Source organism: Pseudoalteromonas sp. AWM4_233, assembly GCF_056158285.1.
Genome location: NZ_JBSWSZ010000001.1, coordinates 2,708,281 through 2,823,623 on the forward strand (window position 1 = coordinate 2,708,281; position 115,343 = coordinate 2,823,623).

Annotated in this window: 91 protein-coding genes and 1 tRNA gene (2 of these 92 only partly in view); 38 read left to right on the forward strand and 54 right to left on the reverse strand. The window is 41.6% G+C overall.

Annotated elements, in window-relative coordinates; translation table 11 throughout:
* On the reverse strand, nt 1–1,249 hold the start of the coding sequence (locus ACXAC4_RS12110; RefSeq protein ID WP_475161901.1) for a hypothetical protein. It extends 1,772 nt beyond the left edge of the window; 1,249 of the gene's 3,021 nt are visible here — the first part of the coding sequence; it begins with the start codon at nt 1,247–1,249; its stop codon lies beyond the left edge, outside the window.
* Between the two features lie 369 nt (nt 1,250–1,618).
* A complete protein-coding gene (locus ACXAC4_RS12115) occupies nt 1,619–1,954 on the reverse strand; it encodes a hypothetical protein (protein WP_475161904.1) in 336 nt (111 codons plus the stop codon).
* Between the two features lie 315 nt (nt 1,955–2,269).
* Here ACXAC4_RS12115 and ACXAC4_RS12120 point away from each other — a divergent pair, with 315 nt between their 5' ends.
* Complete coding sequence (locus tag ACXAC4_RS12120) at nt 2,270–4,951, forward strand: bifunctional acetate--CoA ligase family protein/GNAT family N-acetyltransferase (RefSeq protein ID WP_475161905.1); 2,682 nt, start codon at nt 2,270–2,272, stop codon at nt 4,949–4,951.
* A 3-nt stretch (nt 4,952–4,954) separates the two neighbouring features.
* A complete protein-coding gene (locus ACXAC4_RS12125; protein ID WP_475161907.1) occupies nt 4,955–5,899 on the forward strand; it encodes an ion transporter in 945 nt (314 codons plus the stop codon).
* Nucleotides 5,900–5,956: 57 nt separating this feature from the next.
* Here ACXAC4_RS12125 and ACXAC4_RS12130 read toward each other — a convergent pair whose 3' ends face one another.
* Genes ACXAC4_RS12130 through ACXAC4_RS12140 form a run of 3 tightly spaced genes read right to left on the reverse strand, consistent with a single transcriptional unit; the run spans nt 5,957 to nt 11,099 of the window.
* On the reverse strand, nt 5,957–10,459 hold the full coding sequence (locus ACXAC4_RS12130) for an EAL domain-containing protein (protein WP_475161910.1): 4,503 nt from the start codon (nt 10,457–10,459) through the stop codon (nt 5,957–5,959).
* Between the two features lie 23 nt (nt 10,460–10,482).
* The gene (locus ACXAC4_RS12135; RefSeq protein ID WP_349285728.1) at nt 10,483–10,887 is read right to left on the reverse strand and encodes a GNAT family N-acetyltransferase; all 405 of its coding nucleotides are present in this window, start codon (nt 10,885–10,887) and stop codon (nt 10,483–10,485) included.
* A gap of 5 nt (nt 10,888–10,892) precedes the next feature.
* Nucleotides 10,893–11,099 carry a DUF3283 family protein gene (locus tag ACXAC4_RS12140; protein WP_058030613.1) on the reverse strand — a complete coding sequence of 69 codons (207 nt, stop codon included), beginning with the start codon at nt 11,097–11,099 and terminating at the stop codon, nt 10,893–10,895.
* Between the two features lie 112 nt (nt 11,100–11,211).
* On the opposite strand from ACXAC4_RS12140, the gene ACXAC4_RS12145 reads away from it, so the two are divergent.
* Nucleotides 11,212–11,898 carry a substrate-binding periplasmic protein gene (locus tag ACXAC4_RS12145; protein WP_475161912.1) on the forward strand — a complete coding sequence of 229 codons (687 nt, stop codon included), beginning with the start codon at nt 11,212–11,214 and terminating at the stop codon, nt 11,896–11,898.
* Nucleotides 11,899–11,910: 12 nt separating this feature from the next.
* Here the strand turns inward: ACXAC4_RS12145 and ACXAC4_RS12150 are convergent, their stop codons facing one another.
* The 4 genes from ACXAC4_RS12150 to zntR form a co-directional block, all read right to left on the reverse strand.
* Nucleotides 11,911–12,153: a DUF1289 domain-containing protein gene (locus tag ACXAC4_RS12150; RefSeq protein ID WP_390441584.1), complete on the reverse strand. Its 243-nt coding sequence runs from the start codon at nt 12,151–12,153 to the stop codon at nt 11,911–11,913.
* A 152-nt stretch (nt 12,154–12,305) separates the two neighbouring features.
* The gene (locus ACXAC4_RS12155) at nt 12,306–13,406 is read right to left on the reverse strand and encodes a lysophospholipid acyltransferase family protein (RefSeq protein ID WP_138482753.1); all 1,101 of its coding nucleotides are present in this window, start codon (nt 13,404–13,406) and stop codon (nt 12,306–12,308) included.
* A gap of 95 nt (nt 13,407–13,501) precedes the next feature.
* Nucleotides 13,502–14,908 carry an SO_0444 family Cu/Zn efflux transporter gene (locus tag ACXAC4_RS12160; RefSeq protein WP_475161915.1) on the reverse strand — a complete coding sequence of 469 codons (1,407 nt, stop codon included), beginning with the start codon at nt 14,906–14,908 and terminating at the stop codon, nt 13,502–13,504.
* Complete coding sequence (gene zntR, locus ACXAC4_RS12165) at nt 14,892–15,305, reverse strand: Zn(2+)-responsive transcriptional regulator (RefSeq protein WP_421963154.1); 414 nt, start codon at nt 15,303–15,305, stop codon at nt 14,892–14,894. Before zntR ends, ACXAC4_RS12160 begins: the two co-directional genes overlap by 17 nt.
* Nucleotides 15,306–15,379: 74 nt before the next feature.
* Between zntR and ACXAC4_RS12170 the strand changes: the two genes are divergently transcribed.
* Nucleotides 15,380–16,327, forward strand: coding sequence for a D-2-hydroxyacid dehydrogenase (locus ACXAC4_RS12170; RefSeq protein ID WP_475161918.1), 948 nt, complete (start codon nt 15,380–15,382; stop codon nt 16,325–16,327).
* A 164-nt stretch (nt 16,328–16,491) separates the two neighbouring features.
* A complete protein-coding gene (locus ACXAC4_RS12175) occupies nt 16,492–16,872 on the forward strand; it encodes a DUF3192 domain-containing protein (protein ID WP_349285722.1) in 381 nt (126 codons plus the stop codon).
* Nucleotides 16,873–16,898: 26 nt separating this feature from the next.
* On the opposite strand, the gene ACXAC4_RS12180 is transcribed toward ACXAC4_RS12175, so the two are convergent.
* Entirely contained in the window at nt 16,899–17,801 is a 903-nt protein-coding gene (locus tag ACXAC4_RS12180; protein WP_349285721.1) for a GGDEF domain-containing response regulator, read from the reverse strand.
* The gene (locus tag ACXAC4_RS12185) at nt 17,802–21,533 is read right to left on the reverse strand and encodes a PAS domain-containing hybrid sensor histidine kinase/response regulator (RefSeq protein ID WP_475161923.1); all 3,732 of its coding nucleotides are present in this window, start codon (nt 21,531–21,533) and stop codon (nt 17,802–17,804) included.
* Nucleotides 21,534–21,695: 162 nt separating this feature from the next.
* Between ACXAC4_RS12185 and ACXAC4_RS12190 the strand changes: the two genes are divergently transcribed.
* Complete coding sequence (locus ACXAC4_RS12190) at nt 21,696–22,082, forward strand: hypothetical protein (RefSeq protein ID WP_475161925.1); 387 nt, start codon at nt 21,696–21,698, stop codon at nt 22,080–22,082.
* Between the two features lie 202 nt (nt 22,083–22,284).
* On the opposite strand, the gene ACXAC4_RS12195 is transcribed toward ACXAC4_RS12190, so the two are convergent.
* Nucleotides 22,285–27,792: a collagenase gene (locus tag ACXAC4_RS12195; RefSeq protein WP_475161929.1), complete on the reverse strand. Its 5,508-nt coding sequence runs from the start codon at nt 27,790–27,792 to the stop codon at nt 22,285–22,287.
* A gap of 397 nt (nt 27,793–28,189) precedes the next feature.
* Complete coding sequence (locus ACXAC4_RS12200) at nt 28,190–28,921, reverse strand: substrate-binding periplasmic protein (RefSeq protein ID WP_475161932.1); 732 nt, start codon at nt 28,919–28,921, stop codon at nt 28,190–28,192.
* Between the two features lie 409 nt (nt 28,922–29,330).
* Here ACXAC4_RS12200 and ACXAC4_RS12205 point away from each other — a divergent pair, with 409 nt between their 5' ends.
* Nucleotides 29,331–30,098, forward strand: coding sequence for an NBR1-Ig-like domain-containing protein (locus tag ACXAC4_RS12205; RefSeq protein WP_475161935.1), 768 nt, complete (start codon nt 29,331–29,333; stop codon nt 30,096–30,098).
* Between the two features lie 46 nt (nt 30,099–30,144).
* Here the strand turns inward: ACXAC4_RS12205 and ACXAC4_RS12210 are convergent, their stop codons facing one another.
* From ACXAC4_RS12210 to ACXAC4_RS12230, 5 genes are all read right to left on the reverse strand, one after another.
* Nucleotides 30,145–30,684, reverse strand: a complete 540-nt coding sequence (locus tag ACXAC4_RS12210; protein WP_475161940.1) for a cytochrome b — start codon at nt 30,682–30,684, stop codon at nt 30,145–30,147.
* Nucleotides 30,685–30,814: 130 nt separating this feature from the next.
* Nucleotides 30,815–31,612 carry a LytR/AlgR family response regulator transcription factor gene (locus ACXAC4_RS12215; protein ID WP_475161943.1) on the reverse strand — a complete coding sequence of 266 codons (798 nt, stop codon included), beginning with the start codon at nt 31,610–31,612 and terminating at the stop codon, nt 30,815–30,817.
* A gap of 149 nt (nt 31,613–31,761) precedes the next feature.
* Nucleotides 31,762–32,910, reverse strand: a complete 1,149-nt coding sequence (gene yiaY, locus ACXAC4_RS12220; protein WP_475161945.1) for an L-threonine dehydrogenase — start codon at nt 32,908–32,910, stop codon at nt 31,762–31,764.
* Between the two features lie 218 nt (nt 32,911–33,128).
* Nucleotides 33,129–33,998 carry an MBL fold metallo-hydrolase gene (locus tag ACXAC4_RS12225; RefSeq protein ID WP_475161946.1) on the reverse strand — a complete coding sequence of 290 codons (870 nt, stop codon included), beginning with the start codon at nt 33,996–33,998 and terminating at the stop codon, nt 33,129–33,131.
* 421 nt (nt 33,999–34,419) lie between these two features.
* Nucleotides 34,420–35,820 carry a PhoH family protein gene (locus ACXAC4_RS12230; RefSeq protein WP_130256310.1) on the reverse strand — a complete coding sequence of 467 codons (1,401 nt, stop codon included), beginning with the start codon at nt 35,818–35,820 and terminating at the stop codon, nt 34,420–34,422.
* Between the two features lie 350 nt (nt 35,821–36,170).
* Here ACXAC4_RS12230 and rapA point away from each other — a divergent pair, with 350 nt between their 5' ends.
* Together rapA and ACXAC4_RS12240 are read left to right on the forward strand one after the other, a co-directional pair.
* Nucleotides 36,171–39,065, forward strand: a complete 2,895-nt coding sequence (gene rapA / locus ACXAC4_RS12235; RefSeq protein WP_475161950.1) for an RNA polymerase-associated protein RapA — start codon at nt 36,171–36,173, stop codon at nt 39,063–39,065.
* A 244-nt stretch (nt 39,066–39,309) separates the two neighbouring features.
* Nucleotides 39,310–39,930, forward strand: a complete 621-nt coding sequence (locus ACXAC4_RS12240; protein WP_475161953.1) for a hypothetical protein — start codon at nt 39,310–39,312, stop codon at nt 39,928–39,930.
* 26 nt (nt 39,931–39,956) lie between these two features.
* Here ACXAC4_RS12240 and ACXAC4_RS12245 read toward each other — a convergent pair whose 3' ends face one another.
* Nucleotides 39,957–41,183: a response regulator gene (locus tag ACXAC4_RS12245; RefSeq protein ID WP_475161955.1), complete on the reverse strand. Its 1,227-nt coding sequence runs from the start codon at nt 41,181–41,183 to the stop codon at nt 39,957–39,959.
* 225 nt (nt 41,184–41,408) lie between these two features.
* On the opposite strand from ACXAC4_RS12245, the gene ACXAC4_RS12250 reads away from it, so the two are divergent.
* The 3 genes from ACXAC4_RS12250 (at nt 41,409) to rluA (ending at nt 45,150) form a co-directional block, all read left to right on the forward strand.
* Nucleotides 41,409–42,323 carry a DMT family transporter gene (locus ACXAC4_RS12250; RefSeq protein ID WP_475161957.1) on the forward strand — a complete coding sequence of 305 codons (915 nt, stop codon included), beginning with the start codon at nt 41,409–41,411 and terminating at the stop codon, nt 42,321–42,323.
* Between the two features lie 181 nt (nt 42,324–42,504).
* On the forward strand, nt 42,505–44,373 hold the full coding sequence (locus tag ACXAC4_RS12255) for a methyl-accepting chemotaxis protein (RefSeq protein ID WP_475161959.1): 1,869 nt from the start codon (nt 42,505–42,507) through the stop codon (nt 44,371–44,373).
* 123 nt (nt 44,374–44,496) lie between these two features.
* Nucleotides 44,497–45,150 (forward strand): bifunctional tRNA pseudouridine(32) synthase/23S rRNA pseudouridine(746) synthase RluA, encoded by a 654-nt coding sequence (rluA, locus tag ACXAC4_RS12260; RefSeq protein WP_475161961.1) that lies wholly within the window; start codon nt 44,497–44,499, stop codon nt 45,148–45,150.
* Between the two features lie 51 nt (nt 45,151–45,201).
* On the opposite strand, the gene ACXAC4_RS12265 is transcribed toward rluA, so the two are convergent.
* The 8 genes from ACXAC4_RS12265 to ACXAC4_RS12300 all read right to left on the reverse strand — a co-directional run bounded on the left by ACXAC4_RS12265 (nt 45,202) and on the right by ACXAC4_RS12300 (nt 53,984).
* On the reverse strand, nt 45,202–46,509 hold the full coding sequence (locus ACXAC4_RS12265; RefSeq protein ID WP_475161963.1) for a M20 metallopeptidase family protein: 1,308 nt from the start codon (nt 46,507–46,509) through the stop codon (nt 45,202–45,204).
* A 113-nt stretch (nt 46,510–46,622) separates the two neighbouring features.
* Entirely contained in the window at nt 46,623–47,081 is a 459-nt protein-coding gene (locus ACXAC4_RS12270) for a helix-turn-helix domain-containing protein (protein WP_475161965.1), read from the reverse strand.
* 165 nt (nt 47,082–47,246) lie between these two features.
* Nucleotides 47,247–49,544, reverse strand: a complete 2,298-nt coding sequence (gene parC, locus ACXAC4_RS12275; RefSeq protein WP_475161967.1) for a DNA topoisomerase IV subunit A — start codon at nt 49,542–49,544, stop codon at nt 47,247–47,249.
* A 113-nt stretch (nt 49,545–49,657) separates the two neighbouring features.
* Nucleotides 49,658–51,547: a DNA topoisomerase IV subunit B gene (gene parE, locus ACXAC4_RS12280; RefSeq protein WP_058030634.1), complete on the reverse strand. Its 1,890-nt coding sequence runs from the start codon at nt 51,545–51,547 to the stop codon at nt 49,658–49,660.
* A gap of 34 nt (nt 51,548–51,581) precedes the next feature.
* Nucleotides 51,582–52,148, reverse strand: a complete 567-nt coding sequence (locus ACXAC4_RS12285) for a YqiA/YcfP family alpha/beta fold hydrolase (RefSeq protein WP_475161969.1) — start codon at nt 52,146–52,148, stop codon at nt 51,582–51,584.
* Nucleotides 52,133–52,906, reverse strand: a complete 774-nt coding sequence (locus tag ACXAC4_RS12290; protein ID WP_475161971.1) for a metallophosphoesterase — start codon at nt 52,904–52,906, stop codon at nt 52,133–52,135. Before ACXAC4_RS12290 ends, ACXAC4_RS12285 begins: the two co-directional genes overlap by 16 nt.
* Complete coding sequence (locus tag ACXAC4_RS12295; RefSeq protein ID WP_138482702.1) at nt 52,893–53,348, reverse strand: DUF1249 domain-containing protein; 456 nt, start codon at nt 53,346–53,348, stop codon at nt 52,893–52,895. The genes ACXAC4_RS12290 and ACXAC4_RS12295 overlap by 14 nt, the downstream gene beginning before the upstream one ends.
* Before the next feature lie 12 nt (nt 53,349–53,360).
* Nucleotides 53,361–53,984, reverse strand: coding sequence for an NUDIX domain-containing protein (locus ACXAC4_RS12300; RefSeq protein WP_475161972.1), 624 nt, complete (start codon nt 53,982–53,984; stop codon nt 53,361–53,363).
* Between the two features lie 166 nt (nt 53,985–54,150).
* Here ACXAC4_RS12300 and tolC point away from each other — a divergent pair, with 166 nt between their 5' ends.
* The 3 genes from tolC to ACXAC4_RS12315 all read left to right on the forward strand — a co-directional run bounded on the left by tolC (nt 54,151) and on the right by ACXAC4_RS12315 (nt 57,171).
* Nucleotides 54,151–55,491 (forward strand): outer membrane channel protein TolC, encoded by a 1,341-nt coding sequence (gene tolC / locus ACXAC4_RS12305; protein WP_475161975.1) that lies wholly within the window; start codon nt 54,151–54,153, stop codon nt 55,489–55,491.
* Between the two features lie 122 nt (nt 55,492–55,613).
* The gene (gene lpxL, locus ACXAC4_RS12310) at nt 55,614–56,540 is read left to right on the forward strand and encodes an LpxL/LpxP family Kdo(2)-lipid IV(A) lauroyl/palmitoleoyl acyltransferase (protein ID WP_475161976.1); all 927 of its coding nucleotides are present in this window, start codon (nt 55,614–55,616) and stop codon (nt 56,538–56,540) included.
* A 16-nt stretch (nt 56,541–56,556) separates the two neighbouring features.
* Nucleotides 56,557–57,171, forward strand: a complete 615-nt coding sequence (locus tag ACXAC4_RS12315) for a TcpQ domain-containing protein (protein WP_475161978.1) — start codon at nt 56,557–56,559, stop codon at nt 57,169–57,171.
* Nucleotides 57,172–57,227: 56 nt separating this feature from the next.
* Here ACXAC4_RS12315 and glnE read toward each other — a convergent pair whose 3' ends face one another.
* A complete protein-coding gene (gene glnE / locus ACXAC4_RS12320) occupies nt 57,228–60,023 on the reverse strand; it encodes a bifunctional [glutamate--ammonia ligase]-adenylyl-L-tyrosine phosphorylase/[glutamate--ammonia-ligase] adenylyltransferase (RefSeq protein ID WP_475161980.1) in 2,796 nt (931 codons plus the stop codon).
* Nucleotides 60,024–60,104: 81 nt separating this feature from the next.
* On the opposite strand from glnE, the gene ACXAC4_RS12325 reads away from it, so the two are divergent.
* The 6 genes from ACXAC4_RS12325 to ruvX are packed head-to-tail and all read left to right on the forward strand — an operon-like array spanning nt 60,105 to nt 64,386.
* A complete protein-coding gene (locus ACXAC4_RS12325) occupies nt 60,105–60,998 on the forward strand; it encodes a DUF350 domain-containing protein (protein WP_475161984.1) in 894 nt (297 codons plus the stop codon).
* A 33-nt stretch (nt 60,999–61,031) separates the two neighbouring features.
* The gene (locus ACXAC4_RS12330) at nt 61,032–61,508 is read left to right on the forward strand and encodes a hypothetical protein (RefSeq protein WP_475161989.1); all 477 of its coding nucleotides are present in this window, start codon (nt 61,032–61,034) and stop codon (nt 61,506–61,508) included.
* 57 nt (nt 61,509–61,565) lie between these two features.
* On the forward strand, nt 61,566–62,300 hold the full coding sequence (rsmE, locus tag ACXAC4_RS12335; protein ID WP_475161991.1) for a 16S rRNA (uracil(1498)-N(3))-methyltransferase: 735 nt from the start codon (nt 61,566–61,568) through the stop codon (nt 62,298–62,300).
* Nucleotides 62,301–62,355: 55 nt separating this feature from the next.
* Complete coding sequence (gshB, locus tag ACXAC4_RS12340; RefSeq protein ID WP_475161995.1) at nt 62,356–63,312, forward strand: glutathione synthase; 957 nt, start codon at nt 62,356–62,358, stop codon at nt 63,310–63,312.
* A gap of 48 nt (nt 63,313–63,360) precedes the next feature.
* The gene (locus ACXAC4_RS12345; RefSeq protein ID WP_058030647.1) at nt 63,361–63,921 is read left to right on the forward strand and encodes a YqgE/AlgH family protein; all 561 of its coding nucleotides are present in this window, start codon (nt 63,361–63,363) and stop codon (nt 63,919–63,921) included.
* Nucleotides 63,922–63,936: 15 nt separating this feature from the next.
* On the forward strand, nt 63,937–64,386 hold the full coding sequence (gene ruvX, locus ACXAC4_RS12350) for a Holliday junction resolvase RuvX (RefSeq protein WP_349285687.1): 450 nt from the start codon (nt 63,937–63,939) through the stop codon (nt 64,384–64,386).
* Between the two features lie 3 nt (nt 64,387–64,389).
* Here ruvX and ACXAC4_RS12355 read toward each other — a convergent pair whose 3' ends face one another.
* Genes ACXAC4_RS12355 through ACXAC4_RS12365 form a run of 3 tightly spaced genes read right to left on the reverse strand, consistent with a single transcriptional unit; the run spans nt 64,390 to nt 67,450 of the window.
* Entirely contained in the window at nt 64,390–65,292 is a 903-nt protein-coding gene (locus ACXAC4_RS12355; RefSeq protein ID WP_475164118.1) for a hypothetical protein, read from the reverse strand.
* Nucleotides 65,273–66,391, reverse strand: a complete 1,119-nt coding sequence (locus ACXAC4_RS12360) for a PilT/PilU family type 4a pilus ATPase (RefSeq protein ID WP_475161998.1) — start codon at nt 66,389–66,391, stop codon at nt 65,273–65,275. Before ACXAC4_RS12360 ends, ACXAC4_RS12355 begins: the two co-directional genes overlap by 20 nt.
* Nucleotides 66,392–66,403: 12 nt before the next feature.
* Complete coding sequence (locus ACXAC4_RS12365) at nt 66,404–67,450, reverse strand: type IV pilus twitching motility protein PilT (protein WP_138482675.1); 1,047 nt, start codon at nt 67,448–67,450, stop codon at nt 66,404–66,406.
* A 30-nt stretch (nt 67,451–67,480) separates the two neighbouring features.
* Between ACXAC4_RS12365 and ACXAC4_RS12370 the strand changes: the two genes are divergently transcribed.
* The 7 genes from ACXAC4_RS12370 to ACXAC4_RS12400 all read left to right on the forward strand — a co-directional run bounded on the left by ACXAC4_RS12370 (nt 67,481) and on the right by ACXAC4_RS12400 (nt 73,629).
* Nucleotides 67,481–68,164 carry a YggS family pyridoxal phosphate-dependent enzyme gene (locus ACXAC4_RS12370; protein WP_475162003.1) on the forward strand — a complete coding sequence of 228 codons (684 nt, stop codon included), beginning with the start codon at nt 67,481–67,483 and terminating at the stop codon, nt 68,162–68,164.
* A 14-nt stretch (nt 68,165–68,178) separates the two neighbouring features.
* The gene (proC, locus tag ACXAC4_RS12375; RefSeq protein ID WP_349285683.1) at nt 68,179–69,000 is read left to right on the forward strand and encodes a pyrroline-5-carboxylate reductase; all 822 of its coding nucleotides are present in this window, start codon (nt 68,179–68,181) and stop codon (nt 68,998–69,000) included.
* 9 nt (nt 69,001–69,009) lie between these two features.
* On the forward strand, nt 69,010–69,543 hold the full coding sequence (locus ACXAC4_RS12380; RefSeq protein WP_475162005.1) for a YggT family protein: 534 nt from the start codon (nt 69,010–69,012) through the stop codon (nt 69,541–69,543).
* A gap of 12 nt (nt 69,544–69,555) precedes the next feature.
* Nucleotides 69,556–69,990, forward strand: a complete 435-nt coding sequence (locus ACXAC4_RS12385) for a DUF4426 domain-containing protein (protein ID WP_349285681.1) — start codon at nt 69,556–69,558, stop codon at nt 69,988–69,990.
* Between the two features lie 7 nt (nt 69,991–69,997).
* Nucleotides 69,998–70,585: an XTP/dITP diphosphatase gene (locus ACXAC4_RS12390; protein WP_349285680.1), complete on the forward strand. Its 588-nt coding sequence runs from the start codon at nt 69,998–70,000 to the stop codon at nt 70,583–70,585.
* A gap of 2 nt (nt 70,586–70,587) precedes the next feature.
* Nucleotides 70,588–71,724, forward strand: coding sequence for a radical SAM family heme chaperone HemW (gene hemW, locus ACXAC4_RS12395; RefSeq protein WP_475162014.1), 1,137 nt, complete (start codon nt 70,588–70,590; stop codon nt 71,722–71,724).
* A gap of 78 nt (nt 71,725–71,802) precedes the next feature.
* Nucleotides 71,803–73,629 (forward strand): DUF885 domain-containing protein, encoded by a 1,827-nt coding sequence (locus ACXAC4_RS12400; RefSeq protein WP_475162016.1) that lies wholly within the window; start codon nt 71,803–71,805, stop codon nt 73,627–73,629.
* Nucleotides 73,630–73,772: 143 nt separating this feature from the next.
* Here ACXAC4_RS12400 and ACXAC4_RS12405 read toward each other — a convergent pair whose 3' ends face one another.
* On the reverse strand, nt 73,773–75,596 hold the full coding sequence (locus ACXAC4_RS12405; RefSeq protein WP_475162020.1) for a sensor histidine kinase: 1,824 nt from the start codon (nt 75,594–75,596) through the stop codon (nt 73,773–73,775).
* Nucleotides 75,597–75,904: 308 nt separating this feature from the next.
* On the opposite strand from ACXAC4_RS12405, the gene ACXAC4_RS12410 reads away from it, so the two are divergent.
* The 3 genes from ACXAC4_RS12410 (at nt 75,905) to phaC (ending at nt 78,935) form a co-directional block, all read left to right on the forward strand.
* Nucleotides 75,905–76,654, forward strand: a complete 750-nt coding sequence (locus ACXAC4_RS12410; protein ID WP_475162022.1) for an SDR family oxidoreductase — start codon at nt 75,905–75,907, stop codon at nt 76,652–76,654.
* A 70-nt stretch (nt 76,655–76,724) separates the two neighbouring features.
* Nucleotides 76,725–77,069 (forward strand): phasin family protein, encoded by a 345-nt coding sequence (locus ACXAC4_RS12415; RefSeq protein WP_475162024.1) that lies wholly within the window; start codon nt 76,725–76,727, stop codon nt 77,067–77,069.
* Between the two features lie 99 nt (nt 77,070–77,168).
* Complete coding sequence (phaC, locus tag ACXAC4_RS12420; RefSeq protein WP_475164120.1) at nt 77,169–78,935, forward strand: class I poly(R)-hydroxyalkanoic acid synthase; 1,767 nt, start codon at nt 77,169–77,171, stop codon at nt 78,933–78,935.
* A gap of 59 nt (nt 78,936–78,994) precedes the next feature.
* Here the strand turns inward: phaC and lpdA are convergent, their stop codons facing one another.
* The 5 genes from lpdA to ACXAC4_RS12445 all read right to left on the reverse strand — a co-directional run bounded on the left by lpdA (nt 78,995) and on the right by ACXAC4_RS12445 (nt 87,152).
* On the reverse strand, nt 78,995–80,422 hold the full coding sequence (gene lpdA, locus ACXAC4_RS12425; RefSeq protein WP_138482652.1) for a dihydrolipoyl dehydrogenase: 1,428 nt from the start codon (nt 80,420–80,422) through the stop codon (nt 78,995–78,997).
* 179 nt (nt 80,423–80,601) lie between these two features.
* Nucleotides 80,602–82,500, reverse strand: a complete 1,899-nt coding sequence (gene aceF / locus ACXAC4_RS12430; protein ID WP_475162029.1) for a pyruvate dehydrogenase complex dihydrolipoyllysine-residue acetyltransferase — start codon at nt 82,498–82,500, stop codon at nt 80,602–80,604.
* 12 nt (nt 82,501–82,512) lie between these two features.
* Nucleotides 82,513–85,179, reverse strand: coding sequence for a pyruvate dehydrogenase (acetyl-transferring), homodimeric type (aceE, locus tag ACXAC4_RS12435; protein ID WP_475162030.1), 2,667 nt, complete (start codon nt 85,177–85,179; stop codon nt 82,513–82,515).
* 51 nt (nt 85,180–85,230) lie between these two features.
* The gene (gene pdhR, locus ACXAC4_RS12440; RefSeq protein WP_138567073.1) at nt 85,231–85,989 is read right to left on the reverse strand and encodes a pyruvate dehydrogenase complex transcriptional repressor PdhR; all 759 of its coding nucleotides are present in this window, start codon (nt 85,987–85,989) and stop codon (nt 85,231–85,233) included.
* Nucleotides 85,990–86,420: 431 nt separating this feature from the next.
* The gene (locus ACXAC4_RS12445) at nt 86,421–87,152 is read right to left on the reverse strand and encodes a substrate-binding periplasmic protein (protein WP_475162033.1); all 732 of its coding nucleotides are present in this window, start codon (nt 87,150–87,152) and stop codon (nt 86,421–86,423) included.
* A gap of 392 nt (nt 87,153–87,544) precedes the next feature.
* Between ACXAC4_RS12445 and ACXAC4_RS12450 the strand changes: the two genes are divergently transcribed.
* Complete coding sequence (locus ACXAC4_RS12450; protein WP_157599090.1) at nt 87,545–87,709, forward strand: hypothetical protein; 165 nt, start codon at nt 87,545–87,547, stop codon at nt 87,707–87,709.
* A 73-nt stretch (nt 87,710–87,782) separates the two neighbouring features.
* Here the strand turns inward: ACXAC4_RS12450 and serB are convergent, their stop codons facing one another.
* Complete coding sequence (gene serB, locus ACXAC4_RS12455) at nt 87,783–88,793, reverse strand: phosphoserine phosphatase SerB (protein WP_475162041.1); 1,011 nt, start codon at nt 88,791–88,793, stop codon at nt 87,783–87,785.
* 74 nt (nt 88,794–88,867) lie between these two features.
* Here serB and ACXAC4_RS12460 point away from each other — a divergent pair, with 74 nt between their 5' ends.
* A complete protein-coding gene (locus tag ACXAC4_RS12460; protein WP_475162045.1) occupies nt 88,868–89,488 on the forward strand; it encodes an AhpA/YtjB family protein in 621 nt (206 codons plus the stop codon).
* Here the strand turns inward: ACXAC4_RS12460 and ACXAC4_RS12465 are convergent.
* From ACXAC4_RS12465 to ACXAC4_RS12485, 5 genes are all read right to left on the reverse strand, one after another.
* The gene (locus tag ACXAC4_RS12465; protein ID WP_475162049.1) at nt 89,455–90,219 is read right to left on the reverse strand and encodes a TatD family hydrolase; all 765 of its coding nucleotides are present in this window, start codon (nt 90,217–90,219) and stop codon (nt 89,455–89,457) included. The genes ACXAC4_RS12460 and ACXAC4_RS12465 overlap by 34 nt on opposite strands.
* Nucleotides 90,220–90,232: 13 nt before the next feature.
* Nucleotides 90,233–90,874, reverse strand: a complete 642-nt coding sequence (gene pdxH, locus ACXAC4_RS12470) for a pyridoxamine 5'-phosphate oxidase (RefSeq protein ID WP_475162050.1) — start codon at nt 90,872–90,874, stop codon at nt 90,233–90,235.
* 124 nt (nt 90,875–90,998) lie between these two features.
* Entirely contained in the window at nt 90,999–92,741 is a 1,743-nt protein-coding gene (gene argS / locus ACXAC4_RS12475) for an arginine--tRNA ligase (RefSeq protein WP_475162052.1), read from the reverse strand.
* Between the two features lie 69 nt (nt 92,742–92,810).
* Nucleotides 92,811–94,400: a peptide chain release factor 3 gene (gene prfC, locus ACXAC4_RS12480; protein ID WP_058030675.1), complete on the reverse strand. Its 1,590-nt coding sequence runs from the start codon at nt 94,398–94,400 to the stop codon at nt 92,811–92,813.
* Between the two features lie 158 nt (nt 94,401–94,558).
* Nucleotides 94,559–95,938: an MATE family efflux transporter gene (locus ACXAC4_RS12485; protein WP_475162054.1), complete on the reverse strand. Its 1,380-nt coding sequence runs from the start codon at nt 95,936–95,938 to the stop codon at nt 94,559–94,561.
* Nucleotides 95,939–96,213: 275 nt separating this feature from the next.
* Here ACXAC4_RS12485 and ACXAC4_RS12490 point away from each other — a divergent pair, with 275 nt between their 5' ends.
* Together ACXAC4_RS12490 and ACXAC4_RS12495 are read left to right on the forward strand one after the other, a co-directional pair.
* Nucleotides 96,214–96,900 (forward strand): 4'-phosphopantetheinyl transferase family protein, encoded by a 687-nt coding sequence (locus ACXAC4_RS12490; RefSeq protein WP_475162056.1) that lies wholly within the window; start codon nt 96,214–96,216, stop codon nt 96,898–96,900.
* A gap of 131 nt (nt 96,901–97,031) precedes the next feature.
* Complete coding sequence (locus tag ACXAC4_RS12495) at nt 97,032–99,701, forward strand: ATP-binding protein (protein WP_475162059.1); 2,670 nt, start codon at nt 97,032–97,034, stop codon at nt 99,699–99,701.
* Between the two features lie 6 nt (nt 99,702–99,707).
* Here ACXAC4_RS12495 and rimI read toward each other — a convergent pair whose 3' ends face one another.
* The 5 genes from rimI to guaB all read right to left on the reverse strand — a co-directional run bounded on the left by rimI (nt 99,708) and on the right by guaB (nt 103,914).
* On the reverse strand, nt 99,708–100,160 hold the full coding sequence (rimI, locus tag ACXAC4_RS12500) for a ribosomal protein S18-alanine N-acetyltransferase (RefSeq protein WP_475162060.1): 453 nt from the start codon (nt 100,158–100,160) through the stop codon (nt 99,708–99,710).
* Nucleotides 100,150–100,467 (reverse strand): hypothetical protein, encoded by a 318-nt coding sequence (locus ACXAC4_RS12505; RefSeq protein WP_475162063.1) that lies wholly within the window; start codon nt 100,465–100,467, stop codon nt 100,150–100,152. The genes rimI and ACXAC4_RS12505 overlap by 11 nt, the downstream gene beginning before the upstream one ends.
* Before the next feature lie 65 nt (nt 100,468–100,532).
* Nucleotides 100,533–100,609 (reverse strand) — tRNA-Trp (locus tag ACXAC4_RS12510).
* Nucleotides 100,610–100,757: 148 nt separating this feature from the next.
* Nucleotides 100,758–102,332, reverse strand: coding sequence for a glutamine-hydrolyzing GMP synthase (guaA, locus tag ACXAC4_RS12515; protein WP_475162065.1), 1,575 nt, complete (start codon nt 102,330–102,332; stop codon nt 100,758–100,760).
* A 112-nt stretch (nt 102,333–102,444) separates the two neighbouring features.
* Nucleotides 102,445–103,914 carry an IMP dehydrogenase gene (guaB, locus tag ACXAC4_RS12520; protein WP_349285658.1) on the reverse strand — a complete coding sequence of 490 codons (1,470 nt, stop codon included), beginning with the start codon at nt 103,912–103,914 and terminating at the stop codon, nt 102,445–102,447.
* 132 nt (nt 103,915–104,046) lie between these two features.
* Here guaB and xseA point away from each other — a divergent pair, with 132 nt between their 5' ends.
* Nucleotides 104,047–105,417, forward strand: coding sequence for an exodeoxyribonuclease VII large subunit (gene xseA / locus ACXAC4_RS12525; RefSeq protein ID WP_475164122.1), 1,371 nt, complete (start codon nt 104,047–104,049; stop codon nt 105,415–105,417).
* 27 nt (nt 105,418–105,444) lie between these two features.
* Here the strand turns inward: xseA and cysE are convergent, their stop codons facing one another.
* The 5 genes from cysE to ACXAC4_RS12550 form a co-directional block, all read right to left on the reverse strand.
* Nucleotides 105,445–106,266: a serine O-acetyltransferase gene (cysE, locus tag ACXAC4_RS12530; protein WP_475162068.1), complete on the reverse strand. Its 822-nt coding sequence runs from the start codon at nt 106,264–106,266 to the stop codon at nt 105,445–105,447.
* A gap of 217 nt (nt 106,267–106,483) precedes the next feature.
* Nucleotides 106,484–107,674: an amino acid aminotransferase gene (locus tag ACXAC4_RS12535; RefSeq protein ID WP_058030684.1), complete on the reverse strand. Its 1,191-nt coding sequence runs from the start codon at nt 107,672–107,674 to the stop codon at nt 106,484–106,486.
* Nucleotides 107,675–107,794: 120 nt separating this feature from the next.
* A complete protein-coding gene (locus ACXAC4_RS12540) occupies nt 107,795–108,463 on the reverse strand; it encodes a GAF domain-containing protein (protein ID WP_475164124.1) in 669 nt (222 codons plus the stop codon).
* A 239-nt stretch (nt 108,464–108,702) separates the two neighbouring features.
* The gene (locus tag ACXAC4_RS12545; RefSeq protein WP_475162074.1) at nt 108,703–110,367 is read right to left on the reverse strand and encodes an ATP-binding SpoIIE family protein phosphatase; all 1,665 of its coding nucleotides are present in this window, start codon (nt 110,365–110,367) and stop codon (nt 108,703–108,705) included.
* Between the two features lie 18 nt (nt 110,368–110,385).
* Complete coding sequence (locus tag ACXAC4_RS12550) at nt 110,386–110,691, reverse strand: STAS domain-containing protein (RefSeq protein WP_058030687.1); 306 nt, start codon at nt 110,689–110,691, stop codon at nt 110,386–110,388.
* A gap of 201 nt (nt 110,692–110,892) precedes the next feature.
* On the opposite strand from ACXAC4_RS12550, the gene yciH reads away from it, so the two are divergent.
* A complete protein-coding gene (yciH, locus tag ACXAC4_RS12555) occupies nt 110,893–111,222 on the forward strand; it encodes a stress response translation initiation inhibitor YciH (protein ID WP_138482621.1) in 330 nt (109 codons plus the stop codon).
* 13 nt (nt 111,223–111,235) lie between these two features.
* Here yciH and ACXAC4_RS12560 read toward each other — a convergent pair whose 3' ends face one another.
* Nucleotides 111,236–114,196 carry an EAL domain-containing protein gene (locus tag ACXAC4_RS12560; protein ID WP_475162078.1) on the reverse strand — a complete coding sequence of 987 codons (2,961 nt, stop codon included), beginning with the start codon at nt 114,194–114,196 and terminating at the stop codon, nt 111,236–111,238.
* A 346-nt stretch (nt 114,197–114,542) separates the two neighbouring features.
* Here ACXAC4_RS12560 and ACXAC4_RS12565 point away from each other — a divergent pair, with 346 nt between their 5' ends.
* On the forward strand, nt 114,543–115,343 hold the 5' portion of the coding sequence (locus ACXAC4_RS12565; RefSeq protein WP_138482617.1) for a chorismate mutase. It continues 351 nt past the right edge of the window; the window shows 801 of its 1,152 coding nt (coding positions 1–801); its start codon is at nt 114,543–114,545; the stop codon falls past the right edge of the window.

Genomic DNA, 115,343 nt, shown 5'->3' on the forward strand with positions numbered 1-115,343 from the left:
CATAACTCTTCTCTTGATTGCGTGAACCGTTGATTACTAGATCACCAGCTTCCAAAGATATATCAGATGCTAACAGTACCCCCCCAAATTGATTTTTAATTGAATGGGTTGCATTAAAAGCTATCTTTCTACCACTTATCTGCCCGAAATTTAAAATTGAATTAGCAGAAGCTTCCAAGGTTTCTGAGCTCTCTATTAGGCCATCATTGGTATAGAGTTTTGATACTGCAATTTGTGAGTTCTTGGCAACAATCAAACCGTTATTATAAAAATTATTAGCGGCAATTATACCAACAAGATTAGAGGTTAAAAATTGACCTTCCTGATGTATATCACCAAATTTGTCACTATTAACAAGGGTTGAGATTGATATGCTTTCGTGAGGAATATATTGCTGCCCATCATAATCTCCATCCATCACTATATCAGATATCGTACTGAGTGAACTAGTTGGTGAAAATTTTAAGCTTCTCGCCGAAATAATTGCAATAGATGCGCTTGATAAGCTAGCATTAAATATGGAAGGTTTACCTGAATAGTCTTGGTCTTTTAAAGTCGATAAAATTTCGCCATTTTCATAAGATACTTCCAAACTCCCTAAATAAAAATTGATACCCGCACTAGCGACAGTATATTTACCATTTTCAGAAACGATATATCCACCGCTAGGATGACTGTTTGCTCTAGAATTAGTACTGATGAAGCCTGAGTTTTCTATATTACTAGAAATGAACTCTAACGTTACGCCATTAACGAGCATAGGTAACAATGTATTGAAACCTATAATTTTAATACTACCATTTGTATCTGTTTTAAAACTTTTGTAAGGTTTGTTCTGATTTTCACTTGGAACAGTACTTGCTGCTGCAATAGTAACTCTCTGAAAACCTTTGAAGGAACATTTATTACATACTATTTCATCATTCTGACCATTGCTAAGCAAAATAAGGTTTGTTGGGTGTGGAGAAACATTTTCTAGTACAGTTTCTGAAAGGTTAATATCACTAGATTCGATAACAATTGTTTTTGTTGATTTATCATCTGGAGAGATACCAGGGTCTATAACTTGTATTTTTCCAACAGGTTCAAACCTTGTAAATGAATTCCGTGATATTCCATTCTCATCGTGAGAGTTGATTATAAGTGTAGAGGGCGAACCTACCGTTTTTATTATATTAGGGTTGCCTGCTTTTGCTTTACAAGCTATTAAAACAAGCAAATAAAATAGAAAAAATTTATTTAATTTCATGCTTAAAATTCTCGATATTCCAACTTACACTCAAGGAATAAATGTAAGACTCTAATAACGCTAGTTATCTTGCTTCCTTGCGTTCAATGAATAGATTAAATCAGAAAAACTATTGAAAAATCCAAGTTGACTCTGAAGATATGAGCTGGAAGTAAAAAAGCTTTTAATTCTGATGGCGTCAATCAAATTTTTATATTTGATTGAAGATATATAAAAACTTTAATCTGCTTAGAAGCACCCACGCACAAGGAATTTATAGCAATTAACATTTTCGGAAATAATTTATGATTTAATTTGAAGAGCGCTTTTATGTTCTGAAAAACTATTTGAAAAATAGTTTTTTTTAACCGTAGAAAGCCATTTTCTCTTTTAATCAAGTTGAATGTAGTGGTTTACAAGGCCATAAGAGTTCGTATCTTGGCAATAGCTAATGGTAATCTTTTGCTGTGATGTTTTTGCAGCCAATAACATGGCGTAGACACTTTGAAGTGATTCACTGTGCCCTTTGAGCTCGCACCCTGCTTTCAAACCGCTACCTACACGAACATAAAACCATTTTGTTACACCTTCTGGCATAGAGTCTAACTTAAAGTAAATATTATCAGGAACTGCATATCTTAATTGCGTAACTTTTCCTGAAGCTTGATCAGCGAAAGACTGGTTAACAAAAAATATAGCGAATATTAGAACTAAAACTTTAAACATACTTTTCCTTAATTTGATGGTTATTAACAAAAACAAAGATATTTTTCAAAAGCCAACACCCTTGCAACATAGCACACTGTAATATAACAGCTTTTTAAAAAAACCACACCCACATAACAACAATAGTTATAAACAAAAAACGAATTTTTTTATTCAGAACCTAAAATAAAATAAAACTAGACATACCTTACTTATTTCATTCATATCAGACTTTGGTATAAAGACAGTTATTTAATGACAACGCTAACTTAAATCAACTTTTCTGTGCTCTGTTACGTGTTAAAGTTATAAAAAATGTTTGGTAAGGAACAGTAGATGAGTGTTAAGCGGATCAGCCAGTTTTTTAATCCTAAGTCAGTTGCAGTCATTGGTGCGTCAAATAATGCTGGTCGTGCAGGCTTTGTGGTTATGCGCAACTTACTTCAAGGTGGCTTTAAAGGGCCGATCATGCCGGTTTCTCCAAAGCATAAAGCGGTGCATGGTGTACTGGCCTACCACAACATTAAAGCGCTGCCGCAAACGCCCGATCTTGCTGTTATCTGTACCAACAAAAATACCTTAGGGCAAATCATCATCGAACTCGGTGAGCTAGGCTGTCAACATGCGATTATTATTGCCTCGGGTGCAAACCAAGCGCAAAAAAGCGCCCTTAAACAGACTGCAAAAGAAGCAGGTGTGACTCTACTTGGACCCAACTGCTTAGGCTTGCTCATTCCTCACTTAGGTTTAAATGCCAGCTTTTCTCATACTGTCGCTGAGCCAGGCAAATTGGCGTTTATTTCACAGTCGGCTGCAGTGTGCTCGACCATTTTAGATTGGGCGCAGAATAAGCGTATTGGCTTTTCATACTTTATTTCTGTCGGCGATTGTATTGATATCGACTTTGACGAGTTATTGGACTTTTTAGGCCGAGATGCCAAAACTCGTGCGATATTACTGTATATCGATAACATTGATGACGTTCGCCGTTTTATTTCAGCCGCGCGAGCTGCTGCATTTAGTAAACCTGTCTTGGTAATTAAAACAGGTCGCACCCGCGCTGGCGCAGAAGCAGCATATATTCATACTGGCGGTCAAAGCAGTGACGACGCGGTGTACGATGCAATGTTCCAACGTGCGGGTATGCTAAGGGTAAATGATTTACGTGAGCTCTTTGCTGCCACTCAGACCTTGGCGCTTCATCCTAAACTGTTACAAGTAGAACAGTTGACCATTCTCACCAATGGCGGCGGCCCGGGCATTATGGCCGTTGATACACTTTTACAAGGATCAGGAAAACTGGCGGAACTGAGTGATCAAACTCGTGAGGCATTGAATAAAGTCATTCCTCAGGCTGAGAAAATCTATAACCCCGTCGATTTATTTGGTGACTCATCACCAAAACGTTACCAGCAAGCGCTAGAGATATTGCTTAAAGCGCCTGAAGTGAAAAACTTACTGATCATCCACACGCCTTCAGCGCTTGCACCGAGCGAAGAGTACGCAGAGATCATTGCCAACGCCTTAGAAAAAATTCCAAAAATGGCTCGCCCTTATGTCATGACCGTATTTATGGGTGAATACGCGGCTTATGAAGCACGCTATGTGTGTGCCGAACATTCAATTCCGACTTACCGCACACCCGAAGGCGCTGTTGGCGCATTTATGCACTTAGTAAGCTATCGCCGTAACCAAAAGCATTTAACGCAAACGCCGGAGTCGATCAGTAGCGACCTATTAATCAATAGCCAAGCTGCAAAGCATGAGATTGCCGAGTTTATCGCTGAAGGTCATACCCATTTATCAACGCACCTTGCTCGAAAAGTTTTATCTCACTATTCAATTGAATGTATTCAAACTGAAATTGCGCTCACACCAAGCGAAGCAAAAGAGCAAGCTGAGCGACTTGGTTTTCCTGTGGCGTTAAAGCTTATCAGCCCATCTATTCCTTCAAAGTCTGAAGTGGGTGGCGTAGTGCTGAATTTAAATGATGGCAATGAAGTCGAGCAAAATGCCTTTGCCATCTTGCTCCGTATTAAAGAAGCCTACCCAGATGCCATTATTGAAGGTTTTTCATTGCAGCGTATGGCGCCTAGAGCCGGTGCACAAGAACTGCGTATTGCTATCAAAACTGAGCCTGGCTTTGGCCCTGTCATATTATTAGGTGAAGCAGGTACCGGTCTTGAGTTCTCTCAAGCTGCGGTGGCCCTCCCTCCGCTTAATATGAACTTAGCAAAATATTTGATCGCCGCAGCGCAAGACAAAGGCGTGCTTAAAGAACGCACCTTACCCGATAAAGTCGATAAATATCGTCTGTGTGCCCTACTGACGCGTATTTCGCAATTATTGGTTGATCAACCCGATATTTATAATTTAGAGCTCAACCCTGTACTTGCCAGTGAAGGGCAATTTTTAGTACTAGACGCCGCAATACAGCTCCGCCCATATCAAGCTAAAGCCAATCGTAAACGTTTAGCTATTAAACCTTACCCGAAAGAATGGGAGCAAAAGGTCACCTTAAAAGACGGCCAAGCAGCTGTTTTAAGGCCAATACGCCCTGAAGATGAGCGTGCCCACCAAGAATTTGATCAGTCGCTGACCAAAGAAGACAGATACAAACGCTTCTTTGGTGAACTGCCTGAGTTCAACCATGAACAATTGGCTAAAATGACGCAAATTGATTACGACCGAGAAATGGCGTTTATTGTCTCTGCCCCGCATAAAAGCGCTTATCGCACGCTGGGAGTATCTCGCGTATTAATGGACCCTGATAACCTTTCTGCGGAATTTGCTGTTGTCGTTCGCTCAGGAAGCCAAGGCCTAGGACTAGGTAAACTGCTTATGAATGCAGCCATAGATTATTGCCGTAGCCAAGGTGTGGGCGTTGTTGAGGGAATAACTTTACCTGAAAATACTGGCATGATTGAGCTTTCAAAGCGATTAGGCTTTAAAGTAACCCGTGACTTTGAAGAGGGAACCATTAATATGGTTTTGAAGTTAGATGATTCACAACAATAAACTATGCTAACAACCAGACAAAAGGTCGCAAGCTTACTTGAAAGTAGCGGTCGTCACCAAAAAGCAGGTCACATACTCGATGTATTTTTGATCTGCTTAATTATGATTAATGTGATTGCCATTGTTTTAGAATCTGTGGCCTCACTCGCCCAAACTTATCACACTGTTTTTCTTGTTATAGAGATTGGCTCTGTCGCCATATTTACTATAGAGTACTTAGCAAGGTTATGGTCTTGTGTCGATAAAATCGAATACAAACAAGAAAAAGATTCAAATCTTAAAAAGCGTTTTAAATATGCACTGACGCCGCTTGCGATAATTGATTTACTGGCCATCGCGCCAACCATTCTTATGATGTTCTTTAGCTTTGACCTGCGTTTCTTGCGTGTTGTTCGACTACTGAGAATATTCAAACTCACCCGTTACTCTAAAGCCATGCAGTTATTACTGGCGGCTTTTAAAGAAGAAGCCAGCAGTTTGATGGCTGCCTTCTTTATTATGTCTGTGGTGCTGATCATGGCGTCATGCGGTATTTATCTTATTGAGCACGATATTCAACCCGATAAGTTCGGCTCCATACCTGATGCCATGTGGTGGGCTATGGCCACTCTAACCACTGTAGGTTACGGTGACGTGGTGCCAATTACACCACTAGGACGCTTTTTTGGTGGGGTCATTACCATGTTAAGCATGGGCATGGTCGCCATACCAACCGGTTTATTGGCATCGAGTTTTGCAGAGCAATTACGTAAGCGCCGCGAAGTCTTTCATGAAGCGGTGTTACACAGTTTAATAGACGGCCATGTTGACGAAGAGGAGCGCGCGCATCTTGAGGCTCTGAGAGTCGAATTGGGCTTAAGCGCTGCAGAAGCTAACCAAGCTATCAAAGTGATGACCAATAAACGCGTGCATAGCCAATATTGCAGACACTGTGGCCACAAGCTTTAAGGCCACAGCAATATACAATCAAAAGAATATCTATTTTTAGATAAACTGCTTTTGGTCTTAAACCTTTACCTCTGAAGAAGCCTCTGGTGTAAACACATACCAGGCTTTATCTAGCATGTTTGCCACATAATCACCTGTAACGGCATCGCCATAAATAGGGCCTTGGAAAATCTCGCAGCCTATATCTCTGAATGTATTTATCTGCTCAGCGTTCATCACACCTTCAGCGATACAACGTTTCTCAAGTAGATTTGCAACACTTATCACTGCGTGAGCAATCACCGCTTGATCACCATTCTTTTGATTGATAAGCGCAGGCGCTATCTTGAAAGCATCGACTGGCAGGCTTTGGATTGATGCCAGTGACGCAAACTCAGAGCCAAAACCATTAATGTGAATTTGGCAGCCAATCGACTTGAGTTGGGTCATCAAATTTAAGGTTTGCTCTGAATTCACCACCGTCTGTGCTTCAGTGATCTCAATCACCACATGCTCAGCGCTAATATTACAGCGCGAAATGACATTCGCAATGCGGCTTAACAAATCACTTTGCACCAAATCTGCAGCCGTTAAGTTAACCGCTAAGTAAAGATTTGGGTGATTTAAGTGCCATTGCTTTAACTCGATAAGGCCAGCACTTAAGGCATGTAATAAAAGTCGATGACTCGCCCCAATTTGCTTGGCCACATCATTCACATCGTCTTGAGAGTAATCATCTAATGATGGCCATTTTAATGAGACTTCGAGCCCCTCTACTTGCCGTGTTTTGTAATTCAAGATTGGCTGATACTGATTTATGAAGTTTCCTTCTTTCAGAGAAGCCATTAAGCTTTGCTCTATCGCAAAAATTCGCTCTGCACGGGTTTGCATGGCTCGCGTAAAGAATTGATAGTCTCTGCTTTTCTCATCCATTGCATGATTAAGTGCCATACGCGCTTTTTGACATAGTTCTTCAGCGTTATCTGCATCTTCAGGGTAACTTGCGACACCAATGAATGGCATAAGCTGAATGTTATGACCATCAATTAATTGTGCATGCTCAAACTGCTTCTTTATTTTTGTAATGCATTGGGTCGCCTCAGCAGGCTCAGTTAATCGCTCTAACAACACCATAAATTCACGACCATTCGCAAATGCGATATTTACTTGCTGCCCAAGACTGAGTGTTAATTGTTTCGCAATATGTTTGATAAGGCTTTCAAAGAATGGTTTACCGTAAATGTCATAGAAATGCTTGAGCCTGTCGACTCGTATGGCCATCACAGCTAGGCTCTGATTAATCTCTTTTTGACTGATTGCATGCTCAACCCAATCAATAAAACGGGCTTTGCCTGCAAGTTGTGTGACTGTATTGATACTTTCAAGTTGCTGCAAGGAGCGTTCTGACTCCTTTTGGGCACTAATGTCTGTCAACCCAACCACATAATTGCTCAACTCACCATTACCATCAGATACTGCAGTCACTTTAATCAGCACATGACACTGCTTACCATTGGCAAGACCAACCCGTTCTTCGCCAACAAAATATTCTGACACTTTTAACTGACTTATTTTACGCAGATAATGCATTCGCGTTGCAATTGGCAGCCCTAAGTTCAACGCAGAACTAGATTTGGGTTCTTCAACGATATTAAATGCTTGCTGTAAGGCTGCATTACAGGCTTTGATGCGCAACTGTTTGTCGAGAATAAACACCCAGTCTCTAGCTTGCTCAAAAGCTGCACCAAACAACCTTGCCCGCTCAGCGAACATCTTTTCTCTGGTTAAGTTGGTATAAGTACCCGTTACACGTTCTGGCACATCATTGGTCCAAGCCATTACTTTGCCCGAGTCTTTATACCAACGCCAATGGCCTTCTTTGTGCTGCAGACGGTAAGTGCAATTAAAATAGCCTTTATTGGTGGTCACAAACTCAAGCCATTCAAGTCTGAAAAGATTTCGTTCAAATGGGTGAATCTTTTGCAAATACTCATCTAGCGTCACTGCATCATTATTGTAACCAAGCTCAGCAGTGAGTCTGGGCTGATAAATTAAGTGATGGTCTAATTGCCAATCCCACACCCCTGAATCACTACTTTCAAGTGCAAGCTTTAAACGCATTTCACTATTTTGTGTCTCTTTATGTGCCGCCAGTAAAATTTGCTCAATACGCTGCTTTCGACGTAACCATAAAGCAAATAAAAGAGTGATAATAAACACGTAGCTTGCAATCGCCAAAGGCGAGCGCCAAATAGGGTAATTCACTTTAATACCAAGCGAAGCCGGCGGTGTGTAATCTCCGGTAAGTGGATCTTTCGCCCACACTTTTAACTGGTAGCTACCCGGATTTAACTTTGGAAATACAACTCGGTTATTACCTCGGGTTAAAATTCTTTGTCCACCTGAAATTTGGTATTCATAAACTATGCGATCTTGGTAAATAAAGCTCATTGCGGAGAAAGACACTTCAAGGCCAATGTCATCATGGGCTAACTCAATTTCCTCAAAGACCTTTAAGCCACTGTGCGTTAACTTTCTGGACATGAGTTCCACTGAAGTAATATTCACTCTGTCTAACAAGTTTTTCTTGGGCCTATTAACCTTTGGATCAAACATGGTGAAGCCTTTCACCGAGCCATAGGCTATATTGCCGTTTGCTAACTTTAACGCAGCACCACCGTTAAATTCATTACTGAGTAAACCATCTCCTGTGGTAAATTGCTGCAAGTGAAGGTTATCAGGGTCTAAACGCCAAATCCCTTTGTGAGAAGACATCCAGATCATGCCTTCATCATCTTCTTGCATCCCGTACATCAAGGTGCCAAGGTTATTTTCTTCTAAATTTATGGTGTGCACTCTTTCAGAGCTTTGCGGGTCAAGGCCGATTAACCCGTAATTAGAAAGTGACAACCACAGAATATTGTTTTTATCTATCATGTAAGACTGCACGATAATGGGTATATCTTGGTGTGCGTCAGGTACAGCATAAATAACATGTAACTTATTGAAGATAGGGTCAAAGCGGTACAAAGTCCCGCCAGTAAAAAACAGCGGATGCGTTGGGTGGCTTGGTAAAGGCTTTAAAAATGAAAAAGATAAAAACGGGTCAAACTGCTCAAATTCCCCTTCTAGTTTGTGCAGCTTTTTATCATTGATACTGTACTTAAAAAAGCCATGTTCTGCGTGAATAAAGTACACAAATCCATCTTCAGACACATAAACGCCATAAAGCCTATCTTGCAAAATTTTGGTTTCTTCTTCGTCGCGCCCTGTCAGTTGTGTTGCTTCGTCTTTGACCGGATCATAAACAAAGAAGCCTCGATTCGTTTCTAGCCATAACTTATTTTGATACAAATGAAGTGTATATATTGAAAACTCAGGATAAACATCTTCACCTAAATACCCTTTTAAAAATATCTGTGTTTCATTTTTTTCAGGGTCATAACGGGTGAGGCCGTCGTTTGTTGCAGCCCAAATATAGCCACCCAGCTCCACCATTCGCCACACAGTATTATGTGAAAACCCTGAGCCTTGGGTATTCAAACTGCTGACATTTTTAAAGCGGTCAACTTGCTCCGAAAGATAAAACGCGCCATCACTTTTAGTCGCTAGCCATAAGCCATCGTGATTATCTCGCACTATTTCCATAATGCTGCTATCAGCAAGTGTAAACTCACTGTTTAGCAGTCTTTGATCGCGAACTCTTTGCCCTGTTTCTGGCCAAAAATGTATTAACCCCTTATCTGTAGCTAGGAGCAAATGATCGTCTTGAGGCTCGATATCCCATACATTAATGTCAGCAAACAATGTTTTGTATTGCCAATCAAATGACCCGCTTGCAAATTTTTGCTGCAAGTCGCTAATGTCTATTTGATATAACCCTTTCACCGCCCCCAACAATAGGGTGTTGCTATCTTTCAGATAAAGTCGCTTAGTATTGGACTGATATTCATGTGTCACTTCGTCAATATATTTTATTTTCTGAAGTTGTTTTGAAGAGTGCTGGAATACAAACGCACCATCTGTGGTCGCAATAAAGAGAAAATCGCCATAATTAAGCAACGCCCTTACAAAAGTGCGCTGCTCTAGTACAGGCAACTGGATCTGGTCAACAATTTCCCCCGTATCGACCTGCATTAAAGCCACATTATCAAAACGACCTAACCAAATATGGTTGTCATCTTTTTCTAAAATTTGGTTTATTGAAAAGTTGACATAATCTTCTTCCGTTTTTGGGGCTGGAAAGTAATTTCTATAACTGTCCGATTTCACATCGTAGCTGAAAAAGCCCGCATTTTGCGTCGCTATCCAAACCCTTTCTTGAGAATCTTGATAGATTCGGTTCAGAACGACTTCTTCAAGTACCCCTTCTGGCCCTGACACATTGAGCACTCGATAGCCATCGTATCGATTTAAGCCAGCTTCTGTCGAAAGCCATAAAAAGCCTTGGCTATCAAGTAACAAGGTATTCACGTAACTTTGTGATAACCCTTCTGCAGGAGATAAGCGGCTAACACTCGCATTTACGACACTGCTGCATATCAGTGATATCCAAAGAATGACAATGCTTATTAGCCTCATGTTATCTCCTTCCTTAATAGCCGCTAGGGCTGATACTTCATGGCGATGATATTGCGGCCCTGCTGTCGATAAGCGTTGAACATACACGCTAACTCGTCTGGTAAGGCTTCGACACAGGTAAATTGAACAGCGCGGTAAAACGCTTCTAAATGAGCGTAAGCAAAGGTAAATATAGGCTGAGTCTGCTGAGATAACACCTCAAGTATGATTTGTTTTGCAATACCTTGACCGCGATACGCCTCAGCCACAAACAAAGTCGAAAGAAACAACGCGCCCGCTCTATTTTGAATACGACAGGCCGCAATAATGACTGGGCTCTTAACGACCCATACTGCATCTTGCTTGTTTGCACGACCGCGCACATTATGAGCTTGATAAAACTTATTCACCAAAGGGGTCGCGATTTGCTCTAAGCGCTCAACCTTCATGGAGGTTAACCTGCCAACATCATGCTGAGGTAGTATTCAAACTTTTGCTTTAAGATTTGCTGTTCCGAAAGTGGGCGATTATTGATAGTATCGTAAATCGTTTCACGAGAATTCTTGCCACGTTTGATTTGATAAGCCCAAAATGAGGCTTCGTAATCGAGTTGAATTTGGTATTTTTCTTGTCTAGGCAGGTTGCACAAGTTGTAACTCATAACGGTTTCACTAAGTTTAATACATAATAATCCAGACTGCGTACCATACTATTTTTAGCTATAGTTCGCTATATTTTACAAAACAGTGAATTAAGATATTTAAGGAATGAATTTGTTTTTGGTACAAAGAAGTATATTTTTGCTGTTACTCTTTTCATCATTTATTCAAGCTAGTACAAATAAACTTACTTTTAATCGCCCTGCTGATACTGCGCAATCAAGATATGTTGTGGAGCTGATATCACTCGCCTATAAAGAAATAGGGATTGAAGTTGAGCTAATAGACTTTAACCGAGACAGTGCGCTTGTAGCCGCTAATGAAGGGGTGTTAGACGGACAATTAGCTAAAATATCAGGCTTAAGTAACACCTATCAGAATCTATTACGTCTTGATACACCATTATTAGATTTTAAACTCAATTTAATCAGCTTTTGTGACGACTGTACTTTGTCTGATATGCCTTCATTGGTTATCCATTCGACTTATCCTGCAGCAGCCAAGTATCTTGAGTCTAACCCATATACGGGTCAGCTTTATAAAGTGAAAAGTGTTTCGACACTATTGAATTTATTGATGCAAAAACAAGTGTCTGCAGCACTTGTCATCGGTTTTTATTTAGACCCTTATATGCAAAAACTGCAAAACTCTGGCATCAAGCTCACAACCCTAGACTCACAGTATGTATACCACTACCTCCATAAGAAGCATCAACACCTAGTACCTGCACTATCAGCAACGCTGCTACAGTTTAAACAATCAGGTAAAATGCGCGAATTAAAGAGTAAGCATAATTTATAAACAAAAAGGAAGTTAGAAATCAAACGGAGTTTGCTGCTCGCTTTGATCATCTGATGATTTTTTCTTACTGGCTAGATAGCGTTTATAGCGTTGCTGGCACAAGGCTATCACTTTTCTTTTTTGTTGATCGGTCAATGTATTCCAAGCAAAACGCTCCTCTCTACTGCGATAACAACCTTTACAGTAGCCACGATTATTGACCTGGCAGATCCCCTTACATGGACTGGGGATCTCAAAAATCTCGATTTGTTCCATCAACAAAAGTTAAAAATGTATAGTATTTAATCTATTTTTAGATTTTTTAACCCTCTGTTGTCAACAATATAAATTGAAAAATCAGAGCTCGAGCTTTAAGCATGTAATAAAAAAGGGAGCTCAAAAGCTCCCTTCCTTCAATCAAATAACGTTTAGACAAATTCGCCTTTGCGCTTTAAAGGCTCTGCGTACATAGCCAAAATCTGTTGGTGTAATTCGCTTGGAATAGTCTCAAGTCGAGTTTGAAACTCACTCTTAAGTTCTGCTGACACCGTTTCTTCTTGACCACCTGCAATGTAATTTGTTGAGTGTAAGTAATACTGGCTGATAATTTGTTTATCAATACTTGCTGCCAGGGCTTCCGGTGTATCACATTCTTCTGTAATTGGCGTACCAAACGAAACATGCACATGGCCTTTATCTGAACGCATACCTTCAATGATACTTTCTATGTCTTCACCTTCAGCTTTTACATACTCGCCATGGGCTTTTTTGTGTACCAGCTCTTTGGCCTTAGCAACGGCACATGGCTCGTATTGATAAGAGATCGACACAGGAACGATTTTTAACTGCTTTACATAGTCTTCAAAAGACAGCTTCAAACGACGACCTTGCAGTTGCAGCATTTTTAAAAGCGCCGGATCAGTTTGATCTACACCATCTTTCGCTCGGCCTTCTTTTTGTGCAATCCAAATTGAATTACCCGTATCTAAAGAGTCGTAGATGTAAGCAGAAAGCTGGCTCAATGCTTTAAGCATTTCTTTTGGGGCTTTCACTGAGCGCTTAACGATAAAACTCTTGTTCAAGCGCATGAGCTCGTTGATATACGGTACTTGAAGTAAGTTATCACCAATCGCAATACGCACAGTTTGCATATTATGAGAATGTAAACCCCAGTTCATGATGGCTGGATCTAAAGCAATATCACGGTGGTTTGAGATAAATAAATACGGCGTTGACTTATCAAGCTTTTCTAAGCCAGAGAAAGTTACTTTACTGGTGGTACGCTTGATTAACAGTTCTAGGTAACCCGCGACTTCTTGTTGAACTTGCTCAACGGTTGCGATATTGCCCCACTTCTTTCGTAGCTGACTACGCACTAAAGGTCTTGCAATGAAAGGCCATTTATTTAACCAACTCGGCGCATTATGCTTAGCAATTACATCAATAAAGTCATTGTCTTCTAGAAGACGAGACAGCGCGGCTGGGACTTCTTCATCATTGTAAGGTCTTATATCTGCGTATTTATCCACAAAACTACTCATTGTTACTGGGTAAAAAAAACGTCGTATTTTATCTTGCTAATCAGTCGGATGCTAAGGTTATCAACTCCGACCAGATAAGCCTATCATTTCATTCGCTGTTTTAACGATATCAAAACTAATCGCAACATTAAAATCAACAATATAATCCCCAAACCTTGGGTTAACCAACTCGGCATTAGCTCATGTTCCATGGCATGACCTGGATTAACTTCAAAGCCAAACTGCTCGACTAAATAATCGGTTAAAAAACCAAAAGCAATCGCCACACCAATCACACCTGTTAAGTAGGCGCTCACGGCACGTTTACCAAGCTCAGTTGCAACCACACCCAAAGTAGCAATGTTGGTTGCGGGTCCTGCCAACATAAACACCAATACGGCACCTGGTGATACACCAGCCATCAATAAGCCTGCAGCAATTGGCGTAGAAGCCGTTGCACAAATGTACATAGGTATACTCACCAAAATCACCACGACCATTGCCAATATGCCATCACCCCACTGACTCAAGAATGAGGTCGGTACATATGTTTGCACTAGCGCGGCGAAAAACAGCCCGATCATCAGCCACCCCATGGTGTCACTGAGTAGCTTATTACAACTAAAATACACAGCTTGCTTTAACTTGAAGAAGAAAGACGTTGCTTGATGGTCTTCTTTTTTGCTGTCGCAACACGATGATCCGCTGTTCGCAGGTTTTGCTGGGTGCGCTGTATGACAACAGCTTGTCGTTTTTTCAAGAAACGCTTCGCTGTTATTTACGATGACAGGCTCAGATGACGTTGCGCAACAAGCAGTTTTTGTACCAGTTACTGTTTCTGCTTTTTTACTACTACAGCTTGATTGCTCTTCTAGTTTCTTCGAACCACAACAGTTTGTTGTTGCGGGTTTCTCTTCTTTCTTTAGTATCACTTCATCAGATGACATTGAGCAGCATGATGCTTTTGGCTTTGTTACTATTTCTGCTTTTTTACTACTGCAACTTGTCTGCTTATCAGTGCCATTCTCGACACCCTCTAACTTAGGAGCACAACAGCTTGTACCTGTAATTGCAGCTGTTTGAGTCTCTTTATCTAAGTTCTTTGTTTCAGACTCTTTTTCTTTCCCTACTAATAAACCTGCCACTATCGCGCTCGATACCGCGGCTATTGGCCTAATAATAGCCATAAATGGCCCAAGTAACACATAAGACACTGATACTGAATCTACACCAGTTTCTGGTGTAGACACTAAAAACGCCGTGGTGGCACTTTTTGAGCCACCAGCCCTTCTAAGTCCTACTGCGGCAGGAATAACACCACATGAACACAATGGCATTGGCGCACCAATTAAGGCTGCTTTAATGGTCGTCCACACACCTTCTTTACCTAAGTGCTTTTGTAAAAAGTTTTTAGGTATGAAGATATTTAAAAGGCCTGCCAGTAATAACCCCAACATTAACCAAGGGGCTGAAACTAAAAATAAAGACCAGAAATTAGATAACAATGTCATCTGCTGCCTCCAAGGTGGTTAAAATTGAACAGCCGGTCGCAAGCTCAGGGCCGCCACAACAGGCATCTGCCAACAATGATAGAGATTTTTCGAAACGTTGTAATTCAGCTATCTTATCACGAACAATTTGTCTTTTTTGCAAAGTAAGTTGTTTCACTTCACCACAGCTATGTTGTTGCTTTTCTACCTTAATTGCTAACAATTCTTGAATTTCTTTAAGGCTGAACCCGACTGCTTTTGCTCTTAAAATAAACTGCATTTGTTTTTCATGTTTAGGACTATAAATACGATAACCTGACTCACTGCGTTCACTAAAACTCAGTAGGCCATGCTTTTCATAATACCTTAAAGTATCCGTACTAATATCTAAACGCTTTGCTAATTCGCCTATTTTCATCTTACACTCCCGACTTATTAAGCACATTATAAACCTTTGAGTAAACTCCAAGGTCAACAGAGCAGATTAAATTTATGAAGATTGCCTTACTCGATGCCGCCACACTCGCCAATACTGATCTAACACCTTTGTCAGCTCTTGGTGAATTGGCCACATATCAGCACACAAATAAAGAGCAGGTACTTACTCACTGCAAAGATGCAGGCATTGTAATATCTAATAAAGTGGTGCTAGATGCTACAACCTTAGCTGAATTACCTCATCTAAAACTCATTTGTGTTGCTGCGACTGGCACGAATAACATTGATCTTGATGCGGCTAAAGAATTGGGCATTCGTGTTTGTAACGTCGCGGGTTATTCAACCCCATCAGTCGTGCAACATACTTTTACTCTACTTGGCAACTTAATGACTAATATTCACCGCTACCAGCAAGATTGTGCGAATGGTCTTTGGCAACAAAGTAATATGTTTTGTCGCCTTGATTATCCGATCACTGAATTGTCGGGTAAAAACTTTGTGATTTTTGGCCATGGTAGCTTAGGACAAGCTGTTGGCAAAGTTGCCGACGCATTTGGCGCACAGGTCATTATTGCTGAAAGACCAAACGCTACTGATATTCGCCCTGGCCGAATAGCATTCAACGAGGCGTTAAAGATGGCCGATGTGTTATCTATTCATTGCCCGCTTAATGATGAAACCCGAAATTTATTCAATAGGGAGACCTTAGGTTTGCTTAAACCTACCAGCTTTGTGATCAATACCGCCAGAGGCGGTATAATTGATGAAGCGGCTTTAGTTGAAATTCTGACAAATAACCGAATTGCAGGAGCGGGCTTTGATGTATTATCTGTTGAACCTGCACAAGCAAACAATCCCCTTGCCAATTATCAAGGTCACAATTTAATACTGACCCCACATACAGCTTGGGCGGCAAAAGAGTCTATTGAACGACTAGTGAAAGAAATCGCAAATAATATTGTTAACTTTAACAATGGCAGAGCCAGTAATGTTGTTGTGTAATTCGCTAAAATTTGGTGAATAACCCTAAAATTTAGAAGGGTCAACACTTCAAAATCTGTATAAAAAACAACAGACAATTGTAAAATAAAGACTTTTAAAGTTGGCAACAATATTGCTCTAATAAAAACAAATTATCTGAAACGAATTTTTTAAGGAAATCTACAATGAAAAAATTATTACTTGTTGCTGCGCTAAGTGCACCATTACTTTCAGGCTGTATTGTGGCTGTTTCTGATGATGGCGTTGAGCCAGGCTGGGCGTCAAATCATAATGGTAATCGCTGGCAATATCAGCAAGAAGAAAACCGTAAAACTATAGCGAGCCTAGACTTAGGTGCCGACTACAACCAAGTACTGGGTCAATTGCCAACTCCTGACTTTACAGAGTTAGTGAAAAAAGATGAAGGCGTTTTCAAAGTGATTTACATTGCAACAAACAGCAAACATTCTGATGGCAAAGTAACAAAAGACGAGTGCACGCCACTGGTGTTTAAGGATGAAAAGCTAATTGGTTTTGGTCAATCAGCTCTACTACAAATTCTATAAGCATTTCATTAAGCCGTTAAACTCTTCTAACGGCTTAATATTGTGACCCTTTCTTGTTGCATATGTGACTTCACAAGCGCGTCATCAGCAATCTTTAAAACATCTTGATCACTGCCATTAAAATCCTTATCTATGTGTACTATGCCAATACTAATACTGACATGAGCGCAAATTGGCGAGCTTTTATGAGGGATTTTCAACGCATCAATAACATCATGCATATGTTTTGCAAACAGTGAGATTTGCTCTTTATTTTTACCCTTTTGTAGCCCTGCAAATCGCACTCCATCATATCGAGCAACGAAACCATTATGTTTACGGCTGCTTTCGTTCAAAGCTTGTGCGACTTTTATTAAACACTCGTCACCCGCTGCATAACCATAGGTATCATTAAATTCTTTAAAATAATCTATATCAACTAAGAATAACGAAAAGGGCTCATGGCTTTGTGAACAATCCTGCCAATAACTCGCTAAGGTTTCGTCTAATAATCGACGATTGGGGATCTCTGTTAGACCGTCAATCGCAGCCAATTTTTCGAGCAAATCATTCTTTTGCTTAATCGCTAAGTGATTCTTCACCCTCGCTTTTACAATGACTGGACTAAACGGCTTTGTGATGTAGTCCATCGCGCCCATTTCAAGCCCTTTAGCTTCATCGTTGTAGCTGTTACTCGCAGAGATAATAATAAATGGGATAGAATAAGTGCTCTGTTTTTCTTTTAGCTTTTCAAGCAAGTCATACCCACTCATACCTGGCATACGAATGTCTGAAATAATTAAATCTACCGTATTTGATTCTAGAAAACTGACCGCTTCTTCACCGCTTGCACACAGTGAGATACTGTACTCATCTGACAAGGTGTTCTCTAATACGACACGATTAAGCGGGTCGTCATCTACAATTAAAATATGCGCAATTTTTGCCATTTAACACCCACTTGCTCTATTTTTCAGAAACGCTTGTACTTTTAATAATTGCGTTTCAAGCTCAAAGACTAACTTAGGATTTACTATTTTTTGTTGTTGTTTTAACTCTGCTTCTAACTGCTTCGCTGCTTCTGCTAATTGTTCAAATCCTAACCCAGCTGATGCCCCTTTAATACTATGCGCTAATAAAATCATTTCTTTAGTCTCTAAACTTGATTTTAGTTGCGTTATATATTTCTCGCACATCTCAAGAAATTTTACCATCATATTATCTAATAATGTGGCTTCACCCATCATTTGCTGAAGCGCAAAGGCTTCGTCAAAAAACTTACGTTGTGGCTTTACATGCTTAACCAATATTTTCTCTAACTCTTCAATGGTTACAGGTTTATTAATATATCCCTGCATCGAAGAATGCAAATATTCTTGTTGAGAAGAGATTTCTGCATTTGCTGTCAGGGCAATAATGGGGATCTCATTTAAATACTGGCAATCATGGAGTTGCTTCGCTGCTTGGAAGCCATCAATTTCAGGCATATGGATATCCATAAAAATAATATCTGGCCTTAGGTTATCGACCGCATCACAAATATCTTTTGCCGTTTGACTGACGACAATACTGACGCCCAATTGCTGTAATAAATTTTTAGCGATGTCTAAGTTTATGTCATTGTCATCGACCACATAACATAATGCACCTTGATAACCGCTTTGAGGTTTAGGATTTTTAGCTTCATGTTCAAGAGACTCTGGTAAAACTGCCACTTCTTGAGGTTTGAAAAATATATCTGATAAGCACGATTGAATAAATGCTCCTTCTTGATAGCGCAAAGATATGTCTGCCAAGTCTACGTCGTTTACTTTAGGCTCTGCTTGATTCACATAGATGCGCCTAAGTCCTGCCATTGAGCTCAAAAAAGGAAGTGATAACTTAGATAAACTTCCTTTTTCAACAATTAAATAATGACTATTATCTGGTAGTACATCCGCTTCTTGTATTGTGCATATACCAAACTCTTCAAGTAAATTAGGGGCAGCAGCACCAAAATATGCACACCTTTTAGCTACTTTTGCAGCTGAGGACAGCTTTTTATTCAGAGTGAGTGAGAAGTAAAATTCACTGCCCTCACCAAACTGACTTTGTAAGGCGATTGCGCCCCCCAATAACTCAACTTCATGTTTTACTATGGCAAGCCCTAATCCTATTCCTTCGTGTTCACGAGACAGACTATCATCAACTTGGGTAAAGGCATCGAATAGCTTTACTTGGTCACTTTCTTTAATGCCTATACCGGTATCTTTTACATTAAATTGAATGGTTTGTGTCTCAGCATCAGAGTTAGTGAGATTCAGAGCTAAGCTTACCGTGCCTTTTTGTGTGTACTTCACAGCGTTATTCAATAAGTTCAACAGAATTTGCGTAAGCTTTTGCTTATCGCCATACAAACAAGGCCATACATTTTCATCAACTGTATAGGAAACTGCTAGCCCTTTTTTGTTTGCCAGCGGTTCAATTAACTCTTGAAGATTTTCACAGAGTTCACTAACAATAATGTCATTATTTTTTATGCTCACTTCATGACTTTCAACTTTGGCAAAATCCAAAATATCATTCAGCATCTCTAACAAGGTTTCAGCGGCATGCGTGACTGTGTCTAAGCGACTTTTCTGCTGCTTCTCTGTAAGAGCTCGTTTTACCATGTCCACCAGCCCAATAATGACATTGAGGGGGGTTCTAATTTCATGGCTTAAATTGGCAATAAAGCGGCTTTTGGCTAATGTGGCTCTTTCGGCTTCCATCCTTGACGTGGTGATTTCTGTGATATCTTGAATATGGATCACAAAATACTTGGGCATTTCTTCACTGTCACATACCAAAGACACACGCAAATCGAGAAACGGATAGCTTCCAGATTGTGTCAAACTCAGTTGGTCAACAGACTGTTTGTGCTTTGATAAATGCTCTAATACCTGAGAAATTTGCTGATAATTCTCATAACCAAACAGTGTAGATACGTGCTGCCCTTGTTTATTACAACACCCTAAATAACGTTCAGCGGCTTTATTTAACATCATTACAGTGCCATCTACTTTTACAAGCGCTATCCCATTAGGTGCATACTCAATAGCAGATTTAAAGTTAGATTCAGACACTTGCAAAGATTGCAGTGCTTTTTGGTGCTCAGTAATATCACGTAAAACCCCGACACACCCCATTACACCTAGTTGTTCACTAAAAAAAGGCGCGACCGTAACAAAGTAAGTACTATGCTCGACACTCATTTGCTGAGATAAGGGTTTATGTTGCTCTGAAACTTTTGCTTCAATATCCATTATTGCAAGGAAGTGTTCAGCAAAATCATTAAAGTCTTTGCCGAGCAAGTTTAGCTTACTTGTTTTGAGCAAGCGCTCGAAAGATCTATTACAGCCAATCAATACCCCGTCAGTATTTTTATAATAAATGGCATCTGGCACCGCATCTAACACCCCCTTAAGCACCGCACTTTGTCGCTCTTTATCTTGCCCTGCAAGCTCCAGAAAATGCTGCTTCTGTTGAAGTTGATCGGTGAGCGTTTGATGATCTTCTTTTACCCTTGAAAATAACTGTGCGCGACGTTGATGAATGGTTTTAATTTGTTTAAATTCAGAGAGCCAAAGCTTAGGCACAATATAAGTATTGGAGTGATTTTCGGGCTGCTGAATAAATGAGAAAAGCTCCTTCAATGGTCTTACAAATATTTGTTCACAAAGCCAGTGCAAGGGAAAGTAAGTTGCTAAAATAAATAATAAAATGAAACTAAATTCTAGCCCTAAACTATAAATAATAGACTCTGCAAAGCCTTGCTCAGACACGTTCATAACTACATCAAGCGGGCGCGATGCTTCACTTTTATAAAATATAACCCCATCATGCCAAGGTGCAATTTCACCTTGGTCTGGATAAATTGGCTTTCCTAATGACAAGTCTGTAATTAAGTTCCGATGTAATTTATCACTAAAATAGATTTCTGCTTTAGGCTGCGACTTGTCATAAAACAATGCTTGAAACTTGTTCGCGTCAAAGATCATCAGCGTATGAGCACGTGAACTTGAAATACGTTGATTAGAGAACGCAAAGTAACTTTTACCTGCTATTTCCAATCGCTGACTGACCATGAATTTTGAAGGGTCTGTATTTACTTTAAAGCTACCTGAAACAATTTTGCTCAAAAGTTCACTGTTCTGAGTATGCCTTCTTTTGACAAAGACGAGGCCACTATCACTGACATAGGCAATTGCTTCAAGTGGCTCAAGCAAAGCCAAAGAAGTATTAAACACACCACCTAATGCCATTACTTTTTGCCAATATGGGTGCGATAAATCAACACCTGTTAAATCACCATAGCCGACCAACTCACCAAAATGCTTACCTAAAGATTGATAATAATAATTTGAATGGCGAATAATGGGTGACGTTTTAGGTTGAGAAAACTCATAACTAAGAGGTTGCTCTAAGCTCACATTAACGGCCAGAAAGATATTATCAACGGCTGTCAGCGTTTTATCTAACTGGCTATTTAGCCGTTCATAATGGGTTTCAAACTGAGTAAATGCTTGTTGCAGTTTAAGGTTATACAAATGCAATGTCAGTGTCGCAGCCAACATAATCGTAATCGCGAGCGCAACCCAAAATGCACGACGATAAAATTGCAGCGGTGATGTGGTTAGTTGTTCTTCCGTGTGCATCATCATGCACAAATTCCTTTGGGGTAATGATCTAAGTTAATACTAGCAAGCAATCTTACTTAATGGTGACTTTTTATCATTAATATATTTACAATTTTATACATGCCAAACTTGGTTTAGACCTACTGAAGTGATAAGTTTGATGTATACAATATCCAGAGGTGTCGTATGAATAAAATTGTCATTCCTATTGCGTTAATGGCGGTGTCTAGCATCATTATTTTCACGCATAATTCTCAACCAGAAGAAGTACCATTAAAGCCTTCTGTATTAACAAGTCAGCATACGGAAAATGCGCCACCCAGTTCACTACCAACGCAAGAAGCGGAGTTAAAGCAGCCAATTACTGCGATGGCGCACAAAACAGCTGATGTTCAGGCGCCTGCAATGAAAGCAGCACCAGTTAGCCCTAATATTTCTGCCCCCCCATTGCAACCGGACCATCAAACCAGAAGTCGTCATGGCCACAATGAGAAATTAGCGCATGGCCATGAACACCATCAAAGGCCTAAAACACATAATGGTAAAATACCGCCAACCGGCGCTAATTTTTAAATACAAACTAAACAGACATAAAAAAAGAAAGCGTGCACTTTCTTTTTTTATGTCTGTTTTTTACTGCGCTCCCTCACCCTTTTGCAAACTGAAATTAAAAGCGGCCTTGCCCCGCTAATATACTGAAAACAAAAAAGCCACTCTTGCGAGTGGCTTTAGGGACGTATCAAATAATGAAACTGATTTTACTTCTGTTGTAGGGTTACTCAACAATCTCCACTGTCATCTTGGCGCCGCCAAATTGACCATCAAGAGAGAAGTAGTGCCAGTGTTCATTGGCATCGATTTGTAGGTCAATCGATTCTGTATTGCCGTGACCACCCGATTTAGCTGTGTAGTCACTGCGTGTTGCCCAGTTACCGCCTTTGTATAGGATATCTAGATTACCCCAACCACCTTGTGTGGTAATACGCAGCGTTAACGGCTTGTACTCAGAATTTGCAAACACAAAGTTTGCACTCGATGTACTTGGTGAAATACATTCCACCACAGTCACACCTTTACTTAACTGGTTGTTACTTGGATCAAATGCGTTTGCTGCATCCGTTGCCAAACACGGTGTGAAATCAGTATCAATCGTTTCTGGCTCGCCTGCCCAATTGCCTGTATCACCTGAATTTACAGCCACTGAATCATCTGGGCCTCTTTCAACAATACCGCTTACGCCTTCAGCTAATGACGCAACCCAATTTGCAAACTCGTTGTCATAACGTGTACCAATGTCATCAATGTATTGCTGATAAGCTTGATATTCGCCACTACGTAAGTAGGTTAGGATTTGTGCCACATCACTTGAATGACGCTCATGCATGAATCGTACTGCTAAATAACCCCAGCGATAGATACGATCTTGGCCTGACTCATAGGTGTTTGTGAAAATAGTAGACAGTGCTACGTTGCCCGCTTTACCAACATTGATTGCGTGGTTATAGCCGTCTTGATATGCAATGTACTCACCTAAACCTTCTGTCCACCAAGTTGTAGCAGCGGTTAAGCCCTGTGCAAAGTCACCGTATAAATCAAAGCGACCATCTAAGTAGTGAACATATTCGTGTTGTAGGTTCCATACGTGGAAATAGTCATCACCATTTTGCTCATAAGCAATAAAACGCGCTTGGTTATTCGGATCATTCGGCGCACCTTCTAAATACATACCACCATTGTTGGTATCCATGTTAAAGAATGTGCCGGCATAGTCGCGATAATCTTCTGACGAGTTGAAAATAACCAGTTCAAGTGCATCGTTATAGTCATCTGCCACAGGGATGTTATACGTCTTTAATACAGTGTGGAAATGCGCTTCTTGCTGACCTAATACTTCACAGATCCACTGAGCTTGGTCGTTATACATCTGCTGAGCACGGATCTTTAATGTCTCTGAACACTGATAGTTAAACTTTAAGGTTTCTTTTTCTAAGTAATATGCAAAGCCACAGATGTCATAGTAACCACAATCTTGACGGTCAAATGTATCTGCCATGCTGCCTGCTTTTACCCATAACGGCGCGGTTTCATCATACTGACTGGTTGATGCCAAAATGTTCTTAACCATTGGCTTAACCTGATCTTTTAATGACGGCACACTTAAGAAACGCGCAAGCTCATTCACTACATTTTTAATAAAGTAGTTATCGTCTGCTTGCAGTAAATAACGATTATCACGTTGGAAGCGATACATGGTATCTAGTAAACGGCCATCTTGCATACGCGCGATAAAATCTGCATCACCATTTGGCGCTGCTTGTGAAGCACGGAAAAACGCGGTCATCATGGCATTAGCAGCCGCCATACGGCTTCGCTTTACCGCCCATGTTTCATCAAACATCTCTAAAATATTGATGTAGTTATCATAGAATGGCGCACGGATTTCAGCTGAGTCAGTCAGCGTTAATAGCTCTTGTAATGCTAATGCTTGGTCGTTTGACTCACCGTAAATGCCAGCGCTTGCAAATAAGTCCTGCATTGCCGCTTTTAGGTTTACTTCAATAGATGAAGAGTATGCAGGCACAAGATCTGGATTAAAGAACTGTACAAATAACCCACCACGTAAGAAGTAAATTAAACCTTGTACTTTATAGGCATTATACTCATCAATAGTACGCGCTTGACGACGTAACTCACTGATCACCGACATCATATTAGATTCGCTGAATAAGTATCTCGCCTGACCCGATTTAATGTTGAATACGGCACCCACATGTTGCGGGTTAGACGCCATAATACGCTCAACCAAAGCCTGACCATCTAAGCCTAAGAAGCGAGACTCATCTTCAGGTAAGCCATCATTTAACTCTGGGTGGTTATTTACAAATGGGTCATTTGGATCGGTTGGTGTTGGATCTGTGTTGCCACCACCTTGCTCATTACTTTGCACTAAGGCATGGAAAGTCACCCCAGTAAACTGGCCATCAAGCTGAAGCATGATCTGCTGGCCTGCATTGGCAGTAAACTGAACTGATTGAGATGTACCCGCATTGGTACTCGATAAATCAGCTGCAGCAGACGTCGGCCAAGCATTACTTTCATTGTTCACATATAGGCTTACATTACCTTCACCACCCATAAGACCGATAGTCACGGTTGAAGCATCCCAAGGTACTGTCATTGTGAAGTACTTAGGCGCTGAGCCCGTCATACAGATCTTTTCATTAATTGCGATGTCATAGGCACTGTTTGTTTCAGTATTTGGACAGTTCGCAATTGGCGACCAGGGGTTTTCACCTGTACCCGTGTCTGTGCCAGAACCATTGTCTGTGCCAGAACCTGTGTCTGTGCCAGAACCAGTGTCTGTGCCTGAACCATTGTCTGTGCCAGAACCATTGTCTGTACCAGAACCATTGTCTGTACCAGAACCAGTGTCTGTACCAGAACCATTGTCTGTGCCAGAGCCATTGTCTGTGCCAGAGCCATTGTCTGTGCCAGAATCTGTCGTTGGTAGCATAGCTTGCGTGATCACATAATCACTGTTTAGCTCAGTTAACGCCGCCACACCTAAACAGGTATTTTGACTATCCATCACCGCCATACGGTCGCCTTGAGACCAAAAATCGGCGCTATATACTTCGCCATTACTCAAAGTTGCATATGGGTTAGCTAAATCCGCAGCACCTGTTGCTGGGTTCACCCAGTACAAAGTCACAGGCTCAGCATACGGGTTGGTGATTGAAACACTTGCTTTTGCTGTGCCGCGCTCATAAATGGTTAATAACTCACAACCAGAAAATACACCTGCAACTGGCTCTGGTAATTCACCAGGTGCAACCGCATCGGTGTTTGCAACCATCCAATTGATAAAGTCATCATTATGAGCGGTCGCAATTTGCCCCAGTAGTGTTTCAAATTGTGTGCTGTCACTTAATTTCAATGCATTTGAAAGCGCCAAAACACTTTGTTTATGGTTTTCAGCCAAGTAACGCATGGTTAAGTAGCTCCATGGATACAAATTATCAAACCCATATTCCATGAATAAAATACTGCGCAATGACGGAATAGTCTTGCCCGCAATGGCATCAAAGTTACGCTTGTTATACTGACCTTTGGTTAAGAACTCAGCCCACCCCTCGGCCCAAGAAACCGTATTATTATGGTGTGCGAACATGCCATATAAGTTGTAACGACCATCTAAATAGTGAACGTATTCATGCTCTAAGTTATAGACTTCACCTGCTGTGTCACATGAGAAGCCAACCCAGCTTTGTGGACATTGCATTGCATGGAAACGCGGAATATTGCCCGCTACACTCGGATCACCTTCAAGGTAAATACCGCCATTATTGGTATTATGACCAAAGAATTGATAACCATATGCTTCATAGTCTTCAGGCGTTGCATAAACAATCACTTCAAGTTTGGTGTTGTTATCATTGCTCACCGGCTGCATATTGGTATTAAAGAACTGATGGAAATTAGTGCCTACATCAGCCATCTTGCTACATGCTGTTGCAAGTTGCTGGTTTGTCATTGCTTGTGCACGAATAGTAATAGCGTCATTACATTGGTAGGTTATGGTTAAGATATCTTCCACCTTTTTAGGCACAGAACAATAACCATTTAGTGCATCATTACTGTCACAGCTGCGATTCACGGTTTCAAGATAGCTTTCTGTGATTTTCTTCTTCACTTCCTCTGCGTCAACTTGTGCCGATGTTACGTCGAAGATTTCCTTCACAATACCATCAATACGCGCCTGAACAGCAGGTTCCGCCAGGTTGGCAACATGACCTAACGCTAAAAACTCGTGCGGCATGATCCACATGCGATCTGCATCTGCATTCCAGCGCATATCTAAGCCTGTTTCGCCTAGTGCATAACTACGAAGCACAGACATCACGGCAAGCATATGCTCATTAAATGCCGCTTTAATTACCGCGTTTTGCTTACCAATGTAAGCTAAATCATAAAATGCTTTTAAGATTTGATTGGTGCTATAGCCAAAATTGTCGTTTACATATGGGTTAGATAAACCCGAGTAAAATTGAGTCAACGCCATTAAGTGTGGCAATTGCTCAGTAATAAACTGAGTGCCTTCGGCTGTGGTTAAATTAATTAAAGCAGTTGCATAGCTTTCATGGATTAAGCCAGCCGGCGCACCTGTGGTATAAAACTCAGTCATCATGGCAACAGCATGAAGCGCATCACTGATTAACTTAGCATCAGCTTGGCTAAACTGAGTAAAGTCGCCATTTGCCGCAAAATTACGTAAAAAATACAGTAATGTATCTAGGTCTTTGTCTTTTATATCATCTTGCTGTGCAAGGAAATGAATGGCTTTAGCGACATCCGCTACCACGCCTGGAGAATTTGCTGAGATCTCCCCCCACTGCGCCCAAGTAGAAGCAATGATCTGCTCAACGTCTGCGCTAAATTCTGCTTTTGAATTAATCGTTGCTGTAGGAATAGACACCGCAACTGGCTCTACAACCACAAAGTCAGCTGTTGCAGGGTCTGTTGGGTTTACTGGATCTGGAGTTGAAGTCCCAGTTTTAACAGATAAGTTCACGCCATCATTTTGGCCCATTACACTGACGTAAAATAACCCTTTATTAGCCGTCACTTTTAGTGTTTCATTTGTGCCTGCATTCACAGATGATGCAGTAAAGCTGCTACGTGTTGCCCAGCCATCACGGTTTACAAAGATATCAGCTTCACCTTCACCGCCCTGAGTTTCAATTGTTAACTCAGTGCTATCTTCTGGTACGTCAACATAATAATAAAGACCATTACCGCCAATACATAACGCTTCATTCAAGGCTATTTCGCCACTTTGTTGTCTTGCTTCAAGGCATTTGTCTGTAGCCGGCTGCTCATCTACAGTTGCTTTAGTCAAAGACAATTGTACTTGTTCATGAAGACCAAACACGCTGATATATAAACGACCTTTGTTTGCTGTAATTTTTAAAGAGTCGTTTGTGCCCGCTTCTTGTGTTCGCGCAATGTGGGAGCTAGAAGTTGCCCAACTTCCTGTGTTTACGAGAATATCGGCCTCGCCAGTGCCACCAGAAGTGGAAATGTTAAGTGGTGTGCCATCCTGCTCAATATCTACATAGAAATAAAGTCCATTTCCTGAAATACACTCAGCTTGACCAAGTGTTAAAGCATTGCCTGTTGTTGTCGTTGCACCGCACATAGCGGCTGCAGAGGCGTAAGTTGGTAAGGTAGAAACAGCTAATAAGCTTGCTCCTACAAACAACTTTTTAGATTTATACATCATACTTCTACTTCCAGATAATCAATTACTACCATTGCGTTGGAAACGGATTAAGCCAATAACCAGCTGATCTGACGCAAAAAAAAGACTGACTCAAGTTGCACGAAAGTCAGTCCCAAATACAATAGGGAATATTGTATGCAATAAATTCTATTTATATTTACAACTTTGTAAACTAAATGAACCTTTTATTACATAAACCATCATAAAAACCCACTTCACAAATAACGCTAATAATCTGTTTTAAATAGATTTAAATAGAAATGAACAAAGTGTGAAACTTTGTAAACAGAAAAAGACTTTTATCGAAAAAGTTATCTAAAAGAAACTGGTAAAACCAGATTAAAAGCATAACTTACTCTATAAGAAAAAGAGGGTGCATACTAAATGCAATTTATTTTTACTGCTTTATTAATAGATTAGGGTCAATAGACCATTTGTTGGCTAACGTAAGGTAGGCGTCGGAATGTAAATATTGCTGCAGCGCATGATCAAAACGGGTTTTAAAAGCATTTTCTTTAACAAGAAGCCCGTAGGGGGTAAGCGGGAAGATCCGATGAATATCAACCTCAAGTTCATGAAACTTATTGAAGTAATTAAATATATTGATATCCATTACTAAGACTTGGACCTTATTCTTTCTAAGCATGTGTAATTGCAGAGACTGGTCAGATAATTCGGTGTATTGGCTCGACTTTGAAACTGCTTGGTTAAAGGTGTCTCCTAAAATCGTTTTAGCATTTAAAAAGGTAGCGATAGAAAAGCGCCCTAGGTCATTGATTGATTCAAGCTTTAAATCTGCGCTTTTTAAGGTCACAGCGACATTCTGATACTGAATATAGGGTAAGCTAAGCTTTCCAGAATCGTGATAAATAGAAATACTTGCAGTTGTCATAGCATCTATGTTTTTTACATCTAGTATTTTTATCGACCTGCCGTAGGGCGCAATCACAAACTCATGATCCTCTACAAGTTTGTCTAGCACCGCATTTAGCAACTCTATTTCAAAGCCTAACCTTGCATTTTGTATAGAATATGGCGGTCTATCAATGCCTGTTACCACATTAAATGGCTTAGCCAATGAGCAGGTCGATATAACTAATGAAAAAACAAGACATGCTCGTCTCATCATTCCGTCTCTAAAAAAGTAGTTATTAACTAGTATAATCAACTCCCACAATTTCGAGAGGTTTTTATAACCTATCTACTCTCTCGATAAAGTTCATTGCTTTACCTCATTTCTCCGCGCTTGGCACTTTTCACAAAGCCGAGCATTACTCTGTTTTGGCTTAAATATCAGAGTACACTCTTCACACGTACGACGAGGTTTGACTAGATAGAACCAAAAGTGCTTTAACCATTTCATTGTCTTAGATTTCTTACTTGGCGTTTGGGCTAGCGTTATTGTTATGCTTTATAAGTATTTTGTATTACAAAAATCCTACAACACACTCTATGCCTTGCTTTTTTTATGTACAATGGAAAAAATGTCTCAGAGACAAAAAACTTAAAGTACTAAAAAGTCCCAAAAAGGAATAAGCATGACACCACTCAGACGCCAGGTAAAGCGTGTCTCGGAGACAAAAGGACTAACCATAAAACAAATCGTTAACCTGTGCGAATGCAGTCGCTCTCACTTTTATAAAGTACTTGATGGCCAACGTACGCCAAGTGAAAGTTTGCAAACTAAACTAATGGCCGTTTTAGAGATAAGCGAAGAAGAATTCGCAGCGCTGTTGCAAGCAAATAAAGCTGATGAGCAAATAAAAGTATCGACTGAAAACAATAACCTTAATGCTGTTAGGCTGCCCGCTATAGTGAGAAAATTAAAGCCTAAGACTTTACCTAGCTATGTAATATGGCTAGTTAGTTTGATCTGTTTAACAGCGTCGCCATATTATTTTTATGCTTATATTTCAGATAGTAAGAATGAAAATATTGAACTAAAAACAGGCTTTGCAACCAAGTTTATTAAAGACGTCACTATTCCAGATGGAACACCTATTCCTATTAACACGCGTTTTACTAAAACTTGGCGGGTGCAAAATATTGGCACCGTACCTTGGAAAGAAAAACATCTAAAACGTATCACGCCTCAGGACCCTAACTTATGCTACTCAAGAGATAGCATTCCCCTGCCTACAGTAGAATCTGGTGAAATCATAGATATTTCTATTGAATTCACCACACCAAAGTACCCGGGTACTTGCCGGACCGATTGGAAGATGGTCGATGCACATGAAAATTTGATCTTTCCTGACAAACAAGGACTTTATAGTATTGTTCATGTGGTCGAAGAAAAGCTATAACTTCAACCACACATAGAACTGATTTGAGGATTATAATAATCCTTAATTAAGCACGGCCTAACATGCGCAGTAATGTCGTGTCTTTATCAAACGCATGATGCTTAATGGCACCCAGCATATGTAATGCAATCAGACCTGTTAACGCATAAGCAATATAAGAATGTGCAGCTTTAGCAACTACAAAAATAGTCTCATTGAAAGGTACTGCGCCATTCTCTGTATAGTTATTTGGCACTAAAGCCAGACCAAACACATCGATACCGTACCCACCAAAGCCTGAGTAAAGCATACCGCTTACTGGCATTAACAAGGTACCTATTAGTAAACCCCAATGGGCGAAATGAATGGCTTTATTAAGTGCCTCTGATGCATTGTCATCAGCAGGTAAGAAGCCTTTTTTAATACGGTAAATTGCACGTGGTAATACTAACAATAGAGCGATAACACCTAGCGCTTTGTGAATAGGATACAAGGACCATACTTCCCAGTTCACCATGTAATAACCCACACTAATCAAACCTAGCATAGTGAGCGCAACCGACCAGTGTAGTAAGCGAGTCGTTAGAGTAAGTGACGGCTTATTCATATTGTTTTCTCCTCAGAATTTTGATGATGAAAACTATATAAAATTGATTCTACCCAACCCAGCTCTATGTGACGAACTCATAAGGTTTGGGACAAAAGGTTATTCATCCATTCGTCCCTAGCCTTTATTTTTAAAGGCCTAAGAGCATTTTAGTTGTTGAACGATTACTTTTACTGACTGGCACTTCAATGTCGTTATTGAGCACCAATAGACCATGACCCGAGCGCGCATTGACTAGCTTTGCACTATGAGAAAGATTGACAAGGTAAGAGCGATGGCAGCGATAGAAAGCCTGAGCAGGTAAGCTGTTTTCTAACTCTTTCATGGTTGTGCGAACCAGTGACATACCTTGCTTGGTATGTAACTCAACATAATTGCCCGCGGCTTTTGCAAAGTAAATATCGGCAAACGCAATATCAAACTCTTCTATTTGCAACCTTTGTAGCTCTGTTTTTTCTTCCGCTTTTTGATTAACAAATAATCGAGACGTTTGAGCAACTGAGTCGCTACTTTGAGCCCGATTTACATCGACAAACCGGCTTTTAAAATGCACTAAAGTGACGATGGCCAAATAAGCAATGGCATGTTTATGCCAATTATAGAAAAGGCTTTCTTGCCATGCAGTCTGCTCTATTAAAACATCAAGGCTCGTGTTTACAGTTAACACGCATGTAAGCGCGAAAAAACCCACTGAGATTAATTGTTTTAATTTCATACTGCGCTGTAGAGCAAAACAAATAAACGGCGTGATCAGCAACCAAATACCGAACTCTTGCAATGACCAGAAAATAGAGGAAACAATATCAACCCGCTGTTTAGCAATAAATAAACTATGCACTGTACAGTTTAAACACACCATACATAGCATACCTAACCAACCTAATGTGAGTAATTGATAATCTTTAAGTTTTACAATTTTACTAAACATAGTTTGGCCCTGAAATTTGAAACGGCTAGAAAATAAAAGCACAAGGATAAAAAATCCTCAGCTAAAAGTAAAAGCGAACCCCCAAAACAAAAAAGCCTTGGCACATATACCAAGGCTTCGACATCTAAAAAGCAAATTCGTTCTATTAATTACATTGCAGCGCGGAAGATTTCTGAAATCTCCTCTGCAGTAGCCTGAATTGGATTAGTAAAGCCACACGCGTCTTTCAATGCATTTTCAGTTAAGGTCGGAATATCATCAGCTTTGGCACCTAGCTGCTCAATACCAGAAGGAATACCCACATCAGCCGCTAATTTAACAATAGCATCAATCGCCGCTTCTGCACCTTGCTCTGCTGTCAGAGCACTCACATCAACGCCCATGGCTTTTGCCACATCCGTTAGTCGCTCAGGACAAGCCTTAGCATTAAAGCGCTGAACGTGAGGTAATAAAATTGCATTGCATACACCGTGCGGTAAATCATAGAAACCACCTAATTGGTGTGCCATAGCATGAACATAACCAAGCGATGCATTATTAAATGCCATCCCCGCCATAAACTGTGCATAAGCCATTTGCTCACGCGCTTCAATGCTTTCACCGTTTTGTACAGCTTCAAGTAGATTGGCTTGAATTAATTCAATAGCTTTAATTGCAACTGCATCTGTAATCGGTGTCGCTGCAATTGATACATACGCTTCAATGGCGTGTGTCAGCGCATCCATTCCCGTTGCAGCTGTCAATGACGCTGGTTTTGCTAACATCAGCTCTGGGTCGTTTACTGAAATAAGCGGCGTAGTATGTTTATCAACAATGGCCATTTTTATGTGGCGCGCTTCATCGGTAATGATACAGAAGCGCGTCATTTCTGATGCGGTTCCTGCGGTGGTGTTAATTGCAATCAGCGGTAACATCGGCTTTGCAGATTGATCCACGCCTTCATAGTCAGCAATTTTTCCACCATTAGCAGCAACTAATGCGATGCCTTTTGCACAATCATGCGGAGAGCCACCACCCAGTGATATAACAAAATCACATTGGTTGTCAGATAAGATGCTTAACCCATCTTCAACATTGCCAATGGTTGGGTTTGGTTGCGTGCCATCAAAAACAGCCGTTTGCACGTCACGTTCAGTTAATAAAGCTTGCACTTGAGCCACAACACCAATTTTATTTAATACTTGGTCGGTAACGATAAGGCCCTTTTTAAAACCTTGTGCTTGAATGCTGTCGGCGGCATCCTTCAAACAACCTGCACCCATAAGATTTACTGTTGGAATATAAAACGCTGAAGTCATAATGTGAATTTCCCATTCAATTAGATTTTGAACTCTTAATACTGAACTCTTACTACATCAATAAGTGTGACAGCAGAATAAAGTCAAAGAATTGATCCAGAGCAAATGTGTTTAATCAGGGACATACACTTTAGTCTTAGTGGTTAGAAGACAACCATAGATGGTTAATACATCAGCGAAGTAACATCTTCGCTGATGTAAGAAATAACAAGAAATACCTATTGATGTTTATGGTGTGGCGCACTCAAGCTTCTATAAAACAAAGTGGTCACTCGCTCTTCTGGTAACCAATTTGAATAAGTTAAATTCAACGCTGACAGCGGCTTTGCAGTAAGCACCTCTTCAAGCGATTTGCCGCCGCTCATCGCTGATACCATGACGCTTTTAGCTTTTAGCAATAATGCTCGATAAGTTTCGAGCGCCGGCTTGTTAGTAACAGGGCCGTGACCTGGGATCACTTTAGTATCGCCATCTATTCTTGATAAGGTTTGCTCTACCGCATTTATCACGCCATCAAGCGAACCACCACTGTCGACATCAACAAAAGGTAAACTGCCTAGATTAAAGAAAATATCTCCCATGTGTACTGCATTGGCATTTTTGTAAAAAATGACCGCATCGCCATCAGTGTGAGCATGGGCGTAATGCCAAAGCTGCGCGTGTTCATTGTTAAAATGGAGCGTCATATCTTGGCTGAAACTTAAAATAGGCAAATATTTAGACCCTTCACCATGCTTTTCTTCCAAGCGGTCATACACATTATGATGCGCTATGACATGACTCCCCGCTTTGGCAAAGTTTTCGTTTCCACCAGTGTGATCGCCATGGTGATGTGTATTAATCACAAACTCTGGCGCACCAGGTTTTAACTGGCTAATTTGTTTTTTAATGTCATCACTGAGCTTGGCAAATTGGTCGTCTACTAAGTAAATGCCATCATCTCCGGTGCTAATGGCAATGTTACCACCTCGCCCATAAAGCACATGTAGGTTTTCAGACAATGCCTCTAGCTTAAATTTGACGTTTGCGATGCTTGTAAACGACGCGCTGAGTAAAGACGCCGCGATTAAAATCGATATTGTTTTCATGATGACTCTCAATTTTCGTTATTATTAACTGCTTATATACCCAAACTTCCTCAAGATGCATGATTCAGAGCGCTGCCTTCTGTTTTAGTTCAAGGAAAAGGACGCAGCGTAATGACGAGTCCTTTCCAAGTTCTTTGACGATGAAATAGGACTGAAAGCACGCTCCCTTGGTCGAGTTTGATTGGCTTTCATACTGCGTTATCAATTTTCGATTTAGAACCACTAGACCATCAAATCGATGCCTTGTCTTACAGCCAATCAATTCTCGCTGAACCTCGTATCTTGAGGTGGTTTGGGTATACTCAAACAGCCTGTATCAAAATATAGCTACGAAATAAAAACATAAAAGGATTGTTTAAAACTGCTATAAAAAATGCCCACCGAGGTGAGCATTGATTTGAATAGAGAATATTTAATTACACTATAAGTTTTCTTCGGCAAATGACGCCAAACGACTTCTCACTACACCGTTCAGATTGATGGTGGCGCTACCTTCAAAATGTTTAAACCGTTCAACTAAGTAAGTCAAACCCGAGGTCACTGGGGTCAGATAATTACTGTCTATTTGTGCCAAGTTACCCGTACAAATGAGCTTTGTGCCTTCACCACATCGGGTAATAATGGTCTTTAACTGCGAAGCAGTTAAGTTTTGGCTTTCGTCCAAAATCACCACTGCATTTTGAATGCTTCGCCCACGCATAAAGTTTACTGACTTAAACTGAATGTTGGCCTTTTCCATAATGTAGTTACGGCTTGAAATAGGGCTTTCATCATTTTTATGAAGCACTTCAAGGGTATCGGTAATGGCTGCAAGCCAAGGTGCCATTTTCTCTTCTTCTGTGCCGGGAAGAAAACCTATACTCTCAGCGATTTCAGGCGTATTACGAGTAACAAGTACTTTGTCATAGACCTTTTTCTCAATCACCATCTCCAACGCACAAGCTAAAGCGAGGAGTGTCTTACCGCACCCTGCTGGGCCCGTCAGAATGACCAACTCTATTTCTGGGTCTAACAAGGCATCGAGTGCCATGCCTTGATAAATATTTTTAGGTGAAACGCCCCAAGCTTGTTGGTGCATAAGACGCTCTACCCCTAAGTCTTTTAAAGTGATATGTTGATTGTCATATCCCACAACACGTGCAGCAAAATGCTCAGTTTCATCAACGATGTACTCATTGCTGAAAACGTCTTCAATGCGCTCTTTAGGAATATGATGCAGCGTATAACGCCCTTGCTGCTCTGAGCTACACTCGCCAACACTTTGCCAAAAATCGCCTTGGAACTTTTTAAATCCCGAGCTGAGCAATTTAATATCGTCAATGAGTTGGTCTGTTCGATAGTCTTCTACAAACTTCAGTCCGGCCCCTTTTGCTTTGAGGCGCATGTTAATGTCTTTAGTAACCAGTACAACTTTGGTACTTTTATGTTGCTGCTGTAAATGAATGGCACAGTTAATAATCCTGTGGTCGTTTTCATTACCCGGCAAACCGGAGACATTATCAGGAAATAAATGGTCGTTGATGATCACAAGGCGACCACAATTATCTGAGTTGTGCTCACCAGTTGTGTTTGGAAGTTTCACCCCTTCTAACATTTGTTCTGGAGAGGCATCTCTTAAAATATCTTCAAGACCGCGTATAGCAACACGTGCATCACGGCTTACATCACGTTTTCTATCCTTAATATGATCAAGCTCTTCTAACACTGTCATGGGGACGACTACATCGTGTTCTTGGAAAGAGAGGTATGCGAGGGGTTCGTGGAGTAGTACGTTAGTGTCGAGCACGTACATTTTTTTATCGACATCTTGAGCTTTTACCATAGCATCTTCCTATCGTTGCATTGATACCGCGACAGCCATGGCTTTTGATGACGTTGCCATCAAAAACTCATGGCCACACTGTAAGTTTAGCCTATCTGTCATAAAAGTCTGTTTTATGACAGAAATAGAGTGTATTTACCTTTAAGGCGTGAATTTTGCTCAAACCAAAAGCTCAATACACAGATCAATTCCCTTCACTAAATCAGAAGATTTCGACTATCTTAAAAGGCAATGATTTATCTGCGCGCTAATGGATCCTCAAAAGCATAAAATTGCCTGAGAAACAAGATTGAATAGGCCCTTGCTTACGGTTAACATAGCCGCCTTTTTTCTGCTAAGTCGAGACAAACATGAATTTTTCCTTAGGTCAGCGCTGGATCAGTGATACTGAATCAGATTTAGGATTAGGTACCATCGTAGCTTTAGAGGGGCGACAGCTTACGATTTTATTCCCTGCCAGTGGAGAAAACCGCGTTTACTCAGTACAAGAAGCACCGGTTACCCGTGTAATTTTTAATCCCGGTGATGTTATTCGCAGTGTCGAAGAGTGGGAACTTGAGGTAGAAACCGTTGAAGAACAAAATGGCATTCTGAGCTATCACGGTATTCGCCTCGATACAGAAGAAAAAACCACGTTAAAAGAAACGTTTTTAGACCACTTTATTAAGTTTAATAAGCCACAAGATCGCTTATTCGCTGGTCAAATTGACAGATTCGACCGTTATACGTTGCGCTATAACACATGGCAGCACCAGTTCACCCGTCAGCAATCGCATTTAAAAGGCCTAATTGGCCAACGTGCTAGCCTTATTCCGCACCAGTTATATATTGCTGATGAAGTAGGCCAGCGTCACGCACCACGCGTTTTACTTTCAGATGAAGTTGGTTTGGGTAAAACCATCGAAGCAGGCATGATTTTACATCAGCAAATTTTAACTGGCCGTGCTAGCCGAGTACTAATTGTGGTACCTGAAAACCTTCAGCACCAATGGCTAGTTGAAATGATGCGTCGCTTCAACTTGTACTTCTCTATCTTCGATGAAGAACGTTGTGACGAAGCATTTGCTGACTCTCCAAACGTATTCGAGACTGAGCAACTGGTATTAGTGAGTCTTGAGTTCATTACTAAAAAACGCCGCTGGTTTGAGCAAGCCACTTTGGCTGACTGGGATCTATTGATCATCGATGAAGCGCACCACTTAACGGTAACTAAAGAAAAGCCAAGCACAGAATACCTGCGTATTGCAGAGCTTAGCCAAGATATTCCTGGCTTAATTCTTCTAACAGCAACGCCAGACCAACTTGGCCACTACAGTCATTTTGCTCGTCTGCAGCTGTTAGACCCAGACCGTTTCTACGATTACGATGCTTTTGTTGAAGAAGAAAGCCACTATAAAGAAGTGGCTGATGCCGCTAATCAGCTTTTACAGCAAGGCGAGTTAGATGAAAAAAATCAGACGACTTTAAAGACCCTGTTAAAAGAAACTGACATCACTGAATTACTAGCCAAAGCGCAAAGCGGTGATGACGCAGCTAAGCAAGAAATCTTGTCGATGCTATTAGACCGCCACGGTACAGGCCGTATCTTATTCCGTAATAGCCGCAGTGGTATTGATGGTTACCCAAGCCGTAAATTACATAGCTACCCGGTTGAGTTACCTAAGCAATATAAAACCGCCATGTCTGTAATGGGTAATATGGGTGGCATTCAAACACCTGAAAAGTCTGCATTACGCGCCCTGTTCCCTGAAAAAATCTTCCAAGAGTTCGAAGGCGCTGGCAGTAGCTGGGCAGGTTTTGACCCTAGGGTTGAATGGTTAATTGCTAAACTCAAAGAGCTTAAGCACGAAAAGGTGTTGTTGATCTGTGCCGAAGCACAAACCGCAATTAGCCTTGAACAAATTTTACGTGAACGCGAGGCTATTAAGTCAGCGGTTTTCCACGAAGGCATGAGCATTGTTGAACGTGACCGTGCAGCCGCTTACTTCGCCGACGAATACGACAGTGCGCAAGTATTACTATGTTCTGAAATTGGTTCTGAAGGCCGTAACTTCCAATTCTCACATAACATTGTACTGTTCGATTTACCGCTCAACCCAGACCTACTAGAGCAGCGTATTGGTCGTCTTGACCGCATTGGTCAGAAGTTCGACATCAATATTCATGTGCCTTACTTTGAAAATACCGCGCAAGAAGTGTTATTGCGTTGGTACCATGAAGGCCTAGATGCATTCGAAACCACCAGCACAACGGGACAGCTTCTTTACAAAGAGTTCAGCGATGATTTATTAGAGTTCATTAGTGAGCATAACTGTGATGAAGAAGAACTAAACCCACTTTTAGAGCAAGCTGCAAAACAGAATGCTCAACTGCGAAAACAAATGGAGCAAGGGCGTGACCGTTTATTAGAGCTTCATTCGAGTGGCCAAGGTAAATCAGATGCATTAGCCGCTGAAATTGAACAACTGGATGACGATGTTGTGCTACCTGCTTACATGATCAATGTGTTTGATATGTTTGGTGTAAACCAAGAAGATAAAGGCGAAAACACCATTATCTTGAAGCCAACAGAGCACATGCTTAACCCGTCTTTCCCGTGTTTGCGCGATGATGGTATTACTGTAACGTTTGACCGTGCAACCTCTCTTTCTCAAGAAGATGCGCAATTCATCAGTTGGGATCACCCTATGGTACAAGGCACCATGGACATGATCTGTGATGATGACTTTGGTTGTGCGTCTGTAGCACTACTTAAAAACAAAAAGCTGCCTGCAGGGACCTTCTTTGTTGAGTTAATTTTTGTTGCTGAGGCCTCTGCACCAAAAGCGTTACAAGTTGGTCGTTTCTTACCACCAACACCTATTCGTGTATTACTTGATAAAGCAGGCAATAACTTAGCTGAAAATGTGGCCTTCGATGCATTCAACAATCAGCTTTCGGCAGTTGGCCGCCAAACGGGTAGTAAATTGGCAAATGCTTTACAAGCTGCGATCCACCCACTCATTACTAAAGCGAATGAATTGGCGGGTGCTGAGTTAGTGACGCTAAAAGCTGCTGCACAAGAAAAAATGCAAACGTCATTAAATGAAGAGCAAGGTCGTCTTGTGGCACTAAAATCAATCAACCCGAATATTCGTGATGAAGAAATTCAGGTCTTCGATAAGCAAAAAGCGCAATTAGATGAGTTTATTGAAAAAGCGCAATTGAAACTTGATGCTATCCGTTTAATTGTGGTGTCTCACTAAATTCCCTGTGAGGTCAGCCTATAGCTGGCCTCTTTTTCTTCTCTCTTAAACTGTTTCCTAAACCTTCAAGCAGATTTCAATTGTGTTAACCTAGCTCGCTAATATTTCTTATTACCTGAAAGTTGATGATTTCTCATCGTCAATTTATCTTTTTGCTATTTACCCCATTTAGATACAGCCTTATTATGCTTTTAACAATCTTATTAACTAAAATAGGGTTGGCATTAAACTTCAAGGGTAGACGATGATTTTTAAAACAAAAAAAGCGCGGGCAAATATCATCAAAGTTTTATTTGAATCTGGGTTAATCGTATTCAGTGTACTATTGGCTTTATTTTTAAGTGAAATGCATTCGCAAGTTAAAAAAGATCAAGAAAAAGTCCGTGCCCTGCAACTCATAAAAGCCGAATTAACTGCAAACAAAGCTTTATTAGAGCAATGGCAACCATATCACCAGCAAGTGCTGAGTAAAGTTGAATCAGCCATAAATAATCCTCCCGAATTTTCGCAAAGTAATAAACAACGGGAGTTTATCCTAAACCAGATGCCAAACGGTTTAGTGCAAGATATGTTAAGAAATTCCGCCTGGGATGCACTTAAGCAATCGGGGATTTCTTCTAATATGCACATAGAAACAGTATCTTTGTTGTCGACTTTATATCGCTTACAAGCTCTGAGTATTGAAGCCACTTTAGCTCGATTAGGCGATATTTTTTACACAAGAGAATCTGTCAGAAAAGAGCATTTACTAGAAACGCTGTATTTGATGAGAAACTTACTTTTAGAACTCATCGCGCAAGAATCGTTCATGATTATGCATTATCAAAACGCCATCAATGATATAGATAATCTACTCTCAGAATAGCAACCCGACGCATAGACAGAGCGGCATTAAAATAGCTCCACGTCCATTTGATAGCCGTCTTCATCGTCAATATCTACCTCGGCACCTTGCATAAAGCAGATGTCTTGCTGGGTTGCTGAAATCACGCCTTCCAAATCTCCAACTAGTGATTTCATCTCTTTTAAAATGTGCACAAACGTAATATTCACTTCGTTTGAGTTACTTAAGTGCTCAGAAACTTCATCAAAGGTGTTAGTGATAGAGTCGAGGATAAACTCTTCTTGGTCTGGTTCGAGCGCAAGCTTGGGTAATTCAAATTGCATACTCGTGGCAAGGCGTTCGATACTTTCTCCCGCATCTGCTTGGTGAACATGTAAGCTCTTGACAAGATCTTGTAATAAATGGCGAATATTGGTGAAAGCAAAATGGGTTTTCTCGCCTTGTTTCAGCAAGAGATCATTGGTTTCCATCAATCTAAGTTTGGCATCGGTGGCACCTAAAACAGTAGGCAAAACATCTTTGAATCGCCCATATTTTTCAGGGCTGTCTAAAGGCATGTTTTTTACAAGTAAGGTTACTTTTGGATAATTGATAATCGTACGGCAACCAAAATCAATAAACCGCTTATTAGTTCGACAGCTTTCTAGCAATTCTTGCTCTATGGGCGACAGTAAACCTGAGCTGCAATAGGTAAATGCCTTGCCATTAAAATCAAACAGCACTGAGCATTTCAAGTCTAGGCTAGACGTTAGTTCGAGCAACTGTTTTGCCAATGAATCTAACTGGCGAATACCATAGGTCATTTCAACAAAGCGCATCACCAAGCCAAGCTCACTATTGCCAGTCATCACATCCATCGCGGTGTTATGCGCCGTTTTTATTTCTGTTTTTAATGAATCTCGCTCTGTTTTATATTTGGCTGACACCTTCAATTTAGCAATTAATTCAACGGTATCAAAAGGCTTGAGTTGATAATCATCAGCACCGGCCTCGTAGCCTAGCATGCGCTCTCTTAAAGTTGTTTTTCCTGACAAAAATACAATTGGAATTTCTTTCGTTGCACTGTCAGACTTCAAGACCTCGCAGCATTCATAACCATTTTGGCCAGGCATTTCAACATCGAGCAAAATCACATCGGGTTGTTCAGCCTTAGCTATTTCAAAGCCTTCAGGTCCGTTGTATGCGTGACAAACACTAAATACCCCATCCGCTGCTTTTCTCACCACTTTATGAATAAAGTTATCATCGTCAATGAGGAGTACTTTGATATCCATGTTTTTCACCATTTTGACCTTGTATTATTTGAAGTATAGAAATAGAAGTTGAAAAGGCTAAAAAAACACCAATATATTTAATACTTAAAACGACTTAGATCAAACATTTTAATCGCCCTGTAAAAGCTCGGTAAAACCAGTGTTTTTCATCCGCTTTTTCGAATAAAACTGAAATAAGTATGATATAAAACATTATTGCCTAGATTAGGACTTTAAAGGAAAACCATGCACTCTTTGCAGCAGTCAGAAAACTCTAATGATGCACCCGTTATTCTCGCACTCGTGACCGCAATGCTATTTTGGGGCGCGAGTTGGATTTCAGGAAAAATCATTGCCGATATGGCCCCAGCAAAGCTCACCGTTTTTTATCGACTTGCACTGGCTACCGTTAGTATGCTCCCCATTCTTTTCTTAGTTAAAAAGTTAAAATTGGTAAACTTACGCTTTGCAAAGCCCGCGCTCTTTTGGTCTTTACCTGCTGGGTTATTACTGGCAAGTTATAACCAACTATTCTTCCTAGGCTTACATGACGGTTTACCTGGTAAAGGCGGCATGCTGGTTACAACCATAAACCCCATTATGACATTTGCGCTTGCTGCTATTTTTAATCAGCAAACGTTTAGGCCTTTGCAGCTTGTGGGTATGTTATTAGGCCTTGCAGGTGGCATGATGATGATTGAGGTTTGGCATTTTGATACCGAGCAGATTTTTGCATCTGGTAACTTATTTTTTGTACTCGCAGCACTTTCATGGGCATTTCTAACACTTGCCAGCCAACGTGGTACACAATTTGCCGACTTTATGACATTTAGCGCGTTAATGTACTTATGGGCCAGTATATTGAGTTATATATTTGCCTTTGATTTAAATCCACTTTCGTCAGTGTCTCACTTTCCTGAAGTTTATTGGCACCATATGCTATTTCTGTCTGTGATTGTGGTCAGTATTGCCACTAGTGTGTTTTTCTTGGCAAATCAAAAAATAGGGCCGAGCCGCTCTAGTTCATTTATCTTTGTGGTCCCCGTAACCGCAATGGGATTATCTGTTTGGTATTTTGGAGAAACCATTCCTTTGAGTGTTGCTATTGGCGGCGCGCTGGCTCTTTCAGCTGTCTATTTAATCAATACCAGCAAACAATAAAACTCTTTTAATTTTACTCTTTGAGTTAGGTTGTGTTTTAAGCATTTAAACCCTAGACTTTAGTAGGGTTTAGCATTTAGCTAAGTGAGTGATTGCGCTGAGTTATCACTCACAAATCAACAGATACAAATCAAAACTTTAATAATAATAAATGACTGGCCTCAGGCCTTTGGAGTTATGTGTGAAGTTTAAACACAAAATCATCGTCATATCCTCACTGGTCTTACTGCTTGCACTGACTGTGCTGTCTATAAAACAATACTTCTCGCTGAAAAGTAACCTTGAAAAACAAGTTGAGCAGAGCGTGGCAGAAATTATTCAAGGGATCAGCAACACAGTCACAGCTCAAATGCAAGGCAGTGCGAATTTGGCTAGCCTCACCACTGATTTAGTGGCGCAAACAGGCAGCTTAAAACAAGCGGCTCCTCTACTAAGCCAACAGAAGCTGCAACAAGAATTTATTTTGATAGGGTATGGTGAAGAGCGCACGGGCAAATATGTTGCCAGCGACCCAAGTTGGAACCCCGGCCCGACATGGGACCCAAGAAAACGTCCTTGGTATCAAGATGCAAAAAATGCAGGCAAACTCATTGTAACTGCTCCATATGCTGATTCTGTATCAAAAGAAATCCTCGTTTCAATTGGCACACCGGTTAAAAAGTCAGGTCAATTTCATGGTGCTATTTTCTTTGACGTGAGCTTGGCAAAGCTCAGTAATATGATTAACTCATTCAACTTATTTGACGCAGGTTTCGCCTTTATGGTCAGTAAAGACGGGACCATTATTTCTCACCCTGATAGCAAATTAAATGGTGAAAAAGCCTCAAAGTTCTTAGGAAACACACAATTCAAACAAACCATGCAAAGCATAGAACTCAATGGTAAAGAGCACATTCTGGTATTTCAACAAGTTGAAGGGTTTGATTGGCTAGTTGGCGTGGCACTAGAAAAAAACAAAGTATTTGCCGCGGTTGATAACTTAACTAGTGACTCAATCACTTTCACTATTCTATTTGTGATTATCGGTGTTGTATTGCTTTCTATTGTGATTAATATTCTGCTTAAACCGCTCGAAGACATAAATGACGCGATGGCGAATATTGCAAAAGGTAATGCTGATTTAACTGTACGCCTGAACACAGACAGCGACCCTGAATTTGCAGAGCTTGCAGAAAACTTCAACTTATTCACTGCTCGTCTTCAAGGGATCATTGAGCAAATTCAAAGCCTAGGTCGTGAAATTCTTGCCGATGCGAAGCAAACGTCAAATGATGCAAACCAATCTAGACAAGAAATCTCGCGTCAGGTTAATGCGTTAGGTGCGTTAGTCGAAGCAACAGCCAGTATGTCAGATACTGAACAGCGTGTTGCCAACACAGCCCAAGAGGCCGCTTCTGCGATTCAAAATACAGATACAGCAGCACAAGACGGTCAAAAGGTTGTATCAGAAACTACCTCTTCAATCGCACAATTGTCAGAGCAAATAAGCGATGCTGTTAACGTCGTGAATGAGCTTGAAGTCTCAACAAGTGGTATCGAACAAATTCTGTCTGTGATCAATGGTATTGCCGAGCAAACTAACCTACTAGCACTGAATGCGGCGATTGAAGCAGCCCGTGCCGGAGAATCAGGTCGCGGCTTTGCTGTGGTGGCTGACGAAGTAAGAACACTCGCACAGCGTACACAAGAAGCGACTACAGAAATCAAGTCAATGATTGATCAACTCCAAGCTGGTGCCATGAGCGCCGTACAAGTGATGAAACAAAGTCAGCAAGTGGTACAAACAACGGTAGGTAAAGCCGATGAAACCAAGCATGCCCTTGATGCGATACGAGATTCAATTGCGCATATTGTTGATTTAAACATGCAAATTGCCAATATGCTGCACGAACAAAGGCAAGTAGTCACTGATGTTAATGACAATGCCTCTGAAATTCGTATTATTTCAGACACTGTGCTCTCTCAAGCTGCCAATGTCGACCAGACCATGCAGTCGCAGTTTGATAAAATTGCTCATCAAGAAGATATGCTAGAACAGTTTAAGGTATAGCGACACTCAAACCCCAGAGTTTTAAACAGACCCTTTTGGGTCTGTTTTTGTATGTGAAGTTAACTCGCTTATTGCTGCTTGCTTAGGGTAGAATAGCGCCCTTGCTAAAAACGAGGTATTACTGTGCTACTCAACTATGCTCCCCCACTAGACCCATATTTAGATATTTTGTATCAAGATGACGATATGTTGGTCATCAATAAGCCTAGTGGGCTGTTAACAGTGCCTGGTAAAGACCCGAAACATGCTGATTGTGCAATTGCACGAGTAAACCGTGTTTTCCCGAGTGCACGTATCGTGCACCGTTTGGATATGGCAACCTCGGGCGTGCTGTGTCTAGCTATGCACAAAGAAGCCCATCGTTTTTTAAGCATTCAATTTCAAGATAGATTGACCAATAAGTATTATATTGCCCGTGTGCATGGCAAATTAGCGCAGTCTACAGGCTCAGTTGATTTACCCTTGACCTGTGACTGGCCAAATAGACCTAAGCAAATGGTGTGTCATGAAAGTGGTAAGCCATCACTCACCCATTTTGAGGTATTAGCGCATGAGGCAGATGCAACTCGTGTAAAACTCACTCCTATAACTGGCCGCTCTCATCAGCTGCGCGTACATATGCTATCACTGGGTCATGTCATTTTAGGTGACAGGTTATATGCAAAAGATGAAGCACTAGCAGCAGCGAACCGTTTACAGCTGCATGCCGAGATGTTGCAAATTGCGCACCCTCGCACTGAAAAGATGATGACTTTTACTACGCCTTCGCCTTTTTAATAAAATAGCCGCAGGTAATCTTGCGGCTATTTTATATTTTAAGGAATAATACTACTTCTTAAAAAGATCAAGAGCACTGGCTGTCATGGCTCTTACACCCGTATGTACTGCCAGTTCATAATCTGGTGCAAACTTGCTTGAGTGTAATGAAGGTAGAGGCTCACCACTTTGCATGGCGGCTTGATAGCTGCTTGGCTCAACCCCACCTAGCCAAAAAATGGTGATGGGAATGTTTTCTTCGGTACGGCCAAATAAACCAAAATCTTCGCCCGCCATAACAGGCTCAGCTTTGACAACCTGCGAGTCACCTAACTCCTGTTTAATACTCTTCGTCATACGAGTTGCAAGTTCAGGGTTATTATAAGTTGATGGAATAGACTCCGATTCATGTACCAGCACTTCAGGATAAAGCGACTCTCCTAACCCAGCACTTTGCGCAATGCCAGCAGTTAATCGCTTGATCGCCGCAATTTGTTGTTCGCGAACCGCAGGATCATACGAGCGTAACGTTAACTGCAACTTCACTTCATTTGAAATAATATTGTGCTTTGAGCCACCATGAATTGAACCGACAGTGATAACTGACGGCTTGAGCGGTGAAATCTCACGACTGGTAATGGTTTGCAGCCCTAAAACAATGCGAGATGCTAATACCACAGGATCGATAGTGGTATGAGGGTAAGCACCATGTCCGCCTTTGCCTTTGACTGAAATATCCACCGAATCCACGTTTGCTAAAGCATAACCTGGTGCTATTGCTACTTGCCCTGCAGGAAGCGATGCACTGGTGTGTAAACCCAACACATAGTCAGGCTTTGCAAACTGCTTAAATAACCCCTCTTTGATCATGGCTTTGGCACCGCCTCCGACTTCTTCAGCAGGCTGAGCAACCATCATCAGCGTACCTTGCCATTGGTCTTTATGCTTCATCAACTGCTCAGCAGTACCGATCATACTGGTCATATGAATATCGTGAGCACAGCCATGCATAACACCGACCTGATTATTATGCTTATCTATCACTTTCACTTTTGATGCATACGGTTTTCCGGTCTGCTCTATAATAGGAAGACCATCAGTATCCGCGCGGATCATCACTGTTGGGCCGTTGCCATTTTTATATAAACCAACTACGCCAAAACCACCCACATTACTTGTCACATCAAAACCAAGCTGCTCTAGTTCTTTCGCTAAACGCTTGCCTGTTTGCTCTTCTTGATAGGACAATTCTGGATTCTGGTGCAAATGTAAATAAAGCTGATTCAGTTTAGGTAAACTTTGTTGAACCGATTTATCTAAATCTAGGGCATGAATATTAGCACTGAGTAATAAGGCTAAGCTGAGAGTCAGTTTTTTCATTTTTTGTTTTTATCTTGTGTAATAAGTGAGCATTAAACTTATCAGTTTCAGTCGCTTTCTGCCAATAGCAACTGGTCTAATACTCACTTTAGAAACTGACAGCACATAATGAATTAACTGTGCTCAGTATCACTCCAGATACTGTACTTATTACCTAGCCATAAACAAAAATTGAAGAAATACCCGGCTCCCAACATAATGATACCGCCCGCCAGTGCTGGCTGACTTATTAAGCCTATTATACAGAATACATAACCACTTATGTGGCAAGTAAACAACGCCCGAACTGTCGCACGTTTTGACGGCGTTAAATTGAGATAATTTAAAGCAAACCAACATCTGACCCACAGTGGTGCAGCTTGCCATAATTCTTCTTGTGTTTTCATATCTAACCTCGTTTGTTGCAGTGTATTTACATCTACTTCCAAAACAGAGGCAAGGCATTTTAATGATTCCAAACTGGCATTATGTCCGCTTTCAATTCGCTGAATTGTACGAACATTGAGACCTGACATTTCGGCTAACTGCTCTTGGGTTAAGTGTCGACTGACTCTTAATTGTTTTAAAACCATTATTTTTTGTTTCCTTGCTTCCAACGAGGTAACTATGAACAAACTACAGCAACTCAACCACGACTTTTACCCGACACGAAATTTTATCTTTATAGTTCAGATGATTAGCTAATACGATTAGCCATTAAAAAAGCCCGCAATTGCGGGCTTTCAAAGCTTAAATGCTTACTCTGAGCTTTCTGATGGGGCCTCTTCTATAGGCTCAGCCTTAGTAAACTCAATCTCGTATTCATCAACACGTTGAAGCCCTCTTGGTAGTTTATTACCACGACGACCACGCTCACCATAGTAATGTTCTAAATCACTAGGCTTAAGGGTTAATTTGCGCTTACCTGCATGTAGTGTCACCGATGAACCATCAGGCACACACGCGAGTACTTTGACAAACTCTTCACGTGCTTGTACTTTCGCACTTGGAATAGAGATGATCTTATTACCTTTACCTTTAGCCAGTTTTGGTAAATCACGCAGTGGGAAAATAAGCATTCGACCTTCATTCGAAATTGCCATACAGCGATCGGTTGCAACATCATTCACAGAGATAGGTGCTATCAGCTCAGCTCCTTTCGGCACAGTTACTAACGCTTTACCATTTTTATTCTTACTGACTAAGTCATTAAAGCCAGTGATGAAGCCATAGCCGCCATCGGTTGCCATTAGGTAAAGCTCTTCTTCTTCACCCATCACCACGTGTTCAAATGTCGCGCCACCCGCTAAGCTAAAGCGACCCGTCATTGGTTCACCTTGGCTTCTGGCTGACGGTAAGCTATGCGCATCAGTCGCAAACGCGCGCCCAGTACTGTCTAAGAATACGGCAGGCTGATTACTCTTACCCCGTGCTGAGGCTTTATATTCATCGCCTGAACGATAATTCAAGCCTTCAGCATCAATATCATGGCCTTTGGCTACACGTGCCCAGCCTTTTTCAGATAGCACCACAGTAACGGCTTCTGAAGGAATTAAGTCTTTTTCACTTAACGCTTTTGATTCACCACGCTCAACCACAGGCGAGCGGCGTTCATCGCCATAAAGCTCTGCGGCTTCTTGGATTTCTTTTTTCATCAAGGTCGACATACGGCGATCAGAGCCAAGCGTTAGCTCTAGCTTGTCACGCTCTGCCGCAAGTTCATCTTGCTCGCCTTTGATTTTCATCTCTTCTAACTTCGCTAAATGACGAAGTTTTAGATCAAGAATGGCTTCAGCTTGCTTGTCTGATAACCCAAAGCGCGATATCAATTCTGCTTTTGGATTATCTTCATTACGGATGATTTCGATGACTTCGTCGATGTTTAAGAAGGCAATCATTAAACCTTCTAAAATGTGCAGTCGAGCAAGCACTTTATCTAAACGATACTGCAAACGACGGCGTACTGTTTCACGGCGGAATACAAGCCATTCCGCTAAGATTGATCGTAAATCTTTAACTTGCGGTCTGCCATCTAAGCCAATCATGTTCAGGTTAACACGATAGCTCTTTTCTAAATCTGTGGTTGCAAATAAGTGCGCCATCAGAGGTTCGACTTTAACTCGATTTGAACGAGGTACAATCACAATGCGCGTTGGGTTTTCATGATCTGATTCATCGCGAAGATCTGCTACCATAGGCAGCTTTTTCGCTGTCATCTGCGCTGCAATTTGCTCTAACACTTTTGCGCCCGAACACTGATGCGGTAAAGCAGTGATCACCACTTCACCTTGCTCTTCAGTGTAAACCGCACGCATTTTTATTGAGCCTTTACCCGTGGTATAGATTTTCTGAATATCCGCTTTTGGCGTGATGATTTCAGCATCGGTAGGGTAATCAGGTGCCTGAACGAGTTCTAACAACTCTTCAAGAGTTGTTTTCGGCTTATCAAGTAATGTACAACAGGCAGACGCTAACTCTCGAACATTATGTGGCGGTATATCTGTCGCCATACCTACCGCAATACCCGTTACGCCATTAAGTAAGATATGAGGCAAACGTGCTGGCAGCACTTGCGGTTCGTTCATGGTGCCATCGAAGTTCGGGGTCCAATCAACGGTGCCTTGGCCTAGTTCTTTTAACAGCACTTCTGAGAATTTAGATAATCGGGCTTCGGTATAACGCATTGCGGCAAAAGACTTTGGATCGTCCGCTGCACCCCAGTTACCTTGACCATCAACGAGCGGATAGCGGTATGAAAACGGCTGCGCCATTAATACCATAGCTTCGTAACACGCACTGTCACCATGAGGGTGGTATTTACCCAGTACATCACCGACTGTACGTGCTGATTTCTTATACTTAGCAGCAGCTGAAAGACCCAGCTCGCTCATCGCATATACAATACGACGTTGTACTGGCTTTAGACCGTCGCCAATATGCGGCAGTGCACGGTCCATGATCACGTACATGGAATAATTGAGGTAGGCGTCTTCGGTAAAACGCCCCATGGTTTGTTGTTCTATGCCCTGTAAGGACAAGGTTTGCGGATCTGTCATATCGCGCCCTATTGTTATTATCTTTATACGCTTTCATTAATTGAAATGAACAAAACGTACAAAGCCGCTAGCGATGAAATCGTTTAGCGGCTATTCAATTTTAAAATCTATTCTTATACTTCGGCTCTGTCGCCATGCTCTTCAAGCCATGATTTACGGTCACCCGAGCGCTTTTTCGCAAGCAGCATATCCATCATTTCAATGGTGTGCTCTTCTTCGTCTAATGTCAGTTGTACGAGACGGCGCGTATTAGGATCCATGGTTGTTTCACGTAACTGCATTGGGTTCATTTCACCCAGACCTTTGAATCGCTGTACGTTCACTTTGCCGCGTTTTTTTTCGGCTTCAATTCTATCTAAAATACCACGCTTTTCGTCTTCATCGAGTGCGTAATAAACTTCTTTACCAATATCAATACGGAATAATGGCGGCATAGCCACATACACATGACCCGCTTTAACTAAGGTTGGGAAATGCTTAACAAATAGCGCACACAAGAGTGTTGCTATGTGTAATCCATCCGAGTCAGCATCAGCAAGAATACAAATTTTGCCATAACGCAGGCCCGATAAATCAGTTGAATCAGGGTCGATACCTAAAGCGACTGAAATATCATGTACTTCTTGAGAAGCTAGAATTTGTCCTGATTCAACTTCCCAAGTATTAAGAATTTTACCACGCAGTGGCATGATGGCTTGGAATTCACGGTCTCGGGCTTGCTTCGCAGAACCACCCGCCGAGTCACCCTCTACTAGAAATAGCTCTGAGCGTTCTGTTTCACTGCCCGAACAGTCGGTCAGCTTACCCGGTAATGCAGGACCTGATGTAACCTTTTTACGCACCACTTTTTTCGCTGCGCGCATACGCTTTTGTGCATTGCTGATACACAATTCTGCCAGTAGCTCAGCCGTTTCTGTGTGCTCATTTAACCATAAACTAAATGCATCTTTTACAATACCCGATACAAAGGTCGCACATGAACGCGAAGATAGCTTTTCTTTGGTTTGACCTGCAAATTGTGGGTCTTGCATCTTCACCGATAATACGTAGCTACATTTATCCCAGATATCGTCTGGAGTTAACTTAACGCCTCGAGGCAATAAGTTACGGAATTCACAAAACTCACGCATGGCCTCTAATAGACCTTGGCGAAGACCATTTACGTGTGTACCGCCCTGTGCTGTCGGTATTAAGTTTACGTAACTTTCAGCGATTGACTCGCCACCTTCAGGTAACCAGTGTAGCGCCCAATCGACACCTTCTGTTGAGCCACTAAAGCTGCCTGTGAAAGGCGATTTTGGTAATACTTCAAAACCACTTGCTGCGTCTTTTAAGTAATCTTCAAGACCAGCTTCATAATGCCATTCTTGCGTTTCTTTGGTTTGCTTATTGATAAAGCGAATACGTAAGCCTGGGCATAAAACCGCTTTGGCTTTTAGTAAGTGATTAAGTTTAGATAAAGAGAAGTTTGCTGAGTCGAAGTAACTTGCATCAGGCCAAAAGTGGACTGAAGTACCCGTATTGCGCTTACCTACCGTGCCAGTGACTTCTAGATCTTGTACTTTATCGCCGTTTTCAAATGCCATTTCATAGACTTGAGCATCACGACGCACGCTAATTTCAACACGTGTTGACAAGGCGTTTACGACTGAAATACCTACCCCGTGTAGACCACCTGAAAACTGATAGTTTTTGTTTGAGAACTTACCACCAGCATGCAGTTTAGTTAGGATCAGCTCTACCCCAGGAATGCCTTCTTCAGGGTGAATATCAATCGGCATACCTCGGCCATCATCGATAACCTCTAGTGAGTTATCTTCATGCAGGATGACATCAATCTTGGTTGCGTGGCCAGCTAATGCTTCATCAACACTGTTATCTATTACTTCTTGGCCTAAATGATTAGGTCGAGTGGTATCTGTGTACATTCCCGGGCGACGTTTTACAGGCTCTAACCCGTTTAAAACTTCTATCGCTTCGGCATTATAATTCTGCTGGCTCATGGCTTAATTCTTTATCTTTTTTATTCGTTTTGTTTTACGTGATTTTAAGAAATTTGGCAACGGTGTCAAAGTAACGCTCAAAACCCATAAAACTGTGATCACCGGCAAACTCTACATGTTGCGCGCATTGTTTAAAATAATCAACTGCTTGCTCAAATGGCAAAACTTCATCTCCCATTTGCTGAAGCAACATTACCCCATCAGGATGTGGAAGATGAGTCATAAATAGTGATTGTAAGGCAGCAACATGCTCTAAGGTAAGCTCGTAGTGCATGTCTTGATAGGGATTATACTGCGGTCCCAAGTAATCTGCTAATAATTCAAAAGGCTTAACTGCCGGATTAATCACAACTGCTTTAATGTTATGCAACTGCGACAAATAAGTAGCATAATATCCACCTAACGAGCTGCCCAACAACACCGTCTGTTGGTCAATCAGCTGTGTTAGCTGAATAATGGCAACTCTGGGATCAAAGTGTAATCTCGGTGAGATATATTCAATATCAGGATAATGCCTTAATACCCACTGTCCAAACTGTTGCGCTTTAAATGACTTCTCTGAGCTATTAAACCCGTGGATGTAAATTACGCGTTTAACCATACCACCTCTGTTTTAAACGCTGAACGCGAGAACTCAATTAAACGCACTGCGGGCCCTAAATTTTGCTGCTGCCAATCTGACGTTGCTTTTGAAAACTGAATCGACGTTGCCGGTGTTGCTAACACTGGTAACTCTCTATAGCTTTGCGAGTAATCGTTATGCACATGGCCGTGAATAAGCGCTTTTACTTTTTCACTATTAACCAAAGTATTTAATAACTGTGGCCCATTTTCTAAAATGTGTTTATCTAAATACCCGTTGATTGGCACTGGATGGTGATGACATAGCGCGAGCACATGATTTTCAGTTTTATGTAAATGTGTATGTAGTTCTTCTAGGTGGCTTTGTGTACACCAACCTGCTGGCGTGTCGCCTTTTGAATTCAGCAGTAATACTTCAACGCCATCTGCCATTAGTTTTTTATGTGGCAGTATTTGGGCATTTTCAATCGCCGTATAATCACGGGGTTCATCATGATTCCCAGGCAACCAAAAGACCGGACAGATTAAATCACTTTGCTCTAAAAGCTCTGCAAATAACTGATAAGACTCAGCAGTATGATCTTGGGTAATATCGCCGCCAAATATTGCCGCATCTAATTGTTGCGAAGCGAGGAATTCGAACGTTGCTGCTAAGTTGCTTGCTGTATTAACAGAAAAGTATTCACCTTCTTTATTAGCGAATAAGTGACAGTCAGTGAAATGAGCAAGTTTTAGATGGCGGGTATCAAAAGGATAAATTTGTTCAAACCATGCCATTGTTCACGTCCCAATTTAAAGGTACTCGACCACTTTCTAAACATGCCATCAGCCAATCGCCTAAAAAAGCATTCAACTGATATTTTTCATCTTTGTGGTGCATACTCGGATTTGGGTAACCGTAAGAAGGCTTAATGCGCTGATGAAAGTCATGATGCACCACCTCAGCCACTTTAGCATCATGGTATAGACGAACAGCAATATCTAATTCGGGTAGATAGTCGCTAATTGTTGAGGTTTGTTTAATTGAGATATCTGTGGTGTATTTTGCACAGTCGTCAATATGTACTTCGTAACTGGCATTGGCTAATACGATTTTACGCTTCTCGCCAACCACTTCTTCTGGTAATACTTTTAACGCGCGTAAGTAGTTACGCTCACATAAGGTAATATACTTAGGGAGTGATTGAATATACGCTTGCCTAGTAACCACATTACTCAACTGTGCACCTCTTTACTCTGCTTGCCACTGTTCCAATATACGGGCTTTATTTAACGCTAACCATTGTAGACTAATCACAGTCGCAGCGTTATCAATTTCTCCACTGTTTAGGCGTGCAATCGCTTCATCATAAGGCATAACATGCACTTTGATATCTTCGTCTTCGTTATCTAAGCCATAGATACCGCCTGCTTTAGATAAATCTGTTTTCGCCAGATATAAATATAATCGCTCAGTGGTACCGCCTGGGCTTGATAAATATGATGTCATAAATTCAAGTTCTTGCAGTTCTAAGCCGGCTTCTTCTTTGGCTTCTTTGCGAACCACTTCCTCATAATCAGTAGACCCCTCGGCCATGCCAGCAATACATTCTAGTAACCAAGGTGAGTCTTTTGTTGCCAGCGCGCCTATGCGAATTTGCTCAATAAGTAGTACATTATCTGTACTCGAATCGTACGGTAAAACAGCCACAGCATGGCCGCGCTCTAGTATTTCTCTGCGCACAGTTTGACTCATGCCACCAGCAAAAAGCGCATGATTAAATTTATACGCATGAATTTTAAAGAAGCCATCAAAAACCGGCTCAATTGATGTGATTTTTACATCATTTTCATTAAATTGATTTATAGACTTCATAAATTTACCTTTAAAAATAGGGATCTAGACGCAAAAAACTAGGTATTTCAACTGTAATATATTCTGTTACACTTGAGCGTAAACTTTTACGTATTTACCCCTTTGCTATTGATGAAAACACGGTAACATACTCTCAATTAAAAATTGTCTAAGGATCGAGCGACAAATGAAAAAAAGCTTATTATCACTACTTGTTGGTTTATCATGCGCTTTAACCAGCACGATTTCTCAAGCCGAAGACTTATTACAAGTTTACGACATTGCAACTGCCAATGATCCTACGGTATTAAAAGCAAAAGCCCAAGCTAACGCACAAAAGTTTGCTAAAGACAGCGCATTAGGTGAATTACTACCTTCATTAGGTTTCAGAATGAGCTATGGTGAAACCGATAGAGATGGTTATGAAGGAAACGATGCAGAAGGTTATGTATTTGGTAGTTCATCTTCTGACTCTTTCACTCGTACACTTACTCTTTCACAAACCGTGTTCAGTTTAGGTGTGTGGGAAAGTTTAGGCATTGCGGAAAAACAAGCACTGCAATCAGAGACTCAGTATGCATTAGCTCAGCAAGACCTAATTGTTCGCATTGCCCAAGGTTACTTTGACGTTTTAAGTAAATTAGACAATCTTGAATTCGTACAAGCAGAAAAACGCGCAATCGAACGTCAACTTGAACAAACAAAGCAACGCTATGAAGTGGGCTTAACAGCAATTACTGACGTGCATGAGGCTCAAGCTCAGTTTGACCGTGCTGTTGCTGACGAAATTGTTGCTTCAAATGATGTTGAAACAGCGCGTGAAACACTAAGAACAATTACTGGCAAATACCACAGTAAACTTGATGCTTTAAACACTGATACTTTTTCAACTGTGAAGCCAACTAAAAAATCAACTGAATTCATTGATATTGCAAAAGAGCGTAATTTATCTTTACAGATAACTAAAGCATCACTAGATATTGCGTCAGATGAAATTGACAGAGCACAAGCGGGTCATTACCCAACTCTTGGTTTTGAAGCATCTTACTCAGATGGTTTAACTAATGCAGCAGGTGCAGACGGTAAACCTCGTGGTGACACGACTCAAGTTGGATTAACTTTAAACGTCCCAATCTACTCTGGTGGTAAAACACAAGCAGCGACAGAAAGAGCAAGAGCTAATTTTGTTGCCGCGAGTGAAGATCTAGAAAAGAGTATGCGTGACATCACCCGCTCGGTGATCACGTCTTATAACCAAGTGGTGTCTGATGTTGCGACTTACCGCGCACTAGAGCAAGCCGTTGTTTCTGCTGAGAGTGCTTTACAAGCAACAGAAGCGGGTTTTGAAGTAGGTACTCGTACCATTGTTGACGTACTAGTTAGTACACGAAACTTATATGCAGCAAAACGTAACCTTGCTAACCTGCGTTATCAATACGTACTTTCTTCACTTAGACTTAAGCAAGCAACCGGTACGCTTTCAAGAGCTGACCTTGAAGCTATCAACAAAGGTCTTGTTGAAGGCTAAAATTAAGTTCAGTTAAACAGACACTTAAAAATTCTTTTTTCAAAAGCCGGCACTCGCCGGCTTTTGTATTTTGAAAAGCTTATCGTTAAACTATCGACAATTCTGTGTACGAGAGAACTTTTGTGGTCACAAATCCATCTTTTAAACTCGCTTTTTTGGCACCAAAGTATTGGCTAACTTGGCTTGGTGTGCTTTTCCTTTACTTAATTTCTTGGCTTCCACAAAAAATACAAATATGGTTAGGTCAAGGTCTGGGAAAATTAGTCCATAAATATGTTAAGAAACGCCGCAAAATTGCCGAAGTAAATATCAAGCTTTGTTTTCCTGATATGAGCGAGGCTGAACAGGCTAAACTCGTAAAAGAGAATATGGAAAACACAGGCGTGGCAACATTAGAAACTGGCATGGCATGGTGGTGGCCAAATTGGCGAGTTAAAAATGTGATTGGTTCAATTAAAGGCTTTGAACATGTTGAGCGCGTGCAGGCTGATGGTAAAGGGGTACTTTTACTTGTACCACATATGCTGCACCTTGAAATGCTAGGGCGAATTGTCGGCTCTATTCAGCCAGGAGTTGGATTTTACCGTCCACATAACAATGCCTTGATGGAGTTTTTTATGACTCGAGGACGGCTTTGTTCAAATGAGGCATTAATCGGTAAAAGAGATGTAAAAGGCTTATTGCAGTCACTAAAAAATAAAAAAATGTGTTACTACTTACCCGATCAAGATTATGGCCGTAACCGCTGTGAGTTTACTTCGTTTTATGCAGTAAAAGACGCAGCGACAACAACAGGGACCTTGTTATTCGCAGCAAGTAAGCACTGTGAGGCGTTAAGCTTATCTGGCTTTCGAGATGAACAGGGTAAGTATCATATTGAATTTCACCCACTACTAGAGGATTTCCCGAGTGGTGATGACAATAATGATGTTAGACGTGTAAATGAGCGTATGGAGCAGTCAATTGATAAAGCACCTTCACAATATATGTGGCTGCACCGCAGGTTCAAAACACGACCTGATGAGAATGCTCCATCGTACTACAAGTAAAACATGAGTGTTATGTATGGCTAAAAAGAACAAAAGAAAAAAGTCGTCCTCTATGGGATTTTGGGTAAAGCATCTCGCCCTAAGCGCTATTTTAATTGCAGCTGCCTATTATGTGCTTAATGGTGCATTACCAGAAAATATGGACATGACCAAGACCAGCAATGCAGCAGCAAAAGGTCTCTCGCAATTTTATGAAAGTTTTAGAAACCGTGTTAGCGAGCGAGATACTGAACGCGATCAGTATGTCATAAATTTAGGAAAACCAACTTTTCCTCTCGATGATGCGCTGGCACAACGCGGCCTGGTTGTAAAACCTTCCTCTCCTGGTTGGACAGGGGAGCTAGCGCCACGACGCTTTGAATCAGGTGGCACTTTGAAGGACGTTTTAGCCAACTATGCGCGCGAAGAAGGCATTGAACTATTTTGGTATTTAGAAAGAGATTATGTCGTCAAACATAACTTCAGAGTCGATAGTAATTTTGTGTCGGCACTTTATCAGGTTGGTCGCGCAATCAATGATGACTTCGAGTACGAAGTGTATACTTTCTTTTGCCCTAACCATCGCGCAGCAGTCATTACACAAAAGCCTTCTCACTTCGTCAGAACGAATTGTAGAAGGTTAAGTAAGTAAATCACCAACAAAAAACGGGGCTAAAATTAGCCCCATTTTTTATTCTGGAAGCAGGCTTAGTTGAAAAGTTGCTGCCAAATATTTCTGACCTGTACTACCTGCCCGGCTACCAGCTCTCTTGGCACGCACCGACCCTGCTGATTTAAACTATTTAAGTGATAATGCTCACGAAGTGTGCAATAACATTCTGTCAATATAGCTTGTTGCTCTGAGCTAATGACACCTTGCTGCGCAGCACTCTCTAGAATGCGAATATTATCTGAAAAGTGCGTGAGTTTATGACAATGCTTAGCATGATTTAATACCAAAAACTGAGCGATAAACTCAATGTCTGTCATGCCGCCATGGCCTTGTTTTAAATCAAATGCTTGTTCACTGTCTTTAGAAAGATGCGCGCGCATCTTTTCGCGCATTTTGACCACATCATCTTTTAGCTGAGCTTCATCCCTTGCTGTACATAAAATATCTTTGCGGATCTCTGCAAAACGCTCGACTAACTCAGTCTCACCGTAAATCATTCTCGCGCGGGTCAGGGCTTGATGTTCCCATGTCCACGCTTGTGACTGCTGATAATGATTAAAGCTTTCAATATTAATCGCCAACAAGCCAGAGTTCCCCTCTGGGCGAAGCCTTGTATCAAGCTCATATAAAATGCCTGACGCCGTACGAGTATTGAATAAATGCATTAAACGCTGAGCAAGTTTTAAATAAAACTGACGAGAGGAGATCTGCTTATTCCCAATCGTGCTGCTATCACCTTGTTGATTATGGACAAATACTAAATCAAGATCTGAATCATAGCCTAGCTCTAAGCCTCCCGCTTTGCCATAAGCGATTACTGCAAAGCCCTTACTAAGCTCATTACAGCCCTGTGGCTCACCGTAGCGGCTTACCATTTGCTGCCAAGCTAGATTCACTGACTGAGATACGATTGCTTCAGCAAGCGCTGTAAGATGATCACTGACTTTCATGATACTCAACACACCGGTCGCATCCGCGGCGGCAATACGTAATTGATGCGCTTGCTTAAATTGTCTTAGCGCTTCCATTTGTAACTCGAGGTCATCTTGCTCAATACGTAAGAAATACTGTCTAATTTCAGTCTGATACTCACTCAAGGGTAAAGGTTTATAAAGCGCTGCGGGGTCAATTAGTTCATCAAGCAATATAGGGTATTTTGCAATATGTTCAGCGATCCACTTGCTATGGCCACACAACAGAACCAATTGCTTAAGTGCGCCCTGATTCTCAAACAGTAATTCTAAATAAGTAGTTCGAGTCGCAATCATTTCAACAATGTTTAAAACCCGCAGCAACAACTCAGCTGAGCTTTTTTGCTGTGCCAGAGCATGCAGTAGAGCAGGCATCAACTTATCTAGTATATCTCGCCCTCTTATGCCTACATGACGCTTATTCAGCTTGGCATCAAACTCAACCAGCACATTTTGCCATTGCGCTAATTTTTCAGCTTCGAGTACACCTTCTAATTGTAAGCAATCTCTTTGTAACCAGGCATAGCTATAGCTGTCGTCAAAACTCGTTTGCTCTTGAGGTTCATCTCCCACCACTAAAGCAAATTCTTGTCGAACAGACTCCATCACTTGGTTAATCTGCGGCAAAGTTGACTGAAAATCTTGATGTTCGAGTAAGTAAGCCAGTCTCACTTTATCTAACTCCGAACCGGGCAAAGTTTGCGTTTGTTGATCATCAAATGCTTGCAGGTATTGCTCGACTCTGCGAAGAAATAAGTAGTGACTCTTTAAACTATGGCTGACTTCACTTGGTAAGATATCAAGCTGGGTTAATTCTGAAATGGCAGCCAATATAGAGGGGGTTTGCAAGCCGACATCTCGACCTCCGCGGATCATCTGAAGTGCTTGCACTATAAATTCGACTTCACGAATACCACCTGCACCGAGTTTGATATTATTTACTAACCCTTTTCTGCGTACCTCTTGCGCGATGAGATGCTTCATTTTCCTAAGCGACTCAATCACTGAGAAGTCGATATAACGGCGATATACAAAAGGTTTAAGTAGTTGCTTAAATTCATCCCAATAACAGGTTTCTTCCCCTAGCGGCCTTGCTTTGAGCATCGCATAACGCTCCCACTCACGGCCTTGGTCTTGGTAATAATCTTCCATGGCAGCAAAGCTCATCACCAAAGGTCCGCTTTCACCGAATGGTCGAAGGCGCATGTCCACTCTGAATACCTGCCCGTCTGCAGTCACTTGGTTTAACGCGCTAATCAGCTTTTGCGCAACCTTAGTATAAAACACTTGGGATTCGAAACTGCGCCTACCGCCTTGCGTCGGTAAATTTCTTGGGTAAGTAAAAATTAAATCAATGTCTGATGAAAAGTTAAGCTCTCCGCCACCAAGCTTACCCATACCTAAAACCAACATTGGCAGAGAGTTTCCTTGTTCATCTAACGGGGCGCCACATTGCTTTGTTGTTTGCGCAAACGCCCATTGATTCGCGGCCCCGATTAAAGCTTCTGACAACTTAGAAATATACTCAATACTGTCTTCGATGGGATTTTGATGAACCAAGTCTAACCACATCACCTTTAGCCAGTACTGCTGACGATATAAGCGCAGTTGTTTAAAACATGCCAACTCACTCAGTTCGACTAGGTCGCCTGTCAGTGGCTCTGGAACGATACGACAGTCAACATTAAGTTGCTGTAACCAAGTCCCTAACTCCGGTCGTTTTTCTAAAATTCTAAATGCAAAATCACTGAGCCCTATTAACCGCCCAAGTTGCTCATCATAGGGCTGTGCGCCATATAATTGCTGCCAACGTTGCTCAGCTAATTGCAAAAGTGAAAGCGGAAAATCGACCTGATGCATAAAAAATCTCCAAAGCTAGGTAGCTCAATGAGTTGGGAGTCGTTATAGTTAATCTATTAAAACCATAACATTACACGTTATATGTCATATTTGTCTTTACTCGATATCAATATTTTTGCCATTTTAGTTTGTTTTGTATTAGCAAGCCTGATTGTGATTGGTCATCGTCTCATAATGCAATACAAAGCCAAAAAAGCCCTCGAATCTGAAATTGCCAAACGCGATAACTTTGCCTTCGGCATTAACTACGCCTGTCAAATCGGTATCATCGCGATCACTGGGGCATATATCTTTCCTGATGTGTATGAACACTTAACTGCTGGCCATTTTACATTAGCCATACTTACCGTTCTGATTTCTTTTAGTTTTATTTTGCTAGGTCAATATATTCATCGAAAATGGATTTTAAATCGATTCAATGAAGAAAAAGCCATCATGAAACAAAATATCTGTGCAGCCCTCGTCGATTCAGGCATGTTACTGGGTAATACCATACTTGTATTAGGTATTTTTCATTGGCTGCACCCACAGGGCGTCAGTGATTTATTAGTGGCAACGATGAGCTTTATTGTTTTACAGATCGTATTTGCTATTGATAGTAAGCTAAGAGAAATGCGATTTGCCAAGGCAAACCAAGGCGCTTCGTTACAACAAAACTTTAACCTTGCGAATACCTCAATTGGTATACGATATGCGGGTAAAACCATTGGGCTTTCATTAGCGCTCTTTGCAGGGTTACAGAGTGCACCTTATCACGGGGCCACCATAGTCGAGAATATCAATAGCGTGTTGCTTCACTGTGGAATAATGTGGGTACTGTTATACTCGATGAGCTTTTCTCTTATTCATTTTGCTCTGCCAAAAGTGAATGTAGGACTAGAAGTTGATCACCAAGATAACATTGGCGTTGCCTGTATAGAATTTGCGGTTTTCACCGCTATGGGCTATTTACTTATTAATCTCTTTTCAGTTTAGTGCGTTAACCACTGACTGAAGCAAGGTGAAGGTATGGCGACTTGTTTTGAAAATTTTTTGCTTATAGACAGTAATGCTGAGTTCAGCAGAGATTTTGTGACCTATCAAAATCAACAATTTCCAAACAAGCCGCAACACCTTATTGTTGCCGGTGAAAATACGCGTCATTTAGTAAAAATGATGTTCGACAACCTAATCAAAGACTACTGCTATTGTGACTTTGCCAACGAAATAAGTGTGACTGAGCTTGCCGCTTATTTGCAAGAACATCACCAAATTGCAGGGGTGATAATCCATGATTTAGACTTCCATTTGGCTAATGAAGAGCAAAGAGCCATATTCAACGCCCTCCACCCAATCCGATATTTAGTTGAAATCACAGCTGAAGGTTATAACTACAGTAAAATTCAAGATGTGTTTCATGAAAATCACATGTCTTGCAATAACGAACACCTCGATGAAGCATATAAATCAATCGAAGCATCTTTATGTAAATTAGAGAATGACTAGACGCCGCTTTCGCTTAGCCTTACTATTGCCCCACCTTTGTTTTTAAGTCTAATCACTATGCGCGTTCCTCATATTTTTCAACCTTCTGAGTTAAGCCTTAACACCCCAGTTCTGCTTTCTGATGATGCTGCAGGCCATATTGGTCGAGTGTTAAGAATGCAACAAGGCGATCATGTCTCTTTATTTAATGGCGAAGGAGGAGAGTATTTTTGTGAACTGACCGAAGTAGGCAAAAAGTCGGTTACAGCAACACCTATCGAATTCAAAGACGTTGATGTTGAATCTCCTCTTAAAATTCATCTGGGTCAGGGGATTTCTCGCGGTGATAAAATGGATTTCACCATTCAAAAATCAGTAGAGCTAGGTATCACCGAAATTACCCCTCTGTTCACAACCCGTTGTGGCGTAAAACTAAGCGGTGATCGCCTCGCTAAGAAGCACCAGCAATGGCAAAAAATCGCAATCGCTGCTGCCGAGCAATCAGGTCGTAATTTTGTAACCAAGATCCACCCTCCAATTCAATTATCTCAGTGGCTGTCCCAACAAAGTGAAGAGTTAAAGTTAACCCTACACCCTCGTGCCGAGCACAGTATTAAAACTTTACCAGTACCAACACAAGGTGTGCGTTTTGTAGTGGGGCCTGAGGGCGGCTTCACTGATGAGGAGATGGCTGCAACCTCAGAGCAAGGCTTTGTAGATGTTCGCTTAGGCCCACGAGTACTTCGCACTGAGACAGCCGCTTTAACCGTATTAAGTGCACTGCAATTGCAATTTGGTGATTTAGCACTTTAAAAGTGCTTTTCTACCCCCATATTGATTAAAACATTCAAATAACTAGGTAAACATTATGGCAATTAAACTCGGTATCATTAGCGATCCAATCAGTGGTTTCAATATTAAAAAAGACACTGGCTTTGCCATGATGCTCAGTGCGCAACAACGTGGCTATGAGCTGTACTATATGGAAATGGACGACTTGTTTTTATATCAAGGCCAAGCCCGTGCAACCGCAGCTAAAGCAACCGTGTTTGATGACGTTGACAACTGGTATGCATTAGAAGATAAACAAGATATTGCACTGAGTGATCTAGATGTGATCTTAATGCGAAAAGATCCACCATTTGATACTGAATACATCTACGCAACTTATATTCTTGAACGCGCTGAAGATGCTGGTACTTTAGTGGTTAATAAGCCACAAAGCTTACGCGATGCTAACGAGAAGCTATTTACTGCGTGGTTTAGTGAACATACGCCTGATACGCTGGTCACGCGCTCTCAAACACAAATTCGCGAGTTTTTAACTAAGCATGGCGATATCATTTTAAAGCCACTCGATGGCATGGGTGGTGCATCAATCTTCAGAGTAAAACAAGATGACCCTAACATTGGCGTGATCTGCGAAACCTTAACTGAACATGGTAGTCGATTTGCAATGGCACAACAGTACATTCCAGAAATTAAGCAAGGCGATAAACGTGTTTTGGTTGTGAATGGTGAAGTCATCCCTTACTGCTTAGCGCGCATTCCTCAAGGTGGTGAAACCCGAGGTAACCTTGCCGCAGGAGGTCGTGGTGAAGCCCGTCCAATCAGTGAGGATGATTTAAAAGTCGCGCAAGCTGTTGCACCAACCCTAAAAGAAAAAGGGCTCATTTTTGTTGGCTTGGACATCATTGGTAACAAGCTAACCGAAATCAATGTCACAGCGCCAACCTGTGTAAAAGAAATAGAAGCAGCGTTTGATATTTCAATTATGGATAAATTCTATGAGGCGATAGAAGAAAAACTAGCCCATAATAAATAAACAAAATGGGGCAACATGCGCCCCATCTTCTGATCTAAGGCCATCAATATGCAATCATCATTAGAAAACCATTTCTTAATCGCAATGCCGAGTTTGCAAGACCCCTACTTCAAGCAAAGTGTGACGTATATTTGTGAGCATAATGAAGAAGGTGCGATGGGGCTGGTGATTAACCACCCTGTCAATGTCACTGTCGGTGAACTACTCGATAAAATTGATATCGAAAATAACAAGATGAGTGAAGCCTCTAAACGCCATGTGTTTGCAGGTGGCCCTGTGCATACCGACAGAGGCTTTGTGCTTCATACGCCAAAATATGGCTATTCATCAAGCCAAGAGCTGAGCTCAGAGATCATGATAACCACGTCTAAAGATGTGCTAGCAAGTCTGACTTATGATGACAGCCCCAGTGAGTTTATTATTACCCTTGGCTATGCAGGTTGGGAGCAAGGTCAGTTAGAAAGAGAGTTATCAGAAAATAGCTGGTTGGTTATCAAAGCTGATCCTGCAATTATATTTAATACGCCCGTAGAACAAAGATGGCAAAAAGCAGTTGAAATGCTTGGCTTCGATGTGTCTAAACTTGCGACTATCGCAGGTCACGCCTAATACAGAATAAAATTAATGACAGATAAAAAAGAAAAAACACCCATTGGTCAACGAACGGTCATGGGTTTTGATTTTGGTACTAAAAGTATTGGTATTGCTGTTGGTCAAGAGATCACAGGCACAGCCAATAGTGTTGGCGCCGTCAAAGCGCGAGATGGTATTCCTAATTGGGATGAAATTGCTGTACACATCGACGACTGGAAGCCTGATTTATTAGTGGTTGGACTGCCGTTAAATATGGATGGCACGAATCAACAAGTTACATTCCAAGCAAAAAAGTTTGCCAACCGCCTACACAATAACTTTAAGTTACAAGTTGAAACCCAAGATGAACGACTGACCACCACTGACGCAAAAGCACGTTTGTTCGAGCAAGGTGGCTATCGTAATTTAGGCAAGAGCAACGTAGACGGTATGTCTGCGGTTATCATTTTAGAAAGCTTTTTTGAATCACTTTGGGACTAATTCTTACCTAGTTGGTAACTGATTTAAAACCTTATATTTTGACAGATCAGGAATAAAGCCTGCTTGCGTGTAGGCTTTTATGATCATGCCACGCTCTCTCAATATCTTTAACCCTTTTTGCAACGCTTTAAAAGCTTCTTTGCCATATGGATGTGCTTTCGATACAACCAAGTGTCGACTACCATCCAAAAGCATCACCAAACTTGGGTGAGCAACTAACTTTATGCCTTCTAAATTAAATTCATTTTTAAGACTCGGCATCAGTGGCATTAACATAAAATCAGCCCACATCATGCTTACCATGCGCGCTTGAGACACCCACTCATGTTCAACAAATAGCTTATTTAATGGCAGGTTATGTAGGGTTTCCCAATCGGTGCGCCAGCGTGGTGTGCTGACTGAGGTGTAGTTTATCAGTTGCTGATAACTTTGAAGCTGCTGCATTTTTTCATTATTTGGTGAATAAAATACCCCTGCATAGTACTCACCTCGCTTGATGAGTGCTTTGCTAACATACACAGAGTCAGACATAGCTTTGGCATCTTCTAACCAATAACTGTCCATGCTGAGTAGCAGTTTACCTTGCTCCAGCAGTTTAGTATTTCTAAAGTTGACGTTTCCAGTTTGATATTCGAACTCTTTTGTAAAGCCACCTAACGCGAGTGCTTGTTGCGCTAAAATCATATCAACAACGTCTCGACGAATATACTCTCCAGAAAAGTCTGTGATCTCTGAGACGTTACGGCCGTTTAGGAATCGTTTGTAATCGATATACACATCATCCCTAACGTATATCTGTATTTTGTTTATACCTAACGCGTTGACTGTATGACTAAGCAACACAGCCAACATAGGTAGTACAAAATATAAACTTCTTAAATATTTATTATTTTGAGTCCAACCCATCAACAGTCACACCTTGTAGGAAACCTGCGCCTTGCTGTTCATTATTCTGCAGCTTTATCATTAAGCGTAGATCATTCGGCGAGTCTGCGTAGTGAAGTGCATCGGCATAATTAATACGACGTTGTTTATAGAGCTCAAACAATGCCTGATCAAAGGTCTGCATACCCATCTCTTTTGACTTCGCCATGGTTTCTTTAATTGAACCTATGTCTCCTTTTTTGACAAGCTCAGCAACCATAGGCGAATTAAGTAAGATTTCTATCGCTGCTTCACGACCCTCTCCCTTGGCTGAAGGTACCAATTGCTGAGCGACAATTGCACGTAGGTTCAACGCCAAATCATATTTAAGTTTATCATGTTTCTCTTTTGGAACCAGATGCATAATACGATCTATCGCTTGGTTAGCATTATTTGCGTGAAGTGTTGCTACACATAAATGGCCTGTTTCAGCAAAGCTAAGTGCGTATTCCATGGTTTCTTGAGAGCGGATTTCACCAATCAAAATGACATCAGGGGCTTGTCGCAACGAACTCTTTAGCGCCGCTTCGAAACTCTCTGTATCAATCCCTACTTCACGTTGTGTAATGATGCTCTTTTTGTGCTCATGCACAAATTCAATTGGATCTTCGATTGTTAGAATATGACCACGCTGATTACGGTTGCGATAACCAAGTAGTGCTGCCAGTGATGTTGACTTACCTGTGCCTGTGCCACCGACAAATAACACCAGACCACGCTTTGACATGATCACATCAGTCAGAACAGACGGTAAGCCCAAATCATTCACATCAGGAATTTGCGTCACAATGCGACGCAGTACCATGCCCGCACAATCTCTTTGCCAAAATGCAGATACACGGAAACGACCTTCATCGGTGGCTATCGCGAAATTGCATTCCTTTTCGCGATAAAATTCTTCTTTTTGCCTGTCATTCATTGCAGACTCGACAATCTCAAGAGAAGCTTCCGGTGTTAAGCGCTCCTCGCTTAAAGGCGTTAACTCACCATCAATTTTGGCACTCACAGCGAGACCAGCAGAAACAAATAGGTCTGATGCTTGTCGGTCAACCATGGCTTGTAAGAATTGATTCAATAACATGATGGCCTCCCCTTACATATTTGGACCAAATTGCGCTTTATCATGTGCTTTTGTTTGTGCATCTTGCGCAGTGATAAGACCGCGGTTAACCAAGTTCTTTAAACATTGATCCATTGTTTGCATGCCATGCATAGCACCGGTTTGAATGGCCGAGTACATCTGCGCAATTTTATCTTCACGGATTAGATTACGGATTGCCGGAATGCCAAGCATGATTTCGTGTGCAGCCACACGACCTCCCCCTACCTTTTTAACCAGTGTTTGTGAAATAACCGCTTGCAGTGATTCTGACAGCATTGAACGCACCATATCTTTTTCTTCGCCCGGGAAAACATCAATAATACGGTCAATGGTTTTTGGTGCTGATGTGGTGTGCAATGTACCAAACACTAAGTGGCCAGTTTCGGCGGCAGTCATAGCTAAACGAATGGTTTCTAAATCTCGTAATTCACCGACTAAGATGACATCAGGATCTTCACGCAGAGCTGAACGAAGGGCCGCTTTAAAACTATGGGTATCTCGATGCACTTCACGTTGGTTAATTAGGCTCAATTTATTTTGATGGACAAATTCAATGGGATCTTCGATGGTCAAGATGTGGTGGTGTTTATTATTATTTATGTAATCGACCATAGCGGCTAAGGTGGTTGATTTACCAGAACCGGTAGGACCGGTAACCAGTACCAAGCCTCGTGGTTTATCCGAGATATCTTTAAAAATATCTGGTGCACCTAACTCTTCAAGTGAAAGTACCGTTGACGGAATGGTACGGAATACCGCCGCAGGGCCACGGCTCGTATTGAATGCATTAACACGAAAACGCGCTAAATTAGGCACTTCGAATGAAAAGTCTACCTCTAAATTTTGCTCATAGTCCTTTCGCTGGTTATCATTCATAATATCGTAAACAAGGCTATTTACGTCTTTCGATTCTAACGCGGGAATATTTACACGACGCACATCGCCGTCAACCCGGATCATCGGCGAAACACCCGATGATAAATGTAAATCCGAGGCTTTATGTTGAACACTAAAGGCCAATAATTCAGTAATATCCATGTATGACTCCAAAACGAGCTGAAATATAATATGGTTACAATAGCAGAACGTCTGAGCTGCGCCTACGATCGCGTGATAAAAGCAGAACAAAACAGTCCATTTTCCGATACGGTACAATTACTGGCTGTATCTAAAACCAAACCAATCGACCTCATTGAAGAGGCCTATGACGCAGGGCAACGTCAATTTGGGGAGTCTTACGTACAAGAAGCCGTTGATAAGATTCAACACTTAAAAGATAAAAAAGACATTGAATGGCACTTTATTGGCCCGATCCAATCAAATAAATCTCGCCATATTGCGGAGCACTTTAGTTGGGTGCAAAGTGTTGACCGTTTAAAAATCGCAAAACGCTTAAACGAGCAACGACCAAATAACCTGATGCCATTGAACATCCTGATCCAAGTAAATATCAGTGAAGATGAAAATAAGTCGGGTTGCCAGCTTTCAGAGCTAGATGAATTGGCTGCATTTATAGCTGATGCACGTCAATTAAACCTCCGTGGTTTAATGACCATCACCGAAAAAACCGATGATGAGCAGAAACAATTACAATATTTTCAGCAAATGCGGGCTTGCTTTGATAAACTAAAGCACCAATATCCTCAAGTAGATACCCTCTCTATGGGTATGAGCCAGGACTTAGAGCCTGCCATTATTGCTGGGGCAAACATGGTGCGTATTGGCACCGATATTTTTGGCAAAAGACAATAAGGTAAGCACAAACTATGTCAAATAAAACCATCGCGTTTATCGGAACAGGTAACATGAGCTATGCCATCATCGGTGGTATGGTAAAAAGTGGCTTCGATGCAAACAGCATTATTGCTACTAACCGCAATCCAGAAAAACTAGCAAAAGTTGAAACTGACTTAGGTGTGAACGCCACATCAGATAACCTTTCGGCAGTAAAGCAAGCCGATATTATCGTACTCTCTGTTAAACCACAGATGATGGCAGAACTTTGCCAAACATTCCAAGACGCAGGCATAGACATGAGTAGCAAACTATTCATCTCAGTTGCTGCAGGTATTACTGTAAAGCGCTTACGTGAAATGCTGGGGTTTGATGCAAAACTCGTACGCTGTATGCCAAATACACCGAGCTTATTAGGTAAAGGCGTCAGTGGCTTATTCAGCGATGCAATTAGCGATGAAGAAAAAGCCATTGTCACTGATATGTTCAGCGCAACAGGCATAGCACTATGGTTAGAGCAAGAGTCACAGATAAATGACATCATTGCTGTAACAGGCTCATCGCCTGCGTATTTCTTCCTATTTATGCAATCTATTGCTGAAAAAGCCGTAAACCTTGGCTTTAGCCATGAACAAGCTCGACTACTAGTGCAGCAAACTGCATTAGGCGCGGCTGAAATGGCGTTTGCCAATGATGACATTTCACTCGAACAACTGCGCGCCAATGTGACATCAAAAGGTGGAACAACACACGCGGCTGTTGAATACTTAAAATCACAAAACTTACAAACTACCGTTGCCGACGCTATGGACGCCTGTATCGCTCGCGCTGAAGAAATGGAACAACAGATCTAGGAGGCAGCCATGACTGCTATGCAATTTTTAATTGGTATCATATTCGACCTATTTTTAATGGTCGTGTTACTGCGTTTTTGGCTACAGTTAGTTCGCGCTGACTTCTACAACCCTCTCAGTCAAACAGTCGTCAAAGCCACTTCTTTTGCGGTTAACCCTCTACGCAAAATCATTCCAGGTGTAGGTGGCTTAGACCTCGCCTCTTTGGTGCTTGCTTTCTTAGTTGGTTTTGCCAAAGTATCTTTGCTCATGGTGATGTTTTACGGTGGTTGGGAGCCTGTAGGCGCCGCAATCAATGGTGTTATCACTGTCTTAAAAGAAGCCTTTACGCTGGTATTCTGGATATTAATTATTCGTGCGATCATGAGTTGGGTAGCTCAAGGCTATAACCCGATTGCCGCGGTATTTGACCAACTTACTGAGCCAATGCTACGCCCAATTCGTAAAGTTATCCCACCTCTTGGCGGTTTAGATTTATCTATTTTGGTATTAATTATTGGCCTGCAGTTCGTGCAATTATTAATCATGGACTTGCTAGGTTAATTAGGAGTATTTATGCGAATTTTGATTGCTTTCATCCTAGCTTTAAGTAGCTTTATTGCCTCTGCTAATTCTGTACAAGGTGGACAGTATAAAGAACTCGGCCCATGGCAAGTACACTACATCGCTTTCCCTTCAACCTTTATTCAACCTAGTATCGCCAAAGCCTATGGGCTTGAGCGTAGTAACTATAAAGGCGTGATTAATATCTCAGTGCTTGCCAATAAAAAAGGCACACCTGCTCAAAAAGCTAAGCTCACAGGAGAAGCAAAGAACCTCCTTGGAACTAAACAAGTGCTGGAATTCAAAGAAGTGGTTGATGGCGACGCCATTTATTACCTTGCCCAAGTTGATTTTCGCAATGAAGAGGTTTACCGCTTTAAAATCAACATTAATCAAGGTAACAACTTTCAAGTTTTAAACTTTCAACAAAAATTCTACGTGGACTAACTAACTGATGAGTCAACAAATCGTTCTTGCCACAGGCAACCAAGGTAAAGTGAAAGAGCTGGGTGCAATGCTTAATGAGTTAAACATTGAAGTATTACCACAAAGCCAGTTTGATGTGCCTGACGTGCCAGAAACAGGCACTACCTTCATCGAAAATGCCATTATTAAAGCGCGCCACGCAGCTAAAATTACCGGCCTGCCTGCCATTGCGGATGACTCTGGTCTTGAGGTCGATGCTTTAAACGGCGCACCAGGTGTGTACTCTGCACGTTTTGCTGGTGAAAACGCAAACGACCAAGACAATATCGACAAGCTACTGGTTGAGATGCAAGGTAAAACAGTACGTTCAGCGCGTTTTTGGTGTGTGTTAGTTTATATGCGTCATGCTGATGACCCGACGCCACTCGTTTGCCAAGCAAGCTGGGAAGGGACCATCACAGAAGATCAACAAGGCCGTGAAGGCTTTGGTTATGATCCAGTATTTTATGTTGCAAGCGAAGGATGCACGTCTGCACAATTAACGAAGGAGCAAAAAAATGCCCTGAGCCATCGTGGTCAGGCACTGCAGCAACTCGTTGCTAAATTAAAAGGCTAATTGTGCAACTTCCTCCTCTAAGCTTATATGTGCACGTACCTTGGTGCGTGCAAAAATGCCCTTACTGCGACTTTAATAGCCACGGTCAAAAGGGTGAAATTCCTGAACAAGAATATATTCAACACTTACTCCACGACTTGCAGGCTGATTTGCACTTAGTGCAAGGTCGTAAATTACACAGTATTTTTGTCGGTGGCGGCACGCCAAGTTTGTTATCGGGTAAGGCCTATCAATGGTTATTAGCCGAAATAGAAAAGCTTATCCCTTTTGAAGATGATATTGAAGTTACCTTAGAAGCGAATCCGGGCACAGTAGAAAAAGACAAGTTTAAGCATTATGTTGAAGCAGGTATTAACCGTATCTCAATTGGTGTGCAAAGTTTACAAGCCGACAAGTTAAAATCCCTAGGTCGTATTCATGGTGAAAATGAAGCCATAAACGCAGCAAAAGAAGCACAAGCTGCAGGTTTAAATTCTTTTAATATGGATTTAATGCATGGACTTCCGGGTCAAAGTGTAGAAGATGCGTTAAGTGATTTACAAAAAGTCATTGCACTCAACCCGCCTCACTTGTCTTGGTATCAACTGACCATCGAGCCTAATACTCAGTTTGCTTCTAAACCTCCGGTTCTCCCTGAAGATGACACTCTATGGGATATTCAAGAACAAGGGCAAAAATTGCTGGCTGAAGCAGGCTACGAGCACTATGAGATCTCAGGCTACGCAAAACCTGGTTATCAATGCAAACACAATTTAAATTATTGGCGCTTCGGTGATTACCTAGGTATAGGCTGTGGCGCCCACGGCAAGATAACTCAACCTAAACAAGGTGGTATTTTACGTACCGTAAAAGTGAAACACCCTCGTGGTTATATGGATCTTAGCAAGCCATATTTATATGAAAGCTGGCAAGTTGAAAATGAAGACCGCCCATTTGAGTTCTTTATGAACCAATTTAGGCTGCGAGAGCCATGCAATAAAAATCAGTTCATCGATTATTCTGGCTTAGCGATAAGCAAAATTGAAGCTGCAATTAACACTGCACTTAATAAAGGATTAATAGAAGATCTAGGTCATTCATGGTTGGTTACAAATAAAGGCCACCGTTTTTTAAATGACCTGCTAGAATTATTTGTTTAAACAGCATTGCTGTTTTTATAAAAATAAAAACGCGCTCGGATAATCCATAGCGTACAAAAAACTCAAAGGTAGATAACAATGCGTAAACTCACCATTATTGCTGCAGCAATCAGCGCAGCATTTTTGGCTGGTTGTCAGCAAACTGCTGAAAAACCTGCTCCTGCACCCCAAGTTCAAGTTGTTCAAAGTGAAGTAGAAAAAGCCAATGCGCTTTTCGAAGAAATCTTCATGGATGGCGTCATGCGTAGCCCGGTATACCAAACTTATATGGGCATCAAAAAAGACTATGATAAATGGGATGATGACAGTGAAGCGCGCGCACTTGAAGATCTTGAAATCACGAAAAAGAATCTAGCTCGTTTAACTGCAATTGACCGCAACAAACTTGATGCTAATACTCAGGTTAGCTATGACCTAATGCAACAAAGCTTAGAAAATGGCATTGCTGATTTCAAATGGCGCTACCATAACTACCCGGTTAACCAAATGTTTGGTACACACTCAATGGTACCTGCATTTTTAATTAACCAACACCAAATCACTAGCGTAGAAGATGCGAAAGCGTATATCTCACGTTTAAATGGCGTCACTAAAGTATTCGACCAACTTATCGACTCTTTAGAGATCCGTGCACAAAAAGGCATTATTGCACCTAAGTTTGTATTCCCTCACGTTATTGAATCAAGCAAAAACATTATTAAAGGCGCGCCTTTTGAAAAAGGTGACGACTCTACTCTTCTTGCTGACTTCAAACGCAAAGTGAACAAGCTAGAGATTGCTGATTCTGAAAAGGCAGCGCTTATCAATGAAGCGACAGAAGCACTTGAAACCGCTATCAAACCGTCTTACAACAAGCTAATTAACTACCTAGCAAAGCTTGAGAAAAAAGCAGATACCCGTGATGGTGCTTGGAAGTTCCCAGAAGGTGAAGCCTTCTTTAACAATGCCCTTGCTCGTACAACAACTACAGAGCTAACGGCTAAAGAAATCCACGAAATTGGCCTTGCAGAGGTTGCACGTATTCATGACGAAATGCGAGCAATCAAAGACAAGGTTGGCTTTAAAGGTGACTTAAAAGCATTCATGGAATTCATGAAAACCGACAAGCAATTCTACTTACCTAATACAGAAGAGGGTAAAGAGAAGTATCTAAAAGATGCTACTGCGATGATCGACAACCTAAAATCTCGTCTTGATGAATTATTCATTGTTAAGCCAAAAGCAGACATGATTGTTAAACGTGTTGAAGCGTTCCGTGAAAAAGCGGCCGGTAAAGCATTCTACCAGCAGCCTGCGCCAGATGGTTCTCGCCCTGGTATTTACTACGCAAACCTTTATGACATGGAAGCCATGCCTACTTACCAAATGGAAGCACTTGCTTACCACGAAGGTATCCCAGGTCACCACATGCAAATTGCTATCGCGCAAGAGCTTGAAGGTGTGCCTAAATTCCGTAAATTCGGTGGCTACACAGCTTATATCGAAGGTTGGGGTTTATACTCTGAGCTAGTACCAAAAGAAATGGGCCTATATGAAGACCCATATTCAGATTTTGGTCGTCTAGCTATGGAACTTTGGCGTGCATGTCGCCTAGTAGTAGATACAGGTATTCACGCTATGAAGTGGACTCGCCAAGAAGGTATTGATTACTACGTGAATAACACCCCTAACGCTAAGTCTGACGGCGTTAAAATGGTTGAGCGTCACATTGTAATGCCTTCTCAAGCAACCGCTTATAAAGTCGGTATGCTTAAGATCTTAGAACTACGTGAAGATGCGAAAAAAGAGCTTGGTGACAAGTTTGATATTCGCCAGTTCCACGATGTAGTACTGAAAAATGGCCCAGTGCCGCTTAACGTACTTGAAAAGTTCGTGGACGAGTGGGTTGCCAGTAAAAAAGCTTAACCGCTAAAGTGACATAAAAAGCCATGATGAGAATCATGGCTTTTTTAACTCGCTTTTGGGGGCGAATTTACTTTTCTATCTAAATAGTACCAACCCTCTTGATTAAGATCGCTATTTTGAGGGAATGTATAACTCATTATGCACTAATCCATTTCCTCTGAGCCCACGTCAGATAATTGCTTTTGTGAAAATTCAGTCTCTGACAAAATAATATGAAGACAAGCACCACCATGCGCAGGGCTTTGCATTTTCACTTCCCCTTTCAGCTTTTGCGTCACTAAATTATGTATGATGCTCATACCTAGACCAGTGCCACCACTATGACGTTTTGAAGTAATAAACGGCTCGAAGATCACTGGTAAAATTTCTTTGTCTATGCCCATGCCATCGTCTTTAAAATAGATATGCACAAAGTCATTTACAACCATTGCCGACACCACAATATGGAGTTTTTGATTGGCTATTTTGCCATGTTTAATACTGTTATGAATGCACAGGTTAATGATCTGATTGATTGCAGAGGGGTAGCTATTAATAAACAGCCCTTCTGAAATATCAAAGGTGATATCATATTCATCCGCAGGTAATAAACCGTCATTAATTCGAAAAGCATGTTCTACTTGATCAAGTAAGTTAAAATAGGTCAAGACATCCAAGTGTTGGTTTGCCGAGATCAATTTAAACTCTTCAATAAGCTGCTCACTCACCGTGAGGTTACTTTCAATAATATCTAGCGTACTTTCAAGGTGACTTATCATCTCAGTAATAGAGGCGTTCTCATCTAGCCCATCTCTTAGGTTACTTTTCATGATGGCTATTAACTCAGCCATATCACCCTTACCACTTTTTACTTCTCCAAGTGGCGTATTGAGCTCTTGAGTAAAACGATGAATAACATTACTAAAACTCGCCACTTCAGCATCTTCTAATAAACGTTTTTGCGCCGAAGACAAACGCACTAGTAGACTATCAAGGTATTCAAGTAATTTATCGACATGCGTGCCTATTTGACCTAACTCATCGCTATTATTGAGGTTCGTCCTAAGCTTAAAGTTTTCATGTTCAACAACCTTATCTAAGACATCATTGATCACATTGATCTTTTTCGAGACTCTTGCATGCAATATCATCAATAGAACAAAGCATACAGAGCAAATCAAAATTATCATGCCCAGTAAACTTAAAACCCAAGCTTGCTTGGTATCGTGATCCTGTAAAATAATAGTATTGCTCAATCCCAATATTTTGGTTGTTAGCGCATTTTTTTGCTCATCAAGTTGCTTTCTCAAACCCTGCTTTGAGTTCAAACCAATTTCTGTAAGCACTGCGCTGTAAGATAAAAAGCCTTGCCGATAAGCTTTGAGTAGCAGTGCCGCTTGAGAGTTCTCGGATTGCAGCTTTTGATATAATTTTTCGTAAATTCCAGTATGACGTTCAATATAAGCATGATCATGTCGCAGTAAAAAGTCTTTTTCTGCACGTCGTAATTCAAGTACCTTAAGCTCTAAAATGGGTTGTTCAGCTGTTTGCACATAACTTTGTAGCTGATGAGCGTGACGTCTAAACAAGCCATATACCCCCTCATCAGCCTCATGACCTAACTTGATTTGGAACTGCTCAAAACGCTTTAAAGTTTGCCTTAGCTTTGCGGTATTAGATTCTATTGCGGAAAGTTGCAGCATGACTTTTGGCTCATCTAAAAGAAGTTGAGCAAGCTCACCGTATTCTTTTTCGAACTGAAAATAATGCATATCGAAAGACTCAATAAATTCTGGCTGCCTTTCTTGTATGTAGTCATTTTTTACGCCAACTAATCGAGCTGCAGCTAACTTTAGGCGATTTAACTGTAGTTCAACTTGCTGAGTATGATCTATGTGTGAATACATTAACCAACTTGCAAGCATGATTAAAAACACACATGTGCTCGAAGCAACTTTGAAAATAAGTAATGAAGACTGAACGCGCATAGTCTGGCCTTAATTTTTCCTCACTTTAAGTTTAGTAAAGAAAACTAGATTTAGATCAAGTTATAAATTGTGCAAATTTCGAGCATAACGATAGACTATATGATAAACCGCGCTATGGGGTTTACGCTTAAAGTAAGCCGCAAGAGTGAGTTCTTAAAAAGGTCATGGTTTGGTTAAAAAACTGTCACTTTTTTCGCAAATAATGAAGTCACTTAACGATCACTCAAGTGAATTTCACTGGTGTTTGTTGCCTAAAGCAAACATGACAAATGCAGTTAAATTGTCATAAAAGATGTAGGGAAATCATCATGGATATACAAAAAACTGCCATTGTAACTGGCGCCTTTGGTGGCATTGGTACAGCCATCGTTCAATCTCTCGTAGAAAACCAATTCTTCGTTATCGCCGTTGCGAGCCAACGTCGTACTCAAGCTGACTTTGATCAATGGCTCAATGAGTCAAACATCAATCCAAAACATGTCCAAGCGGCGTTTTTAGATGTGACAGATACGCAAGCTTGTAAACTTGCCCTAGACGACCTCATCGAAGAGCATCAACACATTGATGTATTGGTTAATAACGCTGGTATCACTCGAGATACCACGTTCAAGAAAATGTCGATTGAACAATGGCGAGAAGTGATTGATACCAACTTGAACTCTCTTTTCAACATGACTCAACCTTTATTTGCGCATATGTGTGCACAAAAGCAAGGTCGTATCATCAACATCTCAAGTGTAAACGGCCAAAAAGGCCAATTTGGACAAGCAAACTATGCCGCTGCAAAAGCGGGTATGATCGGCTTTTCTAAATCTCTTGCTTATGAAGGAGCGCGCGCTGGTGTCACAGTGAATGTAGTTGCTCCGGGTTATACAGAAACCCCAATGGTTGCAGCAATGAAACCTGAGGTACTAGATAACATTCGCGGCCAAGTACCTATGCAACGTTTAGCGACCCCAGAAGAAGTCGCCAAAGCAGTGCGCTTTTTAGCATCTGACGATGCAGCTTATATCACAGGTGAAACACTCGCCTTAAACGGCGGTTTATACATGAATTAAGTTAGTTGAGTAAGCAGTTAACGCTCAACCCATTTTTTGCACAATCTCAACGACTCAAAAGGAAAACGTTATGTACACTGATTTACTAAACACGCTAACTGAACAAAACCAAAAGTTTTTCGGCCCAGCAATCAAGTTCAACCAACTTGTTGCAAAGAACATTGAACAGCTAGCAAGCATTCAAATTGATGCAGTACAAAACATCTCAAATGCTTCTATATCACAATTAAAAGCAGCGACTGAAGTACAAGATGTTAAATCTGCAATCGATTTTAACTTAAGCCAGGTTTCAGCAATGACTCAGCTAAGCCAGCAAATGATCGAAGACGGTCAAAAGCTAACTAAACTAGGTCAAGAGTTCAAAGACAACCTTGAAGCTTTAACTAAAGAGCAAATGCAAACAGCTCAAGCTTAAGACTTATTTAGGTAGCGGTATTTCTGCCGCTACCTGCTCTTCTTGCCTTCATGCTGCGACACCCAAGCAGCGTCTAGTTGTGTCATTAGGACAATTATGATGAAGATGGATAACGACGCCTTAAATGCTACGATGCAATCTTGGTGGCAACAAAACCAAGAAATTTTTAACTCCTTTACCCAAAGCCTGAGCCAACAAAGCCCTGTTCAACAAGCTTTAAACGAACAAAACAGCAAAGACTTTACCACCTGGTTGCAAGCCCTAAGCCAGCAACCTGAGACATTAATAAAAAATCAAACTAACTGGTGGCAACAGCAATTGCAGATAATGCAAAACGCGATGCAAACCAGTGACGAAAACGTTGCGCCTGTCATTAGTGAAGAGCGTGGCGACCGCCGTTTTAAAGACGAACAATGGCAACAAAACCCATGGTTTAACTACATCAAGCAAAGCTATTTATTATTTGGTGAATCACTGCTACAAAATATTCGTGATACTCAAGGGTTAGATGAAAAACAAAAAGAACGCCTTGAGTTTTTTGCCAGACAAACCATTAACTCGCTTGCACCCAGTAATTTTATCAGCACCAATCCAGAACTTCTGAAACTCACCCTAGAGTCAAAAGGTGAGAACCTAGTAAAAGGCTTTGAACTGCTTAAAAAAGACTTAGACAAAAGCCAAGATATGCTGCGTATTAGCATGACTGAAGAGCAAGCTTATAAACTCGGTGAAGACCTAGCCACTACCCCAGGTCGTGTGGTGTATCAGAATCATTTATTTGAATTAATCCAATACAATGCAACCACAGAGCAAGTACTCGAGACACCGCTATTAATCATTCCACCTTATGTGAATAAGTACTATATCTTAGATCTGCAACAGCAAAACTCGATGGTGAAATGGGCTGTAGATCAGGGCCATACCGTATTCATGATGTCGTGGAAAAACCCTGATCCAAGTATGGCACACATCAGCTTTGAAGATTATGTGGTTGATGGCGTGATAGCTGCCCTTGATGCCATCGAGAAACATATAGGCACAACTTATGTCAATGCCATGGGCTATTGTATTGGCGGTACTTTACTGACCACAACATTGGCTTATTTCACTGCGAAACGTATGAAGCAACGCATTAAAAGTGCGACCTTATTAACCACATTACTCGATTTTGCTCAGCCTGGAGAGATTGGTGTCTTTATCAATGAGCCAACAATTGCAGCGCTTGAGGCTTATAATACTGAAAATGGTGTCATGCATGGTCACTCACTCGGCACCGCATTCAGTATGCTCAGAGAAAACAGCCTGTACTGGAATTATTATGTGAATAATTACCTCAAAGGCAAAGCGCCTATGAATATGGACCTGCTTTACTGGAATGGTGACAGTACCAACCTGACTGCAGCATGTCATAATTTTATGCTGCGTAACCTCTATCTAGAAAACAAGCTGGTAGAGCCAAAAGCGATCAGTATTCGTGGTACTAAAATTGATTTGAGCAAGGTAAAAACACCAATTTATATGCTCTCTACGCGTGATGATCATATTGCGCTTTGGCAAGCCACATTTAAAGGTGTGCAAAATACCGCAAGTCCTGTGACTTTTGTGCTGGGTGAGAGTGGCCACATTGCCGGTGTAATTAATTCGCCTGAAACAAATAAGTACGGTTACTTCTATGGCCCTGAGGCCAAGGGTGAAGCGCAAGATTGGTTTGATAAAGCTAAGCATCAAACTGGGTCTTGGTGGCCTCACTGGCACCAGTGGCTTAACAATCTAAATGACACAAAAGTAGACGCGAGAGCAACACATACTGACGAAAAGCCAGGGATTTATGATGCACCCGGAGAATATGTAAAGGTTACACTTTAATGTAGCTGATAACAAAAAACCCGCCGAAGCGGGTTTTTTTAAAGCTTTAAATCAAAGAATTACTTCTTCTTTTTAACTGCTTTTTTGTTTGGTAGGTCAGTGATTGAACCTTCAAAGATTTCAGCTGCTAGACCGATTGACTCGTTCAGAGTTGGGTGAGCGTGGATAGTAAGCGCTAGGTCTTCACCGTCTGCACCCATTTCTACCGCTAGGCCGATCTCACCAAGCATTTCACCTGCGTTGATACCAACCATAGCACCACCGATAACGCGACCTGAGTCTTTATCGAAGATAAGCTTAGTTGAACCTTCAGTACGTGCTGAAGCGATTGCACGGCCAGATGCAGCCCACGGGAATACCGCAGTTTCAATGTTAAGGCCTTGCTCTTTTGCTTCTTTCTCAGTTACACCAACCCAAGCGATTTCTGGATCTGTGTATGCGATTGAAGGAATACATTTAGGATCGAAGTAATGCTTCTGACCTGAGATAACTTCAGCAGCAACGTGTGCTTCGTGAACTGCTTTGTGCGCAAGCATTGGTTGACCAACGATATCACCAATCGCGAAGATGTGGTTTACGTTTGTCTTCATTTGCTTGTCAGTGTTGATGAAGCCACGCTCGTCAACAGCTACACCCGCTTTTTCAGCGTCAAGTAGTTTACCGTTAGGCGTACGACCTACAGCAACAAGTACTTTGTCGTAACGTACTGGCTCAGCCGGAGCGTTCTTGCCTTCGAACGATACGTATAGACCGTCTTCTTTCGCTTCAACAGCCACTACTTTTGTAGAAAGCATTACGTTGAACTTGTTCTTAACGTACTTTTGGTAAATCTTGATGATGTCTTTATCCGCTGCTGGTACTAGTTGATCAGCAAATTCAACAACGTCGATTTGTGAACCTAGCGCACGGTAAACAGTACCCATCTCAAGACCGATGATACCACCACCTAATACAAGTAGCTTCTCAGGTACGTCTTTAAGCTCAAGGGCACCAGTTGAATCAATTACACGCTCATCTTCTGGGATGAAAGGTAGGTTTACAGGCTGAGAACCCGCAGCAATGATTGCATTGTCGAAAGTAACAGTTGTAGTACCGTTTTCACCTTCAACAGCGATAGTGTTAGCACCTGTGAATTTGCCGTAACCGTTAACAACGTTAACTTTACGCATCTTCGCCATGCCGTCTAAGCCACCAGTTAATTGACCGATTACAGACTCTTTCCAAGAACGGATTTTGTCTAGGTCGATTTGTGGAGCACCGAAAGTAACACCGTGAGATGCCATTTCGCTCGCGTCGTCGATTACTTTAGCAACGTGAAGTAATGCTTTTGAAGGGATACAACCTACGTTCAAGCAAACACCACCTAGAGTGTTACGTGATTCGATAAGTGTAACGTCTAAACCTAAATCAGCAGCACGGAAAGCTGCAGAGTAACCACCAGGACCACCGCCTAGTACAACAACTTGAGTTTTGATCTCGTTGCTCATGTTTTAACCTTAATATTTTGCGAACGGGTTATGCCAAATTGGCGTTGCCCTACTCGTTATACTCACTGCCATGTCATCCATTTGTCAGGAGGAACAAGGGGCAGACTAAAAAAGTGTGCGTCGATTGTATCAGAGGATACAAACAAAATCCCACTGAAAATCAGTGGGATTTTTGAGTTTTACATTACCAGCTGACGAATGTCGCTCAGGTAAGCTGCAAGTGTTGCAGTAAAGCGTGCTGCTAACGCACCGTCAATTACACGGTGGTCGTATGAACAGCTTAGCGGCACCATTAGGCGCGGCTCAAACTCTTTACCATTCCACTTCGGCTTCATGTCAGACTTAGACACACCTAAGATGGCAACTTCTGGTGCATTTACGATTGGTGTAAACGCAGTACCACCGATGCCGCCTAGGCTAGAAATCGTGAAACAACCGCCCTGCATATCAGATGCAGTTAGTTTACCTTCACGTGCTTTCTTAGAAATTTCCATCAACTCACGAGATAGCTCAATGATGCCTTTTTTGTTCACATCACGTACAACAGGAACAACTAGACCATTTGGTGTATCAACTGCGATACCAATGTTTACATACTTCTTAAGAATTAAGCTTTCCCCATCTTCAGACAGTGATGAGTTAAACGTTGGGAACTCTTCAAGTGCTTTAGCCGCGGCTTTCATTACGAATACTAGTGGAGTGATCTTCACGCCCATTTTCTTCTTCTCAGCCAGTACATTCTGCTCTTTACGGAATGCTTCTAGCGTCGTGATGTCTGCTTCGTCAAATTGCGTAACATGTGGGATCTGTACCCAGTTGCGGTGAAGGTTTGCACCAGAAAGCTTTTGAATACGAGAAAGTTTCTTCTCTTCAACTTCACCAAACTTGCTAAAGTCTACTTTTGGCCAAGGAATTAGGTTTAGCTCGCCACCACCCGTGTTGCCACCTTTAGATAGCTGACCTGATTCAACTTGCTTCACTAACTCTTTCACATAGTTTTGTACGTCTTCTTTAAGTACACGGTTCTTGCGACCCGTGCCTTTAACGCGCGCTAGGTTTACACCAAACTCACGCGCTAGACGACGAACTACTGGTGATGCATGTGCGTATTGGTCGTTCGCTATAAATTCATCTTTTTGTGCTGAAGCTGCAGGTGCCGCTGCTGGCGCTGGTTTTGCCGCTGGTGCTGCCGGAGCCGCTTTTGCAGGTGCAGCTGCTGGCGCCGCTACAGGAGCTGGTGCAGAGCCTTGCGTTTCAAATACAAAAACAAGAGATCCAGTCGACACTTTACCGCCAACTTCAACCTTCACTTCTTTAACATTACCTGCAAATGGTGCTGGTACTTCCATAGAAGCCTTGTCGCCTTCTACGTTTAAGATTGATTGGTCAACTTCAACTACATCACCTACCGCAACCATGACTTCAGTTACTTCAACTTCGTCACCGCCGATGTCTGGTACGTGAACCTCGATCAGTTCTGCCGCCGCTGCTGGAGCAGGTGCTGCCGCAGGAGCCGCTTCAACAGCTACAGGCGCAGATGCACCAGTTTCAAATACGAATACTAACGAGCCCGTTGATACTTTGCCGCCAACTTCAACTTTGATTTCTTTAACTGTACCGCCAAATGGTGCTGGTACTTCCATAGAAGCCTTGTCGCCTTCTACGTTTAAGATTGATTGGTCAGCTTCAACCACGTCGCCTACGGCAACCATGATCTCAGTTACTTCAACCTCATCACCACCGATGTCAGGTACGTGAACTTCTTTTAATTCAGATGCCGCTGCTGGAGCAGGCGCAGCCGCAGGGGCTGCTGGTGCTTCAGGCTCGGCTGCTGCAGGTGCTTCACCCGCAGCATCAAAAATCATAATTAAAGAGCCAGTTGCAACAGTATCGCCTTCAGCTACTTTAATTTCTTTCACTGTACCCGCTTGCGCAGCTGGCACTTCCATTGAAGCTTTATCACCTTCAACAGTGATAAGAGATTGATCAACTTCAACTGTGTCACCTACGTTAACTAGGATCTCAGTTACTTCAACCTCATCTGCACCAATGTCTGGAACATGAATTTCGATTGCCATTCTATCTGCCTCTTATGCGTATAGTGGGTTAGTTTTCGTTGTGTCGATATCAAATTTCTTGATAGCGTCAGCAACAACTGATGCGTCAACTTTACCTTGCTTAACAAGCTCTGTAAGTGCAGCAACTACTACGTAACCTGCATTTACTTCGAAGTGACGACGTAAGTTTTCACGGCTGTCTGAACGACCGTAACCGTCAGTACCAAGTACTTTGAAAGAAGCGCTTGGCATATAAGCACGTACTTGCTCTGCATAGTTCTTCATGTAGTCAGTTGCAGCAATTGCTGGAGACTCACCTAGTACAGACGTAATGTAAGGTACTTTTTGATCTGCTGCTGGGTTAAGCATGTTGAAGCGCTCAACATCTTGACCGTCACGAGCAAGCTCATTGAATGACGTTACAGAGAATACATCTGAACCGATGCCATATTCTTCGCTTAGGATCTGACCTGCTTTACGTACTTCGTTTAAGATAGTACCTGAGCCCATTAGCTGAACGTGTGCTTTGTCACCAGCGTTGTCTTCAAGCTTATAGATACCCTTACGAATACCTTCTTCCGCACCTTCTGGCATTGCAGGTTGTGCGTAGTTCTCATTCATTAGCGTTAGGTAGTAGAACACGTTTTCTTGCTCAGGACCGTACATGCGACGAATACCGTCTTGTAGGATTACCGCTACTTCAAATACGAATGTTGGGTCGTAAGAAATACAGTTAGGAATAGTACCCGCTTGAATGTGCGAGTGACCGTCTTCGTGCTGTAGACCTTCACCGTTAAGGGTTGTACGACCAGCGGTTGCACCCAGTAAGAAACCACGCGCTTGTTGGTCACCCGCCATCCACGCCATGTCGCCAACACGTTGGAAACCGAACATAGAGTAGTAGATGTAGAATGGGATCATCGGCAGGTCATTTGTCGAGTATGACGTTGCAGCTGCAACCCATGAAGACATTGCACCTAGCTCATTGATACCTTCTTGAAGTACCTGACCTGATGTTGCTTCTTTGTAGTAAGAAACGATGTCACGGTCTTGAGGTGTGTAATTCTGACCATGCGGATTATAAATACCGATCTGACGGAATAGACCTTCCATACCAAAAGTACGCGCTTCATCCGCAATAATAGGAACGATGTTTTTACCTACGCCTTTATCTTTTAGTAAGATATTCAGCGCACGTACGTAACCCATTGTTGTAGAGATATCACGCTTTTGTGCTTCAAGTAGTGGCTTGAACTGCTCTAAAGTTGGTAGCTCAAGTGCTTGCGTGAAGTTAGGTAAACGCTGCGGTGTATAACCGTGAAGCGCTTTACGACGTGAGTGAAGGTACTCATATTCAGCTGAACCTTCTTCAAGCTTCAGGTATGGTAAATCTTTGATTTGCTCATCAGATACCAAGTCTTCAAGACCAAGACGTGAACGAAGATGTTCAACGTGCGTCATGTCCATTTTCTTAACTTGGTGCGCAATGTTTTTACCTTCAGCTGCTTCACCCATACCGTAACCTTTAACCGTTTTAGCTAGGATTACGGTTGGACGACCTTTTGTCTCTTGCGCTACTTTGTAAGCTGCGTAAAGCTTAGATGTATCGTGACCACCTCGCTTAAGCGCGAAGATCTCGTCATCAGTCATATCAGCAACAAGTGCTGCTGTTTCTGGGTAACGACCGAAGAAGTGTTCACGAACATATGCGCCATCTTTCGCTTTATATGTTTGGTAGTCACCGTCGATTGTCTCGTTCATAAGCTGTAATAGCTTACCCGTTGTGTCTTTCGCTAGTAGTGCATCCCAACCTGCACCCCAAACAACTTTAATTACGTTCCAGCCTGCACCTTTAAATAGACCTTCAAGTTCTTGAATGATCTTACCGTTACCCATTACTGGGCCGTCTAGACGCTGTAGGTTACAGTTGATTAGGTAACAAAGGTTATCTAGCTTTTCACGCGCAGCGAAAGAAATTGCACCACGTGATTCTGGCTCATCCATCTCACCATCACCTAAGAACGCATATACGCGCTGCTCGTTCGTCTCTTTCAGACCACGACCTTCTAAGTACTTAAGGAAACGTGCTTGGTAGATTGATGCAATTGGACCTAGACCCATAGATACAGTTGGGAACTGCCAGAATTCAGGCATCAACTTAGGGTGTGGGTATGAAGAGATACCTTTGCCGTCTACTTCTTGACGGAAGTTATCAAGTTGCTCTTCAGTTAAACGACCTTCTAAGAAAGCACGTGCGTAGATACCTGGTGAAATGTGACCTTGGTAATAAACTAAATCACCACCGTCTTTTTCGTTTGGTGCACGGAAGAAGTGGTTGAAACACATCTCATAGAATGCAGCCGAAGACTGGTAAGACGCCATGTGGCCGCCTAGCTCTAAGTCTTTCTTAGACGCACGTAAAACGATCATGATCGCATTCCAACGAACGATTGAACGAATACGACGTTCAATTGTTGTGTCACCTGGGTATGCAGGTTCTTGATCTGCTGGAATAGTATTTACATAGTTTGTAGTAATACCTGTTGGCATATCAACGCCATCAAGACGAGCTTGCTCTAATACTTGCTCTAATAGAAACTGAGCGCGTTCAACGCCCTCTTCTTTTACTACAGACTCAAGCGCTTGTAACCACTCTTGGGTTTCTAACGCGTCTACGTCAATTTTATTGACTTCAGACATATGGAGTGTTCCTTATGTTTAAAATACGAATTTAATTACTTCTGGTTAATCTTAACGAACTCGATTGTTACTGGTACGTCTTAAACTACGTGCGATCCGCGAACGTTCTTTGTCCGCTTCAAGTAATGCTTCTTCAATAAACGCTAAGTGCGCGTTACTGGCTAATCGTGCTTGCTCCGGATTGCCTTCTATAACAGCATCCATCAACAATTTACGGTGCTCAGCAAGCTGTTCACTAACGTCGTTCTTTTGCACCAAAACTTGTAAGTTTTGTAATACGTTTTGCTCTAGTAAAGACTGCATGCCTTTAACAAGGTGTAGTAGCACCACGTTATGAGACGCTTCAGCCACTGCAAAATGAAATGCATTTATTGCTTGTGCTTTTTGCTCTAGGTCCCCGTGCACATCGGCGATATTGTCAAAACTTTGCTGAACTTTCTCAAAGTCTGTGTCAGTACCGCGAAGCGCTGCATAATATGCCGCGATCCCTTCTAATGCATGACGAAACTCCAGCAAATCAAATTGTGATTCTGGATGCTTACTGATCAAGTCAAACAGCGGATCAGTGAGCCCCTGTTCTAATTGATTCTTTACATACGTTCCGCCGCCTTGACGACGTGTCACGAGTCCTTTTGCCTCAAGCTTCTGAATTGCTTCTCGAAGAGAAGGTCTTGAAACCTCAAACTGCTTCGCAAGCTCCCTTTCTGGAGGCAACTTTTCACCTGGCATTAAAGAGCCCTCGAGGATCATATTCTCAAGTTGCTCTAAAATAACATCGGATAATTTTGCTGCTTTTATCTTTAAAGACATTGATCAAACGCCGAATTTAAGCATGTTGAAAAGACCATCTAACATCATATTGTTAGGTAATCTTAACCAAAAGGTAAATTGGTAATACCAAATTTGCGCATTACACTATCAAAAACCCGTGATACTGTCAAAATTCTGCACGGTTTAACCACAGCTTTTCTACAACCAAAGTCTAAACTTTATACAAATTTAGGAAAAACCACAGTACAAATTAAAGTGGTCTGACCATTAAGGGTTGCTTTTAATGTTCCAGTACTTGGACAGTCTAAAATTTAAGGGAGTAGGGGATACATTCACAAGTTAAAAAATGTAACTAATCGATATTTTGGTTTTTTAGGTAAGAAATGAGGTGTACAAATCCTATATATTATTCAATTGTCTGCCAGTAACAACTCTATTAGTTCTCATTTTTAGCTAAATTGCTTGCTCACTTACTTTTCTTGAAGTAACTGCCATTTATTTAATAGGGTTGTGTATTCTCCTGTCAGCTTAATTTTTTCCAGCCCTTGCTTAAGCTTCCGAGCGACCTCTTGATCGAGCTGCTTATTGGCAACAAAATGCAACTCGTTAGGGAAGCCTTTTAAACTTAGTTTTTCTTCTATCTGATCAGGGTCAAGTCCTATGCTTCTTAGCTCCTTATCAAGCGACAAGGTATTTGTTAACACAAGATCTGTTCTTCCTTTATAAAGCATATGGAGTAAGCTCTCAGGATCTGGCGCAAGCACTAAATCATGCTCAGTAGAAAACCCCGACTTTTCTAGATAGTAATGACTAAAATATCCTCGTACTGTACTGACCCTTAACCCTCGAGCACTCTTTAAATCAAATAATGGAAACGATTTTTTTTTAAGTCCAATTAGATAAGCATCTGCGAAATAAACACTGCCTAGAAAATTGAATTCATTGCTACGTTGTGGCGTTTTTAATAAGGAGACCATCAAAGTATTTTTATCTGACTTAAACTCTTTGAACGCGCGAGCCTGTGGCATTATTTCAACACGCCCTTGACATTGACACTCACTCAATACTTTATCGACTAACTCAACTAAAAACCCTTTTGGCTGCTTTTTGTCGTCATTGAAATGCAAGGGGTAGAGATCTTCGGCGACAAAGCGCAAGGTTTCTGAAGACCACACACTATTGGAAAATGTAGCTAATAACATACAAAAAATTGCTGAACAAAAACGGGCCATAGTGCTTCATACCTCCTAACATGCTAGCTCACAATGCCAAAACTGTATCAGATTTACTAGCCTCATAGCAGAGTAATAATCCTTAGAGCGGCTTTATTAAACTCCTTTAGGCGATTTCTGATTACGTTGAAATCTTTTACGCCACTTACTAAGCGCCATAATGTTTAGTCTTCAAAAGCTCGCCCCAATGAAGATTAAACAATCATTTTATAGAGCTAAATAGTGCAGTCTTATCAATAGCACTTTATCGTTTGTACAAACGATTTTTATAATCTTTTACTCTGAGCCAAAGCTTGTTCCTGGCTTATTTACCACCTAACATAAATAAGCCTATTTCGGCTTTATTTAGAAGGAAACTGATCATGAAATTGAATAAAAAGAAGTTAAAGAACTTATCGAATGCAAAAACCATTGATAAAGTTGCGACTCCTAACATTGCAGGTGGGTTTGGTTTTTCAACGCCACAAGGTATTTGCCCTATGAGTTATTTCCCTACCTGTGAAAATGTGGACGCATGTCGAAGGTAACCTCTTCATAGACACAAAAAAAGGAAGTCGCAGCGACTTCCTTTTTTCGAACAATTAATCACTGGCAAACTGATTACTTGGGTAGTGCAATAAAATATAACAACTGCAATAGTGAGCCATGACAAATAGCTGCATCGGCGTTTTCAATCACTTTTGGTTTGCCATGAATAGCCACCCCTGTTCCCGCTTCTGCCATCATCACCAAATCATTGGCACCATCACCAATGGCAATGGTTTGTTGTTTCGCTAATCCAAGCTGAGTGCGCGTCTTTGCTAAAATATCAGCCTTTTTCTGAGCATCGACCACATCGCCTAATACTTTACCCGTTAAACGCGCATCTTTTATTTCCAGCTCATTGGCATAAAAAGCATCTAGCGACAGTGGTGCTTGCAGTGCTTCTGCAAACCAAGTGAAGCCACCCGATGCGAGTATTAACTGCCAGTTATGGGTTTTTAATGTATGACAAAGATCTTGAATGCCCTCCATCAGCGGTAGGTTATCTTTTAACTGTTGGATCAAAGACAATTCAATACCTTCAAGTTTCGCCACTCGCTGATACAAACTTTCGCTAAAACCCAATTGCCCAGCCATTGCCATGGCAGTCACGCTAGCAACCTCGTCATAAACGTCGGCTAAACGTGCTATTTCATCAATACACTCAATTTCTATCGCCGTAGAGTCCATATCCATAATGAGTAAACCTGGCTGGCTCAAACTGGCTGGCTTTGATAAATAGGCACCTTCAAAACCATGCTCGACAGCAAAACTGCGCAGCTGTTTTTTATATTCTTTCGAGTCATCAAACTGTGCTTTAACGTTAAACGCTAACGCGGGTGCTAATTGTGCTGCAGGCTGATATAGGCTTACTGCATTGATATTCGTCTTACCAATAAACTCAATGGCATATTGCAAAAAATGTGTGTTCGCTTGAGCACCAAAAAACACGATGAAATCTTCACCCAATGGCAATGATTCAGACGCTTGCTCGACTAAGTGATCATTTTCAATCTGATACCATTTTGCTAAGGTGCATAAATCAGTGAGTGAAAGTTGCGGTGTAAGGTTAAAGCGAATACCAGCCATTGTGAGCTCCAAATTTAGTAACAATGCATTTGTAACATCATTCCAAAAGGCTGTCAGCACTCAATATGGATACTATGAAAAATACACAAGCACTTGATTTGATAACGTCCACAAAAAACCGACGCTTGATCCGTTTAATCATTGCTGCAGCTTGCTTTATCACACTGACTTGGATTGCCTTTAATACCAGTTTTCGCTCTCATCAACTGTTACATAACCAAGCGCATCAAGCTGCCCGAAGTTTGGCACAGCAAACAGCATGGAACGCCAGCTATTCAATGCAAAGCCAAGAGCTCGATAAGTTAGAAAAACTGACCAAGAATTTGGCCAAAGATCCCTACGTGTTAGGCGCTGCTATTTATGACCACCAAGGGCAACTCTTAACTAAAAGTGAAGGATTTCAAGCCGAGCCACTCAATCAAGGCATTGCAAAACAATTACCGGGGATCAGCAAATTAAAAGATGCCATCGTGTTACCCATTCTTGATGCGGATGATAAGCCCCTTGGCTTTGTAAATATGGTGTACTTAACCCAAGATGCCATGAGTGAAAGTCATCATCACTTTCACGAACTCGGTCGTATGGTGTTGCTGATGTTGATCATTACCTGTGTATTCACTTGGCAATTAGGGCGCGCGTTAAAACGTTGGGAAGTAAAGCGTCAAATATTAAAAAGCGAACAAGACGACGCATAAACTTGTTTGGCAATCTCAGACTCTGACTCACTGCGAATTGCTACTAGGCAATCAAATACTGCTTTAAGGCGTTCAGGTAAGTTTATCTGCCCTTGATAACCCGCAAGCGGCATTGAAGGCGCGTCAGTCTCAAGCACTAAGCTATCGAGTGGCACTAGTGCCAAAGCTTGTTTGGTTTTGTTGGCACGTTCATAGGTTATCGTGCCCCCCACGCCAAGTTTAAAACCCAGTTTGATATACGCTTGCGCTTGTTGCAGTGAGCCACTAAAAGCATGGATCACCCCACCCCATTTTGGCTGTACTTGCTTAAATGCTTGCATAATCAAATGATGGCTTTGCCTATGATGCACGATTAGCGGCAGCGACAACTCATTCGCAAGTTTTATATGCTTTGCAAAAAGCGTTTGCTGCTTTTCAATATCTGCAATACTCGCATCAATACCACACTCACCAATCGCCACCAGCTGCTCTCGATGTTCAATCGCCAAACTTTTCAGTTGTTCAAAATCACCATCTTGATGCTCAGCCATAAAATACGGATGAAGACCGAAAGCAATATAAACTCCAGGGTTGTGCAGTTTAAAACTCAGTAATGCTCCACTTTGTTTTGATGTGACCCCAGGTACAACAAAACCATGAATACCAAGCTGATTTGCACGGTAAACATGGTTTTGCAAGTCACCTTTAAACTCCTCGAAGTCAAGGTGACAGTGGGTGTCTATGAATTGCATATTGAAGCGAAGCTTAAGGATTTAATCTTTCAATAGCCCAGCTGCCATCGGCTTGTTTCACATACATAAAGCGGTCATGTAAGCGGTGCTCGCCACCTTGCCAAAATTCAATTTTAGTTGGCTCAACACAATAGCCGCCCCAAAAGTCTGGCAGTGGAATATCGCCTTTAGCAAACTTTGACTTCATGCTGTTAAAGGTTTGCATTAGCGCTTGACGCGATGACACCGGACGAGACTGTTGTGACGCCCAAGCTGCGAGTTGGCTCTCTTTTGGACGAGATAAGAAATACTTTGCTACAGCGCTTGTAGGCAGTGGCCTTGCTTCACCATACACAATCACTTGACGTTCTATGGCATGCCATGGGAAGTGTAAAGAAATCTTGTTATTGCTCTTTAACTCTTGTGCCTTGCGTGAGCCCGTATTGGTGAAAAATACGAAGCCATTTTCATCCAAATGTTTAAGCAACACGATGCGCTGTGAAGGCTGGCCGGTTTCATCAACCGTTGCTACAACCATGGCTGTCGGATCATTACTAAACTTGGCTTCAACCGCTTGTTTTAGCCAAGCCTCAAATTGCACAATAGGGTCATCTGCTAGCGTGTCACGCTGCAAACCACCTTGGGTATACTCGCGGCGAATGTCTTCTAATTTCATATTCGTTCCTTACTCGTTAACCTGAGCTTAGGTTAATAACAATCTGCTCTTAATTGGGTATAAAAAAGGCCGCAACAACATGCTGTTGCGCGGCCTATAAAACTCATTCAGTGAATGAAACAGATTACATCTGCTCCATCACTTCGATGCCCAGAAGGTCTAGACCGGTACGCAGCGATTTAGCCACTAAGTTACATAGTAGTAAACGGCTTTCACGCACATCAGCCGCCACATCATCTTTTAAGATTGGGCACGCTTCGTAGAATGTCATATACAGGCTCGCAAGCTCATATAAGTAACCACATAATACGTGTGGAGTCGCTTCGCTGATCATCAGATCAAGCACTTCTTCAAGCTGAAGTAGTTTTAACGCCAATGCTTTTTCTTGCGGCTCAACAATGTTGATGCTGCCAGCAAGGTTTGCACTGTCTACACCCGCTTTACGGAAAATGCCACTTACACGCGTGTAAGCGTACTGTAAGTAAGGTGCGGTTGCGCCTTCAAAGCTCAGCATTGTGTCCCAGTTGAAGATATAGTCACTGGTACGGTGCTTAGATAAGTCAGCGTATTTAACTGCGCCAATACCCACTTTACGCGCGATTTCGCTGCGCTCTTCTTCGCTTAATTCAGCTGTACGGTCAGCAATTTTATCTGCTGCACGGCTTACTGCTTCTTCAAGTAGGTCTGCAAGTTTAACTGTGCCACCCGTACGAGTTTTGAATGGTTTACCATCATCACCCATCATAGTGCCGAACAGGCTTGGCTCGTAGCTGGTTTTATCTTTTAACAGACCCGCTTTACGTGCTGTGATCTCAACTTGGTTGAAGTGTAAGCCCTGACGTGCATCTACAAAAATTAAGATACGGTCAACGTCTAGTTCGTTTGAACGGTAGTCACAAGCTGCAAGGTCAGTCGTTGAATATAAGAAACCGCCACCTGACTTTTGAACGATGAACACTGATGGCTCGCCATCTTTGTTCGCAAGCTCATCAAGGAATACTACTTGCGCACCTTGGTCTTCAACTGCGATGCCTTTTTCTTTAAGTAGCTCAATCACGCCTTGAAGACGGTCGTTATAAGCGCTTTCAGCTTTAATATCGTCACGGCCAAGTGTAACGTTTAATCTTGCGTATACTTCTTCAGAGTGTTTAACCGACGTGTCGATAAACATCTGCCAAAGTTTCTTACAGTGCGCGTCGCCACCTTGTAGTTTAACGACATAGTCACGTGCTTTGTCAGCAAAGCCTTCTTCATCATCGAAACGCTTTTTCGCGTCACGGTAGAAGCTTTCAAGGTCAGCAAGTGCTACTTTTTCAAGATCTACGCCCTGCTCAAGTAAATCTTCAAGGTGTGCGATAAGCATACCGAACTGAGTACCCCAGTCACCCATATGGTTTTGACGAATAACCGTATCACCACGAAATTCAAGGGTACGTACAACCGCATCACCAATGATGGTAGAACGCAAGTGACCCACGTGCATTTCTTTTGCAAGGTTTGGTGAAGAGTAATCAACCACAACTTTATGCGGGTTTGCGTGTTCAGCAACACCAAGTTTTGCATCTTGGTTTGCCGCTTCTAGGCTAGCAGCTAAAAACTCAGGCTTTAGGTGAATGTTAATGAAACCTGGGCCTGCAATTTCCGTTTTTGCAGCAAGATCGGCAACGTCTAAATTGTCGATAATCTTTTGTGCAAGTTCACGCGGGTTGGTTTTTAATGCTTTTGCAGCGCCCATTGCGCCATTGATTTGATAATCACCAAATTGCGGACGAGTAGATTGTGTAACCGCTGGGTTTGTGCCTTCAGGAATGCCCGCAGCGTGCATCGCCGCGTTAGCTTTTTCAATTAATAGAGTTTTGATATTCATTTTTTATCCTGTAACCCTTGCCAGCCTTCAATGCCAGCAAGGTTAAATTCGATTCAATTTAAGCGTTTATTAGTGTTCACGTGTATGGTGGAACTGAACATCAGGATAGCGTTCCATCGATAAGTTTAAGTTTACACGGCTTGGTGCAATGTAAGTTAAGTTATCACCACCATCAAGGGCTAAGTTAGCTTCACACTTACGTTTAAACTCAGCCATTTTCTTATCGTCGTCGCAGGTTACCCAACGCGCTGTTTGTACCGACACACTCTCGTAGATTGCATCCACGTTATATTCCGCTTTCAAACGGGCAACAACCACATCAAACTGCAGCACACCAACCGCACCTACGATTAGGCTATTATTTTGTAATGGTCTAAATACCTGTACCGCACCTTCTTCTGAAAGCTGAACTAGGCCTTTTAATAACTGCTTTTGCTTAAGAGGATCTTTCAAGCGAATGCTACGGAATAACTCTGGCGCGAAGTTTGGAATACCACTGAACTTAAGCTTCTCACCTTGAGTAAAAGTATCACCGATTTGGATTGTACCGTGGTTATGCAAACCTATGATGTCACCGGCAAAGGCTTCTTGCGCACGTTCACGGTCACCGGCCATGAAAGTAACCGCGTCAGAAATACTGACTTTTTTGCCAATACGTACGTGGTCCATTTTCATACCTTGGGTATATTTACCCGATACAATACGCATGAATGCGATACGGTCTCGGTGTTTCGGGTCCATGTTCGCTTGAATTTTAAATACGAAGCCTGAGAACTTTTCTTCTTCTGCTTTGACTTCACGCTCTTCTGTTTGACGTGGCATTGGCGTTGGCGCCCACTCAGTCAAACCGTCAAGCATGTGGTCAACACCGAAGTTACCTAATGCAGTACCAAAGTAAACTGGCGTTAGCTCACCTGATAAAAATAGGTCGTGATCAAATTCGTTTGATGCGCCAATTACTAACTCTAATTCTTCACGAAGCTGTTCGGCTAATTCATCACCGATCTCTGCATCTAAGTCTGGGTTATCTAAGCCCTTAATGATGCGTTTTTCTTGGATGGTATGACCTTGACCGGTTGCATATAGAATCGTTTCATCACGGTGAATGTGATACACACCTTTAAACTCTTTACCACAACCAATTGGCCAAGTGATAGGCGCACACATGATGTTAAGTTCAGTTTCAACTTCGTCCATTACTTCCATTGGGTCACGGATGTCACGGTCAAGCTTGTTCATGAACGTCACGATTGGCGTGTCACGTAAGCGCGTTACTTCCATTAGTTTACGTGTACGGTCTTCTACACCTTTCGCTGCATCGATCACCATCAGGCATGAGTCAACGGCTGTCAGTGTACGATAAGTATCTTCAGAGAAGTCTTCGTGTCCCGGAGTATCTAGCAGATTCACCAAAGCATCGTTATACGGGAACTGCATCACAGAGGTTGTAACAGAGATACCACGCTCTTTTTCCATTTCCATCCAGTCAGACTTAGCGTGCTGGTTTGAACCACGGCCTTTTACTGTACCGGCTTTTTGTAAAGCCTTTCCGAATAAAAGTACTTTTTCTGTGATGGTGGTTTTACCCGCATCCGGGTGCGAGATAATCGCGAAAGTCCGTCTTTTCGAGACTTCCTGAGGAATTGAAGCGTTTGACATCGATTAAAATCTTCTCTTAAGTTGAGCACAGCACAAGTAAAATGAAATTACTTGCCCTGCTCAGGCTGTGAATATCAGTTAATCGACTATTTTCGCTTATCTTGCCAAGATACTCAATCGTGCAGCGGTTTTTATAACAACTTTTTCTTTTTAAATAGTTAAGTTTTTTCTGTTTGCAAACCTAATTGCACCATGTCGCATTGTTCATCACTTGAACGGCTGTAAACAACAGTGATCTGATAAAATACAAAACCGCCCATAACCAAATGCGAAACCGCTAAACCAATAAATAATCCCATATTGCCAAATAGGTTAATCCCCAACACAGCCAAGAATGGGATAAGCAATAGACGGTGACAAGACAAAAACACCATGGCTTGTTTACTCTTGCCCATGGCATTTAAACAAGAGACATACACCATAGACATACCTAAGCCGACATAACTAATGGGCAAGAATTGAATGAAGTATTTTAACAAGGTAATTTGCTGACAATCGGGGCAGATCCCAGCAAATAGCTGTGACTGAAATAGATAAAGCAAGACGGCTATCACACATTGCATAGTAACAATGAGATAAAACGCACTTTTTAAAATACTCACAGCACGTTTTTTATTATTCGACCAATAATTGACGCCGACTATTGCAGGCAATGAAGCGGTCAGCACCATAGGGATCAATAAAGCCAATGCTTCTATTTTAAAGGTTAAAGCAAATACTGCGATAAAAGCCGCATCAAACTGGCTGGCGATATAAGTTAATAGCGCAAGAGAGCATGCAGGCATTATCTGCTGGCAAATAATGAGTACCGTATCTAAATTGCCATTTACTGCTTTGCTTGATGAAAATAAACTCGATTTATGCCTAATGAACACAAGACTTAAACCAATCACTGCAAATAGAACATCAACAAAAGCATGCAACTCGCCGAGAGAGCTTAGCAAATAAAGCTCGCTTTGCTGAGCTAATACTAACAACCCAATTGATTTACACATCATCCAAAGCAATAAATACAGTGCCGAGTACCAACAATCATTTAGCGCTCTGAGCGCGCTGCTAACTTGCCAAATAATCACTAGAGCAAAGAGTGTGCTGATCCGCACTGTTAAAAACGACATGATCTCTGAAGTAAACTCGGCAGACGGCACGTCCGATAAACTACTCAACCACTCAGCTAAACCAAATAAGGCAAGCACTTCGTCTAATGTAAGCAATAAGAAGATAGATACAGCGGCGCTGGCAAAGACTCCAAAGCGAATATGAGCAAGCAATCCTTTATTTTGCTGCTCGACCAATTGCACCATCGCCATATTTGTTCGAACCGACAAGGCAACAGCAAAAGCCATCAAGATTACAAGTAAAGGCTGGGCATACCCGTAGAGCTGTAGTAGCTGCTCATTAGTATTGGCTATCACCGACGATTCGGCTAGATCGTAGGCCAGTAGAAAACAAATCGCTGGCAATAAAATAGCGGTGGTTTTTCTTAATAGCTGCCAAGGCGATGCACTTAGATAACACAAAGTTTGACTCTGCTGCATAGTATCAATCCATTTCTTACGTCTTAAACTAAGACCACTAACCAAGGTTTTTATTACAAAATAACTTTCAGTGTTTGTAACAAAGTATGTGTTTAGTGTTCGAGCTAAGACGTTTTTTAATTTAGATTTATCCTAAAAGCAGGGCTAAAAGAAAGCAGGTAAACTTTTGTAAAACTTATTGCCCTCCTTAAGTAGCTCAACCCTTATGTTGCATAGAAAAACTTGCGATTTAAATACAAATAACTGACACTCAGCTCCCTTAAAAGGAGTGCGCTATGCAAGTCACCAAATCGTCTATTTTTGAAAATCATCTCGCGCTTGAACTCGTGGTGCTTGAGTTCGATGCAGAGAGCTTTGTGCCTCAAAGTTTCGAACAATTTAAACAGCCTCTCCCTGAGCGCATAAAAAAAGCCGTTCATAAACGCCAAGCTGAATATTTGGCAGGCCGGATTTGTGCCACTCAGGCATTAACAGCACTGAATTTTGAAAACCCAATAGTCCATACCGCAGATGATAGAGTGCCAATTTGGCCGACTGGTACCTTTGGTTCAATTACCCATACCAAGGGCATTGCTGCTGCGATAGCTGGTTTGCAAAATCGCGCCACAGCCGTAGGTATTGATGTCGAAAAATTGATGAAAGATAGTCAAGAGACAAAACTGCAAACGCACATATTACGAGATGACGAAAAAACGCAATTTCATGAACTTGGTAAGCAAGTAACACACCCCTTAAGTGTTATTTTTTCTGCCAAAGAAAGTATTTATAAAGCCCTCTACCCTTTTGTGAAAAAATATTTTGGCTTCGATAAAGCAAAGTTAATTGCATTTAACGAGACTGTTTTAACTTTTAAAATAATGCATAACTTAAGCAAACAAGTACAAACAGGTTTAGAAGTTAATGTTTACTATCAAATTATAGATGACCTTGTATTCACTCAATGTTTATTTGAAGCAAAATAGTTGCTTTATTAAACAAGTATGAACATAGCGCATATGACTTGTTAAAAAAGCTGCATTGTCTTAGGATTAGATACTTGGGCTTTGTTCCATTATGCTAACAAGAAGAACATTTAGGACGTTATTTAAATCGCATGAAAACCAGCAAGTTAAGTATAAAATTATTATGGTACATCACTCCATTAGTGATTTTACCTTTGCTGTTTTTAGGTGGTTTCACCTTGACTAACGTTACTAGTTCAACACAAAAACAAGCAAAGCTCACTGTAAGTCGATTTGTTGAACAGCAGCATCAGAAGATGTTCAACTATATTGAGATTTATCAGTCAACCACCAAACTGCTCTCAACTTCTCCTGTATTAAGCGATTTTCTCGCAATAGATTTTGAAACACCTTTTGAAAAAACCGCTCGGCTTGGCGCTTTAATGGATGTATTTGCAAGTTACAGTGATGCCTACCCTGACATATTAAGCATTAACCTAGTTTCACCAGAGGGTGAATCAAAAGCGTACTATGCGAATAATTTAAATCAGGCACCACAAAGTTATCCGTTTTTTGAGCAAGTAAAAAGTAGCAGTATGCGGCAGCAGAAATTCATGGTGCCGACTGAAAACAACACCACACATATTTATCTTGTACAGCAAATTTTCAGTGTTGATTACCAGCTCAAAAGACCAAAACAACAAGGCTACATCATAGTTCAAGTTGACCCGTCAGTAATTCACTCAAGTATCTTAGAGTCTCCATACAATAATACCTTAAACTTATTGGTTACTCGGCAGGGTGAAATCTTGTTCAGCTCAGACCCGAGTCTGTATGCACAATCATTGAACAACGAAGAAACTCAAAAAATACAAGCAACCGCTGAGCGCAGTACGCTGAAGTCAATTAAATTGTCTAGCGTCGATAACATAGAGCGGATGGTTTATGCTGTTCAGCTTAGTGGCGGATATTATTATTTATCGAGCATTCCGAAAGCGCTGCTGTATCAATCAGGTAAAGCAATTAGTTTGATCACTGCTTTGATTGTCATTTTGTCGGTGATAACTCTCCCTATCTTGATTTTTATAGTGGTAAGGAACCTACTTTTAAACCCAATTGAATTACTAGGTGCTGCCAGCCATAAGGTCGGTGATGGTAATTTATCAGTCTCTTTACCTGAACAAAGCAACGATGAAGTTGGACTTTTATTTAGAGACTTCAACCACATGGTAAAACAGATCAGAGATTCTCAATCTGAACTTAAAACCTATAAGTTACACCTAGAAGAAATGGTTGATGTCCGTACTGAGGAACTTGAACAAACAAATCAACAACTCGAAATTGCTATTAGGGAAGCTGAGCAAGCGAGTGATTTAAAAAGTCGTTTCTTAGCCAATATGAGTCATGAGATCCGCACCCCTCTGACTGCGATTATGGGTTTCACCGAGCAGTTGATCATCAACCCGCAAGCGACCGCGAATCGAAACCACTTAAGCACGGTACTGCGAAACTCAAAGCACTTGTTAGAGCTGATAAATAACATACTCGATTTATCAAAAATCGAAGCTGAAAAGCTTGATGTAGAGCATCGCCCATTCAAACTTCAGCCTTTACTTGAAGATGTTGAGTCGATCATCGCGCCACTAGCACAAGAAAAACAGCTATCTTTTTCTATGGACTACCAATTTCCGTTGCCGCGCTCCATTTACAGTGATATTACTCGCTTAAAACAAATCTTATTAAACATTACCACCAACGCAGTGAAGTTTACCGAGTATGGTGGCATACGTTTAAGCGTTCGATTTATTCACCAAAGTCAAAGCGTTGAGTTTTTCATCGAAGATACTGGTATCGGCATGTCTGATAGTGAAATCAAACGTGTCTTTAAACCTTTCGAGCAGGCTGATAGCACCACCACACGCCGCTTCGGCGGTACCGGTTTAGGCCTTTGTATTTCCAAGAATTTAGCGCAGCTACTTGGTGGTGATGTAGAAGTTTTGAGCGAACAAGGTATGGGCAGTAAGTTTACTATTCGAGTTCTAGCAAACTTCCCGAACGGTGATTACCAACTTATCAATAAGTTGGAGGAGTCTGCGCACATTCCCGATGCTTCACAAGAGCTTGCAGCAACCCAATTTGATGCCAATATTCTACTCGCCGAAGATAACCCTGATAACCAAGAGCTGATCTGTCTACTGCTTGATGCATGGGGAATTAAGCCAGACATAGCTAATAATGGCGCTGAAGCAGTTGAGAAAGCGCTAGTTAATGATTACCAACTGATTTTGATGGATATGCAAATGCCTGTCATGGGTGGCCTAGAAGCCACAGAAATGCTCCGGCATGCGGCCTATGATGGCCCTATCATCGCCCTCACTGCGAATGTCATGAAGCATGATGTTGAGTCTTACCTTGCTGCTGGCTGTGATGCAACCTTGGCAAAACCAATCGATAAGAAGCAACTTGGCCAAGTACTTTTAGAGCACCTACAGATCCAGGCCGCGAGTCAATCTAAGTGGGATTCTCTATTAGCCAGTGAAAAGTTTGTACAAATAAACAAAAATTACATGGAAAAGCTGCCTGACTATCTTAAACAAGTGCAACACTATTATGATAATCAGGAGTGGGAGTCGCTCAGAGCGCTTGCTCATAGCTTAAAAGGTAGTGCCGGCTGCTTTGGCTTTATGAACATTCACAGCGCTGCTGAAGAGCTTGAAAATAGCTTAATGACCAATCAGCAGGCTCAGTGGCAGTATACGCAATTGAATCTATGTGAAGCCATCAAGTACACCTTGGCACAACAGCAGCAAACTGTGAATTAAATGCTTTTAAAAGAAGCTTCTCGCCATTAACACTGCGTGCTCTTTACCCTCTTTCGCTGGGTAATAGTTTTTCCGTAAACCCACTTCTGAAAAATCGAACTTTTGATAAACCGCAATCGCGCTTAGGTTTGACTCTCTTACTTCTAAGAAACAGTTTTCTGCTTGGCGTTCTTGCGCCTGCTCCAGCAAGTGAACCATCAGTTGTTTCGCATAACCCTGCCCTTGGTACTGGGGGGCGACGCAAATATCCATCAAAGTATGATCAGGCCCAACCTGCTCGGCAATATAAAAACCAACCAATTCATCACCTAACAATAAACCCGCATTGTAGTATCGACCACCTAAACAGGATTGCATGGTTTTAGCACTCCAAGGGAAGCTATGGCACGCCTCTTCAATATTCATAATGCTTTCAAGCGGCATGTCATTAAGCAAGCCCGTAACTATTTTAGTTGTCATGTAATAACTTCCATAACGCACGTTTGTGCTCAACCGTGAGGTTCACCGAAGGCAGAGTAAGAACATTGTTCTGCAGCTTGACGCTATCGCCCTTTATTATTTCAGCAAAGCCTGAGGGCTGTAGCAATAATAAATCAGCATGTAATTGATAAGGTAGGGTTAGTAACTCATGTTGCCCAGTATGCAGCTCAGAAGGCATATCACTGTGATCAGCCGAAGTCGTTTCAGACTCAGATGTCTCTGGAGCAAAATGTGAATTGAGTTTAAGTGGTGTAATACCTAAAACATCAGCATGCAATGCGCGCATAGTTAAATCTTGAAGAATTTTTTTGAGAATATAAAGGTTTGTAGCAGAGAAAGCAAAGTAAGAAGTGGCAGGGGCGGCAGGACTCGAACCCGCAACCATCGGTTTTGGAGACCGCTGTTCTACCAATTGGAACTACGCCCCTGCAATGACGTCGCATTATAGAGAGGTTTTTTTAAAGGTAAAGTAAAAATTTCAAAAAAACGTTCAACTGCGGCTTTAATAAACAAAAAGGCGAATATTTTACCTATTCGCCTTTTTAATCATCAAATTAGCAATGAACTACTTGCTCATTATTCCCATTCGATGGTTGCTGGTGGCTTACCAGAAATATCGTAAACCACGCGTGAGATACCATCGATCTCGTTAATGATGCGGTTTGATACCAGACCTAAGAAATCATAAGGTAGGTGTGACCAACGCGCTGTCATAAAGTCGATTGTTTCTACACAACGAAGTGATACTACCCAGTCGTATTTACGTGCATCACCCATTACGCCAACCGATTTAACCGGTAGGAATACCGTGAATGCTTGCGATACTTTGTGGTAGATGTCTGCTTTATGTAGTTCTTCAATGAAGATAGCGTCTGCACGACGAAGTAAGTCACAGTATTCTTTCTTAATTTCACCTAGTACACGTACACCTAAACCTGGACCTGGGAATGGGTGACGGTAAAGCATGTCGTAAGGTAAACCTAACTCAAGACCAATCTTACGTACTTCATCTTTAAATAACTCACGAAGCGGCTCAACTAGACCCATTTCCATATCGTCAGGTAGACCACCTACGTTATGGTGAGACTTGATCACGTGTGCCTTACCTGTTTTAGAAGCCGCTGACTCGATCACGTCTGGGTAAATTGTACCTTGTGCTAACCATTTCGCATTTTTCAGCTTTTTAGACTCAGCATCGAACACGTCAATGAACGTATGGCCGATTGCTTTACGCTTATCTTCTGGATCTGAAAGACCAGCTAGGTCATTTAAGAACTGCTCTTCAGCATCTACTTTGATGATGTTAAGACCGAACTTATCACCAAACATTTCCATTACTTGCTGACCTTCGTTCAAACGAAGTAGACCGTTATCAACGAATACACAGGTTAGCTTCTTACCAATTGCACGGTGGATAAGCATGGCTACAACTGATGAATCAACACCACCAGATAGGCCTAGGATAACTTCGTCATCACCTACTTTTTCTTTGATTTTAGCAACGGCATCTTCAATAATTTGCGATGGAGTCCATAGCTTTTCACAGTCACAGATATCAATAACAAAACGTTCTAACAGGCGCTGACCTTGCTGTGTATGCGTTACTTCAGGGTGGAATTGAACACCGTAAAAACGCTTTTCTTCCCAAGACATAGCCGCGTGAGGACATGTATCAGTTTTAGCTGAAGTTACAAATGTTTCTGGAACTTCAATTACTTTGTCGCCGTGGCTCATCCACACGTCTAGGAAATCAGAACCATTCTCGATGTGATCTTGAATGTCTTCAAATAGTTTACAGTTACCTAGTTTTTCAACACGTGCGTAACCGAACTCTTTCTTGTCTGAGCTTTCAACTAGGCCGCCTAACTGCATCGCCATAGTCTGCATGCCGTAACATACGCCTAATACTGGCACGCCAGCATTAAATACATACTCAGGTGCACGCGGACTGTTTTCTTCTGTCGTTGACTCTGGGCCACCAGATAAAATAATACCTTGTGGGTTGAATTCACGGATCTGTTCTTCCGTTACGTCCCAAGCCCAAAGCTCACAGTAAACACCGATTTCACGAACACGGCGCGCGATAAGCTGCGTGTACTGAGAACCGAAATCTAAGATCAAAATGCGGGAATCGTGGATGTCTTTGCTCATTGATAATCTCGTTGGTTAGAAAACGATAAGTTTAGTAAAGCACAAAAACGAACTTTACCTAAATTAAGAAGGGCTAGCCTGAGCTAGCCCAATTTTTAATATGCGTTGCGCATTAACCCATACGGTAGTTAGGCGCTTCTTTGGTGATCTGCACGTCGTGAACGTGTGACTCACCCATACCTGCAGACGTTACTTTAACAAACTGAGGTTTTGTATTTAGTTCAGCAATCGTTGCACAGCCAGTTAAGCCCATTGCACTACGGATACCACCCACTTGCTGGTGAATAATCGTTGCGATAGGACCTTTATATGCAACACGACCTTCGATACCTTCAGGTACCAATTTGTCTGCTTCATTTGATTTTTGGAAGTAACGGTCTGACGAACCTTCTTTTTGGTTCATTGCACCCAAGCTACCCATACCTCGGTAAGACTTGTAGTAACGACCTTGGTAAAGCTCAACTTCACCTGGAGACTCTTCAGTACCTGCAAGCATAGAACCAACCATCACGCATGATGCACCAGCCACAAGTGCTTTTACGATATCACCAGAGAAACGGATACCACCATCAGCAATCACAGGGATGTCACGACCTTTTAAACCTTCAACAGCATCAGAGATAGCGGTAATTTGCGGTACACCACAGCCTGTTACAATACGAGTAGTACAAATAGAACCTGGGCCAATACCAACCTTAACTGCATCAGCACCTGCATCAGCTAACGCAATCGCGCCTTCAGCTGTAGCAACGTTACCGGCAACGATTTGTAAATCTGGGTATGCTTCACGTGTTGCTTTAACACGGTCAATTACGCCTTGAGAGTGACCGTGTGAAGTATCGATAAGCAATACATCAACACCCGCTTCAACAAGGGCTGCGATACGCTCATCAGTACCTGCACCCACACCAACAGCTGCACCTACACGTAAACGACCTTGCTCGTCTTTACATGCATTCGGCTTTTCTTGTGCTTTTTGGTAGTCCTTAACTGTGATCATGCCTTTTAATGCAAACGCATCATCAACTACTAGGATTTTTTCAATGCGGTGCTCGTGCATCAGACCTAAGATCTCTTCACGTGCAGCACCTTCTTTTACCGTTACAAGATCGGCTTTCTTCGTCATTACTGAAGAAACAGGCTTATCTAGTTGCGTTTCAAAACGCATATCACGGCTAGTTACGATGCCTTCTAGTTGATTATTCTCACCAACCACAGGGAAACCTGAGAAACCTTTCTCATGTGCAAGCTCCAGCGCACCTTCAATTGTCAGGTCAGCTGTCACAGTGACAGGGAAAGATACGATACCCGCTTCGTAAGCTTTAACCTTACGAACATTTCTCGCTTGCTCTTCAATGGTCATGTTCTTATGAACAAAACCAATGCCGCCTTCTTGTGCTAGTGCAATAGCAAGACGCGCTTCTGTTACAGTGTCCATTGAAGCAGAAACAAGCGGTAGGTTTAAATCAATACCACGCGTTAAACGCGTTTTTAAATCAGCGGTATGAGGTAATACAGTTGAGTGTGCAGGGATGAGTAGCACATCATCGAAAGTTAGGGCTTCTTTTGCAATTCTTAGCATGTTTGCGGTATCTCTCACGTGGAATTGAGTAATAGGAATTGCGTGCGAATTTTATCAGCGTTGCTGTAGTGAGTAAATCTTTTTTTCAAAAAATATGCTAAAGTTTCGCGGTAATTTTTTCAGAGGCCAATGATGACATTCTCAGTTTCTTCAGCTCCAAAACACCAAGTTTATTCAGTTTCAAAGCTAAATAAAGAAATTCGCGGCATTTTAGAGCAAGGTTTTGCTTCTTTAAGGTTAACCGGGGAAATCTCCAACTTTGTTGCACCGGCATCTGGCCATTGGTATTTCTCTTTAAAAGATGACAAAGCACAAATTAAGGCTGCCATGTGGCGAGGAAACAACCGCTACAGCAAGTACAGACCCAATAATGGTGCCCAAGTGGTTGTCACAGCACGCGTCTCAGTGTATGAACCCCGCGGTGAATATCAACTAATTGTTGAACATATGGAACCTGCAGGTGAAGGCCAACTGAAACAACAATTTGAAGCGCTCAAGTTACAACTTGCTGCTGAGGGACTATTTAGCAGTGCATATAAACAACCTCTGCCAACACAAATAAGAAAAGTAGGTGTGGTTACCTCTGCCACTGGCGCTGCAATTAAAGACATCTTGACAGTAATGAAGCGTCGCGCTCCACAACTTGAAGTTATCGTTTATCCAACTCAAGTTCAAGGCAGCGATGCTCACCTGCAAATTGCAGAGAAAATTCGTTTGGCAAATATCCGAAATGAAGTCGACGTACTGATTGTGGGCCGTGGCGGCGGCTCATTAGAAGATTTATGGTGCTTTAACGAAGAGCATCTAGCCCGCGAGATATTTGCCAGTCGTTTACCTATTATTAGTGCTGTGGGTCACGAAATAGATACCACCATTTCGGATTATGTTGCTGATTTAAGAGCCCCTACTCCATCAGCAGCCGCTGAACTAGTCAGCCCAGATCAACATGCGATTAAAAAACACATTATTGAAAAGTACGCACGCTTAAGTCATTTAATGCTGAGTAAAATCAAAGAAGCGAAGCAAACTAACAATGCGCTACTACAACGACTCAAGCTACAGCATCCCAATAGTCAACTCCAGCAACAAGCACAGCGTTTAGACGAGCTTTCAATGCGATTGCAACGTGGCGTGCATGCTCAGCTCAATCAAAAAAATAACCAACTGAGTTTGCTGCAACAAAGGTTTCAACATCAACACCCTGAACGTCGACTTTCTCAATCAAAAGATGCGCTACAGCAGTTAGAGCAAAGATTATTGAATGCACAAAATAAAAACCAACAGTCCGCAGAGCAACAGCTAGCCATGCTAGCAGCAAGACTTGAAAGCGTTAGCCCACTGAGCGTGTTAGCGAGAGGTTATTCCATCACCAAAAAAGGCGAGAGTGTAGTGAAATCGATTGAACAAGTAAAAGCGGGAGAAACACTTGTTACTCAAGTCCATGATGGTGAAATTCACACCACAGTGAATCACACCCTAGAAACAACAAAGGCTGCACAGTAGCAGCCTTTATTTCCATTTATATGCTGTTTATAGCATAGCGCTGGTATACGATTCGTTTTCTAAAGACACGTCATCTTCTAAGAAATTTTGATCCATCGATTCTGCAGGACAAGGACAATTCGGCTTACCAACCACTTTTGCCGGAATACCCACAACAGTTGTATGTGGCTCCACTGGGTTTAACACCACTGAACCAGCACCAATACGTGCGCCTTCTCCGACTTCGATATTACCTAATACTTTTGCTCCTGCCCCAATCAATACACCCGCTCTGATTTTTGGGTGGCGATCGCCTTGTTCATTACCTGTACCACCGAGTGTTACAGATTGTAAGATTGAAACATTGTCCTCGATTACCGCGGTTTCACCAATTACGATACCAGTTGCGTGGTCAAACATAATGCCATGACCGACTTTACAAGCAGGATGGATATCAACGCCAAAAACTTCAGAGGTACGGCTTTGGATGAAACGTGCGAGCTCTTTGCGGTTCTGACGCCAGAGGCAATGTGCAAGTCTGTGTGCTTGGATTGCATGAAAACCCTTCAAGTTCAAAATAACAGTTAAATAACTATCGGCAGCAGGGTCACGATCTTTAACTGCTTTTATGTCATGGGCAACATGGGTCAACATTCTGTCGCAGTCAACAAAGGCTTGGTCAAACAATTCGCGTATTGTAAAAGCCGATACCACCGCATCCGCAAGCTTGTTTGCAACAATAAAACTTAACGCAGAGCCTAAACACTCGTGATTTAACACACTCGAGTAAACATGACTTGCCAAAAGAGGCTCTCTACTTACTAACTCTGTTGCTTCTTGGCGAAGCTGCTGCCAAATTTCATGACGCATAAACATACCTTACAGACTGACATTAGGCGGATTGTAACGGTTACATAAACCGTACGACCAGAAAATGCTGGGAACATCTTCTACTTACTTATAACAAACTGCACTAAAACAGGCAATTTGCGAAAGGTTTGCATTCACTTCAAAACAAGAGAAAACACAATCCAGAAACAAAAATGCCACTTATCACTAAGTGGCATTCATTAAGCTTAAAGCTTAATTATTTTAGTACTTCAGCAACTGCTTTCGAGAAGTACTCAATGTTAGCTTGGCTCACGCCTGCAACATTTACACGGCTAGAACCCACAATATAGATTGCGTATTCTTTTTGTAGACGCTCGATTTGCTCTTTATTAATACCTAAGAAAGAGAACATGCCGTTTTGCTTATCAATGAAAGAGAAGTCCTGTGCTACACCTTGAGCCGCTAAGCTATCTTTGATTAATGTACGTAGACCATTGATACGGTTACGCATTTCATCAAGCTCATCATGCCACTCTTGTGTTAGTTCTGTACTACCTAAAATCGTATTTACGATATCTGCACCATGTGCTGGCGGCATTGAGTAAATACTACGAACAACACTTAATAATACCGAGTTAGAAATATCAGCATTTGCGCTGTCTTTAGCAATGATTGAACATGCACCGATACGCTCACGGTAAAGACCAAAATTCTTAGAACATGAAGAACAAATAATCAGCTCATCAACTGCATCTGCTAGTAAACGCAAGCCTTTTGCATCTTCGTCAAGGCTTGCACCAAAACCTTGGTAAGCAATATCGATTAACGGGGTGAAGCCCACTTCTTTTGCAAGTTCAGCAACTATTTTCCACTGCTCTTCGTTTAAATCCATACCACTTGGGTTGTGACAACAAGCATGTAAAAGAACCACGTCGCCTTTAGGTACTTGTTTAAGCGTGTCGATCATTTCATCGAACAACAAGCCTTTATTTTCGTAGTCATAATATGGGTATTCTTTAACTGTTAGGCCCGCAGCTTCAAATAAGCTGATGTGGTTAGCCCAAGTTGGTGTTGTTACCCATACTGTCGCATCTGTGTTACAACGCTTGATGAATTCAGCAGCAACACGTAGTGCACCTGTACCACCTGGCGCTTGTGCAGTGCGAACACGGTTTGCAAGTAATGTGCTGTGCTCACCTAATAGCAGGGTTTCCATTTTCTGACAAAAATCTAAATTACCAGCAAGACCAATGTAAGACTTAGTGGTTTCGTTTTCTAAACGAAAAGCTTCAGCTTTCTTTACAGCTCTTAGTACAGGGGTATTACCTTGCTCATCTTTGTAAACACCAACGCCAAGATCGATTTTATTAGGGTTAGTATCTTGTTTGTAAGCAGCCATAAGACCCAAAATTGGATCAGTTGGTAACGGTTTTAATTCTGAGAACATAGGTCATCTCTTAATTTAGTTATTTGTCAGTGTGCCTTATAAACGCGCAGAGTATTTACAAGGCATAACCCGGGGTTAAAACTGCGTTAATAGTAACATAAAATTTTAAGAACTCGAGTGCTACGAACGCGGTAAATACTGAGGAATTCTAATACAAGCGGCAACTAAAACTGCCAACACCTGTTCATCAAAAATGCCAGTTGAGAACGCCTCGGCATCGATGATCCCTGTGCAACCTGAGATGTTATCAAACATAGGTAAACATGCTTCAGACTGTACTTTAGGATCACAGGTATAATACTCACCACCTTGTGCTACGTATTCAGCGACATCATTCACAACTCGCCCTTTAGAAGACAAGGCAACTTGTACGTTATTACTTATCTTTGCAAAGTCTTCTGTTAGTGGGAACAAAGGACGGCTTGGCGCACCGTGATAAGCCAATTTAAGTAACTGCTCACCTTCAGGGGTTAAGGTATTTGCATATATACCAAACCAGTCGACCTGTGTTTTATCAACAACGAATTGCACAATCGCATTGAGCTTTGCCAATAACACTTTATTTTCTTGGTTATTGTTGATGTAGCTTTCTAACTCAAAAGGTGCATCTTGTAGTTGGCCAAATAAGCTACAGCTTCCGCCTTCCCCTAATTCAGGGATCAAATAAGACCAAACCGCATCCGCAGTGCCTTGTTCAGAATTTAGAAATGTATCTAATTCTGCTAGCGCTTGCTCTACAAGTGAAGGCGATGTCGTTACGCCCGACAGTGAAAGATAAGAAGAAATCATTTTAGCCATCCAAACATCCAGATACCTGAAACTTAGCACACAAAATTAGCTTTGCAAAGGTACAAAGCCAATTCATTAAGAAACATTAAAGACCTGCGGAAGTAAGATTTAATTTCGGTTAAAAATTTTTTGTCGATATTTGCTGTGGTAGGGGTTATTTGACTTTGAGATATGACTTTTTCTAAGCTAAAGTTTTATACACTTAAATTAAACTATTCAGTAATCACCTAAATACTCAATCAAGAAATATAAGGGTTGTTATTTAATGAGTATATAAGCTCCACACAGTTGCCAGTTTCATTATAAGACACCGAATGAGCTATTTCGTTTAGTAAACCAACACCTCTACCATGCTCTTGACACAAAGAAGCTGTGCTATCTTCTTTAACATGAAAGCCAGTGCCGGAGTCAGTAATGGTAAATCTAATGTGTTGATGCTGAGGTTCGTAATTTGCACTTATTTCTATCCGAGCTGCTTGCAACTTTGCCAATGCTTCTTCACGCATTTGATAGAAAATAAAAAATCCATCTTCTTGATTTTTAATTTCTGAATCTAACCCCAGCACCCCATGATCTAATGCATTGTTATAGGCTTCAGAAAGCAGAAGAAAAATATTTGAACGGTGATTATCAACCCCTTCTACCGTACTTAACATATTTACTAATTCTAAAATGGGATCATTTCGTTTCATTTTTTCTGCGTTTAGCACGACGTGAAAGTCAAATGGCAGCTGAGAGTAGCTCACCTCCGAATTAATAATCAGCGGATTCGCAACACAATTTATAATTGCGATACTCAAGTCATCTTGTTGCTCACTGTGACCAGAGAACTGATGTACTTGAGCAATAATATCTTCGGTACCGATATTTGATTTACTTGCAAGCGTCGCTTTTAAACGCTCTTCACCAAACATTTCACCTTGTTTACTTTCTGTCTCGACAATGCCATCTGTTGCCATAACAAGACGGTGAGCGTCATTAACCTCAAAATGAACTATATTCCTCTCGAACTCATCTTCTTCTAGAATACCCAATGCCATATGCTGTGATTCAAGGGTTTTAATTACCGCCCCGCTTTTATCTATTAAATAAATATCAGGTATGCCACCAAGCCAAGCAGATACACTTCGACCAGACTCACTTAACTCTATGATTGCTGCAGCACAGAACATATGACCTGGTAATAACTCTGCCAGTGCATTATTTAATTCATAAGCGATGTCACTCACAGCCATGCCTTTAGCCACCATCGCATAGAAAATACGAGAGGCTGGCAAAGCCCCTACTGCAGCAGCTAAACCATGACCAGTAAAATCCCCCAGCAGACAATAGAAACCACCGAGCGGACTCTGTGCCATTAAGAACATATCGCCATTAAACATAGACGCAGGGGATAGGTGGAAGTCACAAATGTTTGGAAAGCTTTTCTGTTGCGAGAGCGCATTGCTAAAGATGTGCTCCACAATTTCATGCTCACGCTCAGTTTGATTATAATGGTATTCGAGTTCTTTCTTCTGCCTATTAGCTTCTTGGCTTAAACGACGAGTTCTTGCATGCGCTTTAATTTTGGCTGAGAGAATGATTTTATCGAAGGGTTTGTGGATAAAGTCATCACCACCCACCTCAAGACACTTTTCAAAACTTTGGTGATCTTCAAGCGCAGTAATAAAGATAATCGGTAAGTAAACATCCCCAGCTTGCTGCTTAATGAGTGGTGCCGTTTCAAAACCATCCATTACAGGCATCATGACATCAAGCAAAACGATATCAATAGAGTACTCGTTTAACTTTTCAAGCGCTTGTTGCCCGTTGCTTGCAAGCTCGACCAGATAATTTTGTTGTTCGAGCATGGCTTTAAGCAAAGTGCAATTTAAGGGTTGGTCATCAACGACTAAAATACGCAATGTAGGGTCTAATCTAAATCAGTCAATATCAAACTTTTTATCAAAACGCGAGATTTGCAATATTTTCTTTAGTTGAGGACGACAGTTGCTAATCGTAATACTCGACACAGATTCACCCAACGTTTTCTTCATATTTAAAAGCATACCAAGGGCAGAACTATCCATATAATCAGTTTCTCGCAAATCGATAATCACCTTATCCGTTTGCCCATCTACCTCAGCATACGCTTGACGGAAAGACTGAACCAAATTGAAATCAAACTTTCCTTTTATCTGTATCGTCAACGTTTTGCCATCGGCAGAAGCGCTCTTGCTCAAACTCATTATAACCTCCTAATATGGTTCGAATTTGTTATTCATCCGTTGTTCTTAAATATAACTTGTTTAGAAATAATCGCCAAAAAATATCGAACTTATTATCAAAATTTATTTAAATGCATAAAAATCATACCATTATCAAGATGTGTTCAATGCACTCTACGAAACTGTTATTATTCAGGGATAGAAACAAAAGAGCACTGAAAAATGTCTGAAAATAATCTTGTTTATTCAACTGAATTTGGCCGTATTAAACCTGAGAGCGAAAACAATGAACCTGAAGTCCGTCTATTTAAAGATGGGGCAGTCCGCATTGAAAGGCAAACCAAAGGCCGTAAAGGGAAAGGCGTGATGCTGGTTGTTGGTATAGACCCGTCTGAGCATGATTTAAAGAAACTCGCTAAAACACTAAAAAGTAAAATGGGTCAAGGCGGTGCAGTAAAAGAAGGCGTCATTGAAATACAGGGAGATGACCGAGACAAGCTTAAACAAATACTAGAAGCGATGAAGTTCAAGGTCAAAATTGCGGGGGGCTAACCCCCCCCTTTTGTTATTGTACTTTAAAGACTTCAACAGCCTCTTCAGGGATAGGTGGGCTGTAGTAGTAGCCTTGTACTACATAACAGTTGTTATTCGCTAAGAAATCTACTTGCTCTTTCGTTTCAACTCCTTCAGCAACAACCTCAAGATTAAGCTTTTGGGCCATCGCGATAATAGCAGCAGTAATTTCCATATCATTTGGGTCTTCAGGAATATCTTTCACAAATGAGCGATCTACTTTAAGAATATCAACTGGGAAGCGTTTTAAATAACTTAAAGACGAATAACCCGTACCAAAGTCATCAATAGATAAAGAAACACCTAAGGCCTTAATTTGGTGTAATTGAGAAATTGCTGCTTCTACATCTCCCATAAGCATACTCTCAGTCAGCTCAAGGTGAAGTAATTTAGGTGGCATATTTGTACGAGCTAGCACATCAGACAACACGCGTTTCATATTGCTGTCTTTAAATTGTCTCGCTGACAGATTAATTGACATGTTTCCAACTTTGCCTTGCTGCTGTAACTTCACCGAGAAGCGACATGCGGCCTCGAGTACCCACTCTCCCAGCTCAACGATTAAACCCGTAGCTTCAGCAATTGGAATAAATTTACTTGGTGGGATAGGTCCTTGCTCTGGATGCTCCCAACGAATTAACGCTTCATACCCAACCACTTCATTAGTACGGTAATCAACCTGTGGTTGGTAATGCAAAGTGAATTGATTATCGCGAATAGCCGAGCGCAGTTCATTTTCTATATACAAACGCTCGTTTGCTGCTTCATCTAACTCTTGAGAATAGAAATGGAACGTGTTTCGCCCTTTCGCCTTTGCCTCATACATAGCTAAGTCAGCGTGTTTAAGTAATTGCTCTTCTTCTTTACTGTCAAAAGGCGCAAGCGTAATACCAATACTGGCACTGACAATCACTTCATTATTGCCAAGTTTAATCGGCACATTCAGTGTGCGTTGGATCATCTGAGCCACATCCATCGCATTATCTCGTTTCTCAATGCCACTTAACAGTACGGCAAATTCATCACCACCTAATCGTGCTATCGTATCTTCAGCTCTTAGACGGGTTTTAAGTCGGTCGGCTACTTCCACCAGTAAGCGATCGCCTGCGTCATGACCCAAGGTATCGTTAATACGCTTAAATTCATCTAAGTCAAAGTAGAATAACGCAAATGCGTAATGACCGCGTTCAGCCAATGCCATCGACTTTTTCAACTGCATTCTAAAGAAGGTGCGGTTGGCGAGGCCTGTTAGGGTATCAAAGTAAGCCAACTCCTCCATCTTACGCTGACTCTCTTTAACAAACGAGATATCTTGAGCTGACGCCACATAGCTTGAAATGTGACCGCTTTCATCACGAATAGGAGAAATGCTCAAGCTCACCCAAATCGGTTCATTTGTCACTCCTTGGAGTATGGTATCACCACGCCAATAATTTCGACTCCGCAAATCAAGGTCTATATCTTCAATTAGTATCGACATCTCTTTGGAAATAATGCTCAATAAAGGCTGTCGGGCATAATGTGCTTCATTGTAGCCAGTCATTTCTTGCATTTTTGGGTTTACGTATTCGATTTGAAAATGCTCATTGGTGATCACCACCGCAGTACCCGAGAACTCAACTGCTTTAGATAATCTATCAGCCGCTTTTTGCGCTATTTCTTTTTCAGTAATTTTATTGTTTAAACCCGTTACTAAGGTTTTAATTTCTTTACCCATATCATTGAAAGTGGCATTTAGGAGGCCAATTTCATCATTATTATTAGGCATTGCGGGCATGTCCCATTGGCCTCGACCAAAGTCTTTTACTGCACTGACCGTATTATTTATACGCTGTAACACCAGTTTATAAAGCACTTGATGCAGTAAGAGAGCAACGAACATCGCATATAAAACAAATAAACCAAAGAATTTAACTTTAAGCTCTTCTAGTGCAGCAAGCGCCGAATCACGCTTTTTGTAAATACCAACATACCAACCTAACTCTGTGAGTTGAGTAACATTGATGAGATGTGTTTCACCTTTTAAGTCAAAGATTGACTGTCTATCTGGCAATTTTAACTTCAATGTATCATCAACAACCTTTGCAAGTTCTGGCGTTAATTCATTGCGACTAATAGCAGAGCCCGTATTAAAGATTTTTTGTAGATTTGGCGCAGCAAGAATATTGCCCTGACCATCAAAAATTAAGTATCCCTGATTCGTAGTTGGCACTGGCAGGTGCTTAAGTAGGTCCACCATACTAATATCTGTCCCTACGAAACCTTGATATTCTTCTTCAAAGTACAGAGGCACAAGGATACTGATGACCCATTTGCTCCATACATCGTCGTAGTGCACTTTTGACCAAACCGCTTCTCGTGTCGGGTTGAGCTCTTGTTTAAGTTGAGCAATAGTTTGGCCATCGAACAAGCCTTTTTTAGGAGCCGCGTTCAATAGCGTATTAGGTGGAGATATTCTGACAAACTGATTGTTCGTCACCATGTAAAAGTTAAAAAAGTCTTGTAATAAAGGAGGCGCAATAATATCCCATAGTGCTTCTGAGCGAGCAAAAAACTGCTTATGCGCTTCATCTAAAGACTCTCCTGTAAAATAGGCAGCCGTTAAACCATTTGACGCGGTGCTGCGATAAGCGCCGTCTCTAAATTGTATTGGAGATGGTGAATGATTTTGAATGGTCTGTTCATCATAAAAAAGATGTTTAGTTACAACAGCACCGGTTTGTTCAGACAGACTCTTTTTTAATTCAAGATAATTAGAAAATTGATTTATGACTTGGGTACTAAAGCGCTTTAGATCTGCATACTCTTCAAATACAAGCTGCTTTTCTTCTGACTTTAGCATGAAAGCAGCAGCAAAAATTCCCGCAACCAAACACACCGCCGAAATTAAAATCGATAGTTTGACGCTTAAAGAATTAAAACCAAACCTTGAAGGGGGTCGACGATTGACCACTGCTAAACCCTTATTAAAATTGTTATTTTTATATCGATATCGTTTCCCCAATATATCAGAATGTTTTCCTTTTCGCCAAGTTAGGGGCCTACAATCTCGCAACAAATGAGAAAAAAATACCAGTAAAGACTAAGGTAGTGCTTGTATGCACTTACCCCCTGTGTTAATAATGTATTCAATCTATTAAGTAATTCTTAATTGAACAATGACAAATTCTATTACTCGCAAAACTTATTTCTTTTTTAGCTTCTTTTTTAGATGAAGAGGCTTACCTGTTTGCGCGTGATTACGAATAGATAAGCCTCCCAACTGGGAGGTTTTTTTTTGCCGCTGGGAGTGAGGACCTATGACAGAAAATACTTTAAATGCTTTACGCAAAGATATAAATGAAATCGATTCAGACTTAATGGTGCTTCTTGCAAAACGCCGCCGCATTAGCCATAGCGTTTTGGAATATAAAATTGCCAACAATAAACCTGTTCGCGACGAAGAGCGAGAACAAGCTTTGCTAGAAAAGCTGATTAATTATGGCAAGTCACTCGGACTTGATGCGTTTTATGTAAACAGCGTTTTTCAAACTATCTTAGAAGATTCAGTTTTAAATCAGCAGGCCTTACTACAAAAAAGCCTAAATCCTGATTCATTAAGTGACACTCATCGTGTTGCTTATCTCGGCGGGCAAGGCTCTTATAGTCAATTAGCCTGTCACAAATACTTTAGTCGCCGCCCTGGTAAGTTAGTTGAAATGGGCTGTCAAAGCTTTGAACAAATCACTCAACATGTTGAGAAAGGCCAAGCTGACTATGGTCTGCTGCCAATTGAAAACACAAGTTCAGGCAGTATCAACGAAGTATTCGACTTACTTCAACACGCGCAAGTCACCATAGTCGGTGAAGTCACTCACTCAGTTGAACATTGCTTATTGGCAGCACCAGGTACTGAACTCAGCGACATTCAAAAAATCTTTGCTCACCCTCAGCCATTTGCGCAATGCAGCCGCTTCATTCAAGGACTGGATAATGTATTGCATGAAACATGTGATTCGACATCAAGTGCCTTAAAGCAAGCATCAGAAACACCAAATGGCGCTGCCATTGGCTCCGCACAAGCCGGTAAAAATGTCGGCCTAGAAGTAATCAAAACAGGA

What these genes read in the sequence shown, in the direction of transcription:
- ACXAC4_RS12115 (WP_475161904.1), bottom strand. Translation starts at nt 1,954, where the DNA reads ATGTTTAAAGTTTTAGTTCTAATATTCGCTATATTTTTTGTTAACCAG.
- ACXAC4_RS12120 (WP_475161905.1), top strand. Translation starts at nt 2,270, where the DNA reads ATGAGTGTTAAGCGGATCAGCCAGTTTTTTAATCCTAAGTCAGTTGCA.
- ACXAC4_RS12125 (WP_475161907.1), top strand. Translation starts at nt 4,955, where the DNA reads ATGCTAACAACCAGACAAAAGGTCGCAAGCTTACTTGAAAGTAGCGGT.
- ACXAC4_RS12130 (WP_475161910.1), bottom strand. Translation starts at nt 10,459, where the DNA reads ATGAGGCTAATAAGCATTGTCATTCTTTGGATATCACTGATATGCAGC.
- ACXAC4_RS12135 (WP_349285728.1), bottom strand. Translation starts at nt 10,887, where the DNA reads ATGAAGGTTGAGCGCTTAGAGCAAATCGCGACCCCTTTGGTGAATAAG.
- ACXAC4_RS12140 (WP_058030613.1), bottom strand. Translation starts at nt 11,099, where the DNA reads ATGAGTTACAACTTGTGCAACCTGCCTAGACAAGAAAAATACCAAATT.
- ACXAC4_RS12150 (WP_390441584.1), bottom strand. Translation starts at nt 12,153, where the DNA reads ATGGAACAAATCGAGATTTTTGAGATCCCCAGTCCATGTAAGGGGATC.
- ACXAC4_RS12160 (WP_475161915.1), bottom strand. Translation starts at nt 14,908, where the DNA reads ATGACATTGTTATCTAATTTCTGGTCTTTATTTTTAGTTTCAGCCCCT.
- zntR (WP_421963154.1), bottom strand. Translation starts at nt 15,305, where the DNA reads ATGAAAATAGGCGAATTAGCAAAGCGTTTAGATATTAGTACGGATACT.
- ACXAC4_RS12170 (WP_475161918.1), top strand. Translation starts at nt 15,380, where the DNA reads ATGAAGATTGCCTTACTCGATGCCGCCACACTCGCCAATACTGATCTA.
- ACXAC4_RS12175 (WP_349285722.1), top strand. Translation starts at nt 16,492, where the DNA reads ATGAAAAAATTATTACTTGTTGCTGCGCTAAGTGCACCATTACTTTCA.
- ACXAC4_RS12180 (WP_349285721.1), bottom strand. Translation starts at nt 17,801, where the DNA reads ATGGCAAAAATTGCGCATATTTTAATTGTAGATGACGACCCGCTTAAT.
- ACXAC4_RS12185 (WP_475161923.1), bottom strand. Translation starts at nt 21,533, where the DNA reads ATGATGATGCACACGGAAGAACAACTAACCACATCACCGCTGCAATTT.
- ACXAC4_RS12190 (WP_475161925.1), top strand. Translation starts at nt 21,696, where the DNA reads ATGAATAAAATTGTCATTCCTATTGCGTTAATGGCGGTGTCTAGCATC.
- ACXAC4_RS12195 (WP_475161929.1), bottom strand. Translation starts at nt 27,792, where the DNA reads ATGATGTATAAATCTAAAAAGTTGTTTGTAGGAGCAAGCTTATTAGCT.
- ACXAC4_RS12200 (WP_475161932.1), bottom strand. Translation starts at nt 28,921, where the DNA reads ATGATGAGACGAGCATGTCTTGTTTTTTCATTAGTTATATCGACCTGC.
- ACXAC4_RS12205 (WP_475161935.1), top strand. Translation starts at nt 29,331, where the DNA reads ATGACACCACTCAGACGCCAGGTAAAGCGTGTCTCGGAGACAAAAGGA.
- ACXAC4_RS12210 (WP_475161940.1), bottom strand. Translation starts at nt 30,684, where the DNA reads ATGAATAAGCCGTCACTTACTCTAACGACTCGCTTACTACACTGGTCG.
- ACXAC4_RS12215 (WP_475161943.1), bottom strand. Translation starts at nt 31,612, where the DNA reads ATGTTTAGTAAAATTGTAAAACTTAAAGATTATCAATTACTCACATTA.
- yiaY (WP_475161945.1), bottom strand. Translation starts at nt 32,910, where the DNA reads ATGACTTCAGCGTTTTATATTCCAACAGTAAATCTTATGGGTGCAGGT.
- ACXAC4_RS12225 (WP_475161946.1), bottom strand. Translation starts at nt 33,998, where the DNA reads ATGAAAACAATATCGATTTTAATCGCGGCGTCTTTACTCAGCGCGTCG.
- ACXAC4_RS12230 (WP_130256310.1), bottom strand. Translation starts at nt 35,820, where the DNA reads ATGGTAAAAGCTCAAGATGTCGATAAAAAAATGTACGTGCTCGACACT.
- rapA (WP_475161950.1), top strand. Translation starts at nt 36,171, where the DNA reads ATGAATTTTTCCTTAGGTCAGCGCTGGATCAGTGATACTGAATCAGAT.
- ACXAC4_RS12240 (WP_475161953.1), top strand. Translation starts at nt 39,310, where the DNA reads ATGATTTTTAAAACAAAAAAAGCGCGGGCAAATATCATCAAAGTTTTA.
- ACXAC4_RS12245 (WP_475161955.1), bottom strand. Translation starts at nt 41,183, where the DNA reads ATGGATATCAAAGTACTCCTCATTGACGATGATAACTTTATTCATAAA.
- ACXAC4_RS12250 (WP_475161957.1), top strand. Translation starts at nt 41,409, where the DNA reads ATGCACTCTTTGCAGCAGTCAGAAAACTCTAATGATGCACCCGTTATT.
- ACXAC4_RS12265 (WP_475161963.1), bottom strand. Translation starts at nt 46,509, where the DNA reads ATGAAAAAACTGACTCTCAGCTTAGCCTTATTACTCAGTGCTAATATT.
- ACXAC4_RS12270 (WP_475161965.1), bottom strand. Translation starts at nt 47,081, where the DNA reads ATGGTTTTAAAACAATTAAGAGTCAGTCGACACTTAACCCAAGAGCAG.
- parC (WP_475161967.1), bottom strand. Translation starts at nt 49,544, where the DNA reads ATGACAGATCCGCAAACCTTGTCCTTACAGGGCATAGAACAACAAACC.
- parE (WP_058030634.1), bottom strand. Translation starts at nt 51,547, where the DNA reads ATGAGCCAGCAGAATTATAATGCCGAAGCGATAGAAGTTTTAAACGGG.
- ACXAC4_RS12285 (WP_475161969.1), bottom strand. Translation starts at nt 52,148, where the DNA reads ATGGTTAAACGCGTAATTTACATCCACGGGTTTAATAGCTCAGAGAAG.
- ACXAC4_RS12290 (WP_475161971.1), bottom strand. Translation starts at nt 52,906, where the DNA reads ATGGCATGGTTTGAACAAATTTATCCTTTTGATACCCGCCATCTAAAA.
- ACXAC4_RS12300 (WP_475161972.1), bottom strand. Translation starts at nt 53,984, where the DNA reads ATGAAGTCTATAAATCAATTTAATGAAAATGATGTAAAAATCACATCA.
- tolC (WP_475161975.1), top strand. Translation starts at nt 54,151, where the DNA reads ATGAAAAAAAGCTTATTATCACTACTTGTTGGTTTATCATGCGCTTTA.
- ACXAC4_RS12315 (WP_475161978.1), top strand. Translation starts at nt 56,557, where the DNA reads ATGGCTAAAAAGAACAAAAGAAAAAAGTCGTCCTCTATGGGATTTTGG.
- glnE (WP_475161980.1), bottom strand. Translation starts at nt 60,023, where the DNA reads ATGCATCAGGTCGATTTTCCGCTTTCACTTTTGCAATTAGCTGAGCAA.
- ACXAC4_RS12325 (WP_475161984.1), top strand. Translation starts at nt 60,105, where the DNA reads ATGTCATATTTGTCTTTACTCGATATCAATATTTTTGCCATTTTAGTT.
- ACXAC4_RS12330 (WP_475161989.1), top strand. Translation starts at nt 61,032, where the DNA reads ATGGCGACTTGTTTTGAAAATTTTTTGCTTATAGACAGTAATGCTGAG.
- rsmE (WP_475161991.1), top strand. Translation starts at nt 61,566, where the DNA reads ATGCGCGTTCCTCATATTTTTCAACCTTCTGAGTTAAGCCTTAACACC.
- gshB (WP_475161995.1), top strand. Translation starts at nt 62,356, where the DNA reads ATGGCAATTAAACTCGGTATCATTAGCGATCCAATCAGTGGTTTCAAT.
- ACXAC4_RS12345 (WP_058030647.1), top strand. Translation starts at nt 63,361, where the DNA reads ATGCAATCATCATTAGAAAACCATTTCTTAATCGCAATGCCGAGTTTG.
- ruvX (WP_349285687.1), top strand. Translation starts at nt 63,937, where the DNA reads ATGACAGATAAAAAAGAAAAAACACCCATTGGTCAACGAACGGTCATG.
- ACXAC4_RS12355 (WP_475164118.1), bottom strand. Translation starts at nt 65,292, where the DNA reads ATGGGTTGGACTCAAAATAATAAATATTTAAGAAGTTTATATTTTGTA.
- ACXAC4_RS12360 (WP_475161998.1), bottom strand. Translation starts at nt 66,391, where the DNA reads ATGTTATTGAATCAATTCTTACAAGCCATGGTTGACCGACAAGCATCA.
- ACXAC4_RS12365 (WP_138482675.1), bottom strand. Translation starts at nt 67,450, where the DNA reads ATGGATATTACTGAATTATTGGCCTTTAGTGTTCAACATAAAGCCTCG.
- ACXAC4_RS12370 (WP_475162003.1), top strand. Translation starts at nt 67,481, where the DNA reads ATGGTTACAATAGCAGAACGTCTGAGCTGCGCCTACGATCGCGTGATA.
- proC (WP_349285683.1), top strand. Translation starts at nt 68,179, where the DNA reads ATGTCAAATAAAACCATCGCGTTTATCGGAACAGGTAACATGAGCTAT.
- ACXAC4_RS12380 (WP_475162005.1), top strand. Translation starts at nt 69,010, where the DNA reads ATGACTGCTATGCAATTTTTAATTGGTATCATATTCGACCTATTTTTA.
- ACXAC4_RS12385 (WP_349285681.1), top strand. Translation starts at nt 69,556, where the DNA reads ATGCGAATTTTGATTGCTTTCATCCTAGCTTTAAGTAGCTTTATTGCC.
- ACXAC4_RS12390 (WP_349285680.1), top strand. Translation starts at nt 69,998, where the DNA reads ATGAGTCAACAAATCGTTCTTGCCACAGGCAACCAAGGTAAAGTGAAA.
- ACXAC4_RS12400 (WP_475162016.1), top strand. Translation starts at nt 71,803, where the DNA reads ATGCGTAAACTCACCATTATTGCTGCAGCAATCAGCGCAGCATTTTTG.
- ACXAC4_RS12405 (WP_475162020.1), bottom strand. Translation starts at nt 75,596, where the DNA reads ATGCGCGTTCAGTCTTCATTACTTATTTTCAAAGTTGCTTCGAGCACA.
- ACXAC4_RS12410 (WP_475162022.1), top strand. Translation starts at nt 75,905, where the DNA reads ATGGATATACAAAAAACTGCCATTGTAACTGGCGCCTTTGGTGGCATT.
- ACXAC4_RS12415 (WP_475162024.1), top strand. Translation starts at nt 76,725, where the DNA reads ATGTACACTGATTTACTAAACACGCTAACTGAACAAAACCAAAAGTTT.
- phaC (WP_475164120.1), top strand. Translation starts at nt 77,169, where the DNA reads ATGAAGATGGATAACGACGCCTTAAATGCTACGATGCAATCTTGGTGG.
- lpdA (WP_138482652.1), bottom strand. Translation starts at nt 80,422, where the DNA reads ATGAGCAACGAGATCAAAACTCAAGTTGTTGTACTAGGCGGTGGTCCT.
- aceF (WP_475162029.1), bottom strand. Translation starts at nt 82,500, where the DNA reads ATGGCAATCGAAATTCATGTTCCAGACATTGGTGCAGATGAGGTTGAA.
- aceE (WP_475162030.1), bottom strand. Translation starts at nt 85,179, where the DNA reads ATGTCTGAAGTCAATAAAATTGACGTAGACGCGTTAGAAACCCAAGAG.
- pdhR (WP_138567073.1), bottom strand. Translation starts at nt 85,989, where the DNA reads ATGTCTTTAAAGATAAAAGCAGCAAAATTATCCGATGTTATTTTAGAG.
- ACXAC4_RS12445 (WP_475162033.1), bottom strand. Translation starts at nt 87,152, where the DNA reads ATGTTATTAGCTACATTTTCCAATAGTGTGTGGTCTTCAGAAACCTTG.
- ACXAC4_RS12450 (WP_157599090.1), top strand. Translation starts at nt 87,545, where the DNA reads ATGAAATTGAATAAAAAGAAGTTAAAGAACTTATCGAATGCAAAAACC.
- serB (WP_475162041.1), bottom strand. Translation starts at nt 88,793, where the DNA reads ATGGCTGGTATTCGCTTTAACCTTACACCGCAACTTTCACTCACTGAT.
- ACXAC4_RS12460 (WP_475162045.1), top strand. Translation starts at nt 88,868, where the DNA reads ATGAAAAATACACAAGCACTTGATTTGATAACGTCCACAAAAAACCGA.
- ACXAC4_RS12465 (WP_475162049.1), bottom strand. Translation starts at nt 90,219, where the DNA reads ATGCAATTCATAGACACCCACTGTCACCTTGACTTCGAGGAGTTTAAA.
- pdxH (WP_475162050.1), bottom strand. Translation starts at nt 90,874, where the DNA reads ATGAAATTAGAAGACATTCGCCGCGAGTATACCCAAGGTGGTTTGCAG.
- argS (WP_475162052.1), bottom strand. Translation starts at nt 92,741, where the DNA reads ATGAATATCAAAACTCTATTAATTGAAAAAGCTAACGCGGCGATGCAC.
- prfC (WP_058030675.1), bottom strand. Translation starts at nt 94,400, where the DNA reads ATGTCAAACGCTTCAATTCCTCAGGAAGTCTCGAAAAGACGGACTTTC.
- ACXAC4_RS12485 (WP_475162054.1), bottom strand. Translation starts at nt 95,938, where the DNA reads ATGCAGCAGAGTCAAACTTTGTGTTATCTAAGTGCATCGCCTTGGCAG.
- ACXAC4_RS12490 (WP_475162056.1), top strand. Translation starts at nt 96,214, where the DNA reads ATGCAAGTCACCAAATCGTCTATTTTTGAAAATCATCTCGCGCTTGAA.
- ACXAC4_RS12495 (WP_475162059.1), top strand. Translation starts at nt 97,032, where the DNA reads ATGAAAACCAGCAAGTTAAGTATAAAATTATTATGGTACATCACTCCA.
- rimI (WP_475162060.1), bottom strand. Translation starts at nt 100,160, where the DNA reads ATGACAACTAAAATAGTTACGGGCTTGCTTAATGACATGCCGCTTGAA.
- ACXAC4_RS12505 (WP_475162063.1), bottom strand. Translation starts at nt 100,467, where the DNA reads ATGCGCGCATTGCATGCTGATGTTTTAGGTATTACACCACTTAAACTC.
- guaA (WP_475162065.1), bottom strand. Translation starts at nt 102,332, where the DNA reads ATGAGCAAAGACATCCACGATTCCCGCATTTTGATCTTAGATTTCGGT.
- guaB (WP_349285658.1), bottom strand. Translation starts at nt 103,914, where the DNA reads ATGCTAAGAATTGCAAAAGAAGCCCTAACTTTCGATGATGTGCTACTC.
- xseA (WP_475164122.1), top strand. Translation starts at nt 104,047, where the DNA reads ATGACATTCTCAGTTTCTTCAGCTCCAAAACACCAAGTTTATTCAGTT.
- cysE (WP_475162068.1), bottom strand. Translation starts at nt 106,266, where the DNA reads ATGCGTCATGAAATTTGGCAGCAGCTTCGCCAAGAAGCAACAGAGTTA.
- ACXAC4_RS12535 (WP_058030684.1), bottom strand. Translation starts at nt 107,674, where the DNA reads ATGTTCTCAGAATTAAAACCGTTACCAACTGATCCAATTTTGGGTCTT.
- ACXAC4_RS12540 (WP_475164124.1), bottom strand. Translation starts at nt 108,463, where the DNA reads ATGATTTCTTCTTATCTTTCACTGTCGGGCGTAACGACATCGCCTTCA.
- ACXAC4_RS12550 (WP_058030687.1), bottom strand. Translation starts at nt 110,691, where the DNA reads ATGAGTTTGAGCAAGAGCGCTTCTGCCGATGGCAAAACGTTGACGATA.
- yciH (WP_138482621.1), top strand. Translation starts at nt 110,893, where the DNA reads ATGTCTGAAAATAATCTTGTTTATTCAACTGAATTTGGCCGTATTAAA.